This is a genomic window from Pseudomonas sp. FG36, from assembly GCF_057809275.1.
The window spans coordinates 55,597-170,939 of the sequence record NZ_JBMDJQ010000008.1; the positions used below are offsets into that span (position 1 = coordinate 55,597).

86 protein-coding genes and 1 pseudogene (2 of these 87 only partly in view) are annotated in these 115,343 nt (G+C 64.5%); 42 read left to right on the forward strand and 45 right to left on the reverse strand.

Annotated elements, in window-relative coordinates:
* Both ACODS9_RS08760 and ACODS9_RS08765 read left to right on the forward strand, forming a co-directional pair.
* Positions 1–277, forward strand: the 3' end of a protein-coding gene (locus tag ACODS9_RS08760) for a FecR domain-containing protein (protein WP_401110430.1). The gene continues 659 nt to the left of window position 1, outside the view; 277 of the gene's 936 nt are visible here — the last part of the coding sequence; the start codon falls outside the window, past its left edge; its stop codon occupies positions 275–277.
* A gap of 111 nt (positions 278–388) precedes the next feature.
* Positions 389–2,872, forward strand: a complete 2,484-nt coding sequence (locus ACODS9_RS08765; protein ID WP_401110427.1) for a TonB-dependent siderophore receptor — start codon at positions 389–391, stop codon at positions 2,870–2,872.
* Positions 2,873–2,975: 103 nt separating this feature from the next.
* Here the strand turns inward: ACODS9_RS08765 and ACODS9_RS08770 are convergent, their stop codons facing one another.
* The 3 genes from ACODS9_RS08770 to ACODS9_RS08780 form a co-directional block, all read right to left on the reverse strand.
* On the reverse strand, positions 2,976–3,905 hold the full coding sequence (locus ACODS9_RS08770; RefSeq protein WP_489093718.1) for an alpha/beta fold hydrolase: 930 nt from the start codon (positions 3,903–3,905) through the stop codon (positions 2,976–2,978).
* Positions 3,906–4,138: 233 nt separating this feature from the next.
* On the reverse strand, positions 4,139–4,426 hold the full coding sequence (locus ACODS9_RS08775) for a DUF3077 domain-containing protein (RefSeq protein ID WP_214501798.1): 288 nt from the start codon (positions 4,424–4,426) through the stop codon (positions 4,139–4,141).
* 185 nt (positions 4,427–4,611) lie between these two features.
* Complete coding sequence (locus ACODS9_RS08780; protein WP_110702331.1) at positions 4,612–4,869, reverse strand: hypothetical protein; 258 nt, start codon at positions 4,867–4,869, stop codon at positions 4,612–4,614.
* A gap of 601 nt (positions 4,870–5,470) precedes the next feature.
* Between ACODS9_RS08780 and ACODS9_RS08785 the strand changes: the two genes are divergently transcribed.
* Positions 5,471–5,713, forward strand: a complete 243-nt coding sequence (locus tag ACODS9_RS08785) for a hypothetical protein (protein WP_401110421.1) — start codon at positions 5,471–5,473, stop codon at positions 5,711–5,713.
* A gap of 106 nt (positions 5,714–5,819) precedes the next feature.
* Here ACODS9_RS08785 and ACODS9_RS08790 read toward each other — a convergent pair whose 3' ends face one another.
* Together ACODS9_RS08790 and ACODS9_RS08795 are read right to left on the reverse strand one after the other, a co-directional pair.
* On the reverse strand, positions 5,820–6,110 hold the full coding sequence (locus ACODS9_RS08790) for a DUF3077 domain-containing protein (RefSeq protein WP_489093771.1): 291 nt from the start codon (positions 6,108–6,110) through the stop codon (positions 5,820–5,822).
* Between the two features lie 290 nt (positions 6,111–6,400).
* Entirely contained in the window at positions 6,401–6,796 is a 396-nt protein-coding gene (locus ACODS9_RS08795) for a RidA family protein (RefSeq protein WP_401110418.1), read from the reverse strand.
* Positions 6,797–6,937: 141 nt separating this feature from the next.
* On the opposite strand from ACODS9_RS08795, the gene ACODS9_RS08800 reads away from it, so the two are divergent.
* Positions 6,938–7,852, forward strand: coding sequence for a LysR family transcriptional regulator (locus ACODS9_RS08800; RefSeq protein ID WP_489093719.1), 915 nt, complete (start codon positions 6,938–6,940; stop codon positions 7,850–7,852).
* A 379-nt stretch (positions 7,853–8,231) separates the two neighbouring features.
* Here the strand turns inward: ACODS9_RS08800 and ACODS9_RS08805 are convergent, their stop codons facing one another.
* Both ACODS9_RS08805 and ACODS9_RS08810 read right to left on the reverse strand, forming a co-directional pair.
* A complete protein-coding gene (locus ACODS9_RS08805; RefSeq protein ID WP_489093720.1) occupies positions 8,232–9,053 on the reverse strand; it encodes a hypothetical protein in 822 nt (273 codons plus the stop codon).
* Positions 9,050–9,823, reverse strand: a complete 774-nt coding sequence (locus tag ACODS9_RS08810; protein WP_489093721.1) for a hypothetical protein — start codon at positions 9,821–9,823, stop codon at positions 9,050–9,052. The genes ACODS9_RS08805 and ACODS9_RS08810 overlap by 4 nt, the downstream gene beginning before the upstream one ends.
* A 442-nt stretch (positions 9,824–10,265) precedes the next feature.
* Here ACODS9_RS08810 and ACODS9_RS08815 point away from each other — a divergent pair.
* A pseudogene (locus ACODS9_RS08815) lies at positions 10,266–10,812 on the forward strand (GNAT family N-acetyltransferase).
* A 255-nt stretch (positions 10,813–11,067) separates the two neighbouring features.
* Here the strand turns inward: ACODS9_RS08815 and ACODS9_RS08820 are convergent.
* The 6 genes from ACODS9_RS08820 to ACODS9_RS08845 form a co-directional block, all read right to left on the reverse strand.
* Positions 11,068–12,318, reverse strand: coding sequence for a purine-cytosine permease family protein (locus tag ACODS9_RS08820; RefSeq protein ID WP_489093722.1), 1,251 nt, complete (start codon positions 12,316–12,318; stop codon positions 11,068–11,070).
* 184 nt (positions 12,319–12,502) lie between these two features.
* Entirely contained in the window at positions 12,503–13,477 is a 975-nt protein-coding gene (locus ACODS9_RS08825) for a 5-oxoprolinase subunit C family protein (protein WP_401110401.1), read from the reverse strand.
* Positions 13,474–14,346 carry a 5-oxoprolinase subunit B family protein gene (locus ACODS9_RS08830; RefSeq protein ID WP_046855296.1) on the reverse strand — a complete coding sequence of 291 codons (873 nt, stop codon included), beginning with the start codon at positions 14,344–14,346 and terminating at the stop codon, positions 13,474–13,476. Before ACODS9_RS08830 ends, ACODS9_RS08825 begins: the two co-directional genes overlap by 4 nt.
* Positions 14,343–15,716, reverse strand: coding sequence for an acetyl-CoA carboxylase biotin carboxylase subunit (locus tag ACODS9_RS08835; protein ID WP_489093723.1), 1,374 nt, complete (start codon positions 15,714–15,716; stop codon positions 14,343–14,345). The genes ACODS9_RS08830 and ACODS9_RS08835 overlap by 4 nt, the downstream gene beginning before the upstream one ends.
* 10 nt (positions 15,717–15,726) lie before the next feature.
* A complete protein-coding gene (locus ACODS9_RS08840) occupies positions 15,727–15,972 on the reverse strand; it encodes an acetyl-CoA carboxylase (RefSeq protein ID WP_023629552.1) in 246 nt (81 codons plus the stop codon).
* A 94-nt stretch (positions 15,973–16,066) separates the two neighbouring features.
* Positions 16,067–16,825 carry a 5-oxoprolinase subunit PxpA gene (locus tag ACODS9_RS08845; protein ID WP_489093724.1) on the reverse strand — a complete coding sequence of 253 codons (759 nt, stop codon included), beginning with the start codon at positions 16,823–16,825 and terminating at the stop codon, positions 16,067–16,069.
* Between the two features lie 125 nt (positions 16,826–16,950).
* Between ACODS9_RS08845 and ACODS9_RS08850 the strand changes: the two genes are divergently transcribed.
* Positions 16,951–17,868: a LysR family transcriptional regulator gene (locus tag ACODS9_RS08850; RefSeq protein ID WP_102682418.1), complete on the forward strand. Its 918-nt coding sequence runs from the start codon at positions 16,951–16,953 to the stop codon at positions 17,866–17,868.
* Positions 17,869–17,911: 43 nt separating this feature from the next.
* Here the strand turns inward: ACODS9_RS08850 and ACODS9_RS08855 are convergent, their stop codons facing one another.
* From ACODS9_RS08855 to ACODS9_RS08865, 3 genes are all read right to left on the reverse strand, one after another.
* A complete protein-coding gene (locus ACODS9_RS08855; protein WP_489093772.1) occupies positions 17,912–18,739 on the reverse strand; it encodes a M24 family metallopeptidase in 828 nt (275 codons plus the stop codon).
* Between the two features lie 156 nt (positions 18,740–18,895).
* Positions 18,896–19,420: a GrpB family protein gene (locus tag ACODS9_RS08860; protein WP_489093725.1), complete on the reverse strand. Its 525-nt coding sequence runs from the start codon at positions 19,418–19,420 to the stop codon at positions 18,896–18,898.
* An 80-nt stretch (positions 19,421–19,500) separates the two neighbouring features.
* A complete protein-coding gene (locus tag ACODS9_RS08865) occupies positions 19,501–20,043 on the reverse strand; it encodes an AAA family ATPase (RefSeq protein ID WP_489093726.1) in 543 nt (180 codons plus the stop codon).
* A 221-nt stretch (positions 20,044–20,264) separates the two neighbouring features.
* Between ACODS9_RS08865 and ACODS9_RS08870 the strand changes: the two genes are divergently transcribed.
* Entirely contained in the window at positions 20,265–20,747 is a 483-nt protein-coding gene (locus ACODS9_RS08870) for a P-loop nucleotide/nucleoside kinase family protein (RefSeq protein WP_401110386.1), read from the forward strand.
* A 199-nt stretch (positions 20,748–20,946) separates the two neighbouring features.
* Complete coding sequence (locus ACODS9_RS08875) at positions 20,947–21,444, forward strand: HIT family protein (protein WP_401110383.1); 498 nt, start codon at positions 20,947–20,949, stop codon at positions 21,442–21,444.
* Positions 21,445–21,583: 139 nt separating this feature from the next.
* On the opposite strand, the gene ACODS9_RS08880 is transcribed toward ACODS9_RS08875, so the two are convergent.
* Complete coding sequence (locus ACODS9_RS08880; RefSeq protein WP_489093727.1) at positions 21,584–22,474, reverse strand: serine hydrolase domain-containing protein; 891 nt, start codon at positions 22,472–22,474, stop codon at positions 21,584–21,586.
* Between the two features lie 292 nt (positions 22,475–22,766).
* On the opposite strand from ACODS9_RS08880, the gene ccoG reads away from it, so the two are divergent.
* From ccoG to ACODS9_RS08905, 5 genes are all read left to right on the forward strand, one after another.
* Positions 22,767–24,173, forward strand: coding sequence for a cytochrome c oxidase accessory protein CcoG (ccoG, locus tag ACODS9_RS08885; RefSeq protein ID WP_401110377.1), 1,407 nt, complete (start codon positions 22,767–22,769; stop codon positions 24,171–24,173).
* A gap of 39 nt (positions 24,174–24,212) precedes the next feature.
* Positions 24,213–25,622, forward strand: coding sequence for a GntR family transcriptional regulator MpaR (mapR, locus tag ACODS9_RS08890; RefSeq protein ID WP_367858681.1), 1,410 nt, complete (start codon positions 24,213–24,215; stop codon positions 25,620–25,622).
* Positions 25,623–26,140: 518 nt separating this feature from the next.
* The gene (locus tag ACODS9_RS08895; RefSeq protein WP_489093773.1) at positions 26,141–27,751 is read left to right on the forward strand and encodes a PAS domain-containing sensor histidine kinase; all 1,611 of its coding nucleotides are present in this window, start codon (positions 26,141–26,143) and stop codon (positions 27,749–27,751) included.
* A gap of 43 nt (positions 27,752–27,794) precedes the next feature.
* Positions 27,795–29,891 carry a hybrid sensor histidine kinase/response regulator gene (locus tag ACODS9_RS08900; RefSeq protein WP_489093728.1) on the forward strand — a complete coding sequence of 699 codons (2,097 nt, stop codon included), beginning with the start codon at positions 27,795–27,797 and terminating at the stop codon, positions 29,889–29,891.
* On the forward strand, positions 29,860–31,953 hold the full coding sequence (locus tag ACODS9_RS08905) for a PAS domain-containing protein (protein ID WP_489093729.1): 2,094 nt from the start codon (positions 29,860–29,862) through the stop codon (positions 31,951–31,953). The genes ACODS9_RS08900 and ACODS9_RS08905 overlap by 32 nt, the downstream gene beginning before the upstream one ends.
* A 9-nt stretch (positions 31,954–31,962) precedes the next feature.
* Here ACODS9_RS08905 and ACODS9_RS08910 read toward each other — a convergent pair whose 3' ends face one another.
* From ACODS9_RS08910 to ACODS9_RS08935, 6 genes are all read right to left on the reverse strand, one after another.
* On the reverse strand, positions 31,963–32,709 hold the full coding sequence (locus ACODS9_RS08910) for an SDR family oxidoreductase (protein WP_401110367.1): 747 nt from the start codon (positions 32,707–32,709) through the stop codon (positions 31,963–31,965).
* Between the two features lie 95 nt (positions 32,710–32,804).
* On the reverse strand, positions 32,805–34,340 hold the full coding sequence (locus ACODS9_RS08915) for a DHA2 family efflux MFS transporter permease subunit (protein ID WP_046855272.1): 1,536 nt from the start codon (positions 34,338–34,340) through the stop codon (positions 32,805–32,807).
* Positions 34,337–35,530, reverse strand: a complete 1,194-nt coding sequence (locus ACODS9_RS08920; protein ID WP_489093730.1) for an EmrA/EmrK family multidrug efflux transporter periplasmic adaptor subunit — start codon at positions 35,528–35,530, stop codon at positions 34,337–34,339. The genes ACODS9_RS08915 and ACODS9_RS08920 overlap by 4 nt, the downstream gene beginning before the upstream one ends.
* A gap of 30 nt (positions 35,531–35,560) precedes the next feature.
* Positions 35,561–36,034 carry a MarR family winged helix-turn-helix transcriptional regulator gene (locus ACODS9_RS08925; protein ID WP_038706300.1) on the reverse strand — a complete coding sequence of 158 codons (474 nt, stop codon included), beginning with the start codon at positions 36,032–36,034 and terminating at the stop codon, positions 35,561–35,563.
* 322 nt (positions 36,035–36,356) lie between these two features.
* Positions 36,357–37,496 carry a glycerate kinase gene (locus ACODS9_RS08930; protein ID WP_489093731.1) on the reverse strand — a complete coding sequence of 380 codons (1,140 nt, stop codon included), beginning with the start codon at positions 37,494–37,496 and terminating at the stop codon, positions 36,357–36,359.
* A 111-nt stretch (positions 37,497–37,607) separates the two neighbouring features.
* Positions 37,608–38,705 (reverse strand): sugar diacid recognition domain-containing protein, encoded by a 1,098-nt coding sequence (locus ACODS9_RS08935; RefSeq protein ID WP_489093732.1) that lies wholly within the window; start codon positions 38,703–38,705, stop codon positions 37,608–37,610.
* Between the two features lie 300 nt (positions 38,706–39,005).
* Between ACODS9_RS08935 and ACODS9_RS08940 the strand changes: the two genes are divergently transcribed.
* Positions 39,006–40,337 carry an MFS transporter gene (locus ACODS9_RS08940; RefSeq protein WP_489093733.1) on the forward strand — a complete coding sequence of 444 codons (1,332 nt, stop codon included), beginning with the start codon at positions 39,006–39,008 and terminating at the stop codon, positions 40,335–40,337.
* A 45-nt stretch (positions 40,338–40,382) separates the two neighbouring features.
* On the opposite strand, the gene ACODS9_RS08945 is transcribed toward ACODS9_RS08940, so the two are convergent.
* Both ACODS9_RS08945 and ACODS9_RS08950 read right to left on the reverse strand, forming a co-directional pair.
* Positions 40,383–41,492 carry a DmpA family aminopeptidase gene (locus ACODS9_RS08945; RefSeq protein ID WP_489093734.1) on the reverse strand — a complete coding sequence of 370 codons (1,110 nt, stop codon included), beginning with the start codon at positions 41,490–41,492 and terminating at the stop codon, positions 40,383–40,385.
* Positions 41,493–41,509: 17 nt separating this feature from the next.
* Entirely contained in the window at positions 41,510–42,874 is a 1,365-nt protein-coding gene (locus ACODS9_RS08950) for an APC family permease (RefSeq protein WP_489093735.1), read from the reverse strand.
* A 181-nt stretch (positions 42,875–43,055) separates the two neighbouring features.
* Between ACODS9_RS08950 and ACODS9_RS08955 the strand changes: the two genes are divergently transcribed.
* Positions 43,056–43,853 (forward strand): helix-turn-helix transcriptional regulator, encoded by a 798-nt coding sequence (locus tag ACODS9_RS08955; protein ID WP_489093736.1) that lies wholly within the window; start codon positions 43,056–43,058, stop codon positions 43,851–43,853.
* A gap of 5 nt (positions 43,854–43,858) precedes the next feature.
* Here the strand turns inward: ACODS9_RS08955 and ACODS9_RS08960 are convergent, their stop codons facing one another.
* On the reverse strand, positions 43,859–44,740 hold the full coding sequence (locus ACODS9_RS08960; protein ID WP_489093737.1) for a LysR family transcriptional regulator: 882 nt from the start codon (positions 44,738–44,740) through the stop codon (positions 43,859–43,861).
* Positions 44,741–44,862: 122 nt separating this feature from the next.
* On the opposite strand from ACODS9_RS08960, the gene argC reads away from it, so the two are divergent.
* The gene (gene argC / locus ACODS9_RS08965) at positions 44,863–45,792 is read left to right on the forward strand and encodes an N-acetyl-gamma-glutamyl-phosphate reductase (RefSeq protein ID WP_489093738.1); all 930 of its coding nucleotides are present in this window, start codon (positions 44,863–44,865) and stop codon (positions 45,790–45,792) included.
* Positions 45,793–45,864: 72 nt separating this feature from the next.
* On the forward strand, positions 45,865–46,551 hold the full coding sequence (locus ACODS9_RS08970; protein WP_489093739.1) for a GNAT family N-acetyltransferase: 687 nt from the start codon (positions 45,865–45,867) through the stop codon (positions 46,549–46,551).
* Between the two features lie 5 nt (positions 46,552–46,556).
* Here ACODS9_RS08970 and ACODS9_RS08975 read toward each other — a convergent pair whose 3' ends face one another.
* From ACODS9_RS08975 to ACODS9_RS08985, 3 genes are all read right to left on the reverse strand, one after another.
* Positions 46,557–47,036, reverse strand: coding sequence for a VOC family protein (locus tag ACODS9_RS08975; RefSeq protein ID WP_489093740.1), 480 nt, complete (start codon positions 47,034–47,036; stop codon positions 46,557–46,559).
* Between the two features lie 87 nt (positions 47,037–47,123).
* Positions 47,124–47,438 carry a DUF2388 domain-containing protein gene (locus ACODS9_RS08980; protein WP_489093741.1) on the reverse strand — a complete coding sequence of 105 codons (315 nt, stop codon included), beginning with the start codon at positions 47,436–47,438 and terminating at the stop codon, positions 47,124–47,126.
* On the reverse strand, positions 47,435–47,806 hold the full coding sequence (locus ACODS9_RS08985) for a VOC family protein (RefSeq protein WP_489093742.1): 372 nt from the start codon (positions 47,804–47,806) through the stop codon (positions 47,435–47,437). The genes ACODS9_RS08980 and ACODS9_RS08985 overlap by 4 nt, the downstream gene beginning before the upstream one ends.
* Before the next feature lie 154 nt (positions 47,807–47,960).
* On the opposite strand from ACODS9_RS08985, the gene ACODS9_RS08990 reads away from it, so the two are divergent.
* From ACODS9_RS08990 to ACODS9_RS09000, 3 genes are all read left to right on the forward strand, one after another.
* Positions 47,961–48,512 (forward strand): GNAT family N-acetyltransferase, encoded by a 552-nt coding sequence (locus tag ACODS9_RS08990; RefSeq protein ID WP_401110332.1) that lies wholly within the window; start codon positions 47,961–47,963, stop codon positions 48,510–48,512.
* Between the two features lie 25 nt (positions 48,513–48,537).
* Positions 48,538–49,146, forward strand: a complete 609-nt coding sequence (locus tag ACODS9_RS08995) for a hypothetical protein (protein WP_489093743.1) — start codon at positions 48,538–48,540, stop codon at positions 49,144–49,146.
* Positions 49,147–49,207: 61 nt separating this feature from the next.
* Entirely contained in the window at positions 49,208–50,023 is an 816-nt protein-coding gene (locus ACODS9_RS09000; protein WP_489093744.1) for a protein phosphatase 2C domain-containing protein, read from the forward strand.
* A 39-nt stretch (positions 50,024–50,062) separates the two neighbouring features.
* On the opposite strand, the gene ACODS9_RS09005 is transcribed toward ACODS9_RS09000, so the two are convergent.
* Positions 50,063–50,488 carry a GNAT family N-acetyltransferase gene (locus ACODS9_RS09005; protein WP_401110325.1) on the reverse strand — a complete coding sequence of 142 codons (426 nt, stop codon included), beginning with the start codon at positions 50,486–50,488 and terminating at the stop codon, positions 50,063–50,065.
* 777 nt (positions 50,489–51,265) lie between these two features.
* Here ACODS9_RS09005 and pbpG point away from each other — a divergent pair.
* On the forward strand, positions 51,266–52,192 hold the full coding sequence (gene pbpG / locus ACODS9_RS09010) for a D-alanyl-D-alanine endopeptidase (RefSeq protein WP_110699745.1): 927 nt from the start codon (positions 51,266–51,268) through the stop codon (positions 52,190–52,192).
* Positions 52,193–52,245: 53 nt separating this feature from the next.
* Here the strand turns inward: pbpG and ACODS9_RS09015 are convergent, their stop codons facing one another.
* Complete coding sequence (locus tag ACODS9_RS09015; RefSeq protein ID WP_489093745.1) at positions 52,246–52,692, reverse strand: mediator of RNA polymerase II transcription subunit 21; 447 nt, start codon at positions 52,690–52,692, stop codon at positions 52,246–52,248.
* A gap of 259 nt (positions 52,693–52,951) precedes the next feature.
* Here ACODS9_RS09015 and pvdM point away from each other — a divergent pair, with 259 nt between their 5' ends.
* Positions 52,952–54,325, forward strand: coding sequence for a pyoverdine-tailoring dipeptidase-like protein PvdM (gene pvdM, locus ACODS9_RS09020; RefSeq protein WP_489093746.1), 1,374 nt, complete (start codon positions 52,952–52,954; stop codon positions 54,323–54,325).
* Entirely contained in the window at positions 54,318–55,598 is a 1,281-nt protein-coding gene (pvdN, locus tag ACODS9_RS09025) for a pyoverdine-tailoring periplasmic protein PvdN (protein WP_489093747.1), read from the forward strand. The genes pvdM and pvdN overlap by 8 nt, the downstream gene beginning before the upstream one ends.
* 126 nt (positions 55,599–55,724) lie before the next feature.
* Here pvdN and ACODS9_RS09030 read toward each other — a convergent pair whose 3' ends face one another.
* Genes ACODS9_RS09030 through ACODS9_RS09050 form a run of 5 tightly spaced genes read right to left on the reverse strand, consistent with a single transcriptional unit; the run spans position 55,725 to position 62,235 of the window.
* Positions 55,725–56,102 carry a response regulator gene (locus ACODS9_RS09030; protein ID WP_463221590.1) on the reverse strand — a complete coding sequence of 126 codons (378 nt, stop codon included), beginning with the start codon at positions 56,100–56,102 and terminating at the stop codon, positions 55,725–55,727.
* 44 nt (positions 56,103–56,146) lie between these two features.
* Positions 56,147–57,373 (reverse strand): hybrid sensor histidine kinase/response regulator, encoded by a 1,227-nt coding sequence (locus ACODS9_RS09035; protein ID WP_046855253.1) that lies wholly within the window; start codon positions 57,371–57,373, stop codon positions 56,147–56,149.
* The gene (locus ACODS9_RS09040; RefSeq protein ID WP_489093748.1) at positions 57,367–57,942 is read right to left on the reverse strand and encodes a chemotaxis protein CheB; all 576 of its coding nucleotides are present in this window, start codon (positions 57,940–57,942) and stop codon (positions 57,367–57,369) included. The genes ACODS9_RS09035 and ACODS9_RS09040 overlap by 7 nt, the downstream gene beginning before the upstream one ends.
* Positions 57,939–58,760 (reverse strand): CheR family methyltransferase, encoded by an 822-nt coding sequence (locus ACODS9_RS09045; protein ID WP_489093749.1) that lies wholly within the window; start codon positions 58,758–58,760, stop codon positions 57,939–57,941. Before ACODS9_RS09045 ends, ACODS9_RS09040 begins: the two co-directional genes overlap by 4 nt.
* 4 nt (positions 58,761–58,764) lie before the next feature.
* Complete coding sequence (locus ACODS9_RS09050) at positions 58,765–62,235, reverse strand: response regulator (RefSeq protein ID WP_489093750.1); 3,471 nt, start codon at positions 62,233–62,235, stop codon at positions 58,765–58,767.
* Between the two features lie 254 nt (positions 62,236–62,489).
* Between ACODS9_RS09050 and ACODS9_RS09055 the strand changes: the two genes are divergently transcribed.
* Both ACODS9_RS09055 and ACODS9_RS09060 read left to right on the forward strand, forming a co-directional pair.
* On the forward strand, positions 62,490–62,840 hold the full coding sequence (locus ACODS9_RS09055; protein ID WP_401110305.1) for a response regulator: 351 nt from the start codon (positions 62,490–62,492) through the stop codon (positions 62,838–62,840).
* Positions 62,841–62,984: 144 nt separating this feature from the next.
* On the forward strand, positions 62,985–63,272 hold the full coding sequence (locus tag ACODS9_RS09060) for a hypothetical protein (RefSeq protein ID WP_102682381.1): 288 nt from the start codon (positions 62,985–62,987) through the stop codon (positions 63,270–63,272).
* 2 nt (positions 63,273–63,274) lie between these two features.
* Here ACODS9_RS09060 and ACODS9_RS09065 read toward each other — a convergent pair whose 3' ends face one another.
* The 3 genes from ACODS9_RS09065 to ACODS9_RS09075 form a co-directional block, all read right to left on the reverse strand.
* A complete protein-coding gene (locus tag ACODS9_RS09065) occupies positions 63,275–63,535 on the reverse strand; it encodes a DUF1652 domain-containing protein (protein WP_217866199.1) in 261 nt (86 codons plus the stop codon).
* Between the two features lie 208 nt (positions 63,536–63,743).
* A complete protein-coding gene (locus ACODS9_RS09070; protein WP_489093751.1) occupies positions 63,744–64,649 on the reverse strand; it encodes a LysR family transcriptional regulator in 906 nt (301 codons plus the stop codon).
* A gap of 138 nt (positions 64,650–64,787) precedes the next feature.
* Complete coding sequence (locus ACODS9_RS09075; RefSeq protein ID WP_489093752.1) at positions 64,788–65,330, reverse strand: RrF2 family transcriptional regulator; 543 nt, start codon at positions 65,328–65,330, stop codon at positions 64,788–64,790.
* Positions 65,331–65,599: 269 nt separating this feature from the next.
* Here ACODS9_RS09075 and ACODS9_RS09080 point away from each other — a divergent pair, with 269 nt between their 5' ends.
* The 3 genes from ACODS9_RS09080 (at position 65,600) to ACODS9_RS09090 (ending at position 70,501) form a co-directional block, all read left to right on the forward strand.
* Complete coding sequence (locus ACODS9_RS09080; RefSeq protein ID WP_489093753.1) at positions 65,600–66,802, forward strand: NAD(P)/FAD-dependent oxidoreductase; 1,203 nt, start codon at positions 65,600–65,602, stop codon at positions 66,800–66,802.
* Between the two features lie 291 nt (positions 66,803–67,093).
* Positions 67,094–68,677, forward strand: coding sequence for a methyl-accepting chemotaxis protein (locus tag ACODS9_RS09085; protein WP_489093774.1), 1,584 nt, complete (start codon positions 67,094–67,096; stop codon positions 68,675–68,677).
* Between the two features lie 201 nt (positions 68,678–68,878).
* The gene (locus ACODS9_RS09090) at positions 68,879–70,501 is read left to right on the forward strand and encodes a methyl-accepting chemotaxis protein (RefSeq protein ID WP_489093754.1); all 1,623 of its coding nucleotides are present in this window, start codon (positions 68,879–68,881) and stop codon (positions 70,499–70,501) included.
* Positions 70,502–70,588: 87 nt separating this feature from the next.
* Here the strand turns inward: ACODS9_RS09090 and ACODS9_RS09095 are convergent, their stop codons facing one another.
* A complete protein-coding gene (locus tag ACODS9_RS09095; protein WP_489093755.1) occupies positions 70,589–71,992 on the reverse strand; it encodes a purine-cytosine permease family protein in 1,404 nt (467 codons plus the stop codon).
* Positions 71,993–72,308: 316 nt separating this feature from the next.
* Between ACODS9_RS09095 and ACODS9_RS09100 the strand changes: the two genes are divergently transcribed.
* From ACODS9_RS09100 to ACODS9_RS09145, 10 genes are all read left to right on the forward strand, one after another.
* Positions 72,309–72,794, forward strand: coding sequence for a flavin reductase family protein (locus ACODS9_RS09100; RefSeq protein WP_489093756.1), 486 nt, complete (start codon positions 72,309–72,311; stop codon positions 72,792–72,794).
* A gap of 73 nt (positions 72,795–72,867) precedes the next feature.
* A complete protein-coding gene (locus tag ACODS9_RS09105; RefSeq protein WP_046855240.1) occupies positions 72,868–73,911 on the forward strand; it encodes an LLM class flavin-dependent oxidoreductase in 1,044 nt (347 codons plus the stop codon).
* 233 nt (positions 73,912–74,144) lie between these two features.
* Positions 74,145–74,741, forward strand: a complete 597-nt coding sequence (locus ACODS9_RS09110; RefSeq protein ID WP_401110286.1) for an amino acid synthesis family protein — start codon at positions 74,145–74,147, stop codon at positions 74,739–74,741.
* 68 nt (positions 74,742–74,809) lie between these two features.
* Positions 74,810–75,643 carry an alpha/beta fold hydrolase gene (locus ACODS9_RS09115; RefSeq protein ID WP_489093757.1) on the forward strand — a complete coding sequence of 278 codons (834 nt, stop codon included), beginning with the start codon at positions 74,810–74,812 and terminating at the stop codon, positions 75,641–75,643.
* Complete coding sequence (locus ACODS9_RS09120) at positions 75,640–77,121, forward strand: aldehyde dehydrogenase (protein ID WP_401110281.1); 1,482 nt, start codon at positions 75,640–75,642, stop codon at positions 77,119–77,121. Before ACODS9_RS09115 ends, ACODS9_RS09120 begins: the two co-directional genes overlap by 4 nt.
* A 12-nt stretch (positions 77,122–77,133) precedes the next feature.
* A complete protein-coding gene (locus ACODS9_RS09125; protein WP_038706316.1) occupies positions 77,134–77,619 on the forward strand; it encodes a flavin reductase family protein in 486 nt (161 codons plus the stop codon).
* Positions 77,620–77,726: 107 nt separating this feature from the next.
* Positions 77,727–78,116: a carboxymuconolactone decarboxylase family protein gene (locus ACODS9_RS09130; protein ID WP_401110278.1), complete on the forward strand. Its 390-nt coding sequence runs from the start codon at positions 77,727–77,729 to the stop codon at positions 78,114–78,116.
* Between the two features lie 89 nt (positions 78,117–78,205).
* A complete protein-coding gene (locus ACODS9_RS09135; protein ID WP_401110276.1) occupies positions 78,206–78,958 on the forward strand; it encodes a GntR family transcriptional regulator in 753 nt (250 codons plus the stop codon).
* A 2-nt stretch (positions 78,959–78,960) separates the two neighbouring features.
* Positions 78,961–79,524, forward strand: a complete 564-nt coding sequence (locus ACODS9_RS09140) for an NUDIX hydrolase (RefSeq protein ID WP_401110273.1) — start codon at positions 78,961–78,963, stop codon at positions 79,522–79,524.
* Between the two features lie 84 nt (positions 79,525–79,608).
* Entirely contained in the window at positions 79,609–81,789 is a 2,181-nt protein-coding gene (locus ACODS9_RS09145; RefSeq protein ID WP_489093758.1) for an ATP-binding protein, read from the forward strand.
* Between the two features lie 35 nt (positions 81,790–81,824).
* Here ACODS9_RS09145 and ACODS9_RS09150 read toward each other — a convergent pair whose 3' ends face one another.
* Positions 81,825–84,014 (reverse strand): ATP-binding protein, encoded by a 2,190-nt coding sequence (locus tag ACODS9_RS09150; protein ID WP_401110268.1) that lies wholly within the window; start codon positions 84,012–84,014, stop codon positions 81,825–81,827.
* A gap of 518 nt (positions 84,015–84,532) precedes the next feature.
* Between ACODS9_RS09150 and ACODS9_RS09155 the strand changes: the two genes are divergently transcribed.
* Positions 84,533–84,766, forward strand: coding sequence for a hypothetical protein (locus tag ACODS9_RS09155; RefSeq protein ID WP_489093775.1), 234 nt, complete (start codon positions 84,533–84,535; stop codon positions 84,764–84,766).
* A gap of 54 nt (positions 84,767–84,820) precedes the next feature.
* Here the strand turns inward: ACODS9_RS09155 and ACODS9_RS09160 are convergent, their stop codons facing one another.
* The 4 genes from ACODS9_RS09160 to ACODS9_RS09175 form a co-directional block, all read right to left on the reverse strand.
* Positions 84,821–93,466 carry an amino acid adenylation domain-containing protein gene (locus tag ACODS9_RS09160; protein ID WP_489093759.1) on the reverse strand — a complete coding sequence of 2,882 codons (8,646 nt, stop codon included), beginning with the start codon at positions 93,464–93,466 and terminating at the stop codon, positions 84,821–84,823.
* 1 nt (position 93,467) lies between these two features.
* A complete protein-coding gene (locus ACODS9_RS09165; protein WP_489093760.1) occupies positions 93,468–107,591 on the reverse strand; it encodes a non-ribosomal peptide synthase/polyketide synthase in 14,124 nt (4,707 codons plus the stop codon).
* Positions 107,588–110,992 (reverse strand): amino acid adenylation domain-containing protein, encoded by a 3,405-nt coding sequence (locus tag ACODS9_RS09170; protein WP_489093761.1) that lies wholly within the window; start codon positions 110,990–110,992, stop codon positions 107,588–107,590. The genes ACODS9_RS09165 and ACODS9_RS09170 overlap by 4 nt, the downstream gene beginning before the upstream one ends.
* A gap of 136 nt (positions 110,993–111,128) precedes the next feature.
* On the reverse strand, positions 111,129–112,112 hold the full coding sequence (locus ACODS9_RS09175; protein ID WP_489093762.1) for a TauD/TfdA family dioxygenase: 984 nt from the start codon (positions 112,110–112,112) through the stop codon (positions 111,129–111,131).
* 246 nt (positions 112,113–112,358) lie between these two features.
* On the opposite strand from ACODS9_RS09175, the gene ACODS9_RS09180 reads away from it, so the two are divergent.
* The 3 genes from ACODS9_RS09180 to ACODS9_RS09190 all read left to right on the forward strand — a co-directional run.
* Positions 112,359–113,552 (forward strand): PepSY-associated TM helix domain-containing protein, encoded by a 1,194-nt coding sequence (locus ACODS9_RS09180; RefSeq protein WP_489093763.1) that lies wholly within the window; start codon positions 112,359–112,361, stop codon positions 113,550–113,552.
* 114 nt (positions 113,553–113,666) lie between these two features.
* Complete coding sequence (locus ACODS9_RS09185) at positions 113,667–114,851, forward strand: PepSY-associated TM helix domain-containing protein (protein WP_046855225.1); 1,185 nt, start codon at positions 113,667–113,669, stop codon at positions 114,849–114,851.
* Positions 114,848–115,343 carry the 5' portion of a thiamine pyrophosphate-binding protein gene (locus ACODS9_RS09190; RefSeq protein ID WP_489093764.1) on the forward strand. The gene runs 41 nt beyond the window's last position, so the window shows 496 of its 537 coding nt (coding positions 1–496); the start codon lies at positions 114,848–114,850; the stop codon falls past the right edge of the window. The genes ACODS9_RS09185 and ACODS9_RS09190 overlap by 4 nt, the downstream gene beginning before the upstream one ends.

Sequence of the window (115,343 nt, forward strand, 5' to 3'; positions counted from 1 at the left end):
CGACGCGATCGGCCGCGCACAAGCCCTGCCCGCCGATTCCGCGGCCTGGGTCCAGGGCATGCTCAGCGTGAACGACTGGCGCCTGGGCGATTTCATCGCCGAACTGGGCCGCTACCGCCCCGGCGTGCTGCGTTGCGCGCCGTCCGTCCAAGGCATGCGCATTTCTGGCTCGTTCGCCATCGATGACACCGATATCGCCCTGGCGAACCTGCCGAAATCCCTGCCCGTGAGGGTGCGCTACCTGAGCCGTTACTGGGTCAACGTCGAACCTGCCTGAGCCCGGAGCCAAAAAAATTTTTCCGCAATCTTGCTGATTTCGATTCTCGTCCGTCCATGACACAAGCCGCGACGACAGCGACTTTCCGCCATGACACGCAAGGATCACCCAATGCCCCTGCTCCAGCCCAGCACCCGCCTGCGCCATGCCATCCACCGGTTCACCCTCGGCCTGTCCCTCGCCACCGCGCCTGGCCTGATGTTCGCGCCGGTCGACGCCCTGGCCATCAGCCAGACCGCCTACCACATCGCAGCCGGCCCCCTGGGCAACGCCATCACCCAGTTCGGCGTGCAGGCGGGGGTGACCATTTCGTTCGACACCGAGCAGACCCGCCATCTCTCCACCCCTGGGCTCGACGGCAGCTACAGCGTTGAGGAAGGCCTGCTGCGCCTGCTCGGCAGCAGCGGGCTGCAAGCCCAGCGCCAGGGCAATGGCGGCTATGTGCTGATCCCGGCTGACAATGGTCCCGCGATGGAGCTGGGGCCGTTGACCATCGACGCCAACCGCCTCGACGCCACCAGCGAGGGCACCCAGTCCTATGCAGCGCGGGCGGTGACCATCGGCAAAGGCGTGCACACCCTCAAGGAGACGCCGCAGTCGGTCACCGTCATGACCCGCAAGATGCTCGACGACCAGAACCTCAACACCCTGGAACAGGTGCTCGACAAAACTCCCGGCATCACCGTCTACGACTCGCCCATGGGCGGCAAGTACTTCTACTCGCGCGGTTTCAACCTCGACGGCCAGTACCAGTACGACGGCGTGCCGCTGGATGTGGGCGGCAACTATGTGCAGGCCAACAGCTTCTCCAGCGACATGGCCTTCTACGACCGGGTCGAGATCCTCAAGGGCGCGGCCGGCATGATGAAAGGTTCCGGTTCATCGGCAGGTGGCGTCAACTTCGTGCGCAAACGTGGCCAGGACAAGGCCCAGACCACACTGACCCTGTCCGCCGGCACCTGGGACAACTACCGCGGCCAGGTGGACGTGGGCGGCCCGCTGAACGAATCGGGTACCGTGCGCGGCCGCGCCGTGGCCACCCTGCAGGATCGCCAGTACTTCTACGACAACGCCAAGCGCCAGGACCAGGTGCTGTACGGCGCCCTGGACTGGGACGTGACGCCGGACACCACCCTGGGCGTCGGCCTGGCCTATGAAGACGTCGATGCCTCGCCCTGCTACCACGGCCTGCCCCGCTATGCTGATGGCAGCGACCTGAAGCTGTCGCGCTCCACCTGCCTGGGCGCCAGCTGGAACGACCAGCAAAGCCAGCGCACCACCGGTTTCGCCGACCTCAAGCACCGCTTCAACGACGACTGGAGCCTGAACTTCGCCTCGGTCTATACCCACAACAACCAGAACATCGAGTACGGCTACGCCGAGGGGGCGGTGCCGGTCGGTGCAGGCAGTGCCGCCATCGGCCGCTACGCCGGGCGATTCGACTACGACCAGGACGACTACGGCTTCGATAGCTACCTCGACGGCAAGTTCGAGGCGTTCGGTCTGCAGCACGAGGTGATCGTCGGCGCCAACGCCAGCCGCCAGCAGACCCACGACTACTTCGCCCTGAGGGGCCTGGGCGGCACCCAGAATCCGTTCGACCCGTCGTCGGCCTTCCCGCACCCGTCCAAGGACGCGTTCCTCGCCGCCCCCAGTCGTGGCGGCAGCGTTCCCACGGATTCCACCACCACCCAGTACGGCACCTACGCCACCCTGCGTCTGAAACTGGCCGAGCCGCTGACCCTGGTGCTCGGCACGCGGGTTAGCTGGTACCGCAACAAAAGCGATTCCTACACCCAGGCCTGGGACTACTGGGTGCACAACCGCAGCCAGGAAAACGGCCAGGTCACGCCCTTCGCCGCGGTGCTCTATGACCTCAACGATGAATGGACCGCCTACGCCAGCTACGCCGATATCTTCCAGCCGCAGAGCAACCTGGTGAACGCCCAGGGCCAGGCCCTGCAACCGAAGACCGGCGCCAACTACGAGCTGGGCATCAAGGGTGAACTGTTCGGCGGCGCACTCAACACCGCCTTCAACCTGTTCCGCACCATCGAGGAACACCGCGCCGAAACCGACTTCGTCGACACCTGCAAGGGCTCGGGCGACCAGTACTGCTACACCGACAGCGGCAAGGTGCGCGCCCAGGGCTTCGAGGCCGAGGTCAGCGGCTCGCCCATCGAGCGCCTGCAACTGCTGGCGGGCTACACCTACACCCAGACCAAGTACCTGAACACCATCAACCAGACCGAGCCGACCGAGCTCAACTTCACCTCCAGCTTCATCCCCCGGCACATGCTCAAGGTCTGGGGCGATTACCAACTCGCCGGCGCGCTTGACCGCTGGACCGTGGGTGCCGGGGTATCCAGCCAGAGCGAGAACTTCCGCCGCCAGGGCAACCTGAGCATCGAGCAAGCGGGCTACACGCTGTGGAGCGGTCGCGTGCAGTATCGCCTGGACGAACACTGGAGCCTGGCGCTGAACGGCAACAACCTGCTGGACAAGCGCTATTACTCGACTGTGGGGGCCACTGGCTGGGGTAACTACTACGGCGAGCCGCGCAACTTCATGGTGACGCTCAAGGGGAGTTTCTGATGGGTGTAGGGATGTAAGCGCCGGGCTTTTCAAGGTGTTCGCCACGAAGGCTTCTGTGCCTCGAGCGCCGCCCGCGAGGCGCTCGTTCTCATAGCCACTTACGTCATTGCCCGCGCTCTGCTCCCGGCTTGAGGAAAGCCGCAACAGCGCTGGCAAACCGCGCCGGTTGATCGAGCATGACGAAATGAAAACTGTCATCGATCCGGGTGAAATGGATATCAGGTGTCGAAGCATAGGCCCGACGGAACGTTGCATCGACGCTGGATGCAGGTACGCCGTAAAAAGCATCGTATGCATACACGACCTCAACCGGAGCACTAATACGACCAAGTTCAGGACGCAAGTCAGTGACCATTAACTCATACACCGCGTCGGCCACAGTCTTGCGATCAGAACTGATCCCCGCAGAAATCAGCCCTGGTCTTACCGCCTCGGTTTTGGCGAGTCGGGCGATGGATGCCCTCTGCATCGCTTCGTTCTGCTCCGGCGATGCTGCCAACAGCGAACTGCGCATCGCTGCAGCCTGCACGGTAGCGGTTTCGCTGGTGGCGGAAGGATCGATCAGCAACGTATAGAACGGCAACGCATCGACGATCATCAAGCGACCGACCTGATCGGGATGGCGAGCCCCCAGCATGAGTGCAACCTCTCCCCCTAGCGAGTGACCGATGATCACGGGTGCCTCGATATGCTGGGTGCGGATGTAATCAGCAATGGCCTCGGCCACTGGAGCGACCACTTTCCCTTCGCTATCGGACACCGCAGGCAAACCCGCGAAGCCTGCAAGCTGCACGAGGTGAAGGCGGTGGTTCTGGCGTAACCGAGTAGCAAGGTCAACCCATACCTCGCGGGACGATGCCAGCCCCGGAATCAGGATCACATCCCTGCCCGCGCCTTCGACCTGGACAGAGATACGCTGCTGGTCAGCGTGCCTTGTTGGCGGAGAAGGAGGTTGGCTGGGTGACGCCGATAGCGACGGCGACATCAACGACAAGGTGGTCCCGATTGTTGCGAGGATCATTGCAATACGCATCGGACTCCCCTCCTCATGCGATGTGCTGATTGTTTCATGGCCACTCCTTTGACTGATGAGAGCTAGTGTGGTGTTTTGCAAATACGATCAATAAATCGCCGTGAGTTATGGTCGTATTTGTGAAACACCACACTAGGCACTATACGGGCTTGTCGCCACGATAGGAGGTGTCAAGGACATTCGAGCACGGCCTGGGGGATGCGCTGCCCGCCCCCAGACCATCGGGCTCTGTTTCACACCTTCTTCAAAATCCCCATATGGGCATCATCCATCAATGCCTTGGCCATATCGCTCAGGTAGTGCGAGGCCCAGACCAGCACCGGTTCGTTGTCCATCACACCGATAAAGGAAGCCCGGCGGGCGCTATCGAGCAATACGGAAGCCTGCTCCATGGCGTAGTTCGCACAGTTGCCGGGCTCTACGCGGAACAGCCGCGTACCTTTGGTGGCGCCTTCCAGGCAGGTGCAGGTGCCGACGGTCCAGCCGAGCTGGCCGTGGTCTGCAGGGGTTTCGTTGTCCATTTGCGAAATCCTCGGGTGTCTTTGATGTAGCGGGATCGAAGACCGGGTTGCGTGCCGACGGTTTATGCATCGGATGCGTGGGAGCGGGCTTGCCCCGCGATGAGGCAAGTCCAGGTGATGACGGGAATCGCATCAGCAGTTTCACTGATCCGAGCGCCCACTCTCACCAGTCCGTGGCGGCTCTGTCAGTGCAGAGTGTATGACGGCGGTCGCGTACTCATGTGGAGCTGGGCAAGTGCCGACTCCAGCAATGTGCGGGTGGCGTCAAGCTCGTGCATCATCGTCAACATCACCAAAGTGGCCGGTGACTTCGGCAGGTGATTGAACGATTGATGGGCGACGGCCAGCGCGCACATGACGTACTCGGTGGCCTGGACCAGGGTGTCTTCAAGGAGATGGGGGGACTCGGTGGACGGTGGTGGATCCGGGACGATCTTCAACATGACTTCATACTCGACGCTCATGAATGATCAACCAGACACCCATTCACCTGCAGGAGGATGGGTGGCGGCTACGTGCGGGTCTGCAAGTCCGGGGAACATCGAGCGATGACCCGGCCGGCCCGAGGGCCACCCACACGTAGCCACCATTGAGCACAACCACTGGAAAACGCCAGCGACTCGAAGATGAGTACAGTTCGATGTTCAGACGGGCTTGCAGGCCCGGCCGTTGATTTGGCAACAACCCAGCGAGACTAGCCGCCACTTCGAGGGCGCAACAGTGGCCGAAGCATGCTTCGGAAACGGACTACTCGAAATAGGGAAAATCTTATTCTTGTCTGTAGGACGCGATACGAACTTGCTCCCTACCCCATTACCCAGCTATCCGAGAGACAGTTTGCATCTACCCCATCGCTAGTAGAACATCCTCTCTTTTGCACGAATGGACACGCGCATGAAGTTCGAGAGGACCACGCAGCACAGAACCGATGAAGGGATCGTCTTCAATCTCTCGCAAATTACCCTTATGGAAAAGAGGTTCATGGCTGGATTGGCCCGCAACGTTCTGGCGTGACGTTGGTCATCAAGGTCTGAGGAGCGGCACATGCCTTACATCATGCAAGCTGTCATCCTTCTGGTACTGGGAGCACTCCTTGTTCAGTTTCTGAGACCATCCCCCTTACGCAAGTGGCTGGGCGTGGCGCTGTTAGCCGCGGGCTTGGTCGGCATCTTCAAAGTCGACCAGCAACACGTGCTGGGCTTTGACCTGGAGCTGCTGGCGCTACTGGCTGTGCCGCTAGGCGTGGTGCTGTTCCTGACGCGGCGGCGACTCTCGGATATGGACTGATAGCCATTCCAAACTCTGGCGAGGAAAAATCCGCCCCCTTTTACTCAGGGGGCGTTTCTGACGGGCGCAAGTCGGGGCGGCCCTGCGCGCGCCTCCCCTGTCTGTGTCACACCTTCTTCAAAATCCCCATATGCGCATCATCCATCAATGCCTTGGCCATATCGCTCAGGTAGTGCGATGCCCAGACCAGCACCGGTTCGTTGTCCATCACACCGATGAAGGAAGCCCGGCGGGCGCTGTCGAGCAGCACGGAAGCCTGCTCCATGGCGTAATTCGCATAGTTACCAGACTCTACGCGGAACAGCCGCGTACCTTTGGTGGCGCCTTCCAGGCAGGTGCGGCGCGTCTTTAAGGAGAAGGAATTCGGCGGACAGTGAAAGATGGCAGCTACGTGCAGGCCTGCAAGACCGGGGCATTACGAGGCGAAAACCCGGCTGACCAAAAGGGCACCCGCACGCAGCCACCAAAAAGCGAGACCCACGACTCAACGCCGAGGCTCATGGTGAGCACCATCGTAATACCGCGCAGGCTTGCAGACCCGGCCGTTGATACGACCCAGCGAGACTAGCCGCCACTTCGGGGGCGCAACAGTGGTCAAAGCATGCTTCGGAAACAGACTACTCGAACTAGGGAAAATCTTATTCATGCCTGTAGGACGCGCTATGAACATGCTCCCCTACCTCATTACTATTGCGGCAGTTTCGCGATCACCTTGATCTCGAAATCGAAGCCGGACAGCCAGGTCACGCCGATAGCGGTCACCGTGGGATAAGGCGCCTCGCCCCAATACTCGGCTGCGACCTCCCAGATGGTTTCGAATGTCGAGTCGGGGTCGACCATGAAGATGGTCGTATCAACCACATCCTCGAAACTACCGCCGGCCTCGGCCAGGATCACGTTGAGGTTGGCAAAGGCCAGGCGAACCTGCGCCGCGAGGTCAGGCTCGGCCGAACCATCCTTGCGGCTGCCGACCTGACCGGATACGAACAGAAAACCATTGGAGCGAATCGCTGGCGAGTAGCGGTGCAACTCGTACAAAGCATGGCGATCTGGCGGGAAAACGACATCACGTTTGCTGGACATGGCCTACCTCGTTCTGGGCCATAGCGGCCCGCTGTTTACGGTGAGGCCACTATAAAAAACGCCACCTGCCTGGATAAACGGGCAGCGCTGGCCAGGACTGTTTGTATACTCCAAACAATCCAGGGGCGAACGAGGCGTGGAATGGACCGATTCGATGCAATGCAGGCGTTTGCCCGGGTGGTGGAGACCGGCAGTTTCACCAAGGCGGCCGCCACCCTGCACATGAGCAAGACCACCGTGACGCAGCTCATTCAGCAGCTGGAAGCAAGGTTGCGCGTGCGCCTGCTCAACCGCACCACACGCAAGGTCAATGTCACCGCCGACGGCGCGGCCTACTACGAACGCGTCGTCCGGTTACTGGCAGACATGGACGACGCCGAGACCAGCTTGTCCAGCGCGTCGATGGCGCCGCGCGGTCGGCTGCGGGTGGATGTACCCAGCCCGCTGGCGCGAATGCTGCTCATACCCGCCTTGCCGGGGTTCTTTGCACGTTATCCGGAAATCCAGCTGACGGTGGGCGTGAGCGATCGCATCGTCGACATCATTGGTGAAAACGTTGACTGCGTGGTGCGTGGCGGCGAGATCACCGACCAGTCCTTGGTGGCAAGGCATGTGGGCGATCTGAAACTCGGCATCTATGCCACGCCCGGCTATCTGCAGCGCTTCGGGACGCCGGTTCACCCCCTTGAGCTGGAGGAAGGCCAGCACAAAACCGTCGGCTTTCTCTGGTTTCGCACAGGCAAAACCTTGCCCTATGCGATGCACCGAGGTGATGAACGCTTGGAGGTCCAGGCGCGCCCGCAACTGACAGTCGATGACGGCAATGCGTACCTTGCCGCCGGCCTGGCTGGCCTCGGGATGCTCTGGCTGCCGCAGTACATGGCCAAACCGCACCTGATCAGCGGCGAACTGCTGCCGCTGTTCGAAGACTGGCACATGTCGCCGATGCCGATGTACCTGGCCTTCCCGCCGAATCGCCATGTCAGCGCCAAGGTGCGGGTGTTTATCGACTGGATAACCGAATTGATGGCCGAGCATGCGCCGGTGATTGGCTGAAACAGGTGCAAGGCCGCTCAAGGACCAGGCACTTCGAATTTCCGCTTTTGCCCGTTTTCTGACAGTGCGCTGGAGGCCAACTATGAGTCGTTAGCAGCATTTCGTGACTGGCCGCTTCCGACCCATAGCAGCCCTTCGCGAAAGGCAGCTAACGGCCAAGAGCAGCCTGTTGCAACCGGTCTGAACCAGGCAGCTCTCTTACAGCTCTGAGTTGACTGTTCAGGTTGGGCTCTAAAGCTGGGCGCTACTCACATCGGGGGAGACGTCGCTGCGACCTCGAAGACATCGCAGTTTCCCGCTGAGTGGGTGCGTTGGAAGTGCTCTTCTACTGGCGTAATTTCTCATTATTTCTGCCACTATCCAATTGAGCGGTACGGGTCTAATTACCTGATATCTTCAGATTTGCGCGAAAATCTATCGCTTCATTTTCAGCCTCTACGACGGGGTCTGCTATGACGAGATGATATGTAATATCTTTTCCCGGTGAATTAGGAATAGCAATTGTGCCGGAAGACTCAAAGCCCAATTCTATTTTTCCATCCATTGCAGAGTCCGCAATGGCGCCTGCAGGAAGATCAAATGATACGTTACCGAGTGCGCCAAGCATGCATTTCCCTTTTGCCTTTAGATCAGCAGGGACCTTAAGATCTAAAGCGTAAGGGAGAGCTGTTCCTTCCATTGCAAGAGGCTTGAAAGTTGCCGCCACCTTGGTGGGAGGTAATTTCATCTCGCACAAAATATTTGTCTTTCTACTGAGAATTTCTGCGTAAATTCTTGATTGAGCATCAGTGGCAATGCTGAGGGAGAGCGTAATCTCGCCTTTCCTTCCAGTCAGCGTCATATCTCGTAAATGAATCTTAGCCCTCGTATCTCTGGCTGGCTCAACCCAAGCCTTTCCGATGCCTCCCTCGTATTTTATGTTTCCGTCTGATGAGATGCCGGCGACAGTAATTGTATATTGAGGAGAGCTGATTTCTTTAAGCCATTTAGCAGGAACTTGATAATTAATACGGGCATGCAGATCGTGCGTTGTTATTAGCGCGCCAGGGGTTTCATTTCTAAGCTGCCGCTCAAGTGCATCTAGCTCTGTTCTTTTTTCGCCAACCCTCTGCTCGAGCTCTCGGACGTCTCTATTAATTGCGCAGCCAGTGGATGTGAGTACGATAGCGAAAAATAGCGAGTAGTGAAGTAGCTTTTTCATTTTAACACCCCGTAGACGTGCAGGCCTTTCCCCAAGAACAAATACTTGGATACGGTGAGCTCTCGCTTGCGCAAGGTTGAAGGGATATTTATATCAACAACCAGTGTTGCTTTTTCTTCTCGCTTCTTGCCTTCTATTAATAAACTTTTCCTGATTATTGACTCTGGAGTGCCAAGTGACAGCTCTTGGGATACTGGAAGCTCAATAATAGGCATGTTATCGGCCAACTTATTCGCCTCCACAGCGAGTAGAGATTTGATAATTTTCGCCTTGGTCAACTCAAATATCCACCATCTAACTTTTGGGGAGAAACCTAGGATTTTCATGCGGAGCGCTGGCTTGCCTGAAGGAGTGCTTTCCGGGACTAATATCACCCCTAAAGCAACATCCACATTAATAGATCCATTGGTTGCTGATGCGTCAACGCTTACAATGGGGGAGGCCCCTGCGTCCGCTATGCGGACGCTCTTTATGTTTATTTTAATGTCTGGATTGTCCGGCACTGGAAATGAGTAGTTATCAACTCTGGCTAGAGCCTGGTTGATGGCACTGTATGAAAAAAACAAATAAATGTCTCCCGGCGGCGGGACTTTACCGGTGCGGATGTCGTTTAATGTGGCTTGGGTGGCAGTCGATACACTATTAAGCACATTTAGCTGCCCTTCAAGCTCTTGTTTTTTTGTAGATTGACAGCCGCTGACAAGCAAAAGTGCTAATACTACTAATATAGCTCGAGATTTTTTAGCTCTCGAAATGCATGAAATTTTCATGTTTATTCCTTGTGGACGTTATCTGCAAATAAGATTAGTGCGTACTCCTCGCTAATCAAGACGACCGAGGTGCCGTTCGAAAAAATAGTTGATATGTAGCTTTTTGCTACTACCAATAAACTAGCTCCTTTGATGGAGCAGCCGATCGGACTCACTGATCGCCAGCAATACGTGGGTTCGCAAACAGTTGACTGTTTTATTTGGAGATAACGGTCTCAGTGGGTGCAATCGGCCGCTTCCTGCCAATCCAGAACGACCGCTATTGGCCGTTAGCTGACACCCAATGAATACCGCTATAGGTCGAAAACAGTCGCTGAAGACTGACCGCTATCGACCCATAGCCGCCCTTGGCGGAGGGCAGATCACGGCCCAGAACCGGTCGACACAAACCAACCCGGTACAGATAATCAACGTCTCACAGGGATGCCCAGGAACGAATGTCATGGACTGTCTTGCGACGCTTGTCACTGATCGGCTGGTTCTCACCCCCCCTCCAGTTAGAGGATTCGCCCATCATTCAGGAGCTGTTCCCCTGCTGGGAGGTGGTTCGCTACCTGGACAGTCGTGTCCCATGGCCGTATCCAGAAGACGGGGCGCTGATCTATGTCCGAGATATCGCCCTGCCTGCCATGGCAGCAGGTCGTGAATGGCACTGGATGATCCGCATGCGCGACGATGCCAGCTGCACCCTGGGAAGCATCAGTTTGTATGATCAGCCTGGAAACAACAGAGGCTTCTGGCTCGCCCCACAGTGGTGGGGAAAGGGCTACATGCGCGAGGCATGCCGGATCATCAATGCCTATTGGTTCGAGACACTGTCGCGTCCGGTCATGCAGGTTCCCAAAGCTGTTGCCAACGACGCATCTCGCAGGGTCTCGGAACATGAGGGTATGCGTTTGGTAGACGTGCGGCCAGGAGATTTCGTATCTGGACGGATGGAGGTCGAAGTATGGGAGATGACTCGTGCTGACTGGTTAGGCTCTGTATGAAAAGCCTTGATACTCGGTGATGCTGCGTTGAAAACAGCCTCGGAATGCTCATTTACAACCCGTAAACTCCGCTTCCTCGGCTGTTTTCGCCTTGCCTGACCTTCGTCTCAAGACTTTTCATACAGACCCTAGAAAGGTCGACTGCCAGTCGCTAGTTTTTTCACGATTGCGTCCGCTCCTCGCCTGCTTTCGAATTGCCTGACCGCCGCTCGGCGACTTTCCGTACCCCCCCCCCGGAGGTGTAACGGCTAAAACTTACTGAATCGACTGCGATAGTACCCGGCTTCGTCTGGACAAACCTGCTTGCAAGGCGAACGCAATCATTACAGTCGATGGTGCAGAAAAGCTGCCCAGCCCGCCACCGGCAAACATCAAGGCCAGCCCCGAAGCGGTGGCGCCAAACCAGGCCGTCAAGCCGACAGCATTCCATGCGCGCTCCCCGCCGAGCGCAACCACGTCAAGACGACCCAAAAGAATCTGCGCTAATGCCACGCCGACCCAAGCCACTACAAAGATGCCTTGGTAGGCCAACGCCTTGAGCAAGTATGCGAATACATCCGCGAGCATCAGGCCATACACGATCAGCCCAACCGCCAGCGCCCACAGCAGGTACGAACCACGCAGGCCGAAACGGGAAAAGAACGCCTGCATGTTCAAGGTCGCCAGGTAGTAATTGGCCGTGTTGATCCGGGTTTGCGTGGCCCAGACGAACAACAGCCCCCACAGCCCCATCAACTGCAGGATCGCCATGACCACCGACACTTCGTTCAGCGCGCCTTCGTGGGGAATGCTGCTGACCAGATAGATGCCCGCCGCGCCATTGAGCAGGAAAGTCACCATGTAGAACGGCATGCCGAAGTTCCAGCGACCATGGTACTCAGCGTCCTCAGGTTTGCCGAAACGCGCGTAATCGAAGGTGAACAGCATCAGGATCCAGACCCCCATGTAGGCCACGAAACAGTCCCACCAGCCCAATGCAGCGGGAATCGCCGGGCCAAAGTCCAGCCATTGCGGCTGGTAGCCATAACGACTGATCGACAACCCCACCGCCGCCAGCAGACCGCCGAGGTACACCGGCAGCAGTACACCGTTGAGCTTGTCCAGCCAATGCTGAACGCTGCCCAGCACCATCGGCACGCTGTACAGCACCACCAGCAATGCAGCCAGCGGATACGCCAACTGTGGATACAGGTGATTGAGCGCCACGGCGATCACCGAACCCTCGAAAACCGCGTAGTAAATGGCCGTGGAAAAGAAGATCAGCGTCGCCAGGCACGCACCGGTGCTACCGAACAGCAGCCGCGAAAACAGGGCCACCGACAAGCCGCTGCGCATAGCGAAGCGACTGAGCACGCTGTTGACCAGGCCATAGCTGATCACCGACAACAGCATGCCGATCAACGCATTGCGCGCGCCGTAGGACAGCGCCAGGGAAGCGCCGACCACGATATAGAACATTGCACTGCACACCGCCCACCAGGCCATGGTCAACGACAGTCGCCCCATGCGCGCGTCGGTCGGAACGGGGTGATTGGCCGGGTCCTTTCCGGTTTGACTCGATTGCGATAAAGCAGCCATATGCGTGAACTCCAGAGCCAGTCAGAGGTTGAAGCGCGGGCAGCCGCCCCCGCACCGAGGGGCGGCGTTGGCTAGCCTTTTTTGGCTTTACCCGCGCAGTGCGGCGGGCAGATCAGGAAGGGAACAGCTTGCTCAGACAGCTGAGTTTTTTCTTGTAGGAACGTCGGGCTTGCAGCGCCTCTTCCAGAGTCACCGCGACGAAGCGGGCCTTCTGGTTGGGTTGCATCTGGCCGACCAGATCGAGGTCGGCGCTGATCACCGTGCCGATCATCGCGTAGCCGCCACCGGACACTGCATCACGGTGCAGAATGATGGGCTCGAGCCCTGCCGGCACCTGGATAGAGCCGATCGGGTAGCAGCTGTCAACGATGTTCGAAGGGTCGGAGCCGGCGCCGAACGGCTGCTCGCGAGGCTGGAAGCTCAGCGGGCTGCCACCCTTGAAGCGATAGCCGATGCGATCTGCCTCCGAGCCGACGGTCCAGGCTTCGGCGAAAAAGCTGTCCGCCGCCGCCAGGGTCAAGCGATCGTAGTACAGCCCCGGCACCACCCGCAGGGTGACCTCCCCTCCCAGCGACTGTCGCAACGCCATGGGCAGACTCGCCCCGACGCGCCCCTTGCCGCTGGCGGCGCCTATCGGCAGTTCATCGCCAATCACCAGCCTGCGCCCCTGAAAACCACCCAGCGCCCCTAGCGCGTAGGTGGAACGACTGCCGAGCACCACCGGTACATCGATACCGCCGGCCACCGCCAGATAAGCCCGCGCGCCAGCCTTGGGAAAATCGAAACGCAGCACTTGTCCGGCCTTCACTTCGAAGGCGGTGTCCAAGTGCATGTCCACGCCATCGACTTTCGGCGTCATCTGCGCACCACAGACCGCCACCAGGGCGTCCTGCTGAAACTCCAGCTCCGGCCCCAGCAAGGTGCACTCCAGCGCCGCCGAATTGGCCGGATTGCCCACCAACTGGTTGGCCGCGCTCAGGGCGTACTGATCCAGCGCCCCGGAAGGTGGTATCCCCAGATGGTAGTAGCCCTCGCGGCCGAGGTCCTGCACTGAGGTGGCCAGGCCTGGTTTGAGTACCTTGATCATGCCAGCACCTCCTGCAGCGACTTGGGATAGCCGATCGGGTCGGCGAGGAACGCATCGAGCGAGAACTCCACTGGACGGATGCGCAGATCGAAGCGTCCGGCTTCGACCTCGGCCACGGCGTGGTCATAGGCATCGCGGTCCATCGACTTGAACTGCACGATGTCGCCGGGACGGAAGAACACCATGTGTTCCTTGAGGTACCCCAGGTTCTGCTGCGGGTCGTAGATCGGTGCCGGAGTGACGCCAAACATCTGGTAGCCACCGGCGCCACGTACCGAGTAGATGCAACCGAAGCAGCCGCCATGGCCCAGGGTCAATTTCGGCGTGTCGGTACGGGGTCGCAGGTACTTGGGTACCTGCAACTGGCGTTCGCGCTCGACCATCTGGAACATGAACGGCAGGCCCGCGACGAAGCCCACCATCGAAACGAACCACGGCGCGCCACTGTGGGCGGCGATGAACGCCTCGACGTCGGCCAGGCCGTTGATGCGCGCGGCGTACTCCAGGTCCGTGGCGTTCGGGTCCTGGTGGCGGTCGCGAAAACGCATCAGGGTTTCGTGGGTCCACGGATCGTTGTAGAGCACCGGGATTTCGATGATCCGGGTGTGCAGGGTGCGCTCGGCCACGGCCTCGGCTTCGGCGCCCTTCACCGCTTCGAGCAGATCGGCCGGGGCGATGCGGTCCGGGTCGAAACGGATCTGGAACGAGGCGTTGGCCAGGCACACGTCGAGCACGCCATCGAGGGCCAGGCGCTCCACCGCACGGGTGACGGCCATGCCCTTGAAGAAGGCTTCAAGGGACATGCTGTCGCTGACTTCGGCAAACAGATGTTCGTCGGCGCCAAAGCTGTAGCGAATCGGACTGCTCATGCTGCACCTCCGCTGCGGCGCTCGGCCAGCCAGGTTTCCAAAGTGCCGGTGTGGAAGTCGGCGGTGTGCAGCCAGGGTTGCTCCAGCAACTCGCCGTGCAGAGACAAGGTGCTGGCCATGCCCGTGAGCGTGGTCTGCTCCACGGCCAGTCGCGCGCGGGCCAGGGCCTCGGCGCGATCGCTGCCATGGACGATCAACTTGGCCAGCAGCGAGTCATAGTATGGCGGTACCCGGTAGCCTTCATACAGATGGCTGTCGACGCGCACGCCCTCGCCTTCCGGCCAGTTCAGCGCTTGCACAAGACCCGGGCTTGGGAAGAAATCCCGCGCCGGGTCTTCGGCGTTCAGGCGCATTTGCAGGGCCGCGCCGTTGAGCCGGATATCGCTTTGCTTGAGGCCCAGCGGTTCGCCGCCGGCGATGCGCAACATGGCCTGAACCAGATCGATGCCGGTGATCAGCTCGCTGACCGGGTGTTCCACCTGGATCCGCGTGTTCATCTCGATGAAGAAAAACTCTCCGGTGGCGTCGTCGTACAGATACTCAAGGGTGCCCGCGCCCTGATAGCCCAGGGCCTCGGTCAGGCGCACGGCACTCGCGCAGAGGGTCTCGCGCTGCTGCGCATCGAGGACCGGCGACGGCGCTTCTTCGAAGATCTTCTGCCGGCGGCGTTGCAGCGAACATTCCCGTTCGAACAGGTGCACCGCATGCTTGCCATCGCCCAGCACCTGCACTTCGATGTGCCGGGCCTTGCCAATAAAGCGCTCCAGATACACCGCGCCATTGCCAAAGGCGGCCTGGGCTTCGCGCTGGGAACGGGGGAATTCTTCGCTCAGTTGCTGCGGGTTTTCCGCCAGGCGAATGCCACGCCCACCGCCACCGGCCGAGGCCTTGATCAGCAGCGGGAAGCCGACGGATTCGGCGGCTTTGAGCGCCGACTCCACATCGAACAGTTCATCCGGGGAGCCGGGCACAACCGGCACACCCGCGGCTTGCGCAGTGCGCCGGGCTTCGGCCTTGTCGCCCATGCGCCGGATGGTCTCGGGGCTTGGTCCGACGAAAATCGCCCCGGCGGCTTGCACCGCTTCGGCAAATTCGGCGTTCTCCGAGAGAAAGCCGTAGCCTGGGTGCACCGCGTTGGCGCCGGTGGCCTTCAGGGCACCGAGCAGCGCTTCGACATTGAGGTAGCTCTTGTCGGCGCGGGCCGGGCCGAGGATGTGCACTTCGTCGGCCATGCGTGCGGCCAGGGAATCGACGTCTGCTTCGCTGCACGCCGCCACGGTTGGAATACCCAGCGCTTGCGCGGCGCGGATGATCCGCACGGCAATCTCGCCGCGGTTGGCGATCAGCAGTTTACCAATGCCTTGAGTCATGGTCGTGCCCTCACGCGTCTTCGAGTGTGGCGATGACCTGACCCGGCTCCACCGGATCACCGTCTTCGACCAGAAACGCGTCCAGACGCCCTGCCGTACCCGCGGTCAGTTCGGAAAACTGCTTCATGACCTCGATCAGGCCAATCACCGTGTCGGCGCTGACGTTGGCACCGGCCTCGACGTAGTTCGGCGATTCCGGGGTGGCCTTGCGGTAGAAAGTCCCCGGCAACGGGGTGATGACTGTGTGCTGCGCCATGTCTGTTCCTCTTGGAATAGTTGTAGAAAGGCAGGCAAAAAATCTGTGTGTCGAGTAAGCCCTGGCGTCTGCGTGCCAGGTGTCTTCGGTTGCGTTATCGCGGTGCGCGCACCTGGATCCCTGCGCCATCGAGCGCATTACGGGTAGCCTCGACCAGTGCCAGGGCACCGGGTGTATCGCTGTGCAAGCAAATGGAGTCGAATTTGATCGCCAGGTCTTCACCCTCCACCGTGCGCACCACGCCCTCCTGGCAGGCACGCAGTACCCGCGCAGCTACTTGCGCGGGGTCGTAGGCACGCACGTTGCGGGTGAAGACGATGGAGCCGCTGAGGTCGTATTCGCGGTCGGCGTAGAACTCGCGGATCACCGGTTGGCCCAGCTCCGTGGCGATACGCCAGATCGCCGAGTCGGGCATGCAATACAGCAGCAACTCGGGCTCCAGGCGCTGCAGGTTTTCCACCAGCAAACGCGCCGCTTCCTCGTCCCGGGCCAGGTGCATGTACAGCGCGCCGTGGGGTTTGATGTGTTGCAGGGCCACGCCTTGAACCCGGGCGAGCTCCCGCAGGGCGCCCAGCTGATACAACATGTCGTCCACCAGCTCCTGGGCCGGTGCATTGATGTGACGGCGGCCGAAACCGACCAGGTCGCGAAAGCCCGGATGGGCACCGACGGCCACGTCCAGGCGCTTGGCCTGCTCGACAGTGCGACGCATGGTGCCGGGGTCGCCGGCATGGAAACCGGTGGCGATGTTGGCCGAGCTGATGAAGCCCATCAGTTCGTTGTCGACTCCGTCGCCGATAGTCCACGGACCGAAGCCTTCGCCCATGTCCGAATTGAAATCTACTGCCTGCATGACACTTGCTCCTGACGCTTGTGACTTCATGCAGAGCACGTTAAATTCCAGCCACCCCCTTGGGAAGATCTATTATCAGAGGGGATATCTTCTGAAAATCAGATACCTCATCAAGCGGAGTGTTCATGTCACTGACCCTGCGCCAGGTTCGCTATTTCGTCGCCACGGCCGAGATCGGGCAAATCTCTCAGGCTGCGATTCACTTGAATATTTCCCAGTCGGCGGTGACCACAGCGATCAAGGAGCTGGAGGGCATGCTCGGCACGCTGCTGTTCCAGCGCTCGGCCCAGGGCATGAGCCTGACCGATGCCGGACGGCACTTTCTCAATCGGGCCTACGTGATCTTGCGCAGCGTCGACGATGCCCTTAACAGCCCACTGCCGGACGTTCGCGCCACCGGTCTGTTGCGGGTAGCGGCCAGTTACACGGTGATCGGCTACTTCCTGCCGCACCATCTGCAACGCCTGGAGCACTGGCACCCGGACGTGGCCATCGAAGTGCACGAACGGGAGCGCCAGGCCATCGAGCAAGGCCTGCTGGAAGGTGAATTCGACATGGCGGTGGTGCTGACCTCGAACCTGACCCACCCGGACATCGTCTCGAAAACCCTGTTCAATTCCGAGCGCCGGCTGTGGCTGCCCAGCCATCACCCACTGTGTGAACACTCGGCCGTGAGCCTTGCCGACGTCACACAGGAGCCCTTCATCCTGCTTACGGTCGACGAAGCCGAACAAAGCGCCATGCGCTACTGGGAACATGCCCGACAGCAGCCCAACGTGCGAATCCGCACCAGTTCCGTGGAAGCGGTGCGCAGCATGGTGGCCAACGGCAGCGGCGTGGCGATCCTCTCCGACCTGGTACACCGCCCCTGGTCGCTGGAGGGTAAACGCATCGAAACCGTGACCATCACCGACAAGGTCACCCCCATGAGCGTCGGCCTGGCCTGGCATCGCGAGCGGGAATTCAGCCCGGCGATGCACGCGTTCCACAATTACTTCCACGATGCATTCCTGGCGCCGCAACAACTTTCCGCACGGCGCTGAAAGCAGCGAAAGCCTATCCGAGTGATGGACTGGCCAACAGCAATTAGTCCACCAATCTGCTCAGCAGCCGGTGCCCGTCAACTGTAACCTCCACCATCGCCGACAGCATGACGCTGTCTGCACCATCCTGTGTGTGGACAGTCCAAAAATCAGGCGGCTGGAAGCGCACCCCGAATGCGCCTGCCTTCGCGATCACATAAACATTCAGCACCTGCCCTGGTTGCATGAGGGTGTTATCGTTTGTGTAGCCCTTGTAACCCAGCACCTGAGGTTCCTGTACCCGCGACTGCCCCATGGCGTAGCCCGCGAGTTCATGAATCGCAACCGCCTGGTTGGCGTCAAGCACCTCTTGAATGGCCTGGCCCACATTGAACAGCGGCTCGCCACCACGAACCTGATCAATGCCACTGCGCAACGCGCTGCGGGCTGTTGCCAACAACTGTCGCTGCTGTTCGGTGGCGTTGGCGGTGGCAAATGTCCAAACCTGGGCGATATGGGCCTGGGCCGAAGCCGCAACCAACTCAACTTTAACCAAGGCTGCGTTCGGGAATGGGGTATTAGTAGGCGGTGCGTTACCCACTTGGCTATTCACCGACACCGGCACGGCTGCCGTATAGCCTTTGTAGCCCACTAGCATTGGTAGCCAGCCGTAGCGTTCGAACTGCGTCAATACGTAGCGTTGAATCGCCGCACCGCTGCCGCCCTCGCGGATCATCGGCTTGACCTTGAGCAACAGGTCACTGGCCAACGGTGCGAGCCGAGTCTCCTCGGCAAGGATTGTCGAGCTATCTAGTTGAGTGATGCCAACCGCACGGGAGCGATTAGCTTCGGCATAACTCTCGAGCGATGACTCTGTGGCGAAAATATTCACGCAATAGAGCAACAACAATATCCCTATGCTTCTCAAAATTTAACTCCTTGACAAGTACGCTCAGAAAGATGATCTCCGCCCCGACCATAAGGATTTGCCCGCTCTGAAAACACTGCTTTGGTTCGGAAACAGCCGGACACGAGCGACTGAGTCGCCTTATAGATAATAATCACCAGGTCTGATGCCGACCTCACACAGCGCGGTGATGATGAACGGCCCCTTCCTCGCCAGATACTCAGCCATACCGCCGGTATTGGAGGCCTCCAGCTCGAGCTTGAGGTCTTGATATCGCTGCCGGAGGGAGGCGTCGTTTCTGAGCAGATCCCTGAACGTCAGCATCTGGATGACTGAATCGTGACCACACCTGCAAATATGGATCTTGTGGGTGCGCACCTCGCCAACATTGCGGCGGTAGAAATGGTGTCCTTCCGACAGGTCAGTGCCACGTACATACCCCAGTTTCAGCAACACCTGGTCCCGCGCTGCCTCATTGCGATGCTCTGAAACCTCGATCAGCACATCGATCTCTGGCTTGGCTGCAAGTTGCCGGACAGCCGTGCTGCCGACATGGTGCAGGGCGAGAAGCTCATCACCGAATGCCGAAGCGAGCAGCACTTTGTCCGCCTCGTACCGCTGCGGCCATTCAGGGTTGTAGATCGTGATCTTGCTGGTCAGCGCCATGGGCCATCCTTGGGCAGTTTGAAACGTTGTGATGCGTCTTCAAGGCAGGCGTCTGCCAACAATCAAACGAGAACGAACCTCTAATGACCTCGCGCCACCTGATCAGGCAATGCTCCCAGGTTCGCGAGAAAAACTTCGGTATCTCGATTCGACCGCAGGCAGACCACGCGACAACCCGACGGGGCGGTCGCCACGAATCGCTTCATCGCCTCCCGGGACGAGTTTTTCGTCCGCCACATGAACCTGAAAAACTCCGGCAGGTTGGCCAGCAGTTCCGGACACTCGTCCGGCAAGTCAGGCCGAGATCGACCGCGGCTCAGCATCGTTCTGAAGAACACACGCCAGAATCGAAGCGGCGCCGAGCGATCGATCCATATCACCGTGTCAGCGCGGGCCAGCCGGTTTTGCCATGTCGTCGAGTGCCCGCCTTCGAAGACCCAACGCTCACGGGCCTCGACTTCATGGCAAAGACGCGTCTTCTCGTCACGGCTGCGCTCGACCCACCCTGGCTGCCAGTGAATCGTGTCGATATGCACGACCGGCAAGCCCGTGCGCTCGCCAAGCGTGCGCGCCAGGGTACTTTTCCCAGACCCTGGCTGACCAATGATCATCACCCGTTGCATTGAAGCTCCCTCTCGCCATGCCTGCTGATTTTTGGGGGCGCGATTGTACGGCAACGGCGGGTTCGGTCAACTGCAAGCGCATGCATGCTTTGAGCGTCTGTTGTAAGTCGATAGCCGTTCATTGATGACTGGTATCGACCCATAGTGGACGTTTGAGTGATCGGTGATTGCTTCGACGCTTTTCAATGAGCATCATCGGGGTTCGACAAGGAGACGTCTCTATGCCCAAACCAGTGCTGCATCTCATCTCAGGAAAGATTGCATCCGGTAAGTCAACACTAGCCAAAAGTTTGGCAACTGAAGGATCGACGGTTCTGCTGACTGAGGATCATTGGCTCTCACGGCTATACCCTGGACAGATCAAGTCAGTAACCGACTATGTGCGTTTTGCGCACCAGATTCGGGAGGTGCTGGGCCCACTCGTCATTGATGTTCTTCGGGCTGGAGTGACTGTCGTTTTGGATTTTCCTGCCAATACTCCTCAAGATCGACAATGGCTGCGCGGCCTGGCTGACGCCGCCGAGGTTTCACATTGCGTCCACTATATCGAGGTGGACGATGACACCTGTCGAGACAGGTTGCATATTCGTAATCACCATGGTGAGCATGAGTTTGCGGCGACTGACGCGGAGTTCGATCTGATCACTAGCTACTTTCGAGCACCACATGAGAATGAAGGGCTCCAGATTGAAGTTCACCGATAACGAGTAGCCCCTGCGAGATTGAGTTATCTCTAATGCGGCATTGGGCCGCTAACGGCCCACATCGGATGGCCTCTATGGGACGGTAGCAGCCCTTCAATGCCGGCAGCTTTCAACCCAAAGCGGCGGCCCGCAATCAGCCAAAATCGGACATAGATCTGCTGCAATGCTACTCTGCGACCGATCCACTCAAGGCCGCCCAATGGATATACCGTCTAGCTTCATCATCCATGAATCCAGGTACTGGATTCTCAATCAGCGCATGGACAGTGCGTTGCCAGGCTACCTGATGCTCAGTGCCAAGCAGATGACCAATTCCCTGGCAGCACTGCCGCTCGAAGCGCAGGCAGAGTTGGGTATGTTGCAGGCGCGAATTCAGCACGCGATCGAAGCGGATCTCCGGCCCAAACGCTTGTATATCGGTCGCTTTGGGCATGATGCCGGTTACTCCATTCACTTCCACTTCATCCCAGTGTATGACTGGGTGGAAGCCTTGTTCTGGCTCGACGAAAGGTACAGGCTGCTGCAAACCTTCGGCTCAATCGACAGCGCGCTGCTGCAAACAGATGGCGCAGAACTGATGCTGTTTGTCTGGCGGGAATTTTGTGAACGCCCTGTGCCGCCACCGGTTCAAGGCCCCTGTGTTGACGACGTTATTGCGGCCCTACGCGGCGCTTTGGATTGTGAGCTGCCTCATTGACCTAGGAAGTTTAGCTTACGCAGTTGGCCGCTATGGGTTGATAGCGGTCATCCACAACGTTCAGCTATGGAACCAAAACGGATGTTGTATCCAGGCCTCAAGTGATATCCCGCAGAGGCGAAACAAGCCCCAGAAAGCCTCAACACCGGGCCTCAAGTACGTTACGTATCTCCCGCACGACCAGCGCCTCGACACTTCCCTCATCCAACTCCATCGAGAACACTGCGCAACACGCGACGACCTCCCCCACCGCACATCGATAAACCGCCACCACACTCCCGGGCCCGCACCCGGTATGCCCGGCCAGCGTCAAGCCGCCCTCGACCGCCCCTCGCATCAGCCCCAAAGCATATCCAGGCGCAATCCACGGCCGGCCAGCCATTGCCCCACCCAACACCTTTGTCACCTGCATTTCCTGCAGCAGCCCGGCCGGAAGCAGTGCCCCGGAAAGCAGACGATCCAGCAAAAGCACAGCCTGCGAAACAGGGCCGATCAGCAGCCCGTGATAGACCCAGCCAGGGTCGTAGTTCAACGAATCGCCCAGGTAGTCCCCATGCAGATCCGCACGTTTGCTCGCCAGGCGAACCGCCGAGATACCGAGTGGCGCCAACACCTGTTGCCTGAGCGCTTCTTCAAGCGGCAGCCCCGTGGCACGTTCGATGAGCCTGGCTACCAGCATGTAACCCACATTCGAGTAGCGCCAACCCGCTCCGGGGGCGTAGCGAAGCCGGGCGCCATCCAGGCGCTTCATCATCTCGTCCACGGGCCACGCAGGTTCATGCTTGGCAACCGCCGCGTAGTATTCGGCAAGCTCGCAATAATCTGCGAGGCCCGCCTCATGACGCAGAAGCTGGCGCAGGGTGTAAGAGGTTTCGGGCAACGCGGCATCCAGGGCAAGTCGACCGTCGCGCACCAAGGTCAAGGCGGTCGCGGCCAATACCGTCTTTGTGAAGCTCCACCAGGGCACACAGGGTTCGGCCTGGAGGGATGGCGTTAATGAGCGACCATTGAATAGCGTGGAAATCAGCATCGAATACTCATGATAGTCATGACGGACCGGTACGCAGGCGTAGAGGCAACACCTTACCCCATAGCGACGATGCGGGCCTCCGCTCTCGTCTTACATCCAAAGCCGTACGAACATAGGTGCGGTGGATAGCCGCAGGCATCTGCAATCCAGTACGCCAAGCACCGAAATACAAGGCCTCAACAAACAAACCCGTCATCTGATATGGTTTTTATCTCGATACCTGGGCCTGTGCTGAAAACAGATAGCGGGCCATAGTGCCCTGGCCTGATCGAGGCCTGATGAGCGACGAACCATGAGCGACAGAATCCCCTTCCGAGTCATCGAGGTTGCCCCCACCACCCACAAGAGCAAAAGCCAGGTGGCCGGTGGCATCCATACACGCAGTTTCACCGGCTTCTACCGCAACCTGCGGATCGCCTTCGCCGGCTTGCTGTTCGTGCTGTTCTTCGGCACCGCCTGGTTGCAATGGGGCGACCGCCAGGCCGTGCTCTGGGACCTGGCCGACAGCAAGTTCCATATCTTCGGTGCGACCTTCTGGCCGCAGGACTTCATCCTGCTGTCGGCGCTGCTGATCATCTGCGCCTTCGGCCTGTTCGCCATCACCGTGTTCGCCGGGCGCGTGTGGTGCGGCTACAGCTGCCCGCAAAGCACCTGGACCTGGCTGTTCATGTGGTGCGAGAAGATCGCCGAGGGCGACCGCAACCAGCGCATCAAGCTGGCCGCCGCGCCCTGGGGCGTGGAGAAGATCGCCCGCCGCGGCCTCAAGCACGGCCTGTGGCTGGCCATTGGCGTGCTCACCGGGCTGACCTTCGTCGGCTACTTCACGCCGATCCGCCCGCTGGCTGCCGAACTGTTCACCTTAGAGCTGGGTGGCGTGGCCTTGTTCTGGGTGCTGTTCTTCACCGCCGCCACCTACCTCAACGCCGGCTGGCTGCGCGAAGCGGTGTGCATGCACATGTGCCCCTATGCGCGCTTCCAGAGCGTGATGTTCGACAAGGACACCCTGGCGGTGGCCTACGACCCCAGCCGCGGCGAAGCCCGTGGCCCGCGCAAGAAAGGCAGCGACGCGCGCAGCCAGGGCCTGGGCGACTGCATCGACTGCACCCTGTGCGTGCAGGTATGCCCCACCGGCATCGATATCCGCGAAGGCCTGCAGATGGCCTGCATCGGCTGCGCCGCCTGCATCGACGCCTGCGACGGGGTGATGGACAAGATGGGCTATGCCCGTGGCCTGATCGGCTACAAGTCCGAACACAACCTGCAAGGCGGCAAGACCCACTGGCTGCGCCCTCGCCTGCTCGGCTACGCCGCCGCGCTGACGGTGATGATCGGCGCCCTGGTGTTGGCCCTGCAGATGCGCCCGATGGTGTCGATGGATGTGATCAAGGACCGTGGCCTGTTCCGCGAGAACGCCCTGGGCCAGATCGAGAACATCTACCTGCTCAAGATCATCAACAAGACCCAGGAACCGCAGCACTATCGCCTGCGCCTGGTGGACGCCGACGGCTTCGAGCTGCATGGCCGTACCGAGTTCACCCTGGCCTCCGGCGAGATGAGCGAGCTGCCGGTGTCGGTGGCGATGCTTGCCGATCGCCCGACCAGCAGCTCCCAGGAACTGACCTTCGAGATCCAGGACAGTGACCAGCCGGGTATCCGCAGCACCGCGCACAGCCGTTTCGTCGCGCCGATGAATCGCTGATCCCTTACACTGAACTTCACCTTGCCTGCCAAAACCATAATGAAACGCTACGAACGATTCGCCGACGACATTGCCGAACTGATCCGCTCCGGGGTACTAGGCCCCGGCCAGCGGGTGCCTTCGGTGCGTTACGCCAGCCAGACCCACGGGGTCAGCCCGTCCACCGTGTTCCAGGCCTACTACCTGCTGGAGCGTCGCGGCCTGATCCGCGCGCGGCCGCGTTCGGGTTACTTCGTCAACGCCCACGCGCCGCGGCCGTTCTGCGAGCCGCAGCCCCAGGCGCCGGCCAGCGAGTCCACCGATGTCGATGTGAGCGGCCTGGTGTTCTCGATCCTCGACTCGATCAAGGACCCGCACACCGTGCCGTTCGGCTCGGCCTTCCCCAGCCCGAACCTGTTCCCGCTGCAACGCCTGTCCCGTTCGCTGGCCAGCGCCAGCCGGGCCATGGACCCGCGCATGGTGGTTACCGACCTGTCACCCGGCAACCCGCAGCTACGCCGGCAGATCGCCCTGCGCTACATGGTCGGCGGGCTGATGCTGCCCATGGAAGAACTGCTGATCACCAACGGCGCGCTGGAAGCATTGAACCTGTGCCTGCAGGCAGTGACCCAGCCCGGCGACCTGGTGGCCATCGAGGCGCCGGCCTTCTATGCCTGCCTGCAGGTACTCGAGCGCCTCAAGCTCAAGGCGGTGGAAATCCCGGTGCACCCGCGCGAGGGCATGGACCTCAACGTGCTGGCCCAGACCCTGGAAAAACACCCGGTCAAGGCCGTGTGGTGCATGACCAACTTCCAGAACCCGGTGGGCGCGAGCATGCCGGAGGCCAAGAAGCAGGAGCTGGTTGAGCTGCTGCGCCGCCACCAGGTGCCGCTGATCGAGGATGACGTCTACGCCGAGCTGTACTACTCGCAGCAGGCGCCGAAGCCGGCCAAGGCCTTCGACACCGAAGGGCTGGTGATGCATTGCGGCTCGTTCGCCAAGAGCCTGGCCCCCGGTTATCGCATCGGCTGGGTCGCGGCCGGGCGCTTCGCGCAGAAGATCGAGCGACTCAAGCTGATGACCTCGCTGTGCGCCTCGATGCCGGCCCAGGCGGCGATCGCCGACTACCTGCAACATGGCGGCTACGATCGCCACCTGCGCAAGCTGCGCTACGCGCTGGAGGGCCAGCAGGCCAACATGCTCGCCGCCATCGCCCGTCACTTCCCGGCGCAGACCCGGGTCAGCCAGCCTTCCGGCGGCTACTTCCTATGGCTGGAACTGCCCGAGCAGATGGACGCGTTGAAGCTGTTCCACATGGCGCTGGCCCAGGGCATCAGCATCGCGCCGGGGCCGATCTTCTCGCCGACTCGGCGCTTCGGTAACTGTATCCGCCTGAACTATGGCAGCCCCTGGGGCGATGGCGCGGAGCAGGCCATGGAAACGCTAGGCAGGATCGTGCGTTCGTTCTGACGCCATGGCGGCGACCGGTCGGCGCGGCTATAGTTGCGCGACGCGCCGACCGGTACCTGCTCATGCTCGACGACCCTGCGCCCTCGCGAGAACACTTGAACGCACGCATCGCCGAGCTCGAGGCGCAGCTTGCCGAGCATGCGTTCGAACGCGCATGCCTGACTGTGCTGCGTAGTCACATGACCGAAGGGTTTTGTGTACTGGAGTTGCTGGATGGGCCAGAAGGGCCGCTGAGCAACTACCGCTATATCCTCAGCAACGAGGCTTATACGCATCACACCGCGCACGCCAAGCAAATGGGCCAGACGATACGCGATCTTATCCCGGCCGAAGCCGATGCCTGGGTACCTCGCTTCGCCGAGGTATTGCGAACCGGCAAGCCAGCCTGCTTCGAGCAGCGTCTAAAAGCCACCGATCGCCTGTTGTCGATCGCGGCCTACCCGCTCGGGCCGGCCAGCGAACGACGGGTGGCGGTGCTGTTCACCGGGGCCCCGGCCAGCGAACGGCTCATCAATGCCATGCTCGATCGCGCCCAGCAGCACGTTGACGAAGCAAGGGTCAACAACAAGCTGCTGGGTGAGCTGGTCGACCATAGCCTGGCCAACGTGTTCGCCGCCGACTGCAGCCTGCGCCTGACCGCCATCAACCGGACCGCGTGCGAAACCTTCGAGCGGTTGCACGGTTTCACACCCAAGGTGGGCGATTCCATTTCGCGGATCCTGGCCGACAAGCCGGACATCCTGCACTGCCTCGAGCCGGTATGGCCGAGGCTGCTGGCGGGCGAGCCATTCACTCACACCATCACCCTCGGCCCACCTGAAGCGCAGCGGCACTACGACATGCGCTACAACCCATTGCGCGATGCCGAGGGGCAGATTCAGGGCGGCTACCTGTTTGCCTACGACATCACTGAGCGGGTGCTGGAGCAGGAGCGCCTGCTCCAGACCGAACAGGCATTGCGCCAATCGCAGAAAATGGAGGCTATCGGTCAACTGACCGGTGGCATTGCCCATGATTTCAATAATCTTCTGGGTGGCATCCTGGGCGCTCTGGAACTTGCCGACAAACGACTGGTTCAAGGACGCGGCCAGGATTGTCGCCACATGCTGGGCATCGTCCAACAAAACGCATCGCGTGCCAGCTCGCTGGTCCAACGCCTGCTGGCATTCGCCCGCCAGCAGACGCTCACGCCACAGACCGTGGATGTGCACCACCTGGTAGCGGGCATGCATGACCTGATACACAGCACCCTGGACGCGAGCATCGGTTTTGTCGACGCGACGCTGGCCGGGCAGTGGACAGTGCGCGTGGACCCACCGCAACTGGAAAGCGCCTTGCTGAACCTATGCATCAACGCCCGGGATGCCATGACCAGAGGCGGCACACTGCGTATCAGTTGCCAGGATCATTCACTCGCCCCGACCCAGGCCACCAGCATGCAACTCGCGCCTGGCGACTACCTTCAGATCGTGGTGGAGGATACCGGCTGCGGCATGTCCGAGGACATTGCCTCCCGCGCCATCGAGCCGTTCTTCACCACCAAGCCCCTCGGCCAGGGCACAGGCCTGGGCTTGTCCATGGCCTACGGGCTGATGCGCCAGTCCGGCGGGCACTTGAGCATTGACAGCACTCCCCAGGGCGGCACACGCATCAACCTGTACCTGCCCCGTGAACAGCGTACCGAGGGGCCGCTCGCGTCCTTCGACCCTCGCACCGCAATACAACCGCCACGCAACGTTGGCCTCGACATTCTGTTGGTCGAAGACCAGCCGACCCTGCGCATGGTGATCCGCGAGGTATTGGAAGAGCGAGGGCATCGGCTACAAGTCTTCGACGAAGGCACTGCCGCCATGCAGGCGCTGGGGCAGGCTCCCCGCCCAGCATTGCTGATTGTCGATATCGGACTACCCGGTAGCGTCGATGGCTACCAGGTTGCCAACGCTTATCGTGCTAGCAACGAGCACGCCCCCGTGCTGTTCATCACCGGCTACGACGGTGACCTGGACAGTGACCGGCTGACGACAGCCAACCTGACGGCCCTGCTGCACAAGCCCTTTGAGCTGGCCTTGCTGATCGCCCGGGTCGACCAGTTGCTCAGTAGCGTCAGCCAGGCACCTGGCACGGTGTAACGCAAAACAGCTACAGTGCCCTCCCACTTCACTGGAAGCCCGCATGCCCTCGCGCGAACTGCAGACCCTTCGTCGACAGGTCGAAGACCTTCGCCAGCGCAATGCCCAGCTGGAAGCACAATGGGCCCACCATCAACAGGCTGACCAGGGCCTGTTCCGCTTTCTCTTCGATACGATGGACGAGGGCTTCTGTGTCATCGAGTTCTTCGATGGCCCCCACGGCCCACTCAGCGATTACGTGCATGTGCTGGCGAACTCGGCCTATGCGCGCCACGCCGGCATCGCCGACGTGACCGGGCAGAAGCTGCGGGAAATGGTGCCGGATGAGGCCGATGACTGGATCGCCCGCTATGGCGAGGTACTGCGCACCGGGAAACCCTTGCAATTCGAACAGGAGCTGGTGGCGACAGGGCGTGTGCTGTCGGTAACCACCTTCCGCATCGAGCCGGTCGAGCGACGGCAGGTGGCGGTACTGTTCAAGGATGTCACCGAGCGATACCGCGCCGAAGCTGCCTTGCAACAACTCAACGAGCAACTCGAACAACGGGTGGCCGCTGCCCTGGCTGAGCGCGGCTTGCTCGCCGAATTGGTGGAGAACAGCGTCGCGCGGGTTCAGGTGGTGGACACCTCGATGACATTCCTTGCGGTAAACAAACGCGCGGTCAAGGATTTCGAGTATCTGTTCAGCCACAGGCTCCAGCCAGGCGATAGCCTGATCGAGTGCCTTGCGAATTTCCCCGTCGAGCTTGAAGGTTCCATGGCGCTCTGGCGCAGGGCATTGTCCGGTGAAAGCTTTACCGAAGTAATTGCCTACGGTAAAAACGACCGCATTCGCCACTTCGAGTCGCATTTCACCCCCCTGCGCAATGCCGCCGGGGCAATAGTCGGCGCTTACCTGTTCGTCTACGACATCACGCGTCGGGTCAACGAACAGCAAAAACTGCTTGAGGCTGAAAAGGCCTTGCGCCAGGCGCAAAAGATGGAGGCAGTCGGTCAACTTACCGGCGGCATCGCCCATGACTTCAACAACCTGCTGGCGGGGATACTCGGCGCCCAGGAGCTGATGCGCCAACGCATGCAGCAAGCACGCCATGCTGATATCCCGGCCTTGCTCGACAGTGCCTGCAGTTCAGCCCAGCGGGCCGCCACGCTGGTTCAGCGCCTGCTGGCTTTTTCCCGGCAACAGACCCTGCAGCCCCAGATGATCCGGCTCCGTACCCTGGTCGAGGGCATGCAGGACCTGATCAGCCGCAGTGTCGGGCCGGCGATTGAAGTGAGCTGCCATTTCGAGCATGACGAAGGGGTGACCTTTATCGACCCGCCACAGTTGGAGAGCGCCCTGCTCAACCTGTGCATCAATGCCCGCGATGCCATGCCCAATGGCGGCCGCATCGATATCGATTGCCGCCAGGTAGAAATTCCAGATGACACGGCCGAGACGTTGAATCTGCCAGCGGGTCGTTATCTGTGCCTGGGCGTCAAGGACAATGGCCTGGGCATGTCCGTCGAGGTCGCGGCACGTGCGGTCGAGCCGTTTTTCACCACCAAGCCGGCGGGCCGTAACACAGGGCTGGGGCTGTCCATGGCCTACGGCTTCGTCCGCCAGTCCGGCGGCCAGCTGCAGATCTGCTCGACGCAGGGTGAAGGGACATGCATACGCCTTTATCTGCCCTGGCAACCCGGGAGCGAACACCAGGCCTTGCCGGCGATCGAGCCTGCTGCCCGTACTCTCGCCCCTGGGCGGCGCATCACCCTGGTAGAGGACCATGTGCCGCTGCGCGTGATAATCACCGAAGTGCTCGAAGAGCTCGGCCACAGTGTCGAAAGCTACGCAAGCGGCCCCGCAGCCCTGGAAGCGCCAGGCCAGCCCGAGCTGTTGATCACCGATATCGGCCTGCCCGGTGGGCTTGATGGGCGACAAGTCGCCGAAGCGTTTCGCCAGCGCCTGCCTGATGTACCGGTGCTGTTCATCACCGGTTACGATGCAAAGGCCGTGTTGCACGAACGTCCCCTGCCACCCGGGACCTGCGTGCTGACCAAACCCTTTACGCTCGAGGCGCTGGTCGAACAGGTGGAGCAATTGCTATCAATGACAAGGAGTCCCATCGATGACCGTGAGCCCACGCAGCGAGAGCCCTGACGAGTTGCACGATCTTCGACAGGCGCTGCGCATCGAACGCCAGCACAACCTGCGCATGGCCCAGGAGCTTGAGCAACTGCGTGAGCGCGTGCAGGAAGCCGAACGTTATCGGTTCCTGTTCGAGACCATGGAGGAAGGTTTCTGCATCATCGAGTTCATTGCCGACGCGAACGGCCACTGGGTCGACTACCTGCACCTGATGGCCAATCCCGCCTATTGTCGCCATGCCGGCCTGCCCAATGTAGTGGGGCGAACCCTGCGCGACGTCATTCCCGATGAGGCCGAGATCTGGCTGGAACGTTTCGGCCATGTAGCGCACACCGGCGAGCCGATCTACTTCGAGCACGAACTGTATGCCACCGACCGCTGCCTGGGGCTGGCGGCAATTCGGGTGGAACCCGCCGAGCGCCATCAGGTGGCGGTTATCTTTCGCGACGTGACGGCGCGCAAGCGCGCCGAAACGGCCTTGCAGGCGCTCAATGCGCAACTGGAACAACGCATTGGACAGGCGCTGGCCGAGCGCAAGGTTTTCGCCGATCTGATCGATGCCAGTGTCGCCTGCGTGCAGGTGGTGGACCGGCAGATGCGCTGGCTGGCCATCAACGCCGCCACCCGCGGCGAGTTCCAGCGAATCTTCGGTTTCCAGCCCGAAGTCGGTGCATCGCTTGAAGCAGAGTTCGCAGCCCGCACAGACGATTGCCAACGTTCATTGGCGTTGTGGAACAGGGCACTGGCCGGGGAGACCTTCATCGAAATCGACGCGTTCGGCGAAGGCGATGCACGGCGCCATTATGAAATGCGCTTTGCCCCCTTGCGTGACAGCAATGACCAGACGCTTGGCGCTTATGTGTTCGCCTACGACATCAGCGAGCGGATCGAGGAGCAACAGCGCCTGGCACACGCCGAACACGCGTTGCGCCAAGCGCAGAAGATGGAAGCCGTGGGCCAGCTTACTGGCGGTGTGGCCCATGATTTCAACAACCTGCTCGGCGGCATACTGGGTGCACTGGAACTGGCCGGCCAGCGCCTTGATCAGCAACGTCACGATACCTTGCCCCCGCTGCTGGACAACGCCAGGGACGCGGCGCAACGGGCCGCCTCGCTGGTTCACCGGCTGCTGGCGTTCTCCCGCCAGCAGACCTTGCAGCCTGAGCCAACGGCTGTGGCCGCGTTGGTCGACGGCATGCATGATCTGATTGCCCGCAGTGTCGGCCCACATATCGAACTGCATTGCCAGAACGACGACGACCTCTGGAACGTGCGCATCGATCCACCGCAACTGGAAAGCGCGCTGCTAAACCTTTGCATCAATGCCCGCGACGCCATCAGCGGCAGTGGCACGGTCCGCATCACCTGCTGCAACGTGCAGTTCGACGAACTACACGCCAGCCCTCTGGATCTGAAGGCAGGGCAGTACGTACGTATCAGTGTGCACGACAGTGGGCGTGGCATGGACCAGCAAACCCTGGCGCGGGCCATTGACCCGTTCTTCACCACCAAGCCACTTGGCCAGGGGACAGGCCTTGGGCTTTCGATGATCTTCGGTTTCGTGCGCCAATCCGGAGGGCAGCTGAACATCGACTCGACACCAGGGCAAGGCACGTGCGTACACCTGTTCCTGCCGCGTCATCACAGCGCGGTGCAGCGCAAGCCAGCGATTGTCGCTCCCGTAGCCCTGCCGCGTGCCCAGGCTCGTGCACGGCATGTGGCGGTGGTCGAGGACGAAATGGCCATACGGCTGGTCATTGCCGAAGTACTCGAGGACCTCGGCCATGAGGTATGGATGTTCGAAAACGGCCCTCAGGCGCTGGCGGGGCTCCAGGCGCGCAGCGCACCAGACCTGCTGATCAGCGACGTGGGCTTGCCTGCCGGCCTCAATGGCCGGCAGGTGGCCAGCGCATTGCGCCTGCGCTACCCAGGTTTGAAAGTACTGTTCGTCACCGGCTATGACGAAACGGCCGCACTGCGTGATGGCGTTCTGGAGGAAGGCATGAGCGTGCTGACCAAGCCGTTTTCCTTGCAGCAACTGGCGGAGCGGATCGAGCGCATGCTGCAGGGTTAAGGCGCGCTTCTAACGCCCGCCGCCCAGGTCGATGAAGCTGCCGGTCGAATAGGAGGCCTTGTCCGACAGCAGCCACATAATTGCCTCGGCCACTTCCTCGGGCTTGCCGCCACGGCCCATCGGCAGGCCGGGCTCAAGCTTGCCAACCCGGTCCGGATCGCCACTCAGGGCATGGAAGCCGGTGTGGATGTACCCCGGGCGCACGCCGTTGACGCGCACGCCCTCGCCCGCCACTTCCTTGGCCAGGCCGAGGGTGAAGGTATCCAGCGCGCCCTTGGACGCGGCGTAGTCGACGTACTCGTTGGGCGAGCCCAGGCGCGCGGCCACCGACGATACATTGACGATCGCCCCGCCCTGCCCGCCATGGCGCCGGGCCATGCGCAGCAAGGCATGCTTGGCGCACAGCATCGGCCCGACCACATTGGTCTTCATCACCTTGAGCAGGCGAAACTCCGACATCTCCTCGACCCGGCTCTGCTGGCCGATGGTGCCGGCGTTGTTGACCAGCGCGGTGACCGGCCCGAGCTCCTGGTCGACGCACTGGAACAGGCGCACCACTTCGTCCTCGACGCTGGCGTCGGCGCGCACCGCGATGGCCTCTGCGCCCAGCGCGCGGACCTGCGCCAGCATCGCCTCGGCAGCCTGGTCATCGGCGTGGTAGTTGATGCAGATGCGGTAACCCTGTTGCGCCGCCAGCAACGCGGTGGCGGCGCCGATGCCCCGGCTGGCGCCGGTGATGACGATGACCTTGTCCATGAGCCTGCCAAGTAGTCCGGAAAAGACCTACAAGATTAGGGGAAATGCCATCATTTGAAAACGGCAGGCTTATCGGATCTCTCCACAGCTTGGACTCAATGCCCTGCCGACGCCGGCGCAGCCTTGGCCGTAAACGGTGGCTTGGCCAGCCACACCAGCAGGATCAACCCGGCGAACACCCAGGTCAGTAAGGTGAAGTAGTCCACCGTCGACATCATGTACGCCTGGCTGTTGAGGATCTGCTCAAGCTTCGCGTAGTTCTGCGGGCTGGCCCCGCCCAGTTGCTCCAGGGTCTGGCGGGTGGCCGGCTCGAAGGTGCTGATGTGCTCGCTGAGGTAGGCATGATGCTGGTCGGCCCGACGGATCCAGATCCAGGTGGTCAGCGACGCGGCGAAACTGCCGCCCAGCGTACGCAGGAACGTCGCCAGCCCCGAACCGTCGGCGATCTGGTGCGGCGGCAGGTCCGACAGCAGGATGCTCAAGGTCGGCATGAAGAACAGCGCCACGCCGATGCCCATGAACAACTGCACCAGGGCGATGTGCAGGAAGTCCACCTCATTGGTGAAGCCGGCGCGCATGTAGCAACTGGTGCCGATCGCCAGGAAGGCGATACCGGCCAGCAGGCGCAGGTCGAAACGGTGCGCGTACTTGCCCACGAACGGCGACATCAGCACCGGCAACAGGCCGATCGGCGCCACCGCCAGGCCCGCCCAGGTGGCGGTGTAGCCCATCTGGGTCTGCAGCCATTGCGGCAGGATCAGGTTGATGCCGAAGAACCCCGCGTAGCCGCCCACCAGCACCAGGGTGCCGATGCGGAAGTTGCGGTGCACGAACAGGCGCAGGTTGACCACCGGGTGGCGGTCGGTCAGTTCCCAGATGACGAACACTGCCAGGAACACCACCGAGATCAGCGTGCCGATGACGATGAACGACGACTCGAACCAGTCCAGGTCGTTGCCCTTGTCCAGCACCACCTGCAAGGCGCCGACACCGACAATCAGGGTCAGCAGGCCGATGTAGTCCATGGGCTGGCGGCTGGTGACCACCGGGCGCGTGCGCATCTGCTGGCGCACCACGGCGGCGGCGAACAGGCCGATCGGCACGTTGATGAAGAAGATCCACGGCCAGCTGTAGCTGTCGGTGATCCAGCCGCCGAGGATCGGCCCGGCAATCGGCGCGACCACCGTGACCATCGCCAGCAACGCCAGGGCCATCCCCCGTTTCGCCGGTGGGTACACGGCAATCAGCAGGGTCTGGGTCATCGGGTACAGCGGGCCGGCCACTACGCCCTGGAGCACCCGGAAGAACACCAGCTCGGGCATCGACTGGGCGATACCGCAGAGGAACGACGCCAGCACGAACAGCAGCGTGGCCCAGATGAACAGCTTCACTTCGCCGAAGCGCCGGCTCAGCCAGCCGGTCAGTGGCAGGGCAATGGCGTTACTCACCGCGAACGAGGTGATCACCCAGGTGCCCTGCTCCGAGCTCACCCCGAGGTTGCCGGAAATGGTCGGCAACGCCACGTTGGCGATGGTGGTGTCGAGCACCTGCATGAACGTCGCCAGGGACAGCCCGATCGTGGTCAGCAGCAGGCTCGGCGGGGTGAACTGCGCGGGGGCCGCCTGGCTCATCGCTGGGCCGTCTTGCCGGTGGCGCTGTTCTCGTGGATCAGCCGGGCGATCAGGTCATCGGCCTCGACCAACTGGCGGTCGTACACCTCGGTGGTATAGCTGGCCTGCTGCGGCGGTTGCTGGGCCAGGGCCGGACCACTCTGGTCGTGCAGGTCGACTTCGGCGACGGTAGACAGGCCGATGCGCAGCGGGTGGCTTTTCAGCTGCTCAGGAGCCAGATGGATGCGCACCGGTACCCGCTGGACGATCTTGATCCAGTTGCCGGTGGCGTTCTGCGCCGGCAACAGGGCGAAGGCGCTGCCGGTGCCGGCGCCGAGGCTGTCGACGGTACCGGAGTAGGTCACTTCGCTGCCGTACAGGTCGGCGGTGATTTCCACCGGCTGGCCGATGCGCATGTCGCGCAGCTGGGTTTCCTTGAAGTTGGCGTCGACCCACACCTCGTCCAGGGGGATCACCGCCATGGTCGCGGTGCCCGGCTGCAGGCGCTGGCCCAGTTGCACGGTGCGCTTGGCGACATAGCCGGTGACCGGCGCCACCAGCGTGGTGCGGGCATGGTCCAGGTAGGCCTGGCGCAGGTCGGCGGCGGCGGCCATCACTTCCGGGTGCGACGAGACCACCGTGTCATCGACCAGCGCGGAGCTGGTGTTGAGTTGCTGGCGGGCACTGTTGACGGCGGCCTGGGCCACGGTCAGGTCGTCGCGGGAGTGGGCGACTTCCTCGGCGGCGATGGCACCGCTGTCGGCCAGCACCTTGCGTCGGTTGTAGTCCTGCTGGGCCTTCTGCAGCTCGGCCTGGCGGGTCTGCAGTTGCGCCTTGAGCGAATCGACATTGCTGTACAGCCCGCGTACCTGGCGCACGGTGCGCGCCAGCTTGGCCTCGGCGGCTTGCAGGGCAACTTCGCTGTCGGCCGGGTCGAAGCGCAGCAGCACCTGACCGGCATGCACAAGGTCGCCGTCGTCGGCGCCGATGCTGGTGACGGTGCCAGTGACCAGCGGGGTGATTTCCACGACGTTGCCATTGACATAGGCATCATCGGTGCTTTCGTGCCAGCGCCCGACCAGGCTGTACCAGGCCCAGGTGCCGGCACCGGCGAGGATCAGGATCAACAACAAAGCGAACAGCCAGGCCTTGCGCTTGCCCGAGTTGTCAGGCTCAGCGGCCGGGGTGGAGGTGTCAACGGGAGTGGCCATGACAATACCTTGGAAAATGCGTGACTGGGATCAACGGTCGCCGAAACGGCGGATCGTCAGGGGGTCGCCAGCGCTGAGCAGGACTTTGGCGAGCAGTTGCTCGAGGGTCTTGAGCTCCTCGGGCTGCAGTACGCCGACCAGTTCGTTCATTGCCGCCGCGCCGACCTGGGGCAGGCGGTCGGCCAGGCGCTGGCCGTCGGCGGTCAGGGCCAGGCGCACCTGGCGGCGGTCGTCGGGGCAGCGGTTGCGCAGGATCAGGCCCTTCTGCTCGAGGCGGTCGAGCATGCGGGTCATCGAACCGCTGTCCAGGCCCAGGTAGCGGCACAGTTCGGCCGGGGTATCGACCTGGTACTGGGTGACGATGATCAGCACCTTGAACTGGGCGGCCGTGACACCGTCGGCTTCGAGGTGCCAGTCGAGGATGCGGTCCTTGAGCAGCGCGGCGCGGCCGAGCAGCATGCCGATGGCGCAGGTCTGGAAGTTTTCCGGGGTGAAATGGGACATCGGCGGCCTGCTCGGGTAATTGTGTGAAAATATTACTGCTTAGGCAGTGAATGTCAAAGCTTTGATTAGGAGGCTAAATAAATATTCATCGGGAGGGGGTGAAGGCGCCAGCGTTTTGCTGTGTGGAGTCGGGCTATTGCGTATTCATGTAAGGAGCGCCGCCTGAGGCGGCGCATCGAGATGGATGGCACCGGTTTGACGGGCAAGCACCGCCCCTGTGGGAGCTGGCTTGCCAGCGATGAGGCCCTTGCAAGCATCACGAGACAGTTGCGTCCACAGGGGCCGGGTCAGCCTCATGGAGCCTGGTTGTCTTGGAAAGTCGTCAGCCTTGGCGCGCCACCTGCCACAACCGCGCCACATCCGCGGCCCGCGCCTTGAGCAACGCCCCCGCCTCGGCACAGGCCTGCTCCAGACTCATCGGCCCGCTGGCCAGGGCGAAGGCCGCATCGATGCCCTGCTCGTACAGTTGCTCGTAGCCCGCACCAAGCGTGCCCGCCAGCACCACCACCGGCACGCCGTGGCGCTTAGCTACCCGCGCCACACCAAGGGGCGTCTTGCCGCGCAGGGTCTGGGCGTCGAAGCGCCCTTCGCCGGTAATCACCAGATCCGCGCCCTGCACCAGGGCATCGAGCCCGGCCAGCTCGGCGACCACCTCGACTCCCGGGCGGAACTGCGCACCCATGAACGCCTTGGCCGCAAACCCCATCCCTCCGGCCGCACCACTGCCAGGCTCGTCACGCACATCCTTGCCCAGTACACCCGCGCAATGATCGGCGAAGTGCGCCAGGGCCTGGTCCAGGGCCTGCACCTGCTCGGGGTTGGCACCCTTCTGCGGGCCGAAGATCGCCGAGGCGCCATTGGCGCCGCACAGCGGATTATCGACATCGGCGGCAACGTCCACCCGCACCTGCGCCAGGCGTGGGTCCAGGCCGCTGGCGTCGATGCGCGCCAGCTGCGCCAGGGCCAGCCCGCCCTCGGCCAGCGGCTCGCCCTGGGCGTCCAGCAGGCGCAGACCCAACGCGCGCAACATGCCGCTGCCACCGTCGTTGGTAGCGCTGCCGCCGATGGCCAGGACAATGCGCGAGGCGCCGGCCGCCAGCGCCGCGGCGATCAGTTCGCCGGTGCCCCAGGTGCTGCTGCGACACGCATCGCGCCGCCCGTTGGGCACCAACTGGATGCCACTGGCCTGGGCCATCTCGATCACCGCCGTGCGGCTCTCGGCCAGCCAGCCCCAGGCGGCCTCGACAGGCTCGCTCAACGGGCCGCGCACCACCTGGCGGCGCAGCTCGCCCTGACTGGCGGCGACGATCGCCTCCATGGTGCCTTCACCGCCATCGGCCATCGGGCATTCGATGCGCTCGCAGGCCGGCCACACCTCGACCAGGCCGCTGGCGATGGCGCGGGCGACACCGGCGGCGTCGAGGCTGTCCTTGAACGAATCGGGGGCGATGACGATTTTCATGGGGATTCTCCTGTCCTGTTCCGCGCATGCTGACAGGTGCGCGGTGCACTGGCCTCGGTCGGATGCACAAAACCCAGGGGCGGTTGTTTGGGCGAATGCCTTTGCCAGCCGTCAGTCCACCGGCAACAACTGCAACCCCAGGTACAAGCTCAGCATCCCCTCCATGCGCAACGGGTCCACCTCCCCCACCTCGGCAATGCGCTCCAGCCGGTAGCGCAAACTGTTGCGGTGGATCCCCAGCGCCTCGGCGCAGGCCTGGCTCTGCCCGTCATGGGCGCACCAGGCGCGCAGGGTAAGCAGCAACTGCCCGCTGGCATCCTTGGCGCGAATGCGCTGCAAGGGTTCGAGCAGCTCGTCCAGTGCATCGTCGTTGCGATGCCGCCACAGCAGCGCCGGCAGGCGGTAGCGGGCCAGGCTCAGCAGGCGCTCGTCGGGCAGCACCTCACGACCGTAGGCCAGCAGGTCGCGCACCCGCCGATAACTGCGGCGCAGTTGCTCCAGGCTCTGCGCCGGGCTGCCCAAGGCCAGGCGCTCGACGTCCCAACCATGGCGTTGCAGTCGCTCGAGCAGGCGCGGCTCGTCCACCGGCACGCCAGCTGGCCGGCACCATAGCAGCGACTGCCGCGCAGGGCTGACACACCAGCTGTCGGGGTAGCGGCTCATCAGCCAGGCCGAAAGCGCCTCGGCAGGCGGGCCGCCACGCAACTCGAACAGGCAGGCAATGCGTGGCAGGTTCGGTTTGAGCCCCAACTGCCGGGCTTCATCGACCAGCCGCGGCGAGTCGCCGCTGCCGCCCAGCAACAGCGCCAGCAGGTCGTCGCAGCGCTGGCGGCGCCACTGCTGCTCTACCTGCAGGTGACGCTGGGCCAGGAGCATCTCGGCGGTCATGCGCACCAGCTCGGCGTAGGTGCGCAGTTGCTGAGGATCGCCGGTGAGGCCGAGCACGCCGATCAACCGGCCATCGAGCATTAATGGCAGGTTGACGCCGGGTTGCACGCCCTTGAGGCACTTGGCTGCTTCGACGTCCAGCTCGACGATGCGCCCGTTGGCCAGCACCAGCTGCGCGCCTTCGTGGCGGGTGTTGATACGCTCGGCCTCGCCACTGCCCAGGATCAGCCCCTGGCTGTCCATCACGTTGACGTTGCACGGCAGGATGGCCATCGCCCGGTCGACGATGTCCTGGGCCAGGTCGTGGTCCAGCTCAAACATGTAACAGTCCTCACCTAGGGTCTGTACGAAATGTGTCTGCGCGAAGGCCAGACAAGGCGAAACGGGGGGAGGAAGCGCAGTGTACTGGAGTACATGAGCATTCCGAGCCCCGTTTCAACGCAGTATGGGCGAGTGCAGATACATTTCGTACAGAGCCTAGGCTTTGGTCGGCGGCACAGCAGCCAACACCTGACGCTGTGCAAAAGCACAAAGACAGCCGCGCTACACTGCCCGAGACTTTTCCAGGCGAGCGCCGGCACAGGCGACGCGGTGACAACCATAACAACAGAGAACCCGATCATGGCACACAGCCCCGCCCCTGACCAAGGCAACGAGATCACCCGCAACGCGCTCTACCGGCGCATCACCCTGCGGCTGATCCCGTTCATTTTCATCTGCTACCTGTTCAACTACCTCGACCGCGTCAACGTCGGCTTCGCCAAGCTGCAGATGCTCGACGCACTGAAATTCAGCGAAACCGTGTACGGCCTCGGCGCCGGCATCTTCTTCATCGGCTACGTGCTCTGCGGCCTGCCCAGCAACCTGGCGCTCAACCGCTTCGGGCCGCGGCGCTGGATCGCGCTGATGATGATCGCCTGGGGCAGCCTGTCCACCTGCCTGATGTTCGTCACCACCCCCACCGAGTTCTACACCCTGCGCCTGTTGACCGGCGCCGCCGAAGCGGGCTTCTTCCCCGGCGTTGTGCTGTACCTCTCGCGCTGGTTCCCGGCGGACCGTCGTGGCCGCATCATGGCCTTGTTCATGTCGGCGATCCCGGTGTCCGGGCTGCTGGGCGGGCCGTTCTCCGGCTGGATCCTCGACCACTTCGCCGCGGGCCAGCACGGCCTGGCCGGCTGGCAGTGGATGTTCCTGATTCAGGGCTTGCCCACCGTCGTGCTGGGCGCGTTGGCCATCGTGCTGCTCAGCGACGGCTACCAGAGCGCCCGCTGGCTGAGCCCGGCCGAACGCCAACTGATCGAGGCGGACCTGAAAGCCGACGCCGCCGGCAAGCCGGCCACCCGCGGCGACAGCGTGCTGTCGGTGCTGGGCAACCCGCTGATCTGGACCTTCGGTTTCGTCTACTTCTGTATCCAGAGCGGTGTCTATGCCATCAACTTCTGGCTGCCGTCGATCATCAAGAACATGGGCTTCGACAGCCCCCTGCTGATCGGCTGGCTCAGCGCCATCCCGTACCTGCTGGCCGGTGTATTCATGATTGTCGTCGGCCGCTCGGCGGACCTGCGCAACGAACGCCGCTGGCACCTCGTGGTACCGATGCTGATGGGGGCGCTGGGCCTGCTGATCGCGGTGAACTTCGCCGCCCACCCGACCATCGCCATCCTCGGCCTGTCCATCGCCACCATGGGCGCGCTGACCGGCCTGCCGATGTTCTGGCCGATGCCGACCGCGCTGCTCACCGCCGGCACCGCCGTGGCGGGCCTGGCGATCATCAACTCGGTGGGACAGATGGCCGGCTTCCTCAGCCCCTACCTGGTGGGCTTCATCAAGGACCAGACCGGCTCGACCGATGCGGCGCTGTATGCGCTGGCCGGGTTGATCGTGGTCGGTAGCCTGGTGGCCTTGCGCGTTTCGCGCAGCACCAGCAGCGCCCTGGCAGGCGCTCGCCAGTAAGTGTCGACGAGGCCATCGCGGGCTTGCCCCGCGATGGCCACTACGCTAGTCGCGAGGTTTCCAACCTGCTTCATGCAATGCCGTCAGCAAGGTATCCCCATCCAGCGCCGGCACCACCACCCCTCCCTTGCCCTGCATCGTGCGCCCCGCCAGCAAGGCATTGACGATCGCCTCCTCCACCGCTTCCGCCGCCGCCATGAACAACGCCGAAATATGGTCGTTGTTGAGCATGCGCAACTCGGTGCATTGTTCCAGCCCCTTGCGCGCATAGTCCGCCGGCGGCAGATTCTGGTTACCGGTGGAGAACGCCAGGAAGATATCGCCGCTGGAGTCCTCGGTGCCGCCACCGGTGCGGGCGATGCCGATCGACGCGCGCTGGGCCAGGCGCTGGCACTGGTGTGGCAGCAGCGGCGCGTCGGTGGCGATCACCACCACGATCGAGCCCATGCCCGGGGTGCCGGTCACAGGTTCGGCGAAAGGTGACGGCAAATGCCCCAGCTGACGCCCCACCGGGTAACCGTCCACCCGCAACTCGCGCCGCTGGCCATGGTTGGCCTGGACCAGCACACCGACAGTCCAGCCGCCCTGCCCGTCCTCCAGGCGTCGCGAGGCAGTGCCGATGCCGCCCTTGAACTCGTGGCAGATCATCCCCGTGCCACCACCCACCGGCCCTTCCTGCACCGGCCCCGAGATGGCCGCCTCCTGTGCCTGGCGCACCTGCGCCGGGGTCACGTGCTGGCCCCAGATGTCATTGAGCAAGCCATCGTAGGTTTCCATGACCACCGGCATGCACCAGTACACCGCCTCGTCCGGCAGGCGCTCGCGCTCGGCGGCGATCAGCGCATCGCGCACCACGCCGACGCTATGGGTGTTGGTGATGGCGATCGGCGTGGTCAGCAGGCCAGCCTCACGGATCCACTCCAGGCCCGTGGCGTCGCCGTTGCCGTTGAGCACGTGGCAGCCGGCGAAACAGGGTTGCTGGCGGGCCGCGCTTGCGCGGGGCTCGATCAGCGTCACCCCGGTGCGGATCGGCGCCGCGCATTGTTCGTCGATCAGGGTGCTGTGGCCGACCCGCACCCCTGGTACGTCGGTGATGGCATTGAACGGGCCCGGGGTGCCGTGGCCGAGGGTGATGCCCAGTTGACGCGCACGCATGTGTACTCCTTGGATACTCACAATTTCTGGAAGGTCGGGCTGAGCCGGCCGTGGGTGCTGTACAGCGTCACCGACACGGCCAGCAGCCCGAGGATGATCAACAGGTCGCGCAGGGACGCCTCGCGCAGCAGGGTCACCAGCAGCCAGCCGGCACCGCTGACCGCCAGCAGCGCCGGCAACGGCCACAGCGGCATGCGGTACGGATGCTCGCGGTCGCGGCGCAGTACCCGGCTACACAGGGCGCATGCGGCCACCACCAGGTAGATCAGCAGCAACAGCAGCACGGTGAACGAGGTCAGCTCCTCCAGGCTGCCGGACAGGCTCAGCAAGGCCGACGGCACGGCGAGGAACAGCGTGGCCAGCCACGGCGACTCCCAGCGCGGATGGATCAGGGTGAAGGCACGGTTGAGCGTGGGCGTCCAGATCGCGTCGCGCCCGCTGCTGTACACCACCCGGCCGACCTGGATGACGATCGCCACGATGGCGTTGAACACCGAGAGGAAGATCCCCGCGCTGACCAGCCGCGCCAGGGTCTCGTTGCCATGGGCGGTCAGCAGGTAGCCGATCGGATCGCCGCTGGCCAGCATCGCCTGCAGCGACGGCGCCCCGATCAACAGCGCGGCCAGCGGGATCACCTCGATGGCCACCACCACCGCCAGCGACCACAGCACCGCCCGGTGCACGGTGCGGCCACGGTCCTTCATGTCCTCGGCCAGCAATACCGCGCCACCATAGCCATTGAAGGCGAACAGCGCCATGCCCACCGCGCCCAGCACCAATGCCCAGGGTGCCGCCGTCAGCGCACCTTGCTCGAGCATCTGCGGCTGCAACAGGCTCGTCGCCGGCTGGCTGGCATTGCCGAACCCCAGGATCACGATCACCAGCAGCGCGGCGACCTCGCAAAACAGGAACACCCCGGTGATCCAGGCATTCAGGCGGATATTGAGGATACCCAGGGCGTAGCTCGACACCACGATCACCAAGGCCACGGTCTGGGTATCGAAACGCGTGCCCAAGGCATTGTTCAGGTAGGTGGCGGCGCCACCTGCGAGCACCGGCGGGATGAACAGCATCGAGGCCAGCACGGTGAGGAAGGTGGCATAGCCCGCCAGCCCGCCGAACACGCGCTTGGCGTACACATACTCGCCGCCGGCGGAGCTGTGGGCGCGCCCCAGTTCGGCGTAGCACCAGGCGAACATCAACGCCAGCGCACCGGCCATGATGAACGACAGAAACGCACCACTGCCGGCCTGCTGGATGGCGAACGGGGCAATGACGAACACGGAGCTGGCCGGGGTCACCGCGGAAACGGTGATGGCGACCACGTCGAACACACCCAGGCGCTGCTTGAGCGCGCTTGCGGGCTCTTCGCTGGAGCTCATGGCGTTTTTCCTCTGATTGTTATTGGTTGTGAGGGGAAAACCGGTCGCGCGGCCGCTGGACCTGGGCTGGACTGTAGGCCTGGACAAGCCTTTGGCCAATTACCCTTAGGGGGTACGCCCCTTGACGGGGCGGTGCAAAGCTCTGAACACTGCGGGCCTACCACCAGCCGCGGCGGGCCCCATGCACCATCTATTCAGCGAAGCCAGCGCCCACGCCGGCCTTGCCCGCACCGTCGAGCAGATCGGCCAGCCGCGCTTCTGGCGCCAGTTGATCCTGCTGCTGCAGCAATGGCTGGCGTTCGACAATGCCCTGGCGATGTTCTACCCCCGTACCGGGCTGCCCCGGGCACTGGAAATTTTCGACGCACGGGGTGAAGGCAACCCCGAGGCCATGGCCCTGTACCTGAGTGGCCTGTATCAGCTCGACCCGTTCTACCAGGCCTGCCAGGAGCGCATCGGCGATGGCCTGCATCGCCTGGAAGAAGTGGCGCCGGACCAGTTCCGCCAGAGCGAGTACTACCTCAAGTACTTTCACGACCATGTCCTGGAGGACGAGGTGCAGTTCATCGTCCAGCTCGGCGACAGCGGCGCCCTGTCCCTGTCGCTGGGCCGGCGCGCACGGTTCGACAGCGCCAGCCACGGCCTGCTGGCGCTGGTCTGTCCGTGGGTGGTCGCGCTGATGGCCCAGCACTGGCAGCAGCACAGCTTGCGCCCGGCGCCAGTGGCGGGCATGGCCCACCAGGTGCGCGACGCCATGAGCCTGTTCGGCGCCAAGGTGCTGTCGGAGCGCGAGCTGGAGATCGCCCGGCTTATCCTGCGCGGTTATTCATCGAAGGCCATGGCCGAGCGGCTGGCCATTTCACCGGAGACCATCAAGGTGCACCGCCGGCACTTGTACGCCAAGCTGGACATCTCGTCGCAACCGGAGCTGTTCTCATTGTTTCTGCAATCGCTGGGGCACGATCCGCAGGACCCTTGAGCCTGTCACTGGCGCAACCGCCCCAAGGCCTCCAGCACATGCCCGGTCGCCCGCTCCACCTCACCTTCACGGCAGGCAATACCCAGCTGGCGCCACAAGCCAGGTCGCAATGGCCGTTGGGCGATACGCGCCTGCGGCTGGCGCACCTCACCTTCCTGCGGTAGCAAGGTGGCGCCATACCCGGCGGCCACCAGGCTCTTGATCGCATCGTTGTAGTTCAGCTCGATCCGCGGTTCGGGGTACAACCCTGCGGCAGCAAACCACTCCGAAGTCACCCGCGACAACTGGGTGGTGCTGTCGTTGAGGATCAGCGCCCTGCCGGCCAGCCAGGCCGGGGTGACCCGCGCCGGAGGCTGCCAGTCGGCGGGCACATAGGCCATGATCGGATCGCGCCGCCACGGCGTGATCCTCAAGCCCTTGCCCGCCACCTGCGGCAGCGCCACCAGGCCGATGTCCAGGGTACCTTCGCGCAGACGCGCCAGGGAGGCCTGGGAGGTGAGCACCTGCACCTGCACGTCGATCCCCGGATGATCCACCCGCAGGGTTTCCAGGGCCTGGGGCAACAGGTGGGCGATGGCGCCGGTCGAAGCACCGAGGCGCACCCGGCCGGTCAGGCCCTCGACCTGGCGGCGCACCTCGTCCAGCGCCTGGTCGGCATCGGCCAGCAGGCGCCGGGCGCGCGCCAGCAGCGTCGCGCCGATGGTCGTGGGGCGAACCTGGCCGCGCGTGCGGGTGAGCAATGGGGCACCGATGCGCGCCTCCAGTTCGGCCACATGCAGGCTGATGGTCGGGGGCGCCAGGTTGAGCTGGCGGGCGGCCTGCGCGAAGGACGCGCAGTCGGCGATCACCACCAGGGTGCGTAGGCGGTCGAGGCTGATTTCTCGCATGAGGTCTCGCAAGAGCGGCTATCAATTCAGGATTACTGAACGTGGCCATCATGATATTCAAATTTTCTTTCGTCCAGTGAGCAGCGAGGATTAGCCATCACTCTCGTCACCGGACAATCGACATGCACCAACCCCTCGTCTTCATCGATGGCGACCAAGGCACCACCGGCCTGCAGATCCACGCCCGCCTGCAAGGCCGCGATGACCTGCGCCTGCTAACCCTGCCCGAGGCCGAGCGCAAGGACCCGGCCCGCCGCAGCGAGGCTATCAACAGCGCCGACATCGCCCTGCTCTGCCTGCCCGACGAAGCCGCCCGCGAGGCCGTGGCCACCCTGCGCAACCCGGCGGTGCGGGTGATCGACGCAAGCTCAGCGCACCGTACCGCGCCGGGCTGGGTCTACGGCCTGCCGGAGCTGAACGCCGAGCAGTCCGAGCGCATCGCCACGGCCACCCGGGTCAGCAACCCCGGCTGCTACCCTACCGGCGCCATCGCCTTGCTGCATCCGCTGGTCAAGGCCGGCCTGCTGCCCGCCGACTACCCGCTGAGCATCCATGCCATATCCGGCTACTCCGGCGGTGGCCGTGCCGCGGTCGAGCGCCATGAGCAGCGCAGCGATGATTACCTGCCGACGCTGCAGCTGTACGGCCTGGAACTGGCCCACAAGCATGTACCGGAGATCCAGCGACACGCCGGGCTCAGCGCAAGGCCGGTGTTCGTCCCGGGCTATGGCGACTATCGCCAGGGCATCGTGCTGAGCATCCCCCTGCAGCTGCGCCTGCTGCCCGGGGTAAGCGCCGAACAGCTGCAGGCCTGCCTGGAACAGCACTACCAGGGTGCCCGGCATGTGCAGGTCATGCCCCTGCACCAGCACGGCGCGGCTGCGGCGCTCGACCCGCAGGCGCTGAACGATAGCAATGACCTGCGCCTGGCCCTGTACGCCAACCCCGAGCATGGCCAGGTGCTGCTGACCGCGGTGTTCGACAACCTGGGCAAGGGCGCGTCGGGCGCCGCCGTGCAGAACCTCGATCTGATGCTGGCTGGGCTGCGCTAGCATCTGCGGGTAGAATGGACACCCGCCTCGCCCGGGGCGGGTGTTTCACACCTTGCCGGAGCTCCACCCGCGATGTTCATCCTCCGCCGCCTTGACGGCGTGCCGCCCGAATCCTTCCAGAACCAGATCCGCCAGCTGGTGATCGACCACGTCGGTCAGCTCAGCAGCGTCGCCATCAGCCCGGACAACCCGCTGTACCCACTGTACCAGTACGGTGTCGGCCTGGAGGTGCACCAGTACCTGATGGCCCTGGACGGCACCCGCGGCCTGCGGGTCGAACTGACCCTCGCCCTGGATGCCGACGCGCCGGACCGGTTGCTCGGCTTTGCCCTGGTATTGCCAGCCCAGGACAACCCGCAAGCCTGCGCCCTCGCCTACCTCGCCGTGGACGCCAGCCACCGCCGCCAAGGCATCGCCCGTGGCCTGCTGGATGCCGTGCGTGGCCGCTATGCCTGTGTCGAGCTGAGCGCCTTCGCCCAGCAGGTGCCGTGGTTCGAGAACATGGGCCTGCAGGTAGTCGCCAGCGCCGGGCCGCAGGTATTGATGAGCAGTACCGGCAAGGCCAGCGACGCACTGATCGGGCGGCTGGACATCGCGCCGATCTACCAGACCGTCGAGGTGCGGCAGATCCATGCCTACCTGCTCAAGCAGCAGGGCGAAGCGGCGATGGTCGAGGCCGAACGGCTGCGCGACGTACGGCTGGATACGCTGGCCGAGCAAGCGAGGGCATGCGTCAGCGAACGCAAGCGTGTGCACTGAAGGGTTCAGCCCTTGATGGCTTTCTCGATGGCGGCGATATCGATCCTGCCCATCTGCAGCATCGCCTCGAACGCCCGCTTCGCCACGGCGCGATCGGCGCTGGCAACGGCCTCGGTGAGTATCCGTGGACTGATCTGCCAGGACAGGCCCCATTTGTCCTTGCACCAGCCACAGACACTTTCACTGCCACCATTGCCGACGATGGCGTTCCAGTAGCGGTCGGTCTCTTCCTGGCTGTCGGTCGCCACCTGGAACGAGAACGCCTCGCTGTGGCTGAACGCCTTGCCGCCGTTCAGGCCAATGCAGGGCACGCCCATCACGGTGAACTCGACGGTGATCACGTCGCCCGCCTTGCCCGAGGGGTAGTCGGCGGGCGCCTTGTGCACCGCGGTCACTCGGCTGTCGGGAAAGGTGCTGGCATAGAAGTTTGCCGCGTCCTCGGCGTCGTTGTCGTACCACAGGCAAACAGTGTTCTTGGCGGTCATGGGCGCTCTCCTGGGCGGGTCTCACTGCCCACGAGTCTAGCCCCAGGGTCCACCCACCCCGGGCAAGCGCGATCAACGGCTGGCCAGTCAGCTCCCCTGGCAGGCGAAGGCCCGGGCCAGCTCAAGGTCGCTCAGCGCGCTGGCGTGGTGCAATTGTCGATATTCGTCCAGCGCCTGCTCCAGGCGTGCGCCGCGCAGACGCCCATCGCTGGCGATGAACAGCAGCGCATCGTCGCGGGCGGCCTGGTAGCTGCGCTGCGGGTGGCTGGTGGAGCCGCTCACTGCGGCCGTGCCCAGGCTGGAGCCAACGGTGAAGTGATCGGTGGAGTTGCCCTTGCCGTCCATGGCCCACGCCGGCCCGGCGAGCAGCAGGAGCAGGACAGCGCCGCCACGCAGGTTCAAGAGGCGACCCGCGCGGCTTGCTCGGCGTCACCGTGGCGCTGGCTGAACGCCAGGTAGTAGCCGTTACAATCGCGAACGCCGAATTCACGCGAGCCATAGGCCGTGTCCTGCAATGGCCAGGCGATGTCCGCGTGCTCACGGACCTTGGCGTAGTAACCCTCGACGTCCTCCATCGCCAGGTAGAAGGTGCCGGCGCAACCTGGCGCTTGCCGCCACAGGTCCTGCTCGGTGAAAAGCAGGCTGCAGTCGTGCAACTGCACGGTGAGGGTCGACTGCGCGGTGTCGGTGACCGTGAACTGCAGCACGTCGCGATAGTGACGGCGAGTAGCTTCGAGGTTGGTGCAACGCAAAAGCGGGGCAACAGGCATGCGGGCCTCTTCGTCGGGTGTTCGCGTTGCCGCGGATCATCGCCGTAAACGCCAGCAGCGGCAAGACGCTGTATGCCGGGTTTGCTCGCCATCTGTGTCTAACGGCAATTGTCCGCCACGCCTAGGATCGAAGCCTGTAACCAACGGAGCTGCCATGAACGAACTGCCAACCACCAGCGACTTTCCCGGGCTGGTCCTGCGCCGCTTGCTGCCGGGCGACCAGGCCATGGTCTGCGCCCATCGCGAGGCCATGTTCCTGGAGGCCGGTGGCGACCCTTTGAGCCTGCAAACCATGACCGAACACTTCCGGCCCTGGCTGCAACCGCGCCTGGCCGATGGCCGTTACTACGGTTTCGTGCTGCTGGATGACGAGCAGCCGGTGGCGGCCATCGGCCTGATGTCGATCGACTGGCCGCCGCACCCGGCGCATCCTTGTCACGACCAGCGCGGCTATGTGCTCAATGTCTACGTGGAGCCTTCCCATCGCCGCCGGGGACTGGCTTCGAAACTGATGCGCCTGGCCGAGGCCGAGTTCACCCGGCGCGGCCTGGGCTTTGCCGTCCTGCATGCGACCGAGGTGGGCCGCCCGGTCTATGCCGGCCTGGGCTGGGCGCCGACCGCGGAAATGGCCAAGCACCTCGGCGCTTGCGCTCAAGTCAGCCGCGCAAGCGCCGATACCTCTCATGCATCCGCTCCGGATGCATGATTGTGCAGTTACTCAAGGAAGATTCATGTCGCGTCACAACCTACCAGCGCTGCTGGTCCTGTCACTGTTCCTGTCACTCTCCGGCTGCAACGGCCTGCCCCGCTCCACCACCGACAACGCCCCGCCACTGGGCCCGGTTCTGCCGGACAGCGAGGCGCGCACTACCTGGATCACCCAGGCGCTGGCAGCGGACCCGCTGGCCAGCCAGAACCGCCAGCCAGCACCGCGCCAGAGCAATGCGCAGATCGTCGCCAAACTGCGCCAGGAGCGCGATCTTCAACTGCCGGACGCCTACTGGGCGCAATGGCAACGCAACCTCGATGCCTTCGAGGCCGACACCAGCCGCCACAAGGAAGCGCAACGCGCCCTTTACATCGCCACCTTCACCGATCAGCTCAAGCGCGTCGACGATTTCACCCTGCAACGCCTGGCCTACGCGCCCGACACGCTGGACGCCGCCACCCGCGAGGCGTGGAAGCTCCGCCTGATCGACCGCTACAGCCGCTACATCATCGACAGCGAAGTGACCCGCGACATCATCGACGCCCACCTGCGGCGCATGGCGCTGATGGACCGGCAGTACGGCGTCTGCGCCCTGGACAGCGACTGCTGGGACCGCCCAGCCACGCCGTGATATTTGACGCTTGCAGGTCCAGCGTTCAAGGTTGTCGCACCCCATCGCCCCGGAGTTCTACATGCATTTCGACCTGATCCAGTCCCTGAGCCTGGCCGGCAAGACCGATGTGCCCAATGACGATCGCGTCGGCAGTGCCGACCGCCATGCCTGGGTGATCGACGGCGCCACCGACCTCGGCGCCCCCGGCCTACTCGGTGAGCGCGGCGGCGCGGCCTGGCTCTCGGCCACGGCCCAGCGTGCCTTCGCCATGGCCTCGGGGCCGCTGCGCAAGGTCTGCGAGTCCGTCTTCGACTCGATCGCCCAAGCCTATCTGCAAGACCGTCAGCGCGAGCCCGTGGCCACCTGGGAGTTGCCACGTGCCGCCTTTGCCGCCGTGGCGCTGGAAGGCGAAGAGCTGGTCTGCGCGCACCTGGCCGATTGCGTGGTGCTGCACCGCAGCGTGCGCGGCATTCACTTCCTCACCCCTGAGCCCGACCGCGAGGCCGAGCGCGCAGAAGCTACGGCACTCGGCCCCGGCACCGGCGCCCACGGCGTGCGCACCCCAGCTGTGCTGGCTGATCGACGGGTAGCCCGTGAACGGCCCCGGGCCGTGCTCGGCATCGACGCCCAGCTGTCCAGGGAAGGAACGCTCTACAGCCGCGCGCCAGTGGCCCGAGGCGACGATATCCTGTTGATGAGCGATGGTTTCGCGGCGTTGTTCGACACCTACCGGGCCTACGACCCGGCCGGTTTCATCGAGCGCCTGCTGGCTCACGGCCTCGATGACCTGGCGCGCACGTTGCGTGGCATCGAGCACGACGATGCGGCATGCCTGCGCTATCCGCGCTTCAAGATGAGCGACGACGCCTCGGCGATCTGGTTGCGGGTTGGCTGAATCTCCGCGAGTTATGGTCGTTATTTGTGAAACACCACACTACGCCAAGCGCTTGTGCAGAAAATAGCGGGTATGCCCAGGCGGGAAATCGGCAATCTCGCCAAAGACTTCGAACCCCAACTTGCGGTAAAAGTCCGGCGCCTGGAAGCTGAAGGTGTCGAGCCAGATCCCGCCACAGCCCTTCTGCCTCGCCAGCGCCTCGGCCCTGGCCATCAGCTCGCGCCCGCTGCCCTGCCCGCGCATCCGCTCGGGCACCACCAGCAGCTCGACGAACATCCAGCCCCCGCCGAGCCTGGCGTAGAGGCCACCGACGATCTCATCGCTGTCGGGGTCGCGCAGCGTCCAGGCGACAGTAGCCGCGCCGGGCGAGCCGATTACGCCATCGTTGAATGCGCGCAAGGGTTTGAGAATCGCATCGTGATGCAGGCTGGTGGCCTGGTCGGTGAAATCGATCGTGAGTGTCATGGCAGGTCGTCCGGTTGACCACATGGAGAGAGGCGCAAAACGCGCCGGAGCAAATTTACTTCTTTCAGGCGCGGGAGCTGCTGGTTTGAAATGCGCACCTCGCGTCCAACATCCACGTTACTGGAAAATATATGCGACAACATACCGCCATTTTCTTGCTGCTTGCCTTGACAGGCTGCAACGGTACCCCCACGCATCTCTCGGAAGGCGCTGAATTCACGCTAAATGAGCCAATGCCAACATCTGAGGCGCAGCGTGTTTGGGACTGCGCAGGCACGACGAACACCAAAGCTGCTCTGAAGTTTATTTTCAAGTTGCAAGGACGCCCCGCGCAATGGGGTGGAGAAATATGGGCGCTCGAAGAACGCGCCAGGCGAGTCGGCTGTACGCAGGCAGAGATGGACGCCCCAGATATGGGGCGATTTTCGGATCCGATGAATTTGCCGGAGCCGGGGAAAATCCCTCGCCCCCAATAGTCTCCAGACCGGTAACGTTCTTATTATCAGCCATTTGCCCCTCGCCGCCGTCCTCGATCATATAAACATCGCACTTCTGGACGGCGCCGCGACTGAATTCAACGAATGAGGGGGCCGAGCTAACCAAGCTGAAATCGGCAGTAATTGGTACGGAATGGGTACAGGATTAAATTTCGTTCACGTTACGCCCTTTGGATATAAGGCATTCGACAGCCGTTCGGCCATACTCCAGAATGCAACGGTTTTTTGGGGGGAAACCCTTGCACAGCCAACGACATACCAACATTTAGTGAGCCTCAACGTGAAAACTTCCCTGTCCATCCTCAGCCTGCTGCTGTTGCTCACAGGAACCGCGACCCTACCGTCGACCGCTGCTGCACAACCCCCGGCCCAGGTCCAGCGTGACCCGAGCAAACTGCACCTGGCGTCCGGCAGCGCCCTGTTGATCGACCTCAACACCAACAAGGAGCTGTATTCCAGCCACGCCGATCGCGTGCGCCCCATCGCCTCGGTCACCAAATTGATGACCGCGATGGTCGTGCTCGACGCCAAGCTGCCCATGGACGAGATGCTCACCATGACCATCGCCAACAACCCGGAAATGAAAGGCGTGTATTCCCGGGTGCGGCTGGGCAGCGAGCTGAACCGTCGCGAGACGTTGCTGATCACCCTGATGTCGTCGGAAAACCGTGCGGCCAACTCCCTGGCCAACCACTACCCCGGTGGCTATGGCGCGTTCATCAAGGCGATGAACGCCAAGGCCCGCAGCCTGGGCATGAGCCATACGCGCTACGTGGAGCCGACCGGCCTGTCGACCTTGAACGTCTCCACCGCCCAGGACCTGGCCAAGCTGCTGATGGCCTCGCGCAAGTACCCGATGCTCAGCGAGCTGTCGGTCACCCGCGAAAAGACCGTGGCGTTCCGCAAGCCCAATTACACCCTGGGTTTCCGTAACACCGACCACCTGGTCAACAAGAGCAACTGGGACATCAAGCTGACCAAGACCGGCTTCACCAACGAGGCGGGGCATTGCCTGGTGCTGCTGACGAAGATGGACAACCGTCCGGTGGCCATGGTGATCCTCGATGCCTTCGGCAAGTACACCCACTTCGCCGACGCCAGCCGCATGCGCCAATGGCTGGAAACCGGCGCGGCGAAGCCGGCACCGGCGGTGGCCATGCAATACAAGAGCGAGCGGCAGAACCGCGCCCGCGTGGCGGTGGACTGATGGCCTGACCATGGGGCTGCAGCGCAGCCCCATGTTGCATTGACCGGCAGGCCTCAGGCGCGGGTATTCACCGAGCCGCCGGCACTGCTGCCACCGGCCTGCTGCAACGCTGCGAGCAGTTGCGCGGTAGCGGCCAGGATCAGGCCGGTAAGAGTGGCGATACTGGCCTGCTTGGCTGTGACCGCCGCCATCTTGGACGGATCGCCCTTGGCTTGCTCCATCAACTGGGCCAGTTGTTTCTGCTCTTCGGCCAACTGTTTCTGCAGGCGCTTGATCTGCTCGCGCTGCTCCTTGATGCTCGGCTCCTCGTCACCTTCAATACTGCTTTCGATCTGTGCGGCCTTGGTGTCGCTCTTGAACGCGTCACCCTTGAATACCAGGCCGCCCCGCTCGTCGACCGAGGGCGTGCCGGGCGAGGCATTCGAGTTGGCCGATACGTTCGCAGGCGTGGCGCCGGCAACGCTTGGGATGTTGAGATTGGCTGCGGTTATTCCAACCATTTCTTACCTTCCTTGAGGTGGATTCTTACATGGCAGTTATCGGCCAGCCCTCCCCGTTCTTGAGTCATCAATCGATGTAAACGGGCCTGCGCCGTGCCGACACCCTCGCGGGTCAGGTCAGCCCTTGCCGTATGCGTTGTGTGTCCGGCATTCAGCCTCGCCTGCACGGGTAAATTTGCCGACCATTCGTTCGTCCACCTGATACCCAGGCCCTGCCCAGCCGGCAGGCCGACCCGATCAGCCCCGCAACGAGATGGCAATGACCAAGACCCGTTCCCGCAAAGCCTTGTACATCGGCCTGCCCCTGGCCCTGGTGGCCGCCCTGGGTGGAGCCGCCGGCTATTACTTCTGGAAACAGGACGGCGGCTACCCCCGTGCGATCGTGCAGCAGGCCAACGACCTGCATGAGCACATGCTCTCCTTCGACAGCCATGTCACCGTGCCGTTGGGCTACGGCAGCAGCGGTTACGAAGCAGACAAGGACGGCCGTGGCCAGTTCGACCTGGCCAAGGCGGCCAAGGGCCGGCTGTCCGGCGCGGCGCTGACCATCTTCGGCTGGCCGGAGCTGTGGAACGGCCCGAACGCGCCGCACCGCCCTACCCCTGGTTTCATCGACGAGGCCCGCAACCAGCAGGAAGTGCGCTACAAGATCATCAGCGGTATCGTGCGCGACTTCCCCAACCAGGTCGGCATCGCCTATACACCGGACGACTTCCGGCGCCTGAACGGCGAAGGCAAATTCGCCATTTTCATCAGCATGCTCAACGCCTACCCACTGGGCAACGACCTGTCGCAGCTCGACTTGTGGACCAAGCGCGGCATGCGCATGTTCGGCTTCAGCTACACCGGCAACAACTCCTGGGCCGATTCCTCGCGGCCACTGCCATTCTTCAACGACACCCCCGACGCCTTCGGCGGCCTGTCGCCCCTGGGCGAGCAGGCGGTCAAGCGGCTCAACGACCTGGGCGTGATCATCGATGTCTCGCAGATGTCCACCCTGGCCCTGGAAGACGTCGCCCGCCTGAGCCGCGCGCCGTTCGTGGCCTCGCATTCGGCGCCACGGGCACTGGTGGACATTCCGCGCAACCTGTCCGACAAAGAGATGCAACTGATCAAGGACAGCGGCGGCGTGCTTCAGGTGGTGGCCTTCACCACTTACCTCAAGCCCCTGAGCAAGCCGACCCTGGAGAAACTCGAAGCCCTGCGCGCACGCTTCGACCTGCAACCGTTGCAAGGCCTGACCAACGCACTGATGCCGGGCGACCCGATCATCGCCATCTGGCCAGAGGCGCGCTTCGGCGAATACGCCGGCAGCCTGTACGCCATCGTCGACGAAGAGCCCCGCGCCGGCCTCAAGGAGTATGTCGACGCCATCGACTACGCCGTGAAGAAGATGGGCATCGATCATGTCGGCATCAGCTCCGACTTCAACGATGGTGGCGGCGTCACCGGTTTCATGAACGTCGGCGAGATCCGCAACGTGACCGCCGAACTGCTGACCCGCGGCTATTCCGAAACCGATATTGCCAAGCTCTGGGCAGGCAACTTCCTGCGCGTCTGGGGGCAGGTGCAGAAAGCCGCCAACCCCGTGGCCCAGCTCGCCAATACCGCCCAGGAAACCCGCCATGACTGATCGGCGCGCCTTCCTCAAGCAGGCCGCCGCCCTGGCGGCCAGCCTGCCGTTGCTGCCAAGCGCCCTGGCCGCCACCTCCACCCCGGCATCATTGCAGGGCCCGGACAAATGGCGTCAGTTGCGCCAGCTGTTCCCCCTGGCGCCGGATGTCGCGCACTTCGCCAACTTCCTGATCACCGCCCACCCACGGCCGGTACAGGATGCGATCGACCGCCACCGTGCCACCCTCGACCACAACCCTGCGGTATGCATGGACTGGGAGAGCCAGTACGAATGGCAGCGCGAGGATGAGGTCCGCGAGTGGGCTGGCCGCTATCTGGACGTGCGCCCCCGTCAGGTCGCCCTCACCGGCAGCACCACCGAAGGCCTGGGCATGATCTACGGCGGCCTGCACGTGGCGTCGCACCAGGAGATCCTGACCACCGAGCACGAGCACTACTCGACCCACAACTGCCTGGCCTTCCGTCAGCGCCAGCATGGCACCCAGGTGCGCAAGCTGCGCCTGTTCGACAAACCGGGCGACGTGTCCACCGACCGGGTGCTGAGCGTGATCGACCGCAGCATTCGCCCTGAAACCCGTGTACTGGGCATGACCTGGGTGCACTCGGGCAGCGGCGTCAAGCTGCCGGTGGGCGCCATCGGCGAGCTGGTGCGCCAGCACAACCGCAACCGCGACGAGGCCGAACGGATTGTCTACGTGGTCGATGGCGTGCATGGCTTCGGCGTGGAAAACGCCCGCTTCGCCGACTTCAACTGCGACTACTTCATCGCCGGCACCCACAAGTGGATGTTTGGCCCACGCGGCACCGGGATCATCTGCTCGGCGTCCGAGCAGATGCAGCACCTGACACCGACCTTCGCCACCTTTTCACGCAACGAGGACTTCGGCACCATCATGACTCCGGGCGGGTACCACGCCTTCGAGCACCGCTGGGCGCTGGGCGAGGCCTTCAAGCTGCACCTGGAGCTGGGCAAGGCCGATGTCCAGGCGCGTATCCACCAGCTCAACGACTACCTCAAGGCGCGCCTGGCTGAACACCGCGCCGTGGAGCTGGTGACGCCGGTAAGCCGCGAGTTCTCCTCAGGCTTCACCTTCTTCCGCATCAAGGATCGCGATCCCGATGCCGTGGCCGCCTACCTGAATGCCAACAAGGTCATGGTCGATGCCGTTGACCGCGACGCAGGGCCGGTGATCCGCTTTGCGCCGAGCCTGCTCAACGATGAACAACAGGTCGACCGGGCCATGGCATTGCTGCGTACGCAGATCGGGTAAGCCTCGTCGCAGGCTCCACAGGGGCTGCGTGGGAGTGGGCTTGCCCCGCGATCACCGGCCTCGCCGGTGCATGCGCGCCATCGCGGGGCAAGCCCGCTCCCACGTTAACCGTCCGCGTGCTCGCAGCTAGCGCAGCAACGCCTGGATCTGCTCGTGGAGGGTATCCAGGTCGAACGGCTTGGCCAGGATCGGTGCCTTGCGCGCGATCGGGCTGCCCGACTCGAGAATCTCCGCCGGATAGCCGCTGATGAAGATCACCTTCAGGTCAGGCCGCAGTTTCACTGCAGGCTCGGCAATCTCCACTCCGGAAATCCCGCCCGGCAGGCGGAAATCGGTGACCATCAGGTCCAGGTGCGGTTTGCTGGCCAGGATCGCGAACGCCTGCTCGCCATTCTCGGCCACCAGCACGTGGTAGCCCTCGCCTGCCAGGTAATCACGCAGGATCATGCGGATCGCCGGTTCGTCCTCGACCACCAGTACCACGTCTTGTGCATCTTCACTCATGACAACGCCTTCGAATTCAATAAGTTGGCTATCAGACCGCAGCTTTACGCAGAGGTTGCCCGGGTCTGGTCACAGGCGTGCGGCAACACCGACAGCGGCAACTGGACGGTGAACGTCGACCCTGCTCCAACCTGGCTGTGGACCTGTATCCGCCCGCCGTGGGCCAGGATGATCTGCTCGGAAATGTACAGCCCCAGGCCCAGGCCGCCACTGGCCTGCTGCGCGGCAACGCGCTCGAACTGCTGGAAGATCCGCTGCTGGTTCTGCGCATCGATGCCGATACCCTGGTCCTGCACCTGCACGCAGGCCATGGCGTCCTCCTCGAACACCCGCACCTGCACAGGCTTGCGATTGCCGTAGCGCAAGGCATTGGACAACAGGTTGGCCACCACCTGTTCAATCCGGAATTCATCCCACTCGCCCTGCAAGGCGTCGCAACGCTGCAGCTCGATGACGGTGTCCACCGCGCTGGCCTGGGCGGTAAAGTTCTCCACCAGGCCCCGCACCAGCTGGCCAAGGTCGAAGGTGCGCGGCCGGATCGACAGCTTGCCGGTGCGAATCCGCGAGACATCGAGCATGTCCTCGACCAGGCGGATCAGGCTGTTGATCTGGCGCTCGTCGCGCTCGACCATGGCCTTGAGCTTGTCCTCGCTGAACGCCGCGAGGTTGCCGCGGGACAGGTGCATGCGGCGCAACTGGGTTTCCAGGATCAGTCCGTTGAGTGGCGTACGCACCTCATGGGAAACGATCGACATGAAGTCGTCGCGCATGCGTACCGCCCGCTCCAGCTCGCCACGGGCCAGCTGCAACTGGTTGAGCAGCAGTTCCTGCTCCTGGCGGCCCTGCTCCAGGGCCTGCAACTGGCGGTCCAGGGCCTTGCGCTGGCGGAACAGGTCGACGAACACCGACACTTTGCTCTTCACCGCCAAGGTTTCCAGGGGTTTGTGCAGAAAATCCACCGCCCCGCTCTCGTACCCCTTGAAGGCATAGTTCATCTCGCGCCCGGCGGCGCTGACGAAGACGATGGGGATGTTGCGGGTCTTCTCCATGCCGCGCATCAGCTCGGCCAACTCGAAGCCGTTCATGCCCGGCATCTGCACATCGAGGATGGCCAGGGCGAACTCGTGCTCGAGCAGGAGCGACAACGCCTCGTCGGCCGACTGGGCCTGGTACACCTCGCGGTCATCGCCCTGGATCAAGGCGTCCAGGGCCAGCAGGTTTTCCGGCAGGTCGTCGACGATCAGCAGTTTCGCGGTGATGTGGCTTAGCATGCGCTGGGTTCCAGGGTAGCGAGCAACTGCCCGATACCACTCAGGGAAAGAATATGGTCCGGGTCGTGCAGGGCCAGGGCGGCCTCCGGCATCAACGCGACCTGTGCTTCGCGAGGGTCCTGGACGATCGTCCGGCCACCGCTTTGTCTGATCCGCAAAAGCCCGCGGGCACCGTCTTCATTGGCCCCAGTGAGCAATACGCCGAGCAGCTCCGGGCCATAGACGTCGGCGGCCGACTCGAAGAGAAAATCGATTGCCGGTCGCGAGAAATGCACCGGCTCCTCCTGGCTCAGCGACAGGGTGAAATCACCCTCCACCGACAGGTGATAGCCCGGCCCCGCCACATAGATCATCCCGGGTTCTATCCGCGCCTTGTCGAGGGCCTCCCGAACCGGGCGGCGCAGGCGGCGCTGCAGCACCTCGGCCAGCTGGCTGTGGCGATCATCGGGCAGGTGCAGCACGCACAGCACCGGAATGGCGAAATCGTCGGGCAGCGCGCCGAGCACGCTGAACAGTGCCGACACGCCACCCGCCGAGGCGCCAATGACAATCGCGCGTACGCTGTTCATGTCTTGCGGTAGATCCGTTCGGGCCGCACCAGCGGCTCGAAACGCTCGCCGTAGGCCGAGAAGTCCACCGACTCCTTGCTGCCCAGCACCAGGAAACCGCGGTGGCACAGCGACTCGTGGAACAGCCCCAGGGCACGGTCCTGCAGGCCCTTGTTGAAGTAGATCAGCACATTGCGGCACGACACCAGTTGCGTCTCGGAGAACACGCTGTCGGTGGCCAGGCTGTGATCGGCGAAGGTCACGTTGTCGCGCAGGCTGGCGTCCATGATGGCGTTGCCGTAGGCGCTGGTGTAGTAGTCGGAAAAGTCCCGCCGGCCACCGGCCTTGCGGTAGTTCTCTTCGTACTCGCGCATGCTCTGCATCGAGTAGATGCCCTGCTTGGCCCGCTCCAGCGAGTGCGGGTTGATGTCGGTGGCATAGAGGATGGTGCGTTCGAGCAGGCCTTCCTCGCGCAGCAGGATGGCCATGGAATACACCTCCTCGCCGGTGCTGCAGCCGGCGATCCAGATCTTCAGCGACGGCCAGGTGCGCAGCAGCGGCACCACTTCGTTGCGCAGTGCCAGGAAGTGCCCGGGGTCGCGGAACATCTCGCTGACCGGGATCGTCAGGTACTGCAGCAGCTCGAGAAACATGCCCGGGTCGTGCAGCACCCGTTCCTGCAGCGCCGATACAGTACGGCAGTCGAACTGGCGCACGGCGTGGAGGATCCGGCGCTTGATCGAGGCGCCGGAGTAATCGCGAAAATCGTAGCTGTACTTGAGGTAGATCGCCTCGATCAGCAGCCGGATCTCGATATCGGTATTGCGTTCACTGGTCAAGATTTCAGATTCGCTCCAATTGCGGCAGCCAGACCCGGATCAGCGAGAACAGGCGGTCCAGTTCGATCGGTTTGGCCAGGTAGTCGTTGGCCCCGGCCTGCAGGCAACGCTGCTGGTCGTCTTTCATCGCCTTGGCGGTCACGGCGATGATCGGCAGCTTGCGCCAGCGCGGTTGCTGGCGAATCAGCCGGGTCGCCTCGTAGCCGTCCATTTCCGGCATCATCACGTCCATCAGCACCAGGTCGATGTCGTCGTTGGCCTCCAGGCATTCTATGGCCTCACGCCCGTTGCGGCCGATCTCGACGATGGCGCCCTTGTGCTCCAGGGCGCTGGTCAGGGCGAAGATATTGCGCACGTCATCGTCCACCAGCAGGATCTTGCGCCCCTCGAACACCTTGTCGCGGCTGCGGGCGGTCTTGAGCATGCGCTGGCGTTCGTTGGACAGCTGCGACTCGACCTTGTGCAGGAACAGCGTCACCTCGTCGAGCAGGCGCTCGGGCGAGCGCGCCCCCTTGATGATGATCGAGCGCGAGTACTTGAGCAGGTCGGCCTCCTCCTCGCGGGTGAGGTTGCGCCCGGTGTAGACGATCACCGGCGGGAAGCTGCGGATGTCCTCGGCGGTCATGCGCTTGAGCAGCTCGTTGCCGAGCATGTCGGGCAGTTTGAGATCGATGATCATGCAGTCGTAGATGTTCTCGCGCAGCAGCGCCAGGGCATCCTGGGCCATGGCCACGGCGGTGATCTCGATATCGTCGTCGCCGATCAGGCGGGCGATGCTCTCGCGCTGCAGGTCGTCGTCCTCCACCAGCAGGATGTGCTTGAGCTTCTGCGTGAGCTTGGCCTCCAGGCGACCGAACACTGCCTTGAGTTCCTCGCGGCTGGTGGGCTTGACCGCGTAGCCCACCGCGCCCATGTGCATGGCCGCCTCGACCCGGTCCTCCACCGAAATGATATGCACCGGAATGTGCCGTGTGCCGGCCTGCTCCTTCAGGCGCTGCAGCACGGTGAGCCCGGAATGGTCAGGCAGGCGCATGTCCAGCAGGATGGCGTCGGGCAGGTACTGGGCGGCCAGTTCGAAGCCCTCGTCGGCGGCATGGGCGACCAGGCAGCTGTAACCCAGTTCGTGGGCCAGGTCGAAGAGAATGCGGGCGAAATTCGGCTCGTCTTCGATCACTAGGATGCAGCGGTTGCCGAACGGCGCCCGCTCGCGGTCATCGGCGAAGGCCGGGGTCGGGCGCTCGCTGCGAACGGGCGCAGGCACTGGTGGCGCCGGCGGCAGTTCGTCGACCGCCGGGCGCAGGCTGTGCACCTCGACCTGCTGCGCCGATGGCTCGAAGTGCTCGGGCAGGATCAGGCTGAACACGCTGCCCTGCCCCGGGCTGCTGTCGACATTGATCTGCCCGCCAAGCAGGTGGGCCAGGTCACGGGAGATGGACAGCCCCAGACCGGTGCCGCCATAGCGGCGGTTGCTGGTGCCATCGACCTGGTGGAAGGCACCGAAGATCGCCTGCTGCTGGTCGGCGGCAATGCCGATGCCGGTGTCGCGCACCGCGAAGACGATGCCCAAGCCCGTCTGGTGGCTGATGCGCAGGCTGACCTGGCCACGCTCGGTGAACTTGATGGCGTTGGACAGCAGGTTCTTGAGAATCTGCTCCAGGCGCTGACGGTCGGTGAACAGGGCCGCCGGCAACGGCTGCTCCAGCTGCACGGCGAAGGACAGGCCCTTGTCCTGCGCCAATGGCTGGAACATGCCCTGCAGGCCTTCGACCAGACGCTCCAACGGTGTGCTTTCGGCGCGCACTTCCAGCTTGCCGGCCTCGACCTTGGCGATATCGAGAATATCGTTGATCAGGTTGAGCAAGTCGTTGCCGGCCGAGTAGATCGACTCGGCAAATTTCACCTGTTCCTCGCTGAGATTGCCTTCGGCGTTCTCGGCCAGCAGCTTGGCCAGGATCAGCGAGCTGTTGAGCGGCGTGCGCAGCTCATGGGACATGTTGGCAAGGAACTCGGACTTGTACTTGCTCGAGCGCTGCAGGTCATCGGCGCGGGCCTGCAACTCGACCTGGGCCTGGTTCAGCTCGCTGTTCTTGCGGTCCAGCGCCTCGGTACGCTCGGCCAGTTGCTCATTGGTCTGCTCCAGCTCCGCCTGCTGGGTCTCCAGGTGGGCCTGGGACTCCTTGAGCACCCGCGACTGTTCCTCGAGCTCTTCGTTGGCGGTCTTGAGCTCCTCCTGCTGCACCTGCAGTTCTTCGTTGAGCTGCTGAGTCTCGGCCAGCACTTCCTGCAGACGCTGACGGTAGCGGGCGCTTTCGATGGAGATGCCCAGGTTTTCGGCGACTCGCTGCAGCAGTTCCACGTCACGTTCCTGCAGCGGGCGCAGGAAGCCCAGTTCCAGCACGCCGTTGACCCGCCCATCGTCCTGCGCCGGAACCAGCACGCCGCTGCGCGGCAGGCCACGGCCCAGGCCCGAGCTCAGGCGATAGTAGTCCTCCGGCAGCTCGTCCAGACGCAACAGCCGCCCCTGGGCCACCGCCTCGCCCAGCAGGCCGGCATGATCGCCCACGCGCGGTTCGCTAGCCTGCTGTTCGGCATCCAGACCATAGGCGGCGACTCGCACCAGTTGGCCATGCTCATCGCGTACATACAGCGCACCGACCACGCTACCCAGGTAACCGGCGAAAAAGCGCAGGATATTGTCGCCGAGCATTGGCAGCGTCAGTTGGCCGAGCACCTGCTCGGCCAACTGGGTCTGCCCGGCGCGCAACCAGGCCTGTTGCTCCAGGCGCTCGGCGGCACTTTGCTGGGCTTCGAGGTTCTCGACATAGCTCGAGGACAAGGCCAACAGGTCGCGCCGTCCCAGGTAGGCGAGCAACGCGCTCAGGGCAACGATGAACAACACGAACGCCGAGATCGCGGTCGTGGTGACCGTGCTGACCGTCTCGTTACGCGCCGTGCGCAATTGCTGCTCGGTGTTGATGAAGGTGTCGAACTCCTTGCGGATCTCGTCGGTCAGGCGCTTGCCGCGGCCACGGCCAATCGACGACACCACATCACCCTGCTGGCTGCGCCGCTGGCTGATGACTTCATTGCCGAAGGTATTCCACTCGCGCTGCAAGGCCGCGATGCGGTCGATGCGGTCGACTTGCTGAGGGTTGTCGGCCACCATTCCCCGCAGGCTGTCCAGGCTGCCGAAGATACGCGGCTTGGCCACCTCGTAGGGGTCGAGGAAACGCTCTTCGCCGGTCAGCAGATAGCCGCGCATGCCGGTTTCCATGTCGATCGACAGCTTGATCGTCTCGTTGGCATTGCCGATCACCCGATCGGTGTGCTCGACCCACTGCATGGCCGAAAGCAGGTAGTAGATCACCGCGACAAAGGCCACGGCGCCCAGTAGCCCCACTCCCAGGGGCAGGCCGACGTTGCGGCTCAGCAGTTTGCGAAAACTGCGTTGGTCCATCGAGGCTGCTTGAATCATGTGAAAGTGCCCGAGCGAAATAAGTCCATTGAACAGACCGGCGTCTACGTCGTGTAAGAGTTGCCCTGCGCCAGACCGACCGCGAATACAGCGAGTCTAACCAGCTTTTGCGGAACCGGCAGGGCATTTAGCCAGTATTTGAAGCCTGTCTGCAGCAATCGTTCCATCTATTTGCCCATGCCGTTAAGCTTGGGAACTTCTGCCCTGGCCCCGCGCACAGAGTAGAGACAATCCATCGAAACAGGATCCACACAATGCACCTTCTGGTAGTCGAAGACGACGACATCGTTCGCATGCTGATAGTCGAAGTGCTCGACGAACTGGGCTATGCCGCCATCGAGGCCGACAGCGCTGCCGCGGCCCTCAAGATCATCGAGGATCCCAAGCAACCGCTGGCGCTGTTGATGACCGACGTGGGGTTGCCCGACCTGCGCGGCGAGGAATTGGCGGCCAAGGCCCGGGAAAGCCGGCCGAACCTGCCGGTGCTGTTCGCCAGTGGCTACGCCGAGAGCTTCAACGTGCCCCCAGGCATGCACCTGATCGGCAAGCCGTTCAGCATCGACCAGTTGCGCGACAAAGTGCTGGAGATTCTTGGCGCACCGTGAACCCTGAAGGCTTGCGGCCCATCGCCGGCAAGCCGGCTCCCACAGGGACCGTGCCCATGCCAGAGGCCAGCTGAAATAATTTGAACGTCTCGCGCCTTTAGGCTTCAAACCTTCGAGGTATGCCTCTCTCGTCGGAAAGCCACCATGAAGATGCCCTGTCGTGCCCCTTGCGCTTGCCTGGAACTGGATTTCGTCCGCGACACCCTGTTCGGCCCGGTGGCCCAGCGCGCCATGTGTCAGGTCCAGTTGGCCGCTCTCAGCCTGCAGGGCCGTCCCGCGCTGCGCCTGCATATCGAACCGCCGTTACCCGGCAAGGTGGAGAAAGCGCACAGCGTCGCCTTCGCCTGGGAGGGGCGCAATTATCGGGGCGTGGTCCGTGAACACGTCAAATGCGGCGACGGCGGCATCAACCTGCTGCTCGAGTTGCAATGACCTCAGGCAATCGCTTTGCGGGCGCCCGGCGGGGCATCACGTTGTGCCTTGACCCGACTCACAAGGCCCAGCAGGTCATGGCAGGTATTGAGGCTGGCGATCGGCACGCCCGTCACGGTAAGGCAATCGTCCAGGCTCGAGCCCTGGCCCAGGCGAATGGTGAGGTGTTCGCCGTCCGCACAGCTCACCTCGCAGCGGTCGGGCAGGCAGGCCTGTTCGATCATCTGCCGCATCTCAAGCATCGAAACGCCAATCAACGACATGGTACGACCCTCTCTTGTACTGGATGGCCTGTTGGGTGTGGTACGCCCTCGACGGGCAGGATGCCAATTGAGATTGCCCAAGAGGGGGCGCAGGTCCATTCGCCCCAGCGATGACAACGGCTCAATGCCTCTAGCACCTTAGTGGAAGAAACCGCTGGCAGGGCAACGTTCGGTCGTCTTTGCCAGATGGGCGACGGGCGGTCAGTACCTACATCCGTGCCAGTTCCTCACGGCAGAATTCCACGAACAACTGCGCCGGTTTGGTCAGTTGCACACGCTTGAGGTGCGCCGCCGCCAACCCCGACAGCGTCACCGGCTCGGTGATCGCCAGCGTCACCAGGCGCTGCCCGTCGTAGGTGAATTCCGAGTGCGGCCGGGTGACCAGCAGCGAGAAACCGAAGCCCTGCCCCACCATGCCCCGGACCATCTCGATCGACGGGGAGCTGAAGACGATGTTCGGCGTCAGCCCCAGTTCGTTGAACAGGCTGACGAAATAGGTGCGGCTGGGGGCCACGTCGAGCAGGATCATCGGCTCGGGGCACAGGTCACGCAGCGACACCTGGGCTTGGCCGGCGAAACGGTGCTTTTCTGGCAGCAGCACATAGGGTTTCTGTGGCGGCATCAGCGGCTCGGTTTCGATGGTGCCATCCAGATCATGGTCATAGAGGAACGCCAGGTCGAAGGTACCGGCCGTCAGCCCCTGGATCAGGTCCTGTTGCTCGCCGTCGCGCAGGCGGATGTCCACCCCTGGGTAGCGCTCGCGGAAGCCGGCGATCAGCCGCGGCAGATACAGCGGTGCCACGGTCTCGAAGCAGCCGATGTCGATCTGCCCGGCCACCGTATCGTTGTCGGCCAGGGCGTTCTGCTCGAACTCGTGGGCCATCTGCAACAGGGACCGGGTCTTGGCGTAGAAGCGCTTGCCACTTGGCGTCAGCGACACGCCCTGGGCGTGATGGCGAATGAACAGCTGCACGCCGAAGCTCTCTTCCAGGCTCTTGATCGCCGTGGAGATCGACGGCTGGGCGATATACAACTGGCGCGAGGCTTCGGCGACGCTGCCTGCCTCCACGGTGGTGACGAAGTACTTCAGTTGGCGCAAGGTATAGGAAGCCACGCTGACCTCTCTGGCGCCGTGTGCGGCGCGCGGGATTTTCCTGTCAGCTTACCGCGCCTTGGGGCACGCGGGCGTATCACCCAGGCAAGGATTTACCTGGGGATTGAGCAGCATTTTCCGTGGTGGCCCAGGCCACGGTCAGACCGCCTGCAACGGAATATCGCCGGCACTGCCTTTGCCGTCGCGTCGCTCGCTCATCCAGTCATTGACCTTCTGCCCGAACTCGGCCGGCGCCTTGCGCCCGAACCGCCGCGCCAGGTCGAGGATGGTCTGTTGGGCCAGCGCCTCCTCCATGCGTTTCTGCGCCCCCAGCATCACCGCGTGGATCGCACAGGTACCCTCGGTCGCCCAGCTTGGCGCCGAACCTTCGAACACCGCGCAGCGCTCGCGGATCTCCCGGCAATCGAAGAGCTTCTTCGGCCCATCGATGGCCGTGACGATATCCAGCACGGTGATTTCATCGGAAGGCCGCGCCAGGCGAAACCCGCCGCGCACGCCTTCGGTCGCGGCGACCAGCCCGGCCCGGGCGAGCTTGGTGAAGACCTTGGCCAGGTATTCCTGGGGCACCCCCTGCAGCTCGGCCAGGTCGCGCACGCTGGACTCGCGGCTGTCGCCACGCTCGTCCACCAGGAACAGCAGGCAGTGGATGCCGTACTCGACGCCTGCACTGTAGAGGGACATATGAATCTCCGACTTACTTTGTCGCAAATAGTACGCCCTTCAGTGCTAGCACGCAAAGCCAAGCGTAGCCGCCCGTCGTCGGGCTGGCCGGTCGAGACCCCGCTTAACGCCATATAACACAAGGTATCCGGACGTCTCTTGGCGGTTGGCGAACACCCCGACGCAAAAAAAAACACTTGCCGAATTAAACTACGACCAATAGAGTCGTAGTTACTCGGCAAGCAGCACATGCTTCGTCGAAGCCCTTTCCTACCTTGCGGAGCACCTTCATGACCTCTCGTATCCTGATCATCGGTGCCGGCTTTGCCGGTGTCTGGAGCGCCCTGAGCGCCGCCCGCCTGCTCGACCAGGCCCAGCGCGGCGACGTGCGCATCAGTGTGCTGGCCCCGCAGCCGCAATTGCGGATCCGCCCACGCTTCTACGAAGCCGACGTGCACAGCTTGCAGGCGCCATTGGAGGCACTGTTCGACGTGGTGGGCGTGGAGTTCATCCACGGCACCGCCGACACCATCGACAGCGACGCCCGCCAGGTCGGTTATCGCGATGCCGACGGCCGCCCGCACCAGCTCGCCTACGATCGCCTGATTCTCGCCGCCGGCAGCCAGGTGGCCCGCCCCGCCGTCCCGGGCCTGGCCGAGCACACCTTCGATGTCGACCAGATGGAGTCGGCCACTCGCCTGGAACAGCACCTGCACAGCCTGGCCAGCCTGCCGGCCTCCCCGGCGCGCAACACCGTGGTGGTGTGCGGCGGTGGCTTCACCGGTATCGAAACGGCCACCGAGCTGCCATCCCGGCTGCGCGCCATCCTCGGCGAAGGCCAGGCCCGCGTGGTGCTGATCGACCGAGGTGCCAGCATCGGTGCCGCGCTCGGCGCCGGGATCACCCCGGCCATCGTCAGCGCCAGCGAGCAGGCCGGCGTGCAATGGCTGACTGGCACCTCGGTGGTGGCGGTGGATGCGGGGGGCGTGACCCTGGACAACGGCGAATACATCGCCAGCAAGACCGTGATCTGGACCGTGGGGGTCAAGGCCAGCCCGTTGACCGCCCAGGTCGCAGGCGAGCGTGACGGCCTGGGCCGCCTGAAAGTCGACGGTCACCTGAAAGTCGTTGGCCAGGACTACATCTACGCCACCGGCGATGTCGCCCGCGCCGCGGTCGACGACCTGGGCAACCACGCGCTGATGACCTGCCAGCACGCCATTCCCATGGGCCGCCATTCGGGCAACAACGCCATGGCCGACCTGCTGGGCGTGGAGCCGGTGATCTATCGCCAGCCCAAGTACGTCACCTGCCTGGACCTGGGCGAATGGGGCGCGGCCTACAGCGAAGGCTGGGAACGCGAACTGCACCTGCAGGGCGAGGACGGCAAGCACCTCAAGCGCCAGATCAACACGGTGTGGATCTATCCCCCGGCAGCGGATCGCGCCCAGGCGCTGGCGGCTGCCGACCCATTGATCCCGATCGTTGCATGATCAAAAAGGGCCGCTCTGCGGCCCTTTTTGCGACGGAATGAAGGCAGGTAGTCAGCAAGTGACGACACACCCGGGGGACCGAGCGTTCATTGAACGACTGGTCAAAAATAGTGGCACTGTGTCATCATTCTAAAAAAACAACATGAACCGTGAGGATATAACCCCTTTCGCAGTGCATCGAGAGCCCTACCAGCCGAGCCCGGTCCGTCCGCGCTCTTGACGCCTGCAGCCACCGTCAAGGAGCGTCGCATGCAGTTACGGAACGTTAAGATCGGCACTCGGGCAGCAGGAATGTTCACCCTGCTCGGGGTACTGGTCCTGGCCATGGGCCTGGTCGCCCTCTACGAAACCCGCAGGATGGACAGCGCCACCGACGAAATCCGCATCACCTGGATGCCCGCGGTACTTGCCCTGGGCGAGGTCAGCAGCAACCTGGGCCGAGCCCGTGCCCTCACCTTGCGCAGTGTCCTGGAGGACAGCAGCAGCGTTCGCCACGCCACCCTGGACAAGATCGTCCAGGTCAACCAGCAGCTCGAAAGCGACCTCAAGGCCTACGAGCGCACCATCATCGAAGCCGACGACCGCGCCCTGTTCGATGCCTTCATCGGTCTTAGCGAGCGTTACCACGGCCTGCAGAAAGCCATTCGCAGCGCCGCCAGCAACGATCAGCTGGACGAAGCCCGCCGCCTGGTCAACGGCCCGCTGGCCGAGTACGCCGACAGCATGATGAAGGCTCTGGGCGAACTGATCACCTACAATACCCAGGGCGCCGAGCAGGCCTCGAAGCGCAGCAGCGCGGCCTCCGACGAAGCCTTTGCCCTGATCATCGGCGCCATTGCCGTGATCCTGCTCGCGCTGGTCGCCATCGCCACCCTCCTCACCCGCAGCATCATCGTCCCGCTGGCCGACGCCGTCGCCGTGGCCGAGCGCGTCGCCACCGGCGACCTGACCCGCGAGATAACCGTGCTCGGCCGCGACGAGCCGGCCTTGCTGCTGCGCGCCCTGAGCCGCATGCAGCACAGCCTGCGCGACACCTTGCGGCGGATCGCCGCCTCCTCCGACCAGCTGGCCTCGGCCTCCGAGGAGTTGCACACCGTTACCGAAGACACCAGCCGTGGCCTGCACCAGCAGAGCGCCGAAATCGACCAGGCCGCCACCGCGGTCAACCAGATGACCGCCGCCGTCGAAGAAGTGGCCAGCAACGCCGTGAGCACCGCCGATGCCTCCCAGGGCGCCGACCGCACCACCCGCGATGGCCGCGACCAGGTCAACCAGGCACTGGCTTCGATCCAGCACCTGGTCGATGACGTGACCGGCACCGCCGAGGAAATCGAGCAGTTGGCCAGCCACGCCAACCAGATCAGCCAGGTGCTCGACGTGATCGGTTCGATCGCCGGACAGACCAACCTGCTGGCCCTCAACGCCGCCATCGAGGCCGCCCGTGCCGGCGAGGCGGGCCGTGGTTTTGCCGTGGTCGCCGACGAGGTACGCGCCTTGGCCCACCGCACCCAGCAGTCCACGGCGGAAATCGAGCAGATGATCGGCGGCATCCAGACCGGCACCGAGCGCGCGGTCAACGCCATGCACAGCAGCCAAGGCCGCGCCGGCGGCACTCTGGAAGTGGCGCAATCGGCCGGCCAGGCCCTGGAGCTGATCGCCGAAGCGATCGCCACGATCAACCAGCGCAACCTGGTGATTGCCACGGCCTCTGAGCAGCAGGCCCAGGTGGCGCGGGAAGTGGACCGCAACCTGGTGAACATCCGCGACCTGGCGATGCAGACTTCGGCAGGCGCCAACCAGACCAGCGCGGCGGCCCAGGACCTGTCACGCCTGGCGGTGGAGCTGAATGGGATGGTGGCGCAGTTCAAGGTCTGAGGTACCGGGAGCCCCCTCGCGGGGCAAGCCCCTCCTACAGATCAACTGCAAACTTGCTGTAGGGACAGGCTTGCCCCGCGATCGCATTCCAACCCTGACGAACAGGAAAAAACGCTATAGCGCGTAGGACCTGGCGACTACCCCCTGCTCATCCCCCAGCCCATGCTCTTGACGTTTGCATTCACACGTCAAGGAACACCCATGCTGTTGAGAAACATGAAGATCGGCAAGCGGGCGACCAGCCTGTTCACCCCGCTGGCGGCCCTGGTCCTGACCATGGGGCTGGTGGCGCTGAACGAGACCCGGCAGATGAACAATGCCACCGACGAAATCCGCGACAATTGGCTGCCAGCGGTGATCGCCCTCAACGAAATCACCGGTACCCTCGCCCAGGAGCGCGCAGCAACACTCCGTGCGGCCCTGGAGCAGAACGGTGACAGCAATGCCAACGTCAACTTGCTGAGGAGCATCGAGGAAGCGGTGCAGCAGGACCTCAAGGACTACGAAAAGACTGTTGCCGACGCCGAGGACCGCAGCCTGTTCGATGCTTTCATCACCGCACGCCAACAATACATCCAGCAGCAGCAAGAAGTGCTGCGCAACATCAGTGCCGGCCAAATGACAGAAACCCTGCGCCTGATCAGTGGTCCATTGACCCAACGCGCCGACCGCATGATGGAAACCCTGGCGACGCTGGTGGCCTACAACTACAAGGGAGCGCAAGCCGCCTCACAGCGTAGCGACGAGGTCAGTGATCAGGCGCTCACCGTGATCATCGCTTCAGTGGTTCTGATCGTACTGGTGTTGATCGCCATCGCCACTCTGTTCACCCGCAGCATCGTCGCGCCGCTGACCGAGGCTGTCATGGTGGCCGAAGGTGTCGCCACCGGTGACCTTACCTGCGAGATCGTGGTCGTCGGCCAGGACGAACCGGCGTTGCTGCTGCACGCCCTGCGGCGCATGCAGCAAAGTCTGCACGACACCATTGGCAAGATCGCCGCGTCCTCCAACCGCCTGGCCTTGGCCTCGGAGGAGCTGCACGGCGTCACCGAGAACACCAGCCGTGGCTTGCTGCAGCAGAGCACCGAGATCGACCAGGCCGCCACTGCGGTCAACCAGATGACCTGCGCCGTCGAGGAGGTGGCCAGCAACGCCGTGAGCACTGCCGAAGCGTCTCAGGACGCGGACCAGACCACCCGTGACGGCCGAGACCAGGTCAACCAGGCGCTCGCCTCGATCCAGAACCTGGTCGATGACGTCTCTGGCACCGCCGCAGAGATCGAACAGTTGGCCAACAGCGCCCACGACATTACCCGCGTGCTGGATGTGATCGGCGCCATCGCCGGCCAGACCAACCTGCTGGCGCTCAATGCCGCCATCGAGGCTGCCCGCGCCGGCGAGGCAGGCCGTGGATTTGCCGTGGTCGCCGACGAAGTGCGCGCACTGGCCCACCGTACCCAGCAGTCCACCGCGGAAATCGAGCAAATGATCGGCGACATCCAGATCGGCACCGAACGGGCGGTCAGCGCCATGCACAGCAGCCAGGGCCGCGCCAGCGGCACCTTGGAGGTGGCGCAGTCGGCCGGTCAGGCTCTGGAGCTGATCTCGCAGGCCATCACCTCGATCAACCAGCGCAACCTGGTGATCGCCAGCGCCACCGAGGAGCAGGCGCAGGTGGCCCGGGAAGTGGACCGCAACCTGGTGAATATTCGCGACCTGGCGATGCAGACAACCACCGGGGCCAACCAGACCAGCGCATCGGCCCAGGACCTGTCGCATCTGGCGCTGGAGCTCAATGGGCTGGTCGCCCAGTTCAAGGTCTGAACGGTCTGACGAACATCGCAGGGCACGCCCACTCCAGCAAGGATTGTGCAGGAGCGGGCGTGCCCCGCGATGAGTTTGATGCCGATCTCAGGATTTGACGCCGACCACCCGCTGCGCCTTTTCCGGCTGAGCCCGCGTCGCCAGGCAGTAGTACAGCGGCACCGTCACCAACAGCCCGAACAGCCACGACAGATCCGCCCCCTCGACGATGTTCGAGTACGGCCCGACATACAGCGATGTATTGGCGAATGGCAATTGCACCAGGATGCCGCAGGCGTAGGCGATGATCGCGTGGTGGTTGAAACGCCCGTAGATGCCGCCATCGGCGCGGAAGATCGAGGCAATGTCGTACTCGCCGCGCTTGATCAGGTAGAAGTCCACCAGGTTGATCGACGCCCACGGCACCAGCACGAGCAACAGCGCCAGGATCAGCCCGATGAACTGGCCGATGAAGTCCGCCGAGGCGTTCAGCGCCACCAGGGCGCAGCCCACCAGGATCACCGTGGCCAGCACCACGCGCAGCCTGATGCTCGGCGTCCAGTGGGCGGCAAAGGTCTGGATCGCGGTGACGATCGACAGCACCGCGCCATACAGGTTGAGCGCGTTGTGGCTGATGATGTTGAGCAGGAACAGCACCATCAGCACCGGGCCCAGCCAACCGGTGGCCTGCTTGACCGCCTCCATGGCATCGGTGCCTTCCGGCACGCACAGCACCGCTACCGCACCGAAACTGAAGCACAGGATGGTGCCCAGGGTGGCCCCGAGGTAGGTGGCCCAGAATGGCTTGGCGATGCCGACTTCACGGGGCAGGTAGCGCGAGTAGTCCGAGGTATAGGGCGAGAAGCTGATCTGCCAGATGATGCCCAGCGACACCGTGGCGACGAAGCCGGACAGGTTGAACGCGCCGCGGCTGAAGAAATCGCCCGGCAGTTCCTGGGCGAACATCATGATGAAGCCGGCCAGCAGCGCCGAGCCCATCACCCAGGTGCCGACGCGGTTCAGCGTATGGATGAAGCGGTAGCCGATCACCCCGATGGCGGTGGCGCTCAGGGCGCCGATGACGATGGCGCCCGGCATCGGCACGCCGGGGGCGATGCCGTGGATCGACTTGCCGGCCAGGACGATGTTGGAAATGAAGAAACCGACGTAGATCAATGCGGTGAAGAACACGATCAGCAGCGCGCCATAGCGGCCGAACTGGCCGCGGCTCTGCACCATCTGCGGAATGCCCAGCTGCGGCCCCTGCGCAGAGGCCAGGGCGATCACCACCCCGCCCAGCAGATGCCCTAGCACGATGGCCAACAGCCCCCACAGCAAGTTCAGATGGAACACCTGGACCACCATGGCACCGGTGACAATCGGCAGCGGCGCGATGTTGGTGCTGAACCACAGGGTGAAAAGGTCGCGCGCCTTCCCATGGCGCTCGGACGGTGGCACGTAATCGACCGTGTGTTGCTCGACGAGATGGTGTTGCGACGACGGTTGGGACATAGGATTCAGCTCGAAAGGTCGTTTTTATCGTTGTATGGAAACCGCTCGGGGCGGCCTCTCAGCTGAAGACCATATTATGGTATTCCAACATTTTGACAACACTGCGCTGCTCATTTTCAGCGCAACTGATCCGCTCCATGCACCGTCACGCCGCACGAATATTTACACCAAGGCCAGTGATTACAGGGCTTGCACCGTTTATCGCGAACTCCAGCGCACGGAAAATTCCTCTTGCAATATAGGTATTACGGTATACCATCAGACACATCAACGATAAAAACCGCGGACCACCGCAGCCTTTTCAGAGGTACACGAGATGATCGACGCAACCGTCTACAAGCACGTCCTGGGCTCCTTCCCCTCCGGCGTGACCGTCATCACCACCCAGGACGACGACGGCTCGATCGTCGGCCTCACCGCCAGCGCCTTCTCCTCCCTGTCGATGGACCCGCCGCTGGTGCTGTTCTGCCCCAACTACAGCTCCGACTCCTACCCTGTACTGATGAAGAACAAGCGCTTCGCCATTCACCTGCTCTCCGGTGAACAGCAGGCCGAGGCGTATGCGTTCGCGAAAAAAGGCAAGGACAAGGCCGTCGGCATCGAGTGGACCCTGAGCGAACTGGGCAACCCGATTCTGGCCGGCGCCATCGCCGTGATCGAATGCGAACTGTGGCGTGAGTACGAAGGCGGCGACCACGCCATCATGGTCGGCAAGGTACACAACCTGATCGTCCCGCAGGAGGCGCCCCGCCCGATGGTCTATTGCCGCGGCAAGATGGCCAGCCTGCCGGCCTTCGCCTGAGCCCTGACGACCGATTCCACTTAGAGCGCCTGCCCCGGCGGGCGACAACAACAAAGCTCCGAGGAAAAGCCCCATGAAATTTTCGCTGTTCGTGCACATGGAACGTTGGGATGAGCAGGTCAGCCACCGCCAGCTGTTCGAAGACCTCACCGAACTGACCCTGATGGCCGAAGACGGCGGTTTCAGCACCGTGTGGATCGGCGAACACCACGCCATGGAATACACCATCTCGCCGAGCCCGATGCCGCTGCTGGCCTACCTGGCCGCACGCACCGAGAAAATCCGGCTGGGCGCCGGCACCATCATCGCGCCCTTCTGGAATCCGATCCGCGTGGCGGGCGAATGCGCCCTGCTCGACGTGATCAGCAATGGCCGCATGGAAGTGGGCCTGGCCCGTGGCGCCTACCAGTTCGAATTCGACCGCATGGCCGGCGGCATGCCGGCCACCGATGGCGGCAAGGCCCTGCGCGAGATGGTCCCGGCGGTGCGCCAGCTGTGGCAAGGCGACTATGCCCATGAAGGCGAGATCTACAACTTCCCCACCTCCACCAGCGTGCCCAAGCCGGTACAGCAGGGCATGCCGCCGATGTGGATCGCCGCCCGCGACCCGGACTCGCACAACTTCGCCGTGGCCAACGGCTGCAACGTCATGGTCACCCCGCTGATGAAGGGCGACGAAGAGGTGCTGGACCTGAAGAACAAGTTCCAGGCCGCGCTGGACAACAACCCGGACGTGCCGCGCCCACAACTGATGGTGCTGCGCCACACCCACGTGCACAGCCCGGCCGAGCCGGACGGCTGGAAGGTCGGCGCCCAGGCAATTTCACGCTTCTACCGCACCTTCGATGCCTGGTTCGGCAACAAGACCGTGCCGGTCAACGGCTTCCTCGAGCCAAGCCCTGAATCGAAGTTCGCCGAGGTGCCAGCCTTCGCGCTGGAGAACATCCGCAAGAACACCATGATCGGCACCCCAGAAGAAATCATTGCGCGCATCAAGTACTACCAGGAGCTCGGCGTCGACGAGTTCAGCTTCTGGTGCGACAACAGCCTGCCCCATGCCGAGAAACGCAAGTCGCTGGAGCTGTTCATCAAGGAAGTGGTGCCGGCTTTCGCCTGAATTCCCTTTGCCTGATCGATTGCGGGAACCAGCCCGCTCGCGTTGGCCCCAGTGGCCGGCGTGGGCGGGCTTTTTTTGTTCCCCGACCAAGCCAATACAGACGCCACAAAATTCCGCGCAGCAGCCGACCTTTAGTCACCCGATGAAACAAATTTTCGAGTGGCTCTTGCACATCAAATATTATGGTATACCATCAGACAACAAAAGCTGATAACCCTAACCAGGAGCCCCCCATGAGTTTCGAAATCCGCAAGATCGTCACCTACTCCGAAGAGACCCGCATCGAAGGCGGCAAGGCCACCGACAAGCCGGTGACCATGGTCGGCCTGGCCGTGGTGATCAAGAACCCATGGGCTGGTCGCGGATTCGTCGAAGACCTCAAGCCGGAGATCCGCGCCAACTGCTCCGCACTGGGCGCGCTGATGGTCGAGCGCCTGACCACCGCCATCGGCGGAGCCGACAAGATCGAGGCCTACGGCAAGGCCGCCGTGGTCGGCGCCGACGGCGAGATCGAGCACGCCTCGGCGGTGATCCACACCCTGCGCTTCGGCAACCACTACCGCGAAGCCGTGCAGGCCAAGAGCTACCTGAGCTTCACCAACAAGCGCGGCGGCCCCGGCACCTCGATCCAGATCCCGATGATGCAGAAGGACGACGAAGGCCTGCGTTCGCACTACATCACCCTGGAAATGCAGATCGAAGATGCTCCACGCGCCGACGAGATCGTCGTGGTGCTGGGCGCCGCCGACGGTGGCCGCCTGCACCCACGCATCGGCAACCGTTACATCGACCTGGAAGAACTGGCTGCCGAAAAGGCCAACGCTCAATAACAACAACCAAGACGGGCCTGGGCGTGGCGTGCATACCCGCCGCGCCCGACCTTCAAGGAGCGCCCTCCATGATTCAGCCTGTCGCTGAACGTACACCGGCCGGGACCAGTTACCTGGACCTGGGCCAGGGCCAGCCCGTGGTACTGATCCACGGCGTGGGCCTGAACAAGGAAATGTGGGGCGGGCAGATCGTCGGCCTGGCCAACGACTATCGCGTCATCGCCTACGACATGCTCGGCCATGGCCAGAGCCGCGTGCCCAGCACCGATACGCCGCTGGAGGGCTATGCCGAGCAGCTCGCCGAACTGCTCGATCACCTGCAGATCGCCCAGGCCTGCGTGATCGGCTTTTCCATGGGCGGCCTGGTGGCCCGCGCATTCGCCCTCAACTACCCGCAACGCCTGGCCGCGCTGGTGGTACTCAACAGTGTATTCAACCGTACCCCCGAGCAGAGCGCCGGGGTGATCGCACGCGCCGCGCAAGCCTTCGAACAAGGCCCCGACGCCAACGTCGATGCCGCCCTCGAGCGTTGGTTCAGCCGCGAGTACAAGGCCGCCAACCCGGCCCAGGTCGCCGCCATCCGCCAGATCCTGGCGAGCAACGACCCGCAGGGCTACCACACCACCTACTCGCTGTTCGCCACCCAGGACATGTACCGCGAAGCCGACCTGGGCAACATCCAGGTACCGACGCTGATCGCCACCGGCGAGCTCGACAGCGGTTCCACTCCGGCGATGGCCCGCCAACTCGCCGCGCGGATTCCCGGCGCGCAGAGCGTGGTCCTGGCCGAGCAACGGCATATGATGCCGGTGGAAGCACCGCGCGAAGTCAACAAGATGCTGCTGGACTTCCTCAGGCAGGCCCGCATCCTCACCGAATCCGCCAAGGGGATAGTCGCATGACCCTCGTTCGTTTCCAGATGTGCATCGACGGCCAATGGCGCGATGCCCAGAGCGGCAAGACCTTCGACAGCCTCGACCCGGCCACCGCCAAGGCCTGGGCGCAACTGCCCGATGCCGGCGAAGCCGATGTCGAGCTCGCCGTGCAGGCCGCCCAGCGCGCCTTCGAAGGCAAGGCCTGGCGCGGCCTCACTGCCACCGCCCGGGGCAAACTGCTGCGCCGCCTCGGCGACCTGATTGCCGAGAACAAGGAACACCTGGCCCAGCTGGAAAGCCGTGACAACGGCAAGCTGATCCGCGAAACCCGCGGCCAGGTCGGCTACCTGCCGGAGTTTTTCCACTACACCGCTGGCCTGGCCGACAAGCTCGAAGGCGGCACCCTGCCGCTGGACAAGCCGGACCTGTTTGCCTACACCGTGCACGAGCCGATCGGCGTGGTCGCCGGGATCATCCCGTGGAACAGCCCGCTGTACCTCACCGCGATCAAGCTGGCCCCGGCCCTGGCCGCCGGCAACACCATCGTGCTCAAACCCTCGGAACACGCCTCCGCCACCCTCCTCGAGCTGGCCCGCCTGGCCCTGGAAGCCGGCTTCCCGGCTGGCGTGGTCAACGTGGTCACAGGCTACGGCCCAAGCACCGGCGCGGCGCTGACCCGCCACCCGCTGGTGCGCAAGATCGCCTTCACCGGCGGCGCCGCCACCGCCCGCCACGTGGTGCGCAGCAGCGCCGAGAACTTCGCCAAGCTGTCGCTGGAGCTGGGCGGCAAGTCGCCGAACATCATCTTCGCCGACGCCGACCTGGACAGCGCCATCAACGGCGCCGTAGCCGGCATCTATGCCGCCTCCGGGCAAAGCTGCGTGGCAGGTTCGCGCCTGCTGGTGCAGGAGGAGATCTTCGACGAGTTCGTCGAACGCCTGATCGCCCGCGCCAAAAGCATCCGCATCGGCAACCCGCAGGACGACAGCAGCGAGATGGGCCCGATCGCCACCGCCCAGCAACTGGCGGTGATCGAAGGCCTGGTGGCCGCGGCCAAGGCCGAGGGCGCCACCCTGCGCATGGGTGGCAAGCGCGCCGAGGTCGAAGGCGATGGCTGGTTCTACGAGCCGACCCTGTTCGAGTGCGACAGCAACTCGATGACCATCATGCAGGAAGAAGTGTTCGGCCCGGTCGCCGCGGTGATCCGCTTCAAGACCGAGGAACAGGCCCTGGCAATGGCCAACGACTCGCAGTTCGGCCTGGCCGCCGGCATCTGGACCCGCGACCTGGGCCGCGCCCACCGCCTGGCCCGTGACGTGCGCTCGGGGATCATCTGGGTCAACACCTACCGCGCCGTATCGGCCATGGCCCCCATCGGCGGCTTCAAGAACAGCGGTTACGGCCGCGAGAGCGGCATCGACTCGGTGCTGGCCTATACCGAGCTGAAGACGGTGTGGATCAACCTGTCCACCGCGCCCATGCCCGACCCCTTCGTGATGCGCTAGGAGAACGCCACCATGATCGAACCTGGCATCTACAAAGACGTGATGGGCTCGTTCCCGTCCGGCGTCACCGTGGTCACCACCCTGGACGCCGACGGCGGCATCGTCGGCATCACCGCCAGCGCGTTCAGCGCGCTGTCGATCGAGCCGGCGCTGGTGCTGTTCTGCCCCAACTACGCCTCCGACACCTACCCGATCCTGCGTGACAGCAAGCAGTTCGCCATCCACCTGCTGTCCGCCGACCAGACCGCCGAGGCCTATGCCTTCGCCGGCAAAGGCAAGGACAAGGCCAAGGGCATCGACTGGCAGTTGAGCGAGCTGGGCAACCCGCTGCTGACCAAGGCCACGGCGATCATCGAGTGCGAATTGTGGCGCGAATATGATGGCGGCGACCACGCGATCATCGTCGGCCAGGTGAAGAACCTGGTGCTGCCCGAGCAGCCGGTCACCCCGATGGTCTATCACAAGGGCAAGCTCGGCGCGCTGCCGCCGCTGGGCTGACACCCCCGGGGCTGCTTCGCAGCCCCAACAGTTTCCGGGGGCCGCGCATACCCCCTCACCTTCGGTTGCGGCCCCCATTTTTATTCAACGTTCAAGGACCTCGGCAGATGAACAACGAAAAGTACGAGAAAGGCCTGCAGATCCGCACACAAGTGCTCGGCGAGGACTACGTCAAGCGCTCGATCGAAAACGCCGACGCCTTCACCCAGCCACTCCAGGAGCTGGTCACCGAGTACTGCTGGGGCCATGTCTGGGGCCGCGATGGCTTGTCGCTCAAAGAGCGCAGCATGATAAACTTGGCGATGATTTCCGCGCTCAACCGGCCCCACGAGCTCAAGCTGCACATCCGCGGCGCGCTGCGTAATGGCCTGAGCCGCGAACAGATTCGCGAGATCCTGCTTCAAGTCGGCATTTACTGCGGCGTGCCCGCGGCGGTGGACAGTTTCCGCCTGGCCCGCGAAGCGTTCGCCGAAGCCGATGCGCAATCCACCCGTTAACAGCGGGCTGTGTGAACCACTGCAAGGAATGCCCCGGTTCAAGGCATTCCGCGATGTTGGCGCAACAGCCGCATAGAAGAGCGCCCCTGATGAAACGCCAGCCCCTCGACGACAGCTTCAAGGTCAACCGCAACCCCGTCACCCTTCGTGAAATCGTGCTCGACAAGCTGCGCGGCGCGATCATGAACTTCCACCTGCTGCCGGGTGACCGCCTGGTCGAACGCGACCTCTGCGAGCGCCTGGGCGTCAGCCGCACCTCGGTGCGCGAGGCCCTGCGCCACTTGGAGTCCGAAGGCCTGGTGGAGTTCGCCGACGCCAAGGGTCCCCGGGTGGCGATCATCACCCTGGAAGACGCCCGCGACATCTACGAGCTGCGCTGCGTGCTCGAAGGCCTGATCGTGCAACTGTTCACCCTCAATGCCAAGGCCAAGGACATCCGCGCCCTGGAGCGCGCCCTGGAGGTCAACCGCGAGGCGCTGGAGGACGGCGAGCTGCAACAGGTGCTCGACTCGGTGCAAGGCTTCTACGACGTGCTGCTCGAAGGCTCGGGCAACCAGGTCGCCGCCCAGCAGCTGCGCCAGCTGCAGGCGCGCATCAGCTACCTGCGCGCCACCTCGGTGTCCCAGGAGAACCGCCGGGGCGCGAGCAACCGCGAGATGGAAAAGATCGTCGAGGCGATCAAGGGCGGCGACCCCCAGGCCGCCCACCAGGCCTCGGTCGACCATGTGCGCGCCGCCGCCAAGGTCGCCCTCGACTACCTGCGCCAGAAGCAGGACGACAACGCCAAGGTCCGCGATATCGTCGCCCCCCTGCCCCTCAAGGACCCTCGCATAGGCCACTGACCATGCCCATCGCCCCGCGCTACTGCCCGCACTGCACCACGGAACTGGCCCGGGGCGTCCCCAACGGCGACACCCACGAACGTCTTCACTGCGCCGGTTGCGGCTACATCCACTACATCAACCCGAAGATCATCGCCGGCTGTATCATCGAGCGCGACGGCAAGTACCTGCTGTGCCAGCGCGCCATCCCGCCGCGCCCCGGAACCTGGACCCTGCCGGCCGGTTTCATGGAGGCCGGCGAGACCACCGAGCAGGCGGCGCTGCGCGAGGTGTGGGAAGAGAGCGGCGTGCGCGCCGACATCGTCTCGCCCTACTCGATCTTCAGCGTGCCGCAGATCAGCGAGGTGTACATCATCTTCCGCGCCGTGGTCACCGAGGAGACCGGCCAGTACGGGCCCGAGACCCTGGACTACCGCTTCTTCGAGCCGGACCAGATCCCCTGGGACGAGATCTACTACCCAGCGATCCGGCAGATCCTCGAACGCTACATCCTCGAGCGTCAGGCCGGGGTGTACGGCATCTACATGGGCAACGACGATACCGGCAAGGTGCATTTCATCCGCTGAGGCGTCAGCGCATACAAATCCCTCGCCAAGCGTCGCGTCTCGGTGCACCCTGATGGTCCCACGCAAAAGGACCGGCAAACGTTCATGGCGAAATGGCTAGACGGCGGCGGGCTGATGGCCGCGCGCATCCGCAACCACGACTGGGCGGCCACGCCCCTGGGGCCACTGGACGGCTGGCCCGACGTGCTCAAGACCAGCGTCGCCCTGTGCCTGGCCTCGCGCTTCCCCCAGGCCGTGCTCTGGGGCGATGCACTGCTGACCCTGCACAACGACGCCTTCAGCGAAATCCTCGGCAACAAGCCCACGGCCCTCGGGCGCCCCTTCAGCGAAGTGTGGCAGGAAGCCTGGAGCGATATCGGCCGCATGGCCCGGCGCGCCCTCGATGGCGAGGCGGTGTACATCGAAGACTTCCCGCTGATGATCGAGCGCCACGGCAGCCCGGAACGCGCCTATTTCACCTTCTGCTACAGCCCCATGCGCGACCATGACGGCAACGTGGTGGGCATGCTCGACACGGTCACCGAAACCACCGCGAGCGTGGTCGCCAACCGCCGCCTGAACTTCCTCGACAGCCTCGGCCGGGCCACCGCCCACGCCACCGATCCCGAACGGATCATGGCCACCACCACCCGCCTGCTGGGCGAGCACCTGCAATTGTCCAGTTGCGCCTATGCCGTGATGGCGCCCGACGAGGACGGTTTCACCATTTGTGGCGACTGGGTTGCACCGGGTTCGCCACGGTTGGTCGGCCAGTACCGCCTGGCCGCCTTCGGCGAACTGGCTGTCAGCCGCCTGCGCGCAGGCCAGGCGCTGGTGATCGATGACAACCTCAGCCAGTTGCCGGCCCGCGAGTCGGCGACCTTTCAGGCCATCGGCATTACCGCGACCATCTGCATGCCGCTGATCAAGGAGGGCCGCCTGACGGCGCTGATGGCGATCCACGACAAGCGGCCCAGGGCCTGGACCCGCTACGAGCAGACCCTGCTTGGCGAAGTGACCGAACGCTGCTGGGCGCATATCCAGCGGGTCCAGGCCAACGCCGAAGTGCGCGAGGCGATGACGGCGCTGGAAGCGCTCAATGCCACCCTCGAGCAACGCGTCGAAGAACGTACCTGCCAGTTGCTGCACACCGAAGCGGTCCTGCGCCAGACCCAGAAGCTCGAGGCCATCGGCCAGTTGACCGGGGGCGTGGCCCACGACTTCAACAACCTGCTGACCATCATCCGCTCCTCCCTTCATTTCCTGCAGCGACCGGACCTCGACGAAAGCCGGCGCAGCCGCTATTTCAAGACCGTGTCCGACACCGTCGACCGCGGCGCCAAGCTGACCGGGCAACTGCTCGCCTTCGCCCGCCGCCAGGCACTCAGCCCCCAGGTGTTCGACGCAGGCCCCAGGCTCGAGGCGATGGCCGAGATGCTCGACACCGCCACCGGCGCGCGCATCCAGGTGAGCCTGGAACTGCCCGACACGCCCTGCCACGTGCACGCCGACCTCGGCCAACTGGAAACCGCGGTGATCAACCTGATGATCAACGGCCGCGATGCCATGGCCGGCGCGGGCATCCTGCGCCTGCGCCTGGAGGCCAACCAGCACCTGCCGGCGCCGCGTGGCCAGGCGCCCCAAGCCGGGCCATTCGCGGCCATCTCGGTGGTCGACAGCGGCGTAGGCATTGCCCCGCACCTGCTGGAACGCATCTTCGACCCATTCTTCACCACCAAGGCCGCTGGCCAGGGCACCGGGCTCGGCTTGTCGCAGGTGTTCGGCTTCGTCAAGCAGTCGGGGGGCGATGTCCGGGTCAGCAGCATCGAAGGCCAGGGCACTACCTTCACTTTATATCTGCCCCAGGTGGCCCCAACCGCGGTCGAGGAAAGTACCGCCTTGCCGGCGCTCGCGCCCAATGGCGAGCGCCGGCATATCCTGGTGGTCGAGGACAACCCGGATGTCGGCAGTTTCACCGCGCAGATCCTCCGCGACCATGGCTATCGGATCAGTTGGGCGATCTCGGCCGAGGATGCGCTGACGCAGATCGCTGCGGCGCAAGGCGGATTCGACGCGGTGTTCTCCGACGTGGTGATGCCGGGCATGGGCGGTCTGGCCCTGGCCAGAGAGTTGCGGCTCAGCCAGCCGCAGCTGCCGGTGATCCTCACCTCCGGCTACAGCGAAGCGATTGCCGAAGGTGGCCATCAAGGCTTCGCCTTCCTGGCCAAGCCCTATTCGGCCGAGCAGGTGTGCCGGATGCTCGGGGACGTGCTGGGGAGGCAGTGAGCGGCGCGTTGAGACCAAGGTTGGCACAACCGCCGCTACCCGGTTGAATCACCCCGCGCCGCCAGCAATCGCGCCAGGCTACGCCCCAGCTCATCCTGGCGGAACGGTTTGCGCAAGACCCCGAACCCATGCAGTTCACGCGGTGCAAGGTTGGTGTAGCCGGTGATGATCAGCACCGGCAACTCAGACAACTGCTCGCGCACCTGCTGGGCGAAGCGCACGCCGGTCATCTCGGCCATGACATGGTCGGTCAGCAGCACATCGGGTACCAGGCCCTTTTTCAGCAACGCCAGGGCCTGGACAGGCCCGTCTGCCTCGGTCACCTCGTACCCCAGAGCCTGCAACTGCATCAGCGTAGCCTGGCGCACCAGGGGTTCGTCATCCACCAGCAGCACCCGGGTCGGCCGTTGCGCTCGGAGCACCTCGACGGGGTCGGCCATGTGCGCCGCCACGCTGCTCTCGCTGGCCGGCAGCCACAAGGTTGCCTCGGTCCCCTGGCCCGGGCGGGAATGAATAACGAAACCACCGCCGGACTGCAGTGCCAGCCCCTGCACCATCGGCAGGCCCAGACCAGTGCCCCGCCCCACCCCTTTGGTCGAGTAGAACGGCTCGACGCAATGCGCAAGCACTTCTTCGCTCATGCCGCACCCGGTGTCACTCACCTGCAGCCACAGCTGGTGCCCGCCCTGCAACCCGGGCGGTCTGGGCATGCCGGCTTCCTCAGCGCCAGCGCGGATGGTCAGCTGGCCACCCTCGCCCATTGCGTCACGGGCGTTGACCACCAGATTCAGCAGGGCCAGCTCCAACTGGTGCGGGTCCACCAGGACCCCCGGCAGTGCCGTGTCGATATTGACCTTCAGCACAATGGTCGGCCCCAGGGAGCGCGCCATCAGTTCGTGCATGTCCTCGACCAGCACCGCCAGCGACACGCTGACGGGCTTGAGGGTCTGGCGCCTGGCGAAGCTGAGCAACCGCCCGACCAGGTTGCGCGCCCGCTCCGCCCCTTGCAGGCCGCCATCGATCAAGCGTTTGGCGCGCTCCGGCGAGGGGTGGCGGCGCAGCAGTTCCAGGGAGGCGATGATCGGCGTGAGCATATTGTTGAGGTCATGGGCGATGCCGCCGGTGAGCTGGCCGATCATCTCCATCTTGCGCGCCTCGTGCAGTTGCACCAGCGAAGCCTCGCGTTGGGTGAGCATGTTCGCCACCCGTTCCTCGAGGTTTTCGTTGAGCACATGCAAGGCGCGTTCGGAACGGGCATGGGTGATCGCCGCCCACACTTGGCTGGCGGCCTCCTCGACCAGCAGGCATTCGCTGCTGGTCCACGCATGGGGCGTGTGGAAGTGCACCGCAAGCATTGCTTCCAGACGCTCGGCGCGCAGCACCGGGGCATGCAGCGTGGCGCACAGGCCCTTGAAGCCAGCCGGTGCCTTGTTGTTCGCCGCATAGTTGCGCTGCACCACCTGGCCTGCGAGCAACGCCTCGCGCAGTGCCGGGTCCAAGGCGGCGTACTGATTGAGGCCGGTGATCGACGGTACGTGCGCGGCCCATTCCTGCCCGACCCGATACCGTCCATCACCCAGGTCTTCACCAAAACACACCCGCGCCGCGCCCAGCTCCTTGGCCAGGCGCCTTACCGCATGAGCTTCGATGCGTTCGGCCTGGCCCAGGCTGGGCAAGGCCTGGCGCAGCTCCTGGAGAAACGCCTGACGATGCTGGAAGTGCACGCGTTCGGACGTCTCGGTGACGATGCACAGCACGCCGCCTACCGCGCCATCGGCCTCGCGCACGGCGGAATAGGAGACGTCGAAGTACGCCGTTTCACCCGGGCCGTGGCGTTCGATGTAGAACGGACGGTCCTTGGCGGAAAAGCTCACGCCGGTCTCGCGCACCCCGCGCAACAAAGGTTCCAGGTCGTCCCACAGTTCGCGCCAATGGGCCTGGGCCGGCTGGCCCAACGCCCCGGGATGCTTGTCACCGATGGTCGGCCAGTAAGCGTCGTTGTACAGCGCGGCGTACTGCGGCCCCCAGAACAGCACGATCTGCGCCTGGGCGCTCAGAAGCATGGCCACCACGCCCTTCAACGCCGCCGACCAAGTATCCGGTGGGCCCAGCGGTGAATGCCCCCAGTCCATCGCCTGCAACAGGCAGCTGACTTCGCCACCGCCGCGCATGAAACCCGGCAATGGTTGCAGGTTGACCGACTTGCTCTCCTGGCGGGCTTTCATGTCACGGTAATCCCGGGCACGTTGTCTTTCCTCTGAGGGTAAGAAATCGCCCGGTGGCAAAACGTTCCATCGGATCGTTGCGGGCGATCAACGGCGTCCATCGCACGCACTTTATGTGAGGGGTGCGCTGGCGATATGTATCCACACATGAGCGCGCCTTGAAACGGTTGCCTGAGCCCGGTAACCTTTGCGCGCTGCTGTAAGTCCAGCAGCCGGGTTTGGTAGCCCGCGATCAATCAAGGCGCACAAGCGCCCCCATTGCGATAGAGTCGGCGCTTTTTTTGTGCCCGCTGTTTCGTTTTATGGCGGCTGTGCGTAGGGCGCACTCGTGCGCGCCGGTTTCCTTGATTCCCGGTCTACCAACCTGCGTACAGCCGTCACCACTTCGTTTGGTAGCGATCTGTGGCGGCTCCATTGAATCAAGGAGCGACACAATGACAAAAGGCTTACCTGATCCCCCTTCCCGCGCCACCACGGCGCATTCCAGCTTCGGCAACTGCGAATGCAGCCACCCTTCCTTGTTCGCCGTGCGCGAAGGCGTGGATTTCGAAGATGCACTGGTGCACCTGTCCACTCTGCTCAAGGGCGCGTTCGCCACCAACCTCAAGGCGATGGAACTGGCGACCGGCACCTGCCATGACCTGTTGCTGGGCAACGATCATGGGCAGGATGCGGCCAAGGCGGTGGTCGAGGCATTGCTCGATGGAGTGGAGATGCAACAGGTGGAGAAGGCGCGCTTGCGCACGGTTTGACAGGCAGCAATGCCGGGACCACAGTGCGGTCCCGGCTCGCTGCAACAGCAACCCTTACGCCTTGTCGGCAAGCCGCTGCAACAGCCCGTCGGTGAACGCGACGGCGTTGATCACACCCTCATGCCCATCGGCGATCACCGTCGAACTGGCCAGCCCGTTGACCGAAGCCTGGGCCAGCAGCCCCGCCTCGCCCAGGCGTACCCGCTCGGCGCTGCGACTTTCACTGGCCCACCAGCAGTCCACCTGGACCGCCAGCGGGCGCAGGCGGAATGCCTGGCTCAGTTCGGCGTTGCGGTCGAGCACGGCGAAGCCATCGACGATCTCCCGCTGCAGGTGCACATCCTCGTGGATGCTGCGCAGGCGTTCGGCGCTGACATTCCCCGCGGCGGCCACCTGCTCGATGACCCACTCGGTCCTGTCGACCTCGGCCGGCAGACGCTCGGCCTCGTCGATGAAGCCCGCGATCCGCGCCTCGCCGACGCCCGGCGCAAAGGCCAGCAGGCCACGCAGCAGGCTCTCGTCCGCGCGCGCCACCTGCAGCACCTCGACGGGCTCGGCGTCGAGACCGGATACCTCCTGCGGCAGCTGGGTGTCGACCAGGCCGACGAAACCGACCTGCTGGCCGGCCTGCTCCAGGGCGTGAGCCACTTCCAGCGCCAGGGCGCCACCCATGGACCAACCCAGCAGATGGTACGGGCCGCTGGCCTGGGTACGGCGGATCTGCTCGACGTAATAGCCGACCATCGCCGCCCAGGATTCGTCCACCCAGCCCGGCTCGGCATAGCAGCGGTTGACCAGGCCATACACCGGACGCTCATCGGCCAGGCGGCTGGCCAGCGGGTAGTAGGCGTAGGCACCGCCGCCACCCGGTGGCAGGCAGAATAGCGCCGGGCGCTGGCGCTGGCAGCCGTTGAGGTTGATCACCGGCGATTTCAGGCGATCCTTGCCGCCACCGATGAAGTTGGCGAGTTCCTCGAAGCTGGCCATCAGCATGAACTCATGCAGGCTGATGTTGACAGCGAAGGCTTCGCGCACCTTGTTCACCAGGGTGATCACCAGCAACGAGTGGCCGCCGAGCTCGAAGAAGTTGTCGTGCAGGCCCACCTGCTCGACCTTCAGCACCTCGGCCCAGATCGCCGCCAGTTGCTGTTCCAGCGCCGTGCGCGGGGCTACGTAGCCCTGTTGCAGTTGGCTGGCGTCCGGTTTGGGCAGGGCCTTGCGGTCCAGCTTGCCGTTGGCGGTCAATGGCCACTGGTCCAGGACCAGGAAGTGCGTCGGCACCATGTAGTCCGGCAGATTGGCTTTGAGGTGCTGTTTCAGCGTGTCGCGCAGGGTTGCATGGTCGACAGCTGGATCATTCGCGATCAGGTAAGCGGCCAGTTGCTTGCCCCCTGCCCCGTCAATATCCAGCACCAGCACTTCGCGCACCGCCGCATGTTCTTGCAGGCGCGCTTCGATCTCGCCCAGTTCGATACGGAAACCGCGGATCTTCACCTGGTGGTCGATACGGCCCACGTACTCGATCACGCCCTGTTCGCGGTAACGCGCCAGGTCGCCGGTGCGGTACAAGCGCCCGCCTTCACTGGAGAACGGGTCCGGCACGAAACGTTCGGCGGTCAGCGAGGCACGGTTGTGGTAACCGCGTGCCAGGCCAGCGTGGCCGACATGCAGCTCGCCCGTGCAGCCCTTGGCCACCGGATTGAAGTCTGCGTCCAGCACATACATCGACAGGTCCGGAATTGCCGCACCGATCGGGCTGCCCGACTGTTGCGTGTCAGCAAAACGGATCGGCCGGTAGGTCACATGCACCGTGGTCTCGGTGATGCCGTACATATTGATCAGGTTGTCGCAATCCTCGCCGAAGCGCTCGAACCACGGCTGCAACGCGGCCACGTCCAGGGCTTCGCCACCGAAGATCACGTAGCGCAGCGAAAGGTCGGATGCACTGTCACAGGCCACACGCATCAGCGGCTTGAACGCCGATGGGGTCTGGTTGAGCACGGTCACGCCCTGGCCCACCAGCAACTGGTGGAAGTCCTCCGGCGAGCGAGTTACCTCACGCGGCACGATCACCAAACGACCGCCGTGCAGCAGCGCACCGAAGATCTCCCACACCGAGAAGTCGAAGGCGTACGAGTGGAACAGCGTCCACACATCCTGCGCATCAAAGCCAAACCAGGCGTCCGTCGCTTTGAACAGGCGCAACAGGTTGTGGTGCGGCAGCAGCGTGCCTTTAGGCTTGCCGGTCGAGCCCGAGGTGTAGATCACGTAGGCCAGGTTGTCTGGCTGGGTCAGGTGCTCCGGATTCGCGTCGCTGTAGCCGGTCAGATCATCTTCGAGAGACAGGCTGCGCACATGCGCCGGTACCGGCAGATCGGCCAGCAAATGGCCTTGAGTCAGCAGCAGCTGAATGCCGCTGTCTTCCATCATGTAGCTCAGGCGGTCCTGCGGATACTCCGGGTCCAGCGGCACATAGGCGCCCCCGGCCTTGAGGATCGCCAGCAGGCCGACAATCATCTCGAACCCGCGCTCCACCGCGATGCCCACCAGCACATCCGGCCCCACGCCCTGCGCGCGCAGCTTGTGCGCCAGGCGGTTGGCACGGCGGTTGAGCTGGTCATAGCTCAACGCCTGCCCGGCGAAGGTCACGGCGATCGCTTCAGGCGTGCGTGCCGCCTGCTGCTCGATCAGCGCATGGGCGCAGGCCGAGCTCGGATAGCTGTCAATGACCTGTAGCGGCGCTGTGCTCAGCACCAGCTCACCCAAAGCCCGCTGCGACGAGTCCGCCAACCCTTCCAACAGTTCGACGAAGTGTGCCGCCATCTGCCCGACAGCCGATCCGGCATAGCTGGCGCGGTCGAACTTGAAGCTGGCCGACAGTTTTTCGCCCACCTGGGCCACCAGCGTCAGCGGATAGTTGGTCTGCTCCTGGCTGGCCACCTCGCCGAACACCAGCCCCTGGGGAGCACCTTGCTGCAGCGCCTCCGACACCGGGTAGTTCTCGAACACCAGGATATTGTCGAACAGCGCCTCGCCGCTCCAGCCGGCCCAGCGCTGGATCTCGTACAGTGGCGTATGCTCGTGCTCGCGCAGGGCCAGGTTCAACCCTTGCACGTGCTGTACCCAGTCGCCGACGGTCTGCTCCGGGCGCGGGCTGGCGACCACCGGCAAGGTGTTGATGAACAGCCCCAACTGCTCCTCGACGCCCGGCAGTTCGGCCGGGCGGCCGGCCACGGTGGCGCCGAAGGTCACGCAGGCCTGCCCGGTGTAGCGTTGCAACAGCAACAGCCACGCGGCCTGGACCAAGGTGTTGAGGGTGATCCGCTGGTCCCGGGCAAACTCGCCCAGGCGCTGGGTACGCTGTGCATCCAGGCTGATCTGATGCTCGGCCTGCCCGTGGCCCTGGGCTTCGGACCTGAAGGCCTGGGCCAGCCGCGTAGGCTCGTCCAGTTCCGCCGTGCGCTCGCGCCAGAAGCGTTCGCTGGCGGCCTGGTCCTGGCGTTGCAGCCACTGGATATAGTCGCGGTAACGGCTGCTCTTGCCTGCCGGGGTGAAACCGGCGTAACGCTGCAGCACCTCGCCGAACAGCCGCGAGCTGCTCCAGCCATCGAGCAGGATATGGTGGTTGGTCAGCACCAGCTGGTACTGCTGGTCAGCGCTGCGGATCACCGCCAGGCGCAGCAGCGGACCGCTGGCCAGGTCGAAACCGGCACGCAGGTCGGCCTCGGCCCATTCCTGCAACGCCCTGGGCAGGTCGACCTGCTCACGCCAGTCGAGCTCGACCAGCGGCAGCCGCGCCTGGCGCTGCACCACTTGCAAGGACTGGTCGTAGCCACTGAAGAAACTGCTGCGCAGCACTTCGTGGTTGTCCACGGTGGCCTGCAAGGCCGCGATGAAGCGCGGTACGTCCAGCCCCTGCACTTCGACGCGAGTCTGGTTGATGTAGTTGCCCGCCTCCTGCTGGTACAGGCTGTGGAACAGCATGCCCTGCTGCATCGGCGACAGCGGGTAGATGTCTTCGATATTGTCCGCCGCCACCGGCAGCGCCGCCAGCTGACGCTGGTCGAGGCTGGCCAGCGGGAAGTCCGAAGGCGTCACCCCCGCCACGCCCGGGCTGGTGCAGTGGCCGATCAGCAGACGCAGTTCCTCGGCGTACTCGTCGGCCAGGCGCTGGATCTGCCCACGTTCGAACACGGCGCTGCTGAAGCTCCAGTCCAGCGCCAGTTCACCGGCGTAGACCTGGCCATCGATGCTGAGCAGGCTGCCCAGCGGCGCATCCGGGCTTTGCCCCTGCCCTGCGCCTTCCGGCGCCGGGGTGAACAACCCTTGCTCGCTGTCGAAGCTGCCGTCGAACTGCCCCAGGTAGTTGAATACGATGCTGCCCTGGGCCAGGGCGCCGAGGGATTCGCGGGCCTGCGCGTCGCCCAGGTAACGCAGCACACCGTAGCCAATGCCCTTGGCCGGCACGGCACGCAGTTGCTCCTTGACCGCCATGAGCGACGCGCCCAGGTCATCGGCGGGGGTCAGCTTCAACGGGTACAGGCTGCTGAACCAGCCAACCGTGCGGGTGATGTCGAGGTCGTCGAACAGGTCTTCGCGGCCATGGCCTTCCAGGCGGATCAGCGCGTGCGCCTCGCCGGTCCAGCGGCGGATGACCCGCGCCAGCGCCGTCAGCAGCAGGTCGTTGACCTGGGTGCGGTAGGCGGCCGGCGCCTCCTGCAGCAGTTGCCGGGTCAGTTCGGCGTTCAGGTGGGTGCGCACCGAGATTTCATGCTTGCGCTGCTGGCCACCCTGCGGGTTCGCCCCGGGCAGGACGTCGCTGACACCCTGCAACTGCGCCTGCCAGTAGGCCAGCTCGGCCACCAGCGCGGGGCTGCGGGCGTGCTCGTGCAGATGCTCGGCCCAGGCCTTGAGCGAACTGCTCTTGGCCGGCAACACCGGCGCCTTGCCGGCCAGCAGTGCCTGACAGGCCAACTGCAGGTCTTCGAGCAGGACGCGCCAGGACACGCCGTCGACCACCAGGTGGTGGATCACCACCAGCAGACGCTGTTGCCCCTCGGGCAGGTCGATCAGCACCACGCGCAGCAGCGGGCCATTCTTCAGGTCCAGGCTACGCTGGGCCTCGTCGGCCAGCTCCGGCAGGCGCGCGGCATCGTCCAGCTGATGTACCCACAGCAACTGCTGCGCGTCGACCGGCGCGAACTGGCCTTGCCACTGGCCCTGGTCCTCGCTGAACCGCAGGCGCAGGGCGTCGTGCTGTTCCAGCAGCAGCTTGAGCGCAGGTTGCAGCAAGGCCACCGTCAACGGCTGGCGCGGGGTCAGCAGCACTGCCTGGTTCCAGTGGTGGCGCTGGGGAATCGCGCTGTCGAAGAAACGCGCCTGGATCGGCAGCAGCGGCAGGCTGCCGCTGACCTGCTCGACCACCTCGGCCGCCGGCTTCTTCTCGATCAGCTTGGCCACCGCCGCCAGTTGGCCGATGGTCTGTTTCTCGAACAACTGCTTGGGGCTGAGCTTGATGCCCTGGCGCTTGGCGCGGGCGATGATCTGCAGGCTGAGGATCGAGTCGCCGCCCAGCTCGAAGAAGTTGTCGGTGCTGCCCACTTGCTCACGCTTGAGCACCTCGCACCAGATCGCCGCGAGTTTCTCTTCGATTTCACCCACCGGCGCGACAAAGCGCTGCTTGGCCACCACACCGGGTCTGGGCAGGGCACGCTTGTCCAGCTTGCCGTTGGCGGTCAGCGGCAGGCGTTCGAGCAGCAGCACCTGCGCCGGCACCAGGTACTCTGGCAGGCGCTCCAGCAAGGCCTGACGCAGGGCCTCGGCCTGCAGCTCGACACCCGCCGCCGGCACGGCCCAGGCCACCAGTTGCAGGCGCGTGGGGTCGCTGTCCAGGGGCAGTGCCAGCACCACGGCCTCGGCCACGCCGGGCAGGCCTTGCAGCACCTGGCCGACCTCGCCCGGCTCGACCCGGTAGCCGCGGATCTTTACCTGGTCGTCGCCACGGCCCAGGTATTCCAGCACGCCCTGGTCCAGGCGTGCGCGGTCACCGGCACGGTACAGCCGCTGGCCGTTGTCACCGAACGGATCGGGGACAAAGCGCTCGGCGGTCAGGCCCGGCTGGCCGACATAACCCTGGGCCAGGCCCTGGCCGCCCAGGTACAGCTCGCCGGCCACGCGCTCGGGCAGCGGATTGAGGTAGGCGTCCAGCACCCGCGCCTGGCCGTTGTCCAGCGGCCGGCCGACCGGCACGCTGCGCCAGCCGGGCAGGCGCGCGCCGACCTCGTGGGTGAGGATGCCCACGGTGGTCTCGGTCGGGCCGTAGTGGTTGATGATCCGGCAGCCGGGCTTCAGGCGGCGGATCTGCTCGATCAGCGCCCAGGAACTGGCCTCGCCACCGAGGATCAGCAATTGCTCGGGCAGCACCCGCTCCGGCTGCGCGGCCTGCAACAGGCCTTGCAGGTGGCTCGGCACGATCTTCAGCACATCGACGCGGTGCTCGGCCATGTAGCTGGCGAAGGCATCCGGATCGAAACCCTGGTCGTGGCCCAGCAGGTGCAGCAGCCGGCCCGTGGCCAGCGCGCCGAACAGCACGGTATGGCCAAGGTCGGCGGCCACCGTGGAAACCATCGCCAGGCTGGCGCCTGGCTGCAAGTCCAGGCGTTGCAGCACGCCCTGCAGGTAGTTGGCCAGCGCCCCGTGGCTGACCACCACGCCCTTGGGCTGCCCGGTGGAACCCGAGGTATAGATGATGTAGGCCGCCTGCTGCGGCAAGACACGCACCGCCGGAGGCTGGTCGTCGCAGTCGCCATACAGTGAAGCGTCATAGGCCACGGCGCGGCACACGCCCAGCCCCGCCGCCTGGGCGTCGCCCTGGGCATGCACCAGAAGCTGCGCGGCGCTGGCCTGCAGCAACTGCTGCAGGCGCTCGGCCGGCTGGCGGCTGTCCAGCGGCAGGTACACCGCGCCCAGCTTGAGCACCGCCAGCAGGCTGGTCACCCACTCGATGGAGCGCTCCTGGCATAGCGCCACGGTCATGCCCGGGGCGATACCCTGCGCCTTGAGGTAATGCGCGAAACGGTTGGCCTGCTGCTCCAGCTCGGCGTAGGTGAGCGTGCGATCGCCCGCCCGCAGTGCCGGCTGCCCGGCCCCGGCTTGCAGGCCCTGGCGCCACAGGGCGAGGAAGTCCTGCTGCGGCCAGTCCTGGGCAGCGGTTTCGACCTGCTCGGCCTGGGCGTCCGGGTGATCGAGCAACGCCGCGTCGGGGTGCTCGACAAGCGTACGCAACACGGCCTGGAACGAAGCGGCCATGCGCTCGATGGTCGCGGCTTCGAACAGGTCGGTGCTGTAGTTGAAGTAGCCTTGCAGGCCGTCCGGGGTCTCGGTGAAGTCGTAGGCCAGGTCGAAGCGCGCATCGCTGCCCTCGACCGAAAAACCGCTGACACTGAGCTCACCCAGCGTCTGCCGGGCCTGGGCGCCGGCCTCGGTATCGGCCATGTTCTGGTTGATCTTCACCTGGAACAGCGGGTTGTGGCCCAGGTTGCGCTCCGGCGCCAGGGCGTCGACCAGGTGCTCGAACGGCAGTTCCTGGTGCGACTGCGCGCCACTGACCACCTGCTTCACCTGTTCCAGCAGCGCCGCGCCGCTCTGGCGCTCGTCCACCTGCACCCGCAGCACCTGGGTGTTGATGAAGAAGCCGATCAGGCCTTCGACTTCCTTGCGGTTGCGCCCGGCGTTGGGCGCGCCGATGCGGATGTCGGCCTGGCCGCTGTAGCGCGACAGGGTCACGGCCAGCGCCGCCAGGGTCAGCATGAACACGGTCTGGCCCTGGCTGCGCGCCCGGGCCTTGAGCTGCGCCGACAGCGCCGCCGGCACATCGCTGCGCAGGGTCGCGCCACGGTAGCTGGGGTGCGCCGGACGCTCGTGGTCCAGCGGCAGGTCCAGTACCGAGTGTTCATCGCCCAGCTGCTGCTTCCAGTACTGCAACTGGCGCTCGCCCTCGCCGGCCTCCAGCCAGGCGCGTTGCCAGATCGCGTAGTCGGCGTATTGCACCTCCAGCGGCGGCAGGTTGGCTTCGCGCCCTTGCGACAGGGCCTCGTACAGGTGCACGAACTCCTGCACCATCAACTCGCCCGACCAGCCGTCGGAGACGATATGGTGCATGCACACCGTCAGCACGTGCTCGGTCGGTGCCAGGCGCAAAAGCCGGACCCGCAGCAACGGGCCTTCGAGCAGGTCGAACGGCGCATCCAGCGCTTCGCGCACCGCAGTACGCAGGCACTGCTCGATATCCTCGCCCGGCCCGGCCTGCACCTCGCGCACCTCCAGGTCGACGCCTGGTTGTTCGAGGACCTGCTGGTGGAACTCGCCCTGCTCGGAGACAAAGCGCGTGCGCAGGCTCTCATGGCGCTGTACCAACGCATCCAGGGCCTGGGCCAAGGCCTGCTGGTTCAGCGAACCGCTCAGGCGCACCGCCATCGGCACGTTGTAGAAGCTGCTGTGCGGCTCCAGCTGCCAGAGGAACAGCATGCGCTGCTGGGCATAGGACAGCGGGATGCGCGGGCTGTCGTGACGGGTCACGGCGATGGGCAGCAAGCGGAAGCTCTGCCCGGTCTCGCGCATCTTGTCGAGAATCTGCCGACGCTGCTCCAGGGCAAGGCCGACAAAGCGCTTGGCGATACGTTCTGCTGTGCTCTTGTCCATCTCAGACGCCCGCCATTTCATTCATCATTCTTTCGATATCGGACAAGCCGTCCTCGCTCAACGACAAGCCGGTGCTGGCACACGCCTGGGCAAAATCATTCAATTGCGGTTTCTCGAATAGCAGGCGCAGGGGGATGTCGATGCCCAGGCCAGAGTTGATCTTGGAAATCAGCTGGGCCGCCAGCAGCGAGTGCCCGCCCAGCTCGAAGAAGTCATCGCCCAGGCCCACCCGCTCGACCTGCAGCACCTCGGCCCAGAGCGCCGCCAGCTGCTGCTCCAGCTCACTGACCGGGGCCACGTAGGCCGGCTGCGACTGGCGGGTATCGGGGGCTGGCAGTGCCTTGCGGTCGAGCTTGCCGTTGGGCAGCAGCGGCATGCGCTCGAGCAGCACCAGGTACATCGGCACCATGTAGTCCGGCAGGCTGGCGCCCAGGTGCGCCTTCAGCTCGGCGCGCAGGGCATCCTCGGCCTCGGGCATGACGTTGGGCACCAGGTAGGCCGCCAGTTGCTTGCCGCCCGGGCCATCGATATCGACCACCAGCACTTCGCGCACCGCAGGGTGCTCGCGCAGGCGCGCCTCGATCTCGCCCAGCTCGATACGGAAGCCGCGGATCTTCACCTGGTGGTCGATACGCCCGGCGTACTCCACCACGCCGTGCTCGCGATAGCGCGCCAGGTCGCCGGTGCGGTACAGGCGCCCGCCCGGCGTCGTCGCGAACGGGTCGGGGATGAAGCGTTCGGCGGTCAGCCCCGGACGATTGTGATAGCCGCGGGCGAGCAGCTCGCCACCGACCAGCAGTTCACCGATGGCACCCGGCAGGGCCAGGTCGGCATCGGCGTCCACCAAGTGGATCGAGCGCCCGCCCAGGGCCTTGCCGATCGGGATCTGCACCGGCAGGGGTTGCTCGCCGGTGACATAGGCGCTGCAGTCGTGGCTCATGACGCTGACGGTGGCCTCGGTCGGCCCGTAGGTGTTGAGCAGCCGCACATGGCCGAGCCCGGCCTGTTGCCAGGCCAGCACGCCGTCGGCGGCCATGGCCTCGCCCCCCATGTGGATGCGCCGCAGCGAACCATAGTCGCGCGGGCCCTTGGCCGCAAAGTCCTTGGCCAGCAGGTACCAGTAGGCGGTCGGCAGGTCGGCGAAGGTGATGCCCTGGGTCACCACTTCACGGTAGAAGGTCTCGCTGTCCCACAGCGTCGGGCCACGCAGCACCACGCTGGCGCCGCAGATCAGCGCCGGGTAGAGCTGCTCGACGAAGGCGTCGAAGTTGAAGGTGGAGAACTGCAGCACCCGGTCGGCCGCCGACAGGCCGCAGAAACCCTGGGCGACATGGGCATGTCGGCTCAGCGCCGCGGCGCTGATGCCGACGCCCTTGGGGCGCCCTGTGGAACCGGAGGTGTACATGATGTACGCCAGGTTGTCGGGGTCGCCCAGCGCCGGCAGCGCATGGCTCGGCCAGGCATCGAGCGGCTCGCTGTCCAGGCACAGGCTGCGCACCTGCGGTGCCACGGCCAGGTCTTGCAGTTGCGCGCTGTGGCCGAGCAACAGGGCGATGCCGCTGTCCTCCATCATGTAGGCCAGGCGCTCGTGCGGGTAGTCGGGATCCAGCGGCACATAGGCGCCGCCGGCCTTGAGCACGCCCAGCAGGCCGACCACCATGTCCAGGCTGCGCGGCAGGGCGATGCCCACGCGCACGTCCGGGCCGATGCCCGCCTCGCGCAGGCGATGGGCCAGCTGGTTGGCGCGCAGATCCAAGGCCTGGTAGGTGAGCTGCTGCCCTTCGCAGATCAGCGCCGTAGCGTGCGGGGTACGCGCGGCCTGGTCGGCGATCAGCTGCTGCACGGTGCGCTGGTCAGGGTAGATCGCCTCGTGGCGGCTCCACTGCCCGAGGATCACCTGGCGCTGTGCCTCATCGAGCAGCGGCAGCTCGACGATCCGCTGGGCGGGCTGGGTGCTGACTGCCTGCAACAGGTTGAGCCAGTGCGCGGCCATGCGCTCGATAGTGGCGTGCTCGAACAGGTCGCTGACGTAGGTCAGGGTCGCACCGAGGCCGTGTTCGCTTTCGAAAGTATCCAGGGCCAGGTCGAGGTGCGCCGTGGGGTTGCCCCAGCTCAGGCCTTCGATGCTCAGCCCAGGCAGTTCGCGCCCCTGGTCCGAGCGTTGGGCCTGGTGGTTGAACATCACCTGGAACAGCGGATTGTGGCTCAGGCTGCGCTCCGGCTGCAGCGCTTCGACCAGTTGCTCGAACGGCAGGTCCTGGTGCGCCTGGGCCTGCAAGGCAGCGTGCTTGACCTGTTGCAGCAACGCGCTGAAGGTCGTGTGCAGCTCGAACTGCGCCTTGAGCACCTGGGTATTGACGAAGAAGCCGATCAAGCCTTCGGTCTCGGCCCGGGTGCGGTTGGCGATCGGCACGCCGACACGGATGTCGGCCTGCCCGGTCTGGCGGTGCAGCAAGCTCTGGAACGAAGCCAGCAGCAGCATGAACAGCGTCACCCCTTGCTGGCGCGCCTGCGCCTTCAAGGCCTGGACCAGCGGCGCCGGCACCTCGATGGCGAGGCTGCGACCGGCGTGGCTTTGCACAGTGGGCCGTGGATGATCGGTGGGCAGTTGCAGCACATAGTGCTCGCCGCCCAGCTGCGCCAGCCAGTAGTCCAGCTGGCGGGCCTGCTCGCCGGCCTCCATCCATTGGCGCTGCCAGACGGCATAGTCGGCGTACTGCACCGCCAAGGCCGGCTGTTCGGGTTGTCGGCCCTGGCTCAAGGCCAGGTAGGCGTCGACCACTTCATCGACCATGATCGGCATCGACCAGCCATCGGCGACGATATGATGCAGGGTCAGCACCAGCACGTGGTCGTCCTCGGCCAGGCGCAGCAGGCGTACTCGCAGCAGCGGCCCCTGGGTCAGGTCGAACGGGCGCTGGATCTCCCGAGCCACGCGCTCGCGGACCGCCTCGGTGGAGGTGTCCTGCAGGGATTCCATGACCAGGGTGAACGTCGCGGGCGCGTGGATACGCTGCTGCGCCTCGCCGCCTTGCTGATCGAAGGTGGTGCGCAGGCTCTCATGGCGAGCGATCAGGGTCTCGAAGGCCTGACGCAACGCCTCGGGGTTCAGTCGCCCCTTCAGTTGCAGGGCTGCAGGGATGTGGTAGGCGGCGCTATCCGGCTCCAGTTGCCAGAGGAACCACTGGCGCTGCTGGGCGTACGACAGCACCAGCGGCTGGTTGCGGTCCGCCACGGTAATGGCGGGGGCCTGGCTGGCCGCACCCTCGCCTGCGGCCTGGGCGAAGGCCTGCAGGTCGGCGGATTCGAACAGGCTGCGCAGCGACACTTCCACATTCAGGCGCTGGCGGATCCGCGAGGTGACCTGGGTAGCCAGCAACGAGTGGCCGCCGAGCTCGAAGAAGTTGTCGTGCAAGCCGACCTGCTCGACCTTGAGCACCTCGGACCAGATCGCCGCCAGTTGCTGCTCCAGTGCCGTGCGCGGTGCCACGTAGCCCTGTTGCAGTTGGCTGGCATCCGGCTTCGGCAGGGCCTTGCGATCCAGCTTGCCGTTGGCGGTCAATGGCCACTGCGCCAAGACCAGGAAGTGCGTCGGCACCATGTAGTCCGGCAGGTTGGCTTTGAGGTGCTGTTTCAGCGTATCGCGTAGGCTTGCATGGTCGACAGCTGGATCATTCGCGATCAGGTAGGCGGCCAGTTGCTTGCCCCCTGCCCCGTCGATATCCAGCACCAGCACTTCGCGCACGGCGGCGTGCTCTTGCAGGCGCGCTTCAATCTCGCCCAGTTCGATACGGAAACCACGGATCTTCACCTGGTGGTCGATCCGCCCCACGTACTCGATCACGCCCTGTTCGCGGTAACGCGCCAGGTCACCGGTGCGGTACAGGCGCCCGCCTTCGCTGGAGAACGGGTCCGGCACGAAGCGCTCGGCGGTCAGCGAGGCGCGGTTGTGGTAACCGCGTGCCAGGCCGGCGTGGCCGACATGCAGTTCACCCGTGCAGCCCTTGGCCACCGGATTGAAATCGGCGTCCAGCACGTACATCGATAGGTCCGGAATCGCGGCACCGATCGGGCTGCCCGCCTGGTGCGTGTCGGCGAAGCGGATCGGCCGGTAGGTCACATGCACCGTGGTCTCGGTGATGCCGTACATGTTGATCAGGTTGTCGCAATCCTCCCCGAAGCGCTCGAACCACGGTTGCAATGCAGCCACATCCAGCGCTTCGCCACCGAAGATCACGTAGCGCAGCGCCAGATCGGCAGTGCTGTCACAGGCCACACGCATCAGCGGCTTGAACGCTGATGGGGTCTGGTTCAGCACCGTCACGCCCTGCTCCACCAGCAACTGGTGGAAGTCCTCCGGCGAACGGGTCACTTCACGCGGCACGATCACCAAACGACCGCCGTGCAGCAGCGCACCGAAGATCTCCCATACCGAGAAGTCGAAGGCGTACGAGTGGAACAGCGTCCACACATCCTGCGGGCCGAAGCCGAACCAGGCATCGGTCGCCTTGAACAGGCGCAGCAGGTTGTGGTGCGGCAGCAGCGTGCCTTTCGGCTTGCCGGTGGAGCCCGAGGTGTAGATCACATAGGCCAGGTTGTCCGGCTGGGTCAGGTGCTCGGGGTTTTCGTCGCTGTAGCTGGCGAGATCATCTTCCAGTTTCAAGCTGCGCACATGCGCCGGCACCGGCAGACCGCCCAGCAAATGGCCTTGAGTCAGCAGCAGTGCGATGCCGCTGTCTTCCATCATGTAGCTCAGGCGGTCCTGCGGGTATTCCGGGTCCAGCGGCACATAGGCGCCCCCGGCCTTGAGGATCGCCAGCAGGCCGACAATCATCTCGAACCCGCGCTCCACGGCGATGCCCACCAGCACATCCGGCCCCACGCCCTGCGCGCGCAGTTTATGCGCCAAACGGTTGGCACGGCGGTTGAGCTGGTCATAGCTCAACGCCTGCCCGGCGAAGGTCACGGCGATCGCTTCAGGCGTGCGTGCCGCCTGCTGCTCGATCAGCACGTGAGCGCATTCGGAGCTTGGGTAACGTTGTACATGCGCTTGCCACTCATCCAGCTCGAGCGCATCGAGCAACGGCAACTGCGCCACGCGTTGGGCGCTGTCCTGGCAGATGCCCTGCAACAGATTGCGCCAGTACCTGCCCAGACGCTCGGCAGTGGCCGGATCGAACAATGCAGTGGCGTAGGTCAGGATGGCGCTCAACCCCGCGTCGTGCTCGACCGTGTTCAGGACCAGGTCGAACTGGGTGCTGCGGTCTTCCCAACCCAGCCCCTCGATCCGCAGCCCGGCCAGTTCCTGGGCCATGCCGGGGTTTTCCGCCTTGTGGTTGAACAGCACCTGGAACAGCGGGCTGTGGCTCAGGCTGCGCTCGGGCTGCAGCGCCTCGACCAGTTGCTCGAACGGCAGGTCCTGGTGCGCCTGAGCCTGCACGGCAGTGTGCCGGACCTGTTGCAGCAACCCGGCGAAGGTGGTCTGCGGCGCGAACTCGGCCTTGAGCACCTGGGTATTGACGAAGAAGCCGATCAGGCCCTCGGTCTCGGCCCGGTTGCGGTTGGCGACCGGGACGCCGACGCGCACCTGCGATTGACCACTGAGGCGGTGCAGCAGCACCTGGAACGAGGCCAGCAACAGCATGAACAGGGTCACGCCCTGTTGCCGTGCGGTGGCTTTCAGCGCCTCGGCGAGTTCCGGCTCCAGGTGGATATCCAGGCGTGCCCCGGCATGACTCAACTGCAACGGGCGTGGGCGGTCGGCAGGCAACTCCAGCACCGGTTGCTCGTCGCCCAGTTGCCCGCGCCAGTAGTCAAGCTGGCGCGCCTGCTCGCCCGCCGCCATCCATTGGCGCTGCCAGGCGGCATAATCGGCGTACTGGAACGCCAGGGCCGGCAGTTGTGCCTCGTCGCCCTGACGGTACCCGGCATACAGACGCACCACTTCATCGACCATGATCGGCATCGACCAACCATCGGCGACGATATGGTGCAGGGTCAGTACCAACACATGCTCGTCGGCGGCCAGACGCAGCAGACGGGCGCGCAGCAACGGGCCGTGCTCCAGGTCGAACGGCTGCGCGGTCTCCTGCGCAACTCGCGCCTGCAGTGCCTCGCTCGCCACCGTCTCGACCGGCAGGTCGAAGTCACCTGCGGCATGGATGCGTTGCCAGGCCTGTTCACCTTCCTGATGGAAGGTAGTACGCAGGGTTTCGTGACGGGCGATCAGCGCGGCGAAGCTGCTGCGCAGTGCCTCGATATCCAGCTCGCCTTGCAGGCGCAGGGCCGAAGGGATGTTGTAGGCAGCACTGGCCGGCTCCAGCTGCCAGAGGAACCACTGGCGCTGCTGGGCGTAGGACAAGGCCAGCGGCTGGTTGCGGTCCACGACGGTGAACGCCGGCGCCTGGCTGGCCGCACCCTCGCTTGCGGCCTGGGCGAAGGCCTGCAGGTCGGCGGATTCGAACAGGCTGCGCAGCGACACTTCCACATTCAGGCGCTGGCGAATCCGCGAGGTGACCTGGGTGGCCAGCAACGAGTGGCCGCCGAGCTCGAAGAAGTTGTCGTGCAAGCCGACTTGTTCGACCTTCAGCACCTCGCTCCAGATCGCCGCCAGTTGCTGCTCCAGCGCCGAGCGTGGGGCCACGTAGCCCTGTTGCAGTTGGCTGGCGTCCGGCTTGGGCAGGACCTTGCGGTCTAGTTTGCCGTTGGCGGTCAATGGCCACCGGTCCAAGACCAGGAAGTGCGTCGGCACCATGTAGTCCGGCAGGTTGGCTTTGAGGTGCTGTTTCAGCGTGTCACGCAGGTTTGCGTGATCTGCATTCGCGTCCTGGGCAATCAGGTAGGCCGCCAGTTGCTTGCCCCCTGCCCCGTCGATATCCAGCACCAGCACTTCACGCACCGCCGCATGCTCTTGAAGGCGGGCTTCGATCTCGCCCAGCTCGATACGGAAGCCACGGATCTTCACCTGGTGGTCGATCCGGCCCACGTACTCGATCACGCCCTGTTCGCGGTAACGCGCCAGGTCGCCGGTGCGGTACAGGCGCCCGCCCTCGCTGGAGAACGGGTCCGGCACGAAGCGTTCGGCGGTCAGCGAGGCGCGGTTGTGGTAACCCCGCGCCAGGCCGGCGTGGCCGACATGCAGCTCGCCGGTGCAGCCCTTGGCCACCGGATTGAAATCGGCGTCCAGCACGTACATCGACAAGTCCGGGATCGCCGCGCCGATCGGGCTGCCCGTCTGTTGCGTGTCGGCAAAGCGGATCGGCCGGTAAGTCACGTGCACCGTGGTCTCGGTGATGCCGTACATGTTGATCAGGTTGTCGCAGCCCTCGCCGAAGCGCTCGAACCACGGTTGCAACGCGGCCACGTCCAGGGCTTCGCCACCGAAGATCACGTAGCGCAGCGAAAGGTCGGATGCACTGTCACAGGCCACGCGCATCAGCGGCTTGAACGCCGATGGGGTCTGGTTCAGCACGGTCACGCCCTGCTCCACCAGCAACTGGTGGAAGTCTTCCGGCGAACGGGTCACTTCACGCGGGACGATGACAAGACGGCCACCGTGCAGCAGCGCGCCGAAGATCTCCCACACCGAGAAGTCGAAGGCGTACGAGTGGAACAGCGTCCACACATCCTGCGGGCCGAAGCCGAACCAGGCATCGGTGGCCTTGAACAGACGCAGCAGGTTGTGGTGTGGCAGCAAGGTGCCTTTTGGCTTGCCGGTGGAGCCCGAGGTGTAGATCACATAGGCCAGGTTGTCCGGCTGGGTCAGGTGCTCGGGGTTTTCGTCGCTGTAGCCAGCCAGATCATCTTCGAGAGACAGGCTGCGTACGTGCGCCGGCACCGGCAGATCGGCCAGCAAATGGCCTTGAGTCAGCAGCAACTGAATGCCGCTGTCTTCCATCATGTAGCTCAGGCGATCCTGCGGGTACTCCGGATCCAGCGGCACATAGGCGCCACCGGCCTTGAGGATCGCCAGCAGGCCGACGATCATCTCGAAACCACGCTCCACCGCGATGCCCACCAGCACATCCGGCCCCACGCCCTGCGCGCGCAGCTTGTGCGCCAGGCGGTTGGCACGGCGGTTGAGCTGGTCATAGCTCAACGCCTGCCCGGCGAAGGTCACGGCGATCGCTTCAGGCGTGCGCGCCGCCTGCGCTTCGATCAGCTCCTGGGTGCAAGCCGTAGTTGGATAGCTGGCAACCACCTGTTGGTCTTCCACCGGCAGGCTAAGCGCACCCAGGGCACGCCGACCATCAGCCGCCAACTGCGCGAGCAGGTGCTGGAAGTGCCCCGCCAACTGGTCGATGGCCAGCTCGCTGAAGCACTGGCGATCGAAACTGAAGCTCGCCTCCAGGCGCTCGCCCACCTGCACCACCAGGGTCAACGGGTAGTTGGTCTGCTCCTGGTTCTGCACCTCGCCGAACTGCAGGCCTTGCGGCGCGCCCTGTTGCAGCGCCTCGGCGACCGGGTAGTTCTCGAATACCAGAATGTTGTCGAACAGCGCCTCGCCGCTCCAGCCGGCCCAGCGCTGGATCTCGTACAACGGCGTGTGCTCGTGCTCGCGCAGGGCCAGGTTTAGCGCCTGCACCTGCTGCACCCAGTCGCCCACGGTCTGTTCCGGGCGTGGGCTGGCGACCACCGGCAAGGTGTTGATGAACAGCCCCAGCTGCTCCTCGACGCCCGCGAGCTCCGCCGGGCGGCCGGCCACGGTGGCGCCGAAGGTCACGCTGGCCTGGCCGGTGTAGCGTTGCAACAGCAACAGCCACGCAGCCTGGACCAGGGTGTTGAGGGTGACCCGCTGTTCCCGGGCGAAATCCGCCAACTGCTGGGTCTGCTGCGGCTCGAAGCGCAGCGCCAGGCTGCCATGGCCTCGCCCTTGGGCCGAGGACTTGAACGCCTGTACCAGTCGCGTTGGCTCGTCCAGCTCGGCCACCTGGGCGCGCCAGAAGGTTTCGCTGGCCTGCTGGTCCTGGCCTTGCAGCCACTGGATATAGTCGCGATAGCGGCTGGTCCTGGCGCTCGGGGCGACGCCGCTGTAACGCTGCAGCACTTCGCCGAGCAGGCGTGAGCTGCTCCAGCCGTCCATCAGGATATGGTGGCTGGTGTAGATCAGGTGATGGCCGCCGTCCGCCGTGCGGAGCAGTGTCAGGCGCAGCAGCGGGCCGCTGGCCAGATCGAAGCCGGCCTGGCGCTCGGCCTGGGCCACGGCGTCCGGATCCTGGGCCTGGTCGAGTTCGACGAACGGCACCTGCACCTGGCGCCGCACTACTTGTACCGGCAACGGCAGGTCCTGCGGGAAGCAGCTGCGCAGCACTTCGTGGTTGTCCACCACCGCCTGCCAGGCCGCGCGGAAGCGCGCCACATCCAGACCCTGCACGTTCACGCGCAGCTGGTTGATGTAGTTGCCCGCGTCCTGCTCGTAGAGGCTATGGAACAGCATGCCCTGCTGCATCGGCGACAGCGGATAGAGGTCTTCGATTTCCCCCGCAGCCAGTGGCAGGCTGTCCAGTTGCGCCTGGGTCAGCTCGGCCAGCGGGAAGTCCGATGGCGTGACGCCCTGGTGCGGCGCCTGGGCGCAATGCTCGACCAGCTCGGCCAGCACCTGCTCGTAGCGGCGCGCCAGGGCCTCGATGGTCTCTGGATGGAAGACCTCGCGGCTGAAGCTCCAGTCCAGCTCCAGCTCGCCCTGGTAGACCTGGCCGTTGATACCGAGCCAGTTGCCCAGCGGGCTGTCCAGGTCCTGGGTGGCGCCACTGCCCTCGCTGGCTGGGGTGTACAGAGCACCCTCGGCCTGGGCGAAGCTGCCGTCGAACTGGCCGAGATAGTTGAAGGTCACCCGTGGCTGCGGCAGCGCCTGCAAGCGCTCACGCATGTCGGGCTCGCCAAGGTAGCGCAGCACACCATAGCCGATGCCTTTGTTCGGCACCGCACGCAGTTGTTCCTTGATCGCGCACAGCCCCTCGCCAAGCCCTTGGGCCGGTGTCAGGCGTACCGGGAACAGGCTGCTGAACCAGCCGAGGGTGCGGCTGAGGTCCAGCTCCGGGAACAGGTCCTCGCGGCCATGGCCTTCGAGCTGGATCAGTACCGAATTCTCTCGGGTCCAGTCGCACAGTACCCGTGACAAGGCCGCCAGCAGCAGGTCATTGACCTGGGTGCGGTAGGCGGCAGGGGCCACCTGCAGCAGCTTGCGGGTCAAGGTTGCGTCCAGGCGCGACGAGGCATGGGCGAGGTGACGATTGGTCTGGGCGCCCGCCGGGTTATCGCGGGGCAACTCGCCGCCAGCGGCTTCAAAGTCGCGCAGCCAGTGGTCGGCCTCGGCCAGCAGTTCCGGGCTGCGGGCATAGGCGCCAAGGCGCTCGGCCCAGGCCTTGAGCGAGCTGCTCTTGGCTGCCAGTGTCACCGCCTTGCCGGCGGCCAGGGCCGTGTAGGCCAGTTGCAGGTCTTCCAGCAGTACCCGCCAGGACACGCCGTCGACCACCAGGTGGTGGATCACCAGCAGCAAGCGCTGCTGGCCTTCGGGCAGTTCTACCAGCAGCGCTCGTAGCAGCGGCCCCTGGGCCAGGTCGAGGCTGCGCTGGGCCTGCTCGGCCAAGGCCGGCAGCTCGGACAGGTCACTCAGTTGACGAACCCAGAGGATGTCGTCGGCCTTGGTAGGCTGGAACTCGGCCTGCCAGGCCTCGCCCTGGGTGAAGCGCAGGCGCAAGGCGTCGTGCTGAGCGACCAGCGCCTGCAATGCGCCTTGCAGGTGGTCAGCGCCAAGGGCCTGGGTCGGCTTGAGCAGCAAGGCCTGGTTCCAGTGTTGACGCTCGGGGATAGCGGTTTCGAAGAAGCGCGCCTGGATCGGCAGCAATGGCATCGAACCACTGACCTGCTCGGCCGCCACGGCCTTTTTCTCGATGCGCTTGGCCACCGCCGCCAGCTGGCCGATGGTCTGTTTCTCGAACAGTTGCTTGGGGCTGAGCTTGATACCCTGGCGCTTGGCCCGAGCGATGATCTGCAGGCTGAGAATCGAGTCGCCGCCCAGCTCGAAGAAGTTGTCGGTGCTGCCGACCTGGTCGAGCTTGAGCACCTCGGCCCAGATGGCCGCCAGGGCCTCTTCGATCTCGCCGACCGGCGCCGTGTACTGACGCCGGGCGACGCCCGGCGCCGGCAAGGCGCGCTTGTCCAGCTTGCCGTTGGCGGTCAGCGGCAGGCGGTCAAGGACCAGGACCTGCGCCGGCACCATGTAGTCCGGCAGCCGATCCTGCAGTTGCTGGCGCAAGGCTTCACCCTGCAGGCCCTGGCCCACGCACCAGCCCACCAGTTGCAGGCGACTTTCGTCGCCTTCCACCGGCTGCGCCAGGACCACCGCTTCGGCGACCCCTTCCAGCCCCCGCAGCACCCGCGCCACCTCGGCCGGCTCGACGCGATAACCGCGCACCTTGACCTGGTCGTCAGCGCGGCCGATGAATTCCACTTGGCCCGAACGATTACGCCGCACCCGGTCGCCGCTGCGGTACAGGCGCTGGCCAGACCGTGTCGGGTCCGGCAGGAAGCGTTCGGCGGTCAGGCCCGGCTGGCCCAGGTAGCCCTGGGCCACGCTGGCGCCACCGATGTACAGCTCACCGGCGACCTGGTCGGCTACCGGGTTGAGCACATCGTCGAGCAGCAGCACATGGGCGCCCGGCAAGGGCTCGCCCACCGGCACGACGCGGGCGCCCTCGGCGAGCGCGGCCACTTCATGGGTCAGCACGCCGACCGTCGTCTCGCTCGGGCCATAGTGGTTGATCAGGCGGCAGCCCGGCTTGAGCCGGCGTACCTGCTCCACCAGGGCTGGCGTGCAGGCCTCGCCACCGACGATCAGTGCATGCTGGGGCAGCACATCGGCGGGGTTGCCGGCTTGCAGCAACGCCGCCAGGTGGCCGGGGACGATCTTCAGCACGCCGACCTGGTGCTCGGCCATGTAGCGGGCGAAGGCGTCCGGGTCGAAGCCCAGCGCCTCGGGCAGTACATGCAGCAGGCGCCCGGCACACAGGGCACCGAACAGCACGGTGTGACCGAGATCGGCGGCGATGGTCGAAACCAGCGCCATGCTCGCCCCCGGCGCAGGCGCCAGGCGTTCGAGCAGGCCGGCGACGTAGCTGGCCAGGGCGCCATGGCTGACCAGTACGCCCTTGGGCTGGCCGGTGGAGCCGGAGGTGTGGATCACGTAGGCCGGCGATTCGGCCCACAGCGTGAGCGCCGGTGCGTTGGCCGGCAGGTCCTGCCATTGTTCGGGGACATAGGCCAAGGTCAGGCGATCGGCGGCGGCCAGGCTGGCCAGTCGCGCATCGCCAGCGGCGCACAGCAGCACCTTGGCTTGCGCGGCGTCGAGCATCTGCCGCAGGCGCGTTTCAGGCGCCTTGGTGTCCAGCGGCATGTACACGGCGCCAGCCTTGAGGATACCGAGCATGCAGGTCAGCCAGTCCAGCGAACGCTCCATCAGCACCGCAACCGGTTGGCCGCTGACCACACCCTGCTGTTGCAGGTGATGGGCCAGGCGGTTGGCGGCCTGGTCCAGGGCGGCGAAGCTCAGGCTGTGCTCCAGGCTGCAAGCGGCAAGCGCCTCGGGCTGCCGGTGCACCTGCTGCTGCCACTGCTCCAGCACCAGCGCCGGCACTTCACGCTGCGGCGCCTGCTCGCTGCGCAGCGGCGCGGCCAGGCGGTGCAGCGGCAGCTGCGGGGCATCGAGCAGTTGGCCCAGCAACTCGATGAAGGCCGGGATGAAGGCCTCGACGGTCGAACGCTGGTAGAGGTCGCTGGCGAAGGTCATTTCGCCATGGATCAGTTGGCCGTCGTCGGTGATGTCCAACGCCAGGTCGAAGTGGGTGCCGACCTTGTCCAGCGGGTACTCGGCGACACTCAGGCCCGGCAAGGCCAGCGAGCGCTGGCGCTGCATGCCGACGTTCTGGTTGAACTTGACCTGGAACAGCGGGTTGTGGCCGAGGTTGCGCTCCGGCACCAGCGCGTCCACCAGTTGCTCGAACGGCAGCTCCTGGTGCGCCTGGGCGCCGAGCACCGCTTCGCGCACCTGGGCCAGCAGGTCATCGAAGCTCAGGCGCTCGTCCACCTGGCAGCGCAGCACCTGGGTGTTGACGAAGAAGCCGATCAGCCCCTCGACCTCGGCACGGCCGCGGTTGGCGTTGGGCACGCCGATGCGGATATCGCGCTGCCCGGCCTGGCGTGACAGGAACAGCGAGAAGCCGGTCAGCACCAGCATGAACAGGGTCATGCCCTGGGCGCGGGCATAGCCGCCCAGGCGTCGGGACAGTTCGACACCGAAATCGAAGACCAGGGTCTGGCCGTCGAAGCTCTGGGTCAGTGGTCGCGGGTAGTCCGCGGCGACCTCCAGCAGCGGTTGCTCATCGCCCAACTGCTGGCGCCAGTAGTCGAGCTGGCGCGCGCCCTCGCCGGCCTCCAGCCAGCTGCGCTGCCAGATGGCGTAGTCGGCGTACTGCACCGCCAGCGCCGGCAACTGCGGCGCGTGGCCCTGGGTGAACGCCTGGTAGCTGTGCACGAACTCCTTGACCATCACGTCCATCGACCAGCCGTCGGAGACGATGTGGTGCATGCTCACCAGCAGCACATAGTCTTCGGCCGCCAAGCGGTACAAAGTGGCGCGCAGCAGCGGCCCATGCAGCAGGTCGAACGGCAGGTGGCTGGCCTCGCGCACCCGCGTGGCCAGCTCCGCCTCACGCTGGTCAGTGGCGATGGCGGTGAGGTCGACCTGTTCCAGGGGCACGGCCAAATGCTCCAGGATCACCTGGCGGGGCTGTTCGCCCTCGACCTGGAACACCGTGCGCAGCGCCTCGTGGCGCGTCGCCAGGAAGTCGAATGAGCGCTGCAGCGCCGACACGTCGAGCCGACCGTTCAGGCGCAGGCCAGCAGCCATGTTGTAGGCCGCGCTGTGCGGCTCCAGCTGCCAGAGGAACAGCAGGCGCTGCTGGGCGAAGGACAAGGGGATGCTGGCGAAGTCGTGCCGCGACTCGACCACCGGCAACAGGCTGAAGTCCTTGCCGTCCTCACGCAGCTTGGCGAGGAACTGCCGGCGCTGCTCCAGGGGCAGGCTGACGAACCGTTTCGCAATGCGTACCGCCATGTTGCCACTCATGCCTCAACCCCTTCCAAGGAACCCAGGAACGCGTCCATATCCGACCAGTCGTCATCCGTATCGCCACCCTGCAGCCGGGCCAGCTCGGCGGCCAGGTCACCCAGCGCCGGTTGTTCGAACAGGCTGCGCAATGGCAGCACCAGGCCCAGCTGATCCTTGATCCGCGCCAGCACCTGAGCGGCCAGCAACGAGTGCCCGCCGAGTTCGAAGAAGTGATCGTCCAGGCCAACCTTCGGCACGTTCAGCACGTCCATCCAGATCTGCGCCAGTTGTTGCTCGACGGCGCTCTGCGGCGCCCGGTATTCGGCCTGCAACGCACTCGGGTCCGGTGCTGGCAAGGCCTTGCGGTCCAGCTTGCCGCTGGGCGTGAGGGGCAGGCGCGGCAACAGCAGCAGGTGGCCGGGCACCATGTACTCGGGCAGGCGGGCCTTGAGCAGGCTGCGCACCTGCTGGCGCAAGCGCGCCTGCTCGGCGGCATCCTGTTCGGCGGCGTCAGGCACCACATAGGCCACCAGTTGCAGGCCGCCGGTCATGGGCAGGGCCAGCACCACCGCTTCGCGAACCCCCGGGCACTGTTGCAGGCGCGCCTCGATCTCGCCGAGCTCGATGCGGAAACCGCGCACCTTGACCTGGTGATCGACGCGGCCGATGTACTCGATGGCGCCATCGACGCCCAGACGCGCGCGGTCGCCGGTGCGATACAGGCGTTCGCCCTGGGCGAACGGGTCGGCGACGAAGCGCTGGGCAGTCAGTGATGGCTGGCCGTGGTAGCCACGGGCCAGGCCCGGGCCGCCGATGTAGAGCTCGCCCACCGCGCCCTGGGGCAGCAGTTCGAGGTCATCGTCGAGGATGTACAGGCGACGCTGCGCCAGGCCCTGGCCAATGGGGATGCCACGCCAGGACACTGCCTCATGGCCAAGCCCGGTGCAGTCGTGAATGGTCGAGACCACCGTGGCCTCGGTCGGGCCATAGGTGTTGAGCAGGCGCACATGGCCGAGCCCGGCCAGTTGCCACAGGCGCAGCCCGTCCACCGCCATCGCCTCGCCGCCGACGTGGATCTGGCGCAGCGCGCCGTAGCTGGCCGGCGGACGCGCGGCGAAGTCCTGCACCAGCCAGTACCAGTAGGCGGCCGGCAGGTCGGCGAGGGTCACGCCGTGCTCGATCAGCACTTCGTGCAGGGCGGCGCTGTCCCACAGGCGGGTATCGCGCAGCACCACGCAGGCGCCATGGCACAGCGGCGGGAAGAACTGCTCGACGAAACCATCGAAGCTGCTGGTGGCGAACTGCAGCACCCGGTCGCCTTCGCGCAGGTCGCTGTAGTCGATGGCGCGGGCAATGAACTCGCTCAGGGCGCCGTGGCTGATCGCCACGCCCTTGGGCCGGCCGGTGGAGCCGGAGGTGTAGATCACATAGGCCAGGTTGTCGGGCACGACGGTCAGCGGCAGGTCAGCGACCGGCTCGTCTTCCAGTTTCAGCTGGTCCAGGCACAGGCAGCGCACTGCCTCCCGCGCCGGCAGGCCAGGCAGCTGTGCGGAAGTGGTCAACAGCCACTGCAGGCCGCTGTCCTCGAGTACATGGCCGAGGCGCTCGGATGGGGCTTGCAGGTCCAGCGGCACATAGGCGCCACCGGCCTTGAGCACGGCCAGCAGGGCCACGGCCAGGTCCAGCGAACGATCCAGGGCCACGCCGACCAGGCTGTCGGGGCCAACGCCCTGGCGGCGCAGGTAATGGGCCAGGCGATTGCTCCGGGCGTTGAGCTCGGCATAGCGCATCGACGGCGCCTCGGCGCCATTGGCCAGGATCAGCGCCAGCGCCTCGCCGCTGCGCGCGGCCTGGGCTTCGAACAGGCGCTGCACCGGCTCCCACGGTGCCACATCGGCCACCGGGCACAGCAACGCCTGGCGCTCGGCCTCGGCCAGCATCGGCAGCTCGCCCAGGCGCTGGCGCGGATCGTTGCACACCGCGCGCAGCAGGTTGCGCCAGTGCCCGGCCAGGGCACTGATGGTGGCTTCATCGAAGATATCGGTGGCATAGGTGAAGGCGGCGAACACCTGCTCGCCCTCCTCCCGGGTATCGAGCATCAGGTCACTGGTGGCCGCATGCTGGCGGCGGCTGCCGGCCAGTTGCTCGGCGCTCAGGTAGCCCACGCGCAGGCCGCAGTCCAGGCGCACGTCCTTGAGGTCGGTGACCAGCGGCTGGTGGTTGAACATCACCTGGAACAGCGGCGTGTGGCTCTGACTACGCTGGGGCTGCAAGGCCTCGATCAGCGCGTCGAACGGCAGGTCCTGATGCGCCTGGGCGCCGACCGAGGCCTGATGCAGGCTGTGCAGCAGGTCGCTGAATGGCGTCTGCGCGCTGAACTGACTGCGCAGCACCTGGGTGTTGACGAAAAAGCCGACCAGCCCCTCGGTTTCGCTGCGGTTGCGGTTGGCGATCAGGCCGCCGACGCGGATGTCGGCCTGCCCGCTGTAGCGGTGCAGCAGGGTCTTGAACACCGCCAGCAGCACCGTGGACAGGGTCACGCCGTGCTGCTGGGCCAGTTGCTTGAGATCTTCGCGCAGGCCAGCGTCGAGCACCAGCTCCAGGCGCTCGCCCAGGTGGCTGGGCTGGGCCGGATAAGGCCGGTCGGTCGGCAGCTCCAGCAACGGGTGCTCGTCGCCCAGTTGCTCGCGCCAGTAGTCCAGCTGGCGCTCGCGCTCACCGGCCTCCAGCCAGCTGCGCTGCCACAGCGCGTAGTCGCGGTAGTGCACCTTGATTTCCGCCAGCGCAGGCTCGCGCCCCGCCACCAGGGCGTCGTAGCTGCGCATGAATTCGTCGATCAGGACGTTCATCGACCAGCCGTCGGCGATGATGTGATGCAGGGTCAGCAGCAGCACATGCTCCTGGGGCGCCAGGCGCAGCAGGGCGATGCCGAACAGCGGGCCGCGCTCGAGGTCGAAGGCCTGGGTCGCCTGGGCCGCCATCTGCTGGTGGGCGCGCTCCCAGCGCGTGGTTTCGGGCAGGTCGGCCAGGTCGAACAGCTGGATGCCTACCTGCGGTGGCTCGGCCACACGCTGCACGGCGCGCTCGCCGTCCTGGGCGAAGGTGGTGCGCAGGCATTCGTGGCGACCGACCAGCAAGGTGAAGGCCCGCTCCAGCGCCTGGACCTGCAACTCGCCTTCCAGGCGCACGGCCATCGGCAGGTTGTAGGCGGCACTGCGGGGTTCCAGCTGCCAGAGGAACCACATGCGCTGCTGGGCGTAGGACAGGCCGTCGCGCTCGCTCAGGCCAACACAGGACGACATGGGCAACTGCGCGAAATCGATACCCTCGCGTCGCATCCCTTCGAGGAACAAGCGACGCTTGTCCAGGGGCAACTCGATGAAACGGCGGGAAAGTTTCTGGGCGTCTGCGGCATTCATGTGTGGGGTCCTTGCTGATCGGCGGCGCGACCGGAAGGTCCGGGCGCATCAACAAGAACGAATGGGCGGGGGGATGATTTAGCGGGTATCGAGCCTGAAAAGCCTGGGGCTGCGCGGCAGCCCCAGCGTCGACAGGTCAGGCCTGGTCCAGCGAGTGCCCCTCGGCCATCGCCACGATCACCTTGCGCGGGCCCTCGAAAGGCGCGCGGGCATGAGCGGCGAGCATGTTGTCGAGCATCATCACGTCGCCTTCCTGCCAGAGGAAGCTGATCTTGCAGTCCTCGAGCACCGCACGGATCTCGTCGAGCACTTCATCCTCGATGGGCGAACCGTCACCGTAGTAGACGTTACGCGGCAGGTCTTCCTCGTCGACGATATCCAGCAGGCTTTCCCGCACCTCGGGCGGCAGGTTGGAAATATGGAACAGGTGCGCCTGGTTGAACCAGACCTTGTCGCCGGTGACCGGGTGCTCGGCCACCGCCTGGCATACCTGGCGGGTGCGCAGCTCACCGTCGTCCTTCCATTCACAGGTGATGCCGTGGGCCTTGCAGTAGGCCTCGACCTCCTGCGGATCCTCGGTATTGAACACATCCTCCCAGGACACATCCAGGCCGTTGCCGAAGTTGCGCACGTACATCAGGCCCTTGCTGACGAAACGCTCGCGAATGTGCGCCGGCACCTTGCGGTAAACCTCGCGACTGTCGGCAATCGGCGTCTGGCCACCGGACTTTGCGGCAATCATGCTGTAGAACCAGATTTTCATCGGCCAGTCGCGAGAGTAGGCCTGCTCGTTGTGCAACGGAATGTGCTGGTGCGCCGGATACTCGGTGGAGGTGTAGACCCCCTGGGTGACGTTGGTGCGCGGCGTGGAGCCGAACTCGTAGTTGAGCAGCGGATGGCCGAAACTGGCGGCGAACTGACGGAACTGTTCGGCGCCCTCCAGGCGGAAACCGCGGAACAGGATGCCGCCATCGCGCAACAGGTGCTCGTCCACCAGCGCCTTGAGCTCATCGAACACGTCCAGCAGGCTGGTGTCGTCGTCACCGGCCTCCACCAGCAATGGCAAACGTCCCTGCTCCGGCAATAGCGGACGCACTGTAAATCCCACAGCAACACCCATGACGGGCCTCCTGTACACACCTAAGGAAAAGGGAGCGACGGCCCAGGGGCACGCTCGCATCCGGTGATAGGGGGACGTTTCGGGAAGCAGGCAAATTAGTCCCGGCGCAGGAACCTGCAGCAACAGGCAGGGCAACCTGGAAACACTTGCTTGCAATTACCCCATCAGGTTTTGCCCTGCTCATGCGTCTCTTTCTGATACGGCCGGGCAATCCGCCCCTTAATTCGCCATTGACACTGTGTACCCATGTCGAAAAAGTCACGCTCGAAAATCTGGTTCCTCGTGCACAGCTGGCTGGCGCTGCCCATCTGGTTCTTCGTGCTCATCGTCTGCGTCACCGGCACCCTGGCGGTGATCAGCAAGGAGATCGTCTGGCTGGCCAACCCGGAAACCCGCGCCAATCCGCCTTCGGATGACGCCCGGCGGTTGTCCTATGACGAGCTGCTGGTGGCCATGCAGCGCGACGAGCCTGGCATCGCCGTGGCCAGCCTGATGACCCTGAGCGAGTCGCACTTCGCCATGCTGTCGGATGTCACCTACCCTGACGGCCGCACGCTGAGGGTCTACGTCAACCCCTACACCGGGCATATCCAGGGCGTTCCCCCGCAGTTCAACTTCGAGGAATTCACCCGCGCCCTGCACGGCTGGTGGCTGGTGCCGCACACCAATGGCTACAGCTGGGGCTGGTACCTGGTATCACTGCTCGGGCTGCCGATGCTGGCTTCGCTGGTCACCGGCCTGGTGATCTACAAACGTTTCTGGAAAGGTTTCTTCAAGCCGACCCTGCGCTTCAACCAAGGCGCGCGGATCTTCTGGGGCGATTTCCACCGCCTGAGCGGCATCTGGTCGATCTGGTTCATCGCGGTGATCTCCATCACCGGCACCTGGTTCCTGATCAAGGCCCTGCTCGCCGACAACCATATCGCCATCTCCAGCCAACCCATCGTGCCGGTGGTGGCACGGGAGACGGTGCCGCTGACCGCCGACGGCAGTCCGACGCCGATGATCAGCCCGGACGAGGCCGTCAGGATCACCCAGCGCGAAATCCCCGGCTTCACCGTCGACTACGTCGGCTTCCCTAGCAACGCCTATGCCCATCTGAGCATCGGCGGCATGAGCTGGTATCCACTGGTGTACCAGAAAGCCGAGATCAACCCCTATACCGGCAAGATGGAAGCCAGCCGCCTGCTGGGCGATCGCAAGGCGCTTGAAATCGTCACCGAGTCCATGCGCCCGTTGCACACCGGCGAGTTCGCCGGCCTGACCACCAAGCTGATCTGGTTCTTCTTCGGCCTGCTGCTGAGCATGATGGTGCTCAGCGGCCTGCTGATCTGGAGCAAACGTACCGCCCTGGCCACCGCCAACGCGCTCAAGCGCAGCCAAAAGCAGGCACGCACGGCCAAGCAGCCGGTTGCAACGGAGGTTACGTCCAGTTCTTGAAACATTTTCTTTCATTTGCTTTGGCAGCTTTCTGATTCTCATTCGTCCTTACTTATGCAGCCCTCCAGGTTGAGCACAGACTCGACCGTATTTTTTTATGCAGAAGACCGACCGATGGCCCGACAATCGAGAAAGAAATCCAATTCCAAGCTGTGGTTTCTGGTGCACAGCTGGCTTGCCCTGCCGATCTGGTTCTTCGTCCTGATCGTCTGCTTCACCGGCATGCTCGCGGTGGTCAGCCAGGAAATCGTCTGGCTGGCCAATGCCGACGTGCGCGCCAGCAAGCCCGACGACGACAGCCAGCGCCTGAGCTACCAGCAGGTGCTCGATGCCATGCACAAGGCCGAACCGGACCTGGCGGTGCGTTTCTTCAGCCAGCCGGACGGTTCGCACTTCGCCCTGCAGGCCTCGGTGACCCGCGCCGACGGCACCAACGCGCTGCTCTACGTCAACCCGTACAGCGGGGCAATCCAGGGCCAGCGCCCGGACTTCGACTTCGAAGCGTTCACCCGCGCCCTGCACGGCTGGTGGCTGGTGCCCTTCACCAACGGCTACAGCTGGGGCTGGTACCTGGTGTCGCTGCTCGGGCTGCCGATGCTCGCCTCGCTGGTCACCGGGCTGGTGGTGTACAAGAAATTCTGGCGCGGCTTCTTCAAGCCCGTGCGCACAGGCCATGGCCGGCGGATCTTCTGGGGCGACCTGCACCGCCTGGCCGGCGTGTGGTCGATCTGGTTCATCGCGGTGATCTCCATCACCGGCACCTGGTTCCTGATCCAGGCGATCCTCGGCGACAACCACGTGACCATTTCCAGCGAGCCCGTGACCCCGGTGATCGCCCGCCAGCAGGTCCCGCAAACCCCCGATGGCAGCCCGGCGCCACGTATCGACCTGGACGAAGCGGCGCGCATCGCCACCCAGGCGGTCCCGGGCCTGGACGTCAGTTTCATCTCGCTGCCCGCCACCGCCTACAGCCACTACAGCATGGGCGGCCGTGGCTGGTACCCGCTGATGTTCCAGACCGCCGAGGTCAACCCCTACACGCGCAACGTCGACGCCCAGTTCCTGCTAGGCGACCGCTCGGCCCTGGAGTTCGTCACCGAATCCATGCGCCCGCTGCACACCGGTGACTTTGGTGGCCTGGCGATCAAGCTGATCTGGTTCTTCTTCGGCCTGGTGCTGACCCTGATGGTGTTCAGCGGCCTGCTGATCTGGACCAAACGCACCACCCAGGCCACCCGCGCCGCCCTCAAGCGCGGCGAACGCCCGGCGCGCCCAATCACCCTGGAGGCCCACTCTTGAGCCAGACCGACACCCTGCCGCCCAGCGGCCTGAAGCAGCTGTGGCTGAAATGGCGCTTCCACCTGAACATCCTGCTGATCCTCGTGCCGCTGGGCTTCATGCCCAAGTACTTCGCCGACGCCAGCCTGTTCCGCGGCGACAGCGGCCTTGGCGCCAACATCATCCAGGACGTCCAGGTCGGGCGCTGGACCCTGGACCTGGCCGAGCTGCGCGACGAAGCCCCGCGTGCCGAAGGCCCGGCCGGCTACTTCAAGGCCTTCAATGCCGCCTGCGGCAACTGCAACGACGGCGCCAAGGCCATCTACCTGCGGGTGGGCAAGCCGCGCAGCCTGCGCGCCGCCGGCACGATCTTCTTCGGCGCGCCGGCGCGCATGGGCACCTCGCTGCCGATCCCGCCACGCACCCGTCGCGACGCCGACATCTGGATCACCATCGAAGGCTGGGACGGCAAGATGTACCAGGCCTCGGTGCCGCTGGCCAAGGCATCCCCCG

Bases quoted from the DNA above. Each gene is read 5' to 3' on its own strand.
- ACODS9_RS08970 (WP_489093739.1), top strand. From the start codon at position 45,865: ATGTTCATCCTCCGCCGCCTTGACGGCGTGCCGCCCGAATCCTTCCAG.
- ACODS9_RS09140 (WP_401110273.1), top strand. From the start codon at position 78,961: ATGCCCATCGCCCCGCGCTACTGCCCGCACTGCACCACGGAACTGGCC.
- ACODS9_RS08975 (WP_489093740.1), bottom strand. From the start codon at position 47,036: ATGACCGCCAAGAACACTGTTTGCCTGTGGTACGACAACGACGCCGAG.
- ACODS9_RS09000 (WP_489093744.1), top strand. From the start codon at position 49,208: ATGCATTTCGACCTGATCCAGTCCCTGAGCCTGGCCGGCAAGACCGAT.
- ACODS9_RS08810 (WP_489093721.1), bottom strand. From the start codon at position 9,823: ATGAAAATTTCATGCATTTCGAGAGCTAAAAAATCTCGAGCTATATTA.
- ACODS9_RS08860 (WP_489093725.1), bottom strand. From the start codon at position 19,420: ATGGCGCTGACCAGCAAGATCACGATCTACAACCCTGAATGGCCGCAG.
- ACODS9_RS08930 (WP_489093731.1), bottom strand. From the start codon at position 37,496: ATGAAAATCGTCATCGCCCCCGATTCGTTCAAGGACAGCCTCGACGCC.
- ACODS9_RS08800 (WP_489093719.1), top strand. From the start codon at position 6,938: ATGGACCGATTCGATGCAATGCAGGCGTTTGCCCGGGTGGTGGAGACC.
- ACODS9_RS09185 (WP_046855225.1), top strand. From the start codon at position 113,667: ATGGCCCGACAATCGAGAAAGAAATCCAATTCCAAGCTGTGGTTTCTG.
- ACODS9_RS08830 (WP_046855296.1), bottom strand. From the start codon at position 14,346: ATGAGCAGTCCGATTCGCTACAGCTTTGGCGCCGACGAACATCTGTTT.
- ACODS9_RS08945 (WP_489093734.1), bottom strand. From the start codon at position 41,492: ATGCGTGCGCGTCAACTGGGCATCACCCTCGGCCACGGCACCCCGGGC.
- argC (WP_489093738.1), top strand. From the start codon at position 44,863: ATGCACCAACCCCTCGTCTTCATCGATGGCGACCAAGGCACCACCGGC.
- ACODS9_RS09160 (WP_489093759.1), bottom strand. From the start codon at position 93,466: ATGGACAAGAGCACAGCAGAACGTATCGCCAAGCGCTTTGTCGGCCTT.
- ACODS9_RS09055 (WP_401110305.1), top strand. From the start codon at position 62,490: ATGCACCTTCTGGTAGTCGAAGACGACGACATCGTTCGCATGCTGATA.
- ACODS9_RS08770 (WP_489093718.1), bottom strand. From the start codon at position 3,905: ATGCGTATTGCAATGATCCTCGCAACAATCGGGACCACCTTGTCGTTG.
- ACODS9_RS09080 (WP_489093753.1), top strand. From the start codon at position 65,600: ATGACCTCTCGTATCCTGATCATCGGTGCCGGCTTTGCCGGTGTCTGG.
- ACODS9_RS08785 (WP_401110421.1), top strand. From the start codon at position 5,471: ATGCCTTACATCATGCAAGCTGTCATCCTTCTGGTACTGGGAGCACTC.
- ACODS9_RS09150 (WP_401110268.1), bottom strand. From the start codon at position 84,014: ATGAAAGCCCGCCAGGAGAGCAAGTCGGTCAACCTGCAACCATTGCCG.
- ACODS9_RS08985 (WP_489093742.1), bottom strand. From the start codon at position 47,806: ATGCCTGTTGCCCCGCTTTTGCGTTGCACCAACCTCGAAGCTACTCGC.
- ACODS9_RS09175 (WP_489093762.1), bottom strand. From the start codon at position 112,112: ATGGGTGTTGCTGTGGGATTTACAGTGCGTCCGCTATTGCCGGAGCAG.
- ACODS9_RS08840 (WP_023629552.1), bottom strand. From the start codon at position 15,972: ATGGCGCAGCACACAGTCATCACCCCGTTGCCGGGGACTTTCTACCGC.
- ACODS9_RS08850 (WP_102682418.1), top strand. From the start codon at position 16,951: ATGTCACTGACCCTGCGCCAGGTTCGCTATTTCGTCGCCACGGCCGAG.
- ACODS9_RS08875 (WP_401110383.1), top strand. From the start codon at position 20,947: ATGGATATACCGTCTAGCTTCATCATCCATGAATCCAGGTACTGGATT.
- mapR (WP_367858681.1), top strand. From the start codon at position 24,213: ATGAAACGCTACGAACGATTCGCCGACGACATTGCCGAACTGATCCGC.
- ACODS9_RS09040 (WP_489093748.1), bottom strand. From the start codon at position 57,942: ATGAACAGCGTACGCGCGATTGTCATTGGCGCCTCGGCGGGTGGCGTG.
- ACODS9_RS09090 (WP_489093754.1), top strand. From the start codon at position 68,879: ATGCTGTTGAGAAACATGAAGATCGGCAAGCGGGCGACCAGCCTGTTC.
- ACODS9_RS08780 (WP_110702331.1), bottom strand. From the start codon at position 4,869: ATGTTGAAGATCGTCCCGGATCCACCACCGTCCACCGAGTCCCCCCAT.
- ACODS9_RS09115 (WP_489093757.1), top strand. From the start codon at position 74,810: ATGATTCAGCCTGTCGCTGAACGTACACCGGCCGGGACCAGTTACCTG.
- ACODS9_RS09075 (WP_489093752.1), bottom strand. From the start codon at position 65,330: ATGTCCCTCTACAGTGCAGGCGTCGAGTACGGCATCCACTGCCTGCTG.
- ACODS9_RS08825 (WP_401110401.1), bottom strand. From the start codon at position 13,477: ATGATCAAGGTACTCAAACCAGGCCTGGCCACCTCAGTGCAGGACCTC.
- ACODS9_RS08805 (WP_489093720.1), bottom strand. From the start codon at position 9,053: ATGAAAAAGCTACTTCACTACTCGCTATTTTTCGCTATCGTACTCACA.
- ACODS9_RS08900 (WP_489093728.1), top strand. From the start codon at position 27,795: ATGCCCTCGCGCGAACTGCAGACCCTTCGTCGACAGGTCGAAGACCTT.
- ACODS9_RS08910 (WP_401110367.1), bottom strand. From the start codon at position 32,709: ATGGACAAGGTCATCGTCATCACCGGCGCCAGCCGGGGCATCGGCGCC.
- ACODS9_RS09060 (WP_102682381.1), top strand. From the start codon at position 62,985: ATGAAGATGCCCTGTCGTGCCCCTTGCGCTTGCCTGGAACTGGATTTC.
- ACODS9_RS09095 (WP_489093755.1), bottom strand. From the start codon at position 71,992: ATGTCCCAACCGTCGTCGCAACACCATCTCGTCGAGCAACACACGGTC.
- ACODS9_RS09135 (WP_401110276.1), top strand. From the start codon at position 78,206: ATGAAACGCCAGCCCCTCGACGACAGCTTCAAGGTCAACCGCAACCCC.
- ACODS9_RS09110 (WP_401110286.1), top strand. From the start codon at position 74,145: ATGAGTTTCGAAATCCGCAAGATCGTCACCTACTCCGAAGAGACCCGC.
- ACODS9_RS08990 (WP_401110332.1), top strand. From the start codon at position 47,961: ATGAACGAACTGCCAACCACCAGCGACTTTCCCGGGCTGGTCCTGCGC.
- ACODS9_RS08845 (WP_489093724.1), bottom strand. From the start codon at position 16,825: ATGCAGGCAGTAGATTTCAATTCGGACATGGGCGAAGGCTTCGGTCCG.
- ACODS9_RS09125 (WP_038706316.1), top strand. From the start codon at position 77,134: ATGATCGAACCTGGCATCTACAAAGACGTGATGGGCTCGTTCCCGTCC.
- ACODS9_RS09050 (WP_489093750.1), bottom strand. From the start codon at position 62,235: ATGATTCAAGCAGCCTCGATGGACCAACGCAGTTTTCGCAAACTGCTG.
- ACODS9_RS08960 (WP_489093737.1), bottom strand. From the start codon at position 44,740: ATGCGAGAAATCAGCCTCGACCGCCTACGCACCCTGGTGGTGATCGCC.
- ACODS9_RS09130 (WP_401110278.1), top strand. From the start codon at position 77,727: ATGAACAACGAAAAGTACGAGAAAGGCCTGCAGATCCGCACACAAGTG.
- ACODS9_RS08820 (WP_489093722.1), bottom strand. From the start codon at position 12,318: ATGGGGCGACTGTCGTTGACCATGGCCTGGTGGGCGGTGTGCAGTGCA.
- ACODS9_RS08865 (WP_489093726.1), bottom strand. From the start codon at position 20,043: ATGCAACGGGTGATGATCATTGGTCAGCCAGGGTCTGGGAAAAGTACC.
- ACODS9_RS08950 (WP_489093735.1), bottom strand. From the start codon at position 42,874: ATGAGCTCCAGCGAAGAGCCCGCAAGCGCGCTCAAGCAGCGCCTGGGT.
- ACODS9_RS08940 (WP_489093733.1), top strand. From the start codon at position 39,006: ATGGCACACAGCCCCGCCCCTGACCAAGGCAACGAGATCACCCGCAAC.
- ACODS9_RS09145 (WP_489093758.1), top strand. From the start codon at position 79,609: ATGGCGAAATGGCTAGACGGCGGCGGGCTGATGGCCGCGCGCATCCGC.
- ACODS9_RS09030 (WP_463221590.1), bottom strand. From the start codon at position 56,102: ATGAGTGAAGATGCACAAGACGTGGTACTGGTGGTCGAGGACGAACCG.
- ACODS9_RS08775 (WP_214501798.1), bottom strand. From the start codon at position 4,426: ATGGACAACGAAACCCCTGCAGACCACGGCCAGCTCGGCTGGACCGTC.
- ACODS9_RS08920 (WP_489093730.1), bottom strand. From the start codon at position 35,530: ATGGCCACTCCCGTTGACACCTCCACCCCGGCCGCTGAGCCTGACAAC.
- ACODS9_RS09180 (WP_489093763.1), top strand. From the start codon at position 112,359: ATGTCGAAAAAGTCACGCTCGAAAATCTGGTTCCTCGTGCACAGCTGG.
- ACODS9_RS09085 (WP_489093774.1), top strand. From the start codon at position 67,094: ATGTTCACCCTGCTCGGGGTACTGGTCCTGGCCATGGGCCTGGTCGCC.
- ACODS9_RS08905 (WP_489093729.1), top strand. From the start codon at position 29,860: ATGACCGTGAGCCCACGCAGCGAGAGCCCTGACGAGTTGCACGATCTT.
- ACODS9_RS08995 (WP_489093743.1), top strand. From the start codon at position 48,538: ATGTCGCGTCACAACCTACCAGCGCTGCTGGTCCTGTCACTGTTCCTG.
- ACODS9_RS08895 (WP_489093773.1), top strand. From the start codon at position 26,141: ATGCTCGATCGCGCCCAGCAGCACGTTGACGAAGCAAGGGTCAACAAC.
- ACODS9_RS08795 (WP_401110418.1), bottom strand. From the start codon at position 6,796: ATGTCCAGCAAACGTGATGTCGTTTTCCCGCCAGATCGCCATGCTTTG.
- ACODS9_RS08955 (WP_489093736.1), top strand. From the start codon at position 43,056: ATGCACCATCTATTCAGCGAAGCCAGCGCCCACGCCGGCCTTGCCCGC.
- ACODS9_RS09005 (WP_401110325.1), bottom strand. From the start codon at position 50,488: ATGACACTCACGATCGATTTCACCGACCAGGCCACCAGCCTGCATCAC.
- ACODS9_RS08935 (WP_489093732.1), bottom strand. From the start codon at position 38,705: ATGTTTGAGCTGGACCACGACCTGGCCCAGGACATCGTCGACCGGGCG.
- ACODS9_RS08925 (WP_038706300.1), bottom strand. From the start codon at position 36,034: ATGTCCCATTTCACCCCGGAAAACTTCCAGACCTGCGCCATCGGCATG.
- ACODS9_RS09120 (WP_401110281.1), top strand. From the start codon at position 75,640: ATGACCCTCGTTCGTTTCCAGATGTGCATCGACGGCCAATGGCGCGAT.
- ACODS9_RS09105 (WP_046855240.1), top strand. From the start codon at position 72,868: ATGAAATTTTCGCTGTTCGTGCACATGGAACGTTGGGATGAGCAGGTC.
- ACODS9_RS08870 (WP_401110386.1), top strand. From the start codon at position 20,265: ATGCCCAAACCAGTGCTGCATCTCATCTCAGGAAAGATTGCATCCGGT.
- ACODS9_RS09170 (WP_489093761.1), bottom strand. From the start codon at position 110,992: ATGAATGCCGCAGACGCCCAGAAACTTTCCCGCCGTTTCATCGAGTTG.
- ACODS9_RS08880 (WP_489093727.1), bottom strand. From the start codon at position 22,474: ATGCTGATTTCCACGCTATTCAATGGTCGCTCATTAACGCCATCCCTC.
- ccoG (WP_401110377.1), top strand. From the start codon at position 22,767: ATGAGCGACAGAATCCCCTTCCGAGTCATCGAGGTTGCCCCCACCACC.
- ACODS9_RS08765 (WP_401110427.1), top strand. From the start codon at position 389: ATGCCCCTGCTCCAGCCCAGCACCCGCCTGCGCCATGCCATCCACCGG.
- pvdN (WP_489093747.1), top strand. From the start codon at position 54,318: ATGACTGATCGGCGCGCCTTCCTCAAGCAGGCCGCCGCCCTGGCGGCC.
- ACODS9_RS09065 (WP_217866199.1), bottom strand. From the start codon at position 63,535: ATGTCGTTGATTGGCGTTTCGATGCTTGAGATGCGGCAGATGATCGAA.
- pvdM (WP_489093746.1), top strand. From the start codon at position 52,952: ATGACCAAGACCCGTTCCCGCAAAGCCTTGTACATCGGCCTGCCCCTG.
- ACODS9_RS08835 (WP_489093723.1), bottom strand. From the start codon at position 15,716: ATGACTCAAGGCATTGGTAAACTGCTGATCGCCAACCGCGGCGAGATT.
- ACODS9_RS09015 (WP_489093745.1), bottom strand. From the start codon at position 52,692: ATGGTTGGAATAACCGCAGCCAATCTCAACATCCCAAGCGTTGCCGGC.
- ACODS9_RS09100 (WP_489093756.1), top strand. From the start codon at position 72,309: ATGATCGACGCAACCGTCTACAAGCACGTCCTGGGCTCCTTCCCCTCC.
- ACODS9_RS08915 (WP_046855272.1), bottom strand. From the start codon at position 34,340: ATGAGCCAGGCGGCCCCCGCGCAGTTCACCCCGCCGAGCCTGCTGCTG.
- ACODS9_RS09165 (WP_489093760.1), bottom strand. From the start codon at position 107,591: ATGAGTGGCAACATGGCGGTACGCATTGCGAAACGGTTCGTCAGCCTG.
- ACODS9_RS09035 (WP_046855253.1), bottom strand. From the start codon at position 57,373: ATGCTAAGCCACATCACCGCGAAACTGCTGATCGTCGACGACCTGCCG.